The organism is Rhodococcus sp. NPDC060084 (assembly GCF_042730335.1).
Classification (GTDB): Bacteria; Actinomycetota; Actinomycetes; order Mycobacteriales; family Mycobacteriaceae; genus Rhodococcus.
Genome location: NZ_JBHWWX010000016.1, coordinates 1 through 88,120, shown reverse-complemented (window position 1 = coordinate 88,120; position 88,120 = coordinate 1). Strand labels below are relative to the sequence as shown.

Here is an 88,120-nt window from a genome sequence, read left to right as displayed (position 1 = left end):
TTGTTTTTCCTCCCTGGTCTCCCCCCCGGGGGGGGCCCCCCGCCCCCGCCGCGGGGGGGGCTGCTGTCTGCGGGGCGGGGGGGGGCCGTTATTGGCGCCCCCCCCCGCCGCTTCCGGGTGCGTTCATGGCGAGGTCACGTTCCTGGGGGTGGTCGCGTGCGTTACTGGCTACCGGCACTGCCCGCAGCGGCCGGCGGCTCCTTGCCGATATCGACGGCCGGCGTCGCGGGCGCACCGGGCAGGGCGTCGCCCTTCATGGAGGCGCGGATCTGCTCGAGCCGGCTGTGTCCGGCCATCTGGACGGTCGCCTGCTGGACCTCGAGCATCCGTCCCTGCACGGTGTTCTGCGCGAGCTCGGCAGAACCGAGTGCATTGGCGTAGCGACGCTCGATCTTCTCGCGCACGGCATCGAGACTCGGCGTGGTTCCGGGCGCGGACAAAGTGGAATCCATGGAGCGCAGGGATTCGCTGACCCGTTCCTGCATCTTGGCCTGCTCGAGCTGGCTGAGCAGCTTGGTGCGCTCGGCCACCTTCTGCTGCAATGCCATAGCGTTCTGCTCGACAGCCTTCTTCGCCTGCGCCGCAGCCTGCAGGGACTGGTCGTGCAGCACCTTCAGGTCCTCGACCGACTGCTCGGCGGTGACGAGTTGCGCGGCGAAGGCCTCGGCGGCGTTGGTGTACTGAATGGCCTTCTCGGTGTCGCCCGCAGCACTGGCCTGGTCCGCCATCATCACGGCCTGCCGGGCACTCGCGTTGAGCTTCTCGACCTCGTCCAGCTGGCGGTTGAGCTTCATCTCGAGCTGCCGCTGGTTTCCGATGACGGATGCCGCCTGCTGTGAGAGTGCCTGGTGCTGCCGCTGGGCGTCCTCGATGGCCTGCTGAATCTGGACCTTCGGGTCGGCCTTTTCATCGATCTTGGAGTTGAACAGCGCCATCAGGTACTTCCAACCCTTGACGAACGGATTAGCCATGGGTGTGATCCCGCCTCCATCTGGTACGCCGCGCAGAACGCGACCCGATGCGCGGCCCTCGCGCACCGATTCCGGACCGCCCTGCCGGTCGAATCCCGGCGGTCCAACCTGCCGAGCCCGGATCACCCTGGAGGCGAAGCCGGGATATGTCGCTTGTCCGCGCCGGATGCCCGGTGCGATCTTCAATCCATGTTAGGCGGCAGCAAGCGCCCGCGCCGCCGGTGCAGGGATCACAACTCTGGTCTCTTGCGCAATCCGCGCAGAATCCCGCGCCACCCCGTCGGATCCCGCGAGATCGGAGATACCGACCTCGGCAACCCGCTCGTTCATGCCACTGCGGCGGGGAACCGCATCGGCGAGCGACTCGCTCACGTCGGAAAGGACGTCGGAGAGCGGGACGGCGAGCGCGTCGCAGATCGCCGCGAGAAGCTCACTCGACGCTTCCTTGCGCCCACGTTCGATCTCGGAGAGATACCCGAGGCTGACCCTTGCGCTACTGGAGACTTCGCGCAGGGTGCGGCTTTGCGACACACGGGTACGCCGAAGGCTGTCCCCCAGTGCTTCGCGTAGCAACAGCGCCATCGCATCCTCCTTCGTCCTTCGTACCTATACCCCGACAACGTGCAACAGCACCTACGGGTTCCCACTTCTCGATCGAACCTCGAGAACGCGGTGAACAGACATTACAACGCCGAGGTCGTATGCAGGCGGGCGAGTAGTCCCGACACGGCGGCATCGACCGATCCGAGCCGGATGCCCCACCGGTCTCCCGCCACCTCGGGCCGGCCCACGCGGGTACCTCCCGGCCCGCTGATTCCGATGTACACCGTGCCGGGAGGATGTCCGTCCTGGCTGTCCGGTCCGGCCACGCCGGTCAGTCCCAGCCCCCAGGTGGCGTCGCATCGGGTACGCGCACCGTCCGCGAGTGCCGCAGCCGTGGACTCGGAGACGGGACCGTCGTGCGCGAGGATCTCGGTGTCGACGCCGGCCAGAACGGCTTTCAGGTCGGTGGCGTATACGATCAGCCCCCCGCGCAGGACCGCGCTGGCGCCGGGAACGCCGGCGATCGTCGCCGCGACCAGTCCTGCGGTGAGCGACTCCGCGGTCGCGACGGTATGTCCGCGCGCCGACAACTCGGCCACGAGTTCGGCTGCCCGCGTCGCGGAGGCAAGCGGGTCGGCAGCGGTCACGACGACGTCCGGTCCCCGCCGCCGTCGTGCGCAGGTTCGCCGGCCCGCACCGCCGTACGCAGTCTGGCCGCCTGCACGACGTAGTCGAGGCCCGTCACGACGGTCAGCACCACCGCGAGCACCATCATCGTCACCGCCACCGGCGCGATCGCGTCGGGCAGCGGGAGCAGGTAGATCCCGATGGCAAGGGTCTGGACGAACGTCTTGGCCTTGCCGCCCCGGCTGGCCGGGATCACGCCGTGCCGCAGCACCGCGAATCGCAGAGCTGTGATGCCCAGTTCACGAGCGGCGATGATCGCGGTGACCCACCAGGTGAGGTCGCCGAGGAGCGAGAGCCCGACCAGCGCGGCACCGATGAGCGCCTTGTCGGCGATGGGGTCGGCGAGCTTGCCGAAGTCGGTGACCAGGCCGTACCGGCGCGCCAACTGGCCGTCGATCCGGTCGGTGATCGCGGCGACCGCGAAGACGGCCGTGGCCGCCAGGCGCCACCCGGTGTCGTGCCCGTCGCCGACGAAAAGCAACACCAGGAACACCGGGACCAGCGCGATTCGCAGCACCGTCAGGATGTTCGCGATGTTCCACAAAGGCACCGGATCGTGCGGGGAACCGGCGTTCGGTCCCGGGGCGGCGCCGCTCCCGCCCGATGCGGCGACGTGCTGGCGGGGCGTGCTCATGGGCCCCACAATATCGCCTGGGGCACGCGCTACTGTTCACCGCATGACAACAGCGGCGCCGGAATCCAGCACAACCGACCGAATGGTCGTGCGTCGGGCCCGAACGTCCGACGTGCCGGAAATCAAGCGGCTCATCGACATCTACTCGGGAAGGATCCTTCTCGAGAAGAACCTGGTGACCCTGTACGAGGCCGTCCAGGAGTTCTGGGTGGTCGAGGTCGGTGCGCGTGTCGTCGGGTGCGGAGCGCTGCACGTGCTGTGGTCCGACCTCGGTGAGGTCCGCACCGTGGCCGTCGACCCGCAGGTCAAAGGGCGCGGCGCCGGTCATCTCCTGGTCGCGCGGCTGATCGAGGTGGCCCGGGAACTCGAGCTCGAGCGGCTGTTCGTGCTCACCTTCGAAGTGGACTTCTTCGCCCGCCACGGATTCACCGAAATCGAAGGCACCCCGGTGACAGCCGAGGTCTACGCCGAAATGTGCCGGTCGTACGATACCGGTGTCGCCGAATTCCTGGACCTGAGCTACGTGAAACCGAACACGCTCGGGAACACCCGGATGTTGCTCACACTCTGAGCCGCGACGCCCGTCTCCCACCGGATCGAAGGAAACTTCATGGCCATGTTCGCCGTCGAATACACGTACTCCGACGCCACCGCCGCGGCCCGCGACGAGCACCGCCCGAAGCACCGGGCATGGCTCAGCGGTCTCGTCGAGGACGGACGGGTCCGGGCAACCGGCCCGTGGACCGACGGGTCCGGGGCACTGATCCTGCTCGACGAGACCGACGAGGCCGCGGCGCGGGACCTGATGGCTCAGGATCCGTTCGCGCAGCGCGGCCTCGTCGATGCGGTACGCATCACCGCCTGGACTCCCGTGATGGGCGCTTTCAGCGGTTAGGCGATCGGCGCCGTCATCGCTTGGCGGATGCTTCCACGTGCCGCGTCCGCAGCAAGCTCGCAACCGTGGTGATGATGAGAACACCGACGATCACAGCCAGCGACAAGCCGGTGGAGATCTCGGGCACCGCCACGTGTTCGCCGCCGTTGATCCAGCCGAGCGTGTTCTCGTGCAGCGCGTGCAGCACGAGCTTGACGCCGATGAACGCCAGGATCACCGAGAGTCCGTACGACAGGTACACCAGGCGCTCGAGCAGGCCGCCGATGAGGAAGAACAGCTGTCGCAGACCCATGAGCGCGAACGCGTTCGCGGTGAACACGAGGTAGGGCTCTTCGGTGAGACCGTAGATCGCGGGAATCGAGTCGAGCGCGAACAGGATGTCGGTGAACCCGATCGCGATGAGGGCCAGCAGCATCGGCGTGACCATCTTCTTGCCGTCGATGCGGGTGACGAGCTTGTCGCCGTCGTATTCGTCGTGGACCGGCAGGAACTTACGCGCGAGAACCACCATCTTGTTCTCGGAGATACTTCCCTGGTCCTCACCGTGGTCGCGGATGAGCTTGACGGCGGTGTAGATCAGGAAGATCCCGAAAAGGTAGAACACCCAGCTGTACGCATTGATGGCGGCGGCGCCGACAGCGATGAACAGGCCGCGCATCACGAGGGCGAGAACGATGCCGATCGTGAGCACCTTCTGCTGATACTCCCGCGGCACCGCGAACGTCGCCATCAGGATCACGAACACGAAGAGGTTGTCGACGGACAGTGCCTTTTCGGTGACGTAGCCGGCGAAGTACTCCCCGCCGTACGTCGGCCCCCACACCATGAAGACGACCACACCGAAGATGATGGCGATCGTGATGAACACCGCGGACCAGAAACCCGATTCGCGCAACGTCGGCGCGTGGGGCTTGCGTACGTGGGCATAGAAGTCGAAGACGAAAAGTCCGACGATCACCGCGATGGTGATCAACCAGGTCGTCAGGGTTACGTGCATACCTCGGCCTTCCGGTAGGTGTATACCTGCCGGAGGTCTCTCCCGCCCTGCACGAATGCCGGACCGACGGCCCCGGAACGGCATCGGCGCCGTACGTGTTGACGAGACCGCCGCGAAGTAGGGGATACTCCCCTCCACAGCTGACACGATTGTGCCATATGTGTCTCAGGCGTCCCCGGACCCGGATCCTGCGTCGTCCGGATCGCCGCCGCCGCGGATCGAGTACAGGAGCCCGTCGAGTTCGTCCGGTTTGACGAGCACCTCGCGAGCCTTGCTGCCCTCGCTCGGACCCACCACCCCGCGCGTCTCCATGAGGTCCATGAGCCGACCTGCCTTCGCGAACCCCACCCGCAGCTTGCGCTGCAGCATCGACGTGGAGCCGAACTGGCTCGTCACGACGAGTTCGACGGCCTGGAGGAACACGTCGAGGTCGTCGCCGATGTCTGCGTCGACGTCCTTCTTCTCACCGGCCTTCGGTGCCGTGACGCCCTCGGTGTACTCGGGTTCGGCCTGGTTCTTCGCGGCGTCGACGACCGCCGAGATCTCCTCGTCGGTGATGAACGCGCCCTGCATGCGGACCGGCTTGCCGGCACCCATGGGCAGGAACAGCCCGTCGCCCATACCGATCAGCTTCTCGGCGCCGGGCTGATCGAGGATGACGCGCGAGTCGGTGAGAGAACTCGTCGCGAACGCGAGCCGCGAGGGCACATTGGTCTTGATCAAGCCGGTCACCACGTCCACCGACGGACGCTGGGTGGCCAGGACGAGGTGGATGCCGGCGGCACGGGCCTTCTGCGTGATCCGGACGATCGCTTCTTCGACGTCGCGCGGAGCCGTCATCATCAGGTCCGCCAGCTCGTCGACGATCGCGAGGATGTACGGGTAGGGCCGGTAGACGCGTTCGCTGCCCAGCGGGGCGGTGATCTCGCCCGACTTCACCTTCGAATTGAAATCGTCGATGTGGCGGACGCGATTGGCCTGCATGTCCTGGTAGCGCTGTTCCATCTCCTCGACCAGCCACGCCAGCGCGGCCGCGGCCTTCTTCGGCTGCGTGATGATGGGCGTGATGAGGTGCGGAATGCCTTCGTAGGGAGTCAACTCGACCATCTTGGGGTCGATCAGGATCATCCGGACCTCGTCGGGCGTAGCCCGGATGAGAAGCGAGACCAGCATCGAGTTGACGAAACTCGACTTACCGGACCCGGTGGAACCCGCCACCAGCAGGTGAGGCATCTTGGCGAGGTTCGCGGAGACGAAATCTCCCTCGATGTCCTTGCCGAGACCGATGACCAGCGGATGGTGGTCGCGGCGGGTCGACGGGGCGGCGAGGACATCCGACAGCCGGACCAGTTCGCGGTCGGAGTTCGGTACCTCGATACCGACCGCCGATTTACCGGGAATCGGCGCGAGCAGCCGGACGTTGTCCGTCGCGACCGCGTACGCGATGTTCCGGGCCAGCGCCGTGATCTTCTCGACCTTCACGCCCGGCCCGAGTTCGACTTCGTAGCGGGTGACGGTGGGCCCCCGGGTGAAACCGGTGACCGCCGCATCGATCTTGAACTGTTCGAGGACTTCGGTGATCGACTCGATCATCTCGTCGTTCGCCGGCGACCTCTTCTTCGGCGGATCGCCCTTGGTGAGCAGGCTCAGCGACGGCAGGACGTAATCGCCGTCGACTTCGCGGTCGGGAACGACGAGAGCATGGGCATCGGACTGCTCCGGCACCGGTTCGGGCTCCGGAACCGGTGCCGCCGGAACCGGACGTTTCGCGCGGGTGCGCGCCGGTGCGGGGACGGGTTCCGGCTCGGGTTCGGGCGGCGGCGCCGCGGCGGTGGCCTCGTCGTCCGGCCACAGGGGCAGTATCTCGGTCTCGGCCTCGAATTCGTCGGGTGGGTAGTTCTCGACGGGGGTGCGGCGACGACGCGACCTGGTCTTTTCCGTGCGATACCCGTCGTCGTAGAGACCGGGATCGTCGTCGTAGTAGTCCCCGTATTCGTCCCCGTATTCGTCGTCCGCGGGGTATTCCAGGCCGAAGTACTCACGGAACAGTTCGGGCAGTTCCCGGATGGTGGTGCCGGTGAGCAGAAGAATGCCGAATCCGGCGGCGAGGAGCATCAGCGGAACGGACAGCCACGCGGTCAGTCCCGCGGTGAGAGGTCCGCCGACCGCGGCGCCGACGAAACCGGCGCCCTCGGATCGACCGATCGCATCCCCCGGGAGGCCGGACGCAACGTGCCACAGCCCGAATGCCGGGAGAGCGACGAGAAGCCCACCGAGCACGAGCCTCGGGCGGATCTCGGGGAACGGTTCGGTACGCATCAGGGTCAGGGCGATGCCGATGGCGACCAGCGGGAGCACCGCTCCCGCGCCGCCCACAACGGCGCGCACACCGGTCTCGACCCAATCCCCGACCGGACCTCCGACACCGAACCACAGCGATCCTGCGACGACCACCCCGACGGCGACGAGCCCCAGCGCGATACCGTCCCGCCGATGGCCGTGCTCGATGTCGGTGGCCATGCCCATGGTGCGCGCGGTGGCACCGAGCGCGCGCGCCGCCATGAACCATCCGGCGGCGACGCCCTTGCCGAGCGCGCCGAGTACCCCGCCGGAGGTGCGGGACCGCCGCGCTGCGGCGCCGCGTGGAGTGTTGGCGCGGGGCCGGGGCGAGCGGCGGGTTCCGGCCGAGCCGGTCCCGCGGGACGTTCGCGCTCCGCCCGACGTCTTCGCCGTCGAGCCTCTGCCCGCTGCTGCCCTACCGGTACCGGCCTTCGCCTTTCCCGACTTGGCCGAGGCCGCACGGGACCGGTTGGCACCGCCGGACGAGCCGCGTGCCCCCGTCCGCGACCGTGAGGTCGTTGAGGACGAAGCGCGACTGCCCGACTTTCCTGCCATAACCGCCAGGGTAACCGCCCGGGCCTCTCGTGAACCATGTGCAACACGGGTAACGCCGGGCGGCACTGGTCACAGGTGGTGCGGCACTCTCGGCCACGACGCCGCGACGATGCGGGGCCGGCCGGTCACACTCCGCGCTTGGATCCGTCGATCTCGGCGACGGCGCTCGGCTCGCCCTCCTTGTCGACGTGCACCGCGTCGCGCCCGAACGCGTGAAGAAGTAGTTCCGCGGGCTCGCCGCGAAGGACGACGCTGCGAGGCCCACGCTTCCGGACGGTGACGCGCTCGCCGTCGGGGCGCTCGAAGACGACGGTGACATCGGACCCGCCGTAGCCGGTGCGCGCGAACATCCGCCCGGTCCTCCACAACTGGTCCTGGACCTCGGTGGAGAGGCGTCGCGGTTCCCATCCCTGCTGGGCGCGGCGCACATCCTCGTGGTGCACGAACATTTCCACTGCGTTGGCCACGGAGTCCAGGAGGAAGAGCGGCGACCACTTCGGCGGACCGGAGTCGACCTCGGACAGCAGGTGAGACCACTGCTTGTCGGTCGCCTCGCGACGGACCTTCTCCGTGTGGCCGGCGAAGGCCGGGATCATGATTCCGGGCATCGTGTCGACCCGGCGCTCTCGGACGAGGAGATGCGCGGCGAGATCGCGGGTCGTCCAGTCGCCGCAGAGGGTGGGCGCGTCGGGACCGACCTCGGACATCGTGCGGACCAGGGCATGTCGTTCCGTGCGGGCAAGACTCATCCGGCCACTCTATCGACGGCACGGGCGCGCGGCACGGGAAGAGTCCCGTGCCGCGCGAACATGCCTGGTCGGGCGGTCCGAACTATGTCAGGACACAGCGATGACGGTCGGCACGATCATGGGGCGACGGCGGTACGTGTCGGCCACCCACCTGCCCACTACGCGCCGGATACCCTGCGCGATGCGGTGCGTCTCCGTGACGCCTTCGGCCGCAAGCTCGCTGAGGGTCTTGTCGACGAGCTGGGCGGCTTCGGTGAGCGCCGTCGGGTCGTCGGAGAACCCTCGGCCGGAGACCTCGGGTGTGCTCACGGCGCGGCCGGTGGTCGCGTCCACCGCGACCGAGATGGAAATGAATCCACCTTCGCCGAGGACGAGACGGTCCGACAGTGTCGATTCGCCGACATCGCCGACCGACAATCCGTCGACGTACACGTAGCCCACCGGAACGCGGCCCACGATCTCGGCGAGGCCGTCGACCATATCGACGACGACGCCGTCCTCGGCGAGGACGATTCGTTCCTTGGGCACGCCTGTGGCTTCGGCCAGTGCGGCGTTGGCGCGCAGGTGCCGCCATTCGCCGTGAACCGGCATCGCGTTCGTCGGCCGCACCGCGTTGTACAGGTACAGCAGTTCGCCCGCGGACGCGTGGCCGGACACGTGCACCTTCGCGTTCTGCTGCGTCACGACCGTGGCGCCGCGCTTGGCGAGACCGTTGACCACGGCGAACACGGAGTTCTCGTTGCCGGGGATCAGCGACGACGCGAGCACGACGAGGTCGTCGGCGCGGATGTTGATCTGGCGGTGTTCGCCGCGCGCCATGCGCGACAAGGCCGACAGCGGCTCACCCTGCGAGCCGGTGGACACCAGAACAACCCGGTTGTCGGGCAACGACGCCGCGGCGTTCAGATCGACCTCGACGCCGTCGGGAACGTGGAGATACCCCAGGTCCTGCGCGATCTGCATGTTGCGCACCATGGAGCGCCCGACGAAGGCGACCCGACGGTTGTAGCGGTGTGCGACGTCGACGACCTGCTGGATCCGGTGCACGTGGCTCGCGAACGACGCCACGATGACCCGGTTGTTGGCCTTGCCGATGACGTTGTCGAGCACCCCGCCGATCTCGCGTTCGGGGGTGACGAATCCGGGGACCTCGGCGTTCGTGGAGTCGACCAGGAAGAGGTCGACACCTTCGTCGCCCAGGCGGGAGAACCCGGCCAGGTCGGTCAGCCGGTTGTCGAGCGGCAACTGGTCGAGCTTGATGTCACCGGTGTGCAGCACGAGACCGGCCGACGTCCGGATCGCGACCGCGAGCGCATCGGGAATCGAGTGGTTGACGGCGAAGTACTCGCACTCGAACGGGCCGTGATCGGTGCGTTCGCCCTCGGTGACCTCGACGAGGCGGGGCCGTTGCCGGTGCTCGCGGCACTTGGCGGCGACAAGCGCGAGAGTGAACTTCGAGCCGACGACCGGGATGTCGGGGCGCAGTCGCAGCAGGAACGGGACGGCACCGATGTGGTCTTCGTGACCGTGGGTGAGAACGATCGCCTCGACGTCGTCCATCCGGTTCTCGATGTGCCGGAAGTCCGGCAGGATCAGGTCGACGCCCGGCTGCTGGTCTTCCGGGAAGAGCACGCCACAGTCCACGATCAGCAGACGGCCCTGGTGCTCGAAGACGGTCATGTTGCGGCCGATTTCGCCGATGCCGCCGAGAGCGACGATCCGCAGACCGTTCTTGGGCGCCTTGGGAGGGGTCCCGAGGCGTGCGGTGGGATCGACGGGCGGACGCGGGTCGGGACGCTGCGCCGATGCCGAATTCTGGACGATGCGGCGCTGCGGCCGCGACGCCGGCGGGCCGGCGTTACGGGTGGCGCGGCCACGACTACTGGTGGGACGACTCATTTACAGAACCCCTGCTGCTTGAAGATCGGCCGCGAGGGCGTCGATCTGGGCCGATACCGGTGCGACCTGCGGAAGGCGCGGCTCGCCGACGTCGATACCCAGCAGTCTCAGCCCTGCTTTGGAAGCGCTGACACCGCCGAGTCTTGCGACCGCGCGGTAGATCGGCACCATGGACAGATTGATCGTGCGGGCCAGTTCGAGATCGCCTGCTTCGAAGGCGGTGTGCAGTTCGCGCAGCCGGCCGGGCACGAGATGACCGATGACACTCACGAATCCCACAGCACCCACCGACAACCACGGCAGGTTCAGCGGGTCGTCACCGGAGTAGAACTTCAGATCGGTCGTGCCGATCAGTTCGGCTCCCGCATTGAGGTCACCCTTCGCATCCTTCACGGCCACGATCCGCGGATGCTCGGCGAGCAACCGCAGCGTGTCCGTTTCGATGGGCACCACAGAGCGTGGCGGAATGTCGTAGAGCATGACGGGAAGGTCGGTGGCATCGGCCACCGCCACGAAGTGCGCGTAGAGACCGGCCTGCGGCGGCCGGGAGTAATACGGGGTCACGACCAGCAGGCCGTGCGCGCCGGCGCGCGCGGCATCGCGGGCGAGTTCGGCGCTGTGCGCGGTGTCGTTGCTTCCGGCACCGGCGATGATCTTCGCGCGATCGCCGACAGAAGCGAGAACAGCCCGCATCAGTTCGAGCTTCTCGTTCTCGGTGGTGGTAGGCGACTCGCCGGTGGTACCGGCGAGTACCAGGGCGTCGCAGCCACCCTCGACGAGGTAGTTCGCAAGACGCACACCCGCGTCCACGTCGAGCTTGCCGTCGGCAGTGAACGGGGTCACCATCGCAGTGGCGACGGTGCCGAACGGGAGCTCGACAGCAGTTGCGGATTCACCGTTGGTCATGGTCAGAAGGCTACCGCGTGGGGATACAGGTCCGACACACGCCCGCCTCCGCCGGGTGGGTCAGCGGTCTGCGGCAAAGGTGGGAGCGGCGATTTCGCTGCCGTCGGGCATCGCCGTGATCGTGAAGTCGGAGAACGCGTTCGGCGCCGCATCGGTGAGTTGCCGCAGGCATTCGACGGCGAGCCGCCGGATTTCCACATCGGCGTGCTCGGTCGCGCGCATCGCGATGAAGTGCCGCCACGACCGGTAGTTGCCGGTGACCACGATGCGGGTCTCGGTGGCGTTGGGGAGCACCGCTCGCGCCGCTTCCCGCACCTGCTTCGCCCGCAGGGGCCCGGGAGGCAGATGCGCCATCTTCTCGTCGAGTGCGTCGAGCAGTTCCACGTACGCGTCGCGGCTGCGCCGGGTGGCGGCGAAGAACAGTTCCTCGAGATGAGGATCGCCCGCGATCGCGGGAGGAACGACGACCGGAGCATCGCCGTCCGCGACGAAACGCTGGGACAGCTGGGAGAACGAGAAGTGCCGATGCCGGATCAGTTCGTGGGTGCACGAACGGGAGATTCCGGTGATGTAGAAGGTGACCGAGGCGTGCTCGAGTACCGACAGGTGGCCCACGGTCAGCAGGTGCCGCAGATATCCGGTGTTGGTCGCGGTCCGCGGGTTCGGCTTCGACCAGCTCTGATAACACGCACGTCCGGCGAACTCGGCGAGCGCTTCCCCTCCGTCGGCGTCGGTTTCCCAAGGGATGTCGTCCGGCGGCAGGAATTCGGTCTTTGCGACGAGCCTGACCTTCAGGTTTGCGGGTTCGGGAATCATGCGCGTCTCCTCCCGGTGCGTGATCGCACCCTAGCGACCCGGAGCCTCCGCGCGCTCACCGCCACCTCGATGACGCCACCACGACAGCACTCGTGGCGTCATAGGCCTGTTGACTGATGTCACGCATGGCGTCACACTGACGGCATGAACATCGACACCTATACCGCGGCGATCACCGACGCCGTCGTCAACGCCGCCGAACTCGGCGACGAACAGACCCGCCGTACCGCAGCGGCCCTCTCCGCCGCTCTCGCCGCGCCGGCCCGGCTGGCCGTTCTCAGTGCGCTGTCGGATATGGCCGGGGAAATCAGCAAGCAGTTGGACGACCACACCGTCACGGTTCGGCTCGACGGCACGGAAGCCGTCGTGGATGTGCGCAGCGATGCCACGCCGCACACCGACTCGCCGTCGCAGACCTTCGAGGAGATGACCGGAGACATCAGCCGGGTCACCCTGCGTCTCGTCGAACAGATCAAATCCCGCGCCGAGGAAGCGGCCGCGCAGAGCGGTGTCTCGCTCAACTCCTGGGTGGCGCAGGCCGTGCAGGGCGCACTGAAGGATCAGAAGCGGTATCAGAAGCGCGCCGAAGAGTGGCGCCGGCAAGGCACCACACCCACCGCTCCCCCGGCGCCGGCTCCCCGAGAGGACGAAGACGGCGATACGGCCTGAAAACCCCTCCCGTGCGGTAGATTCCCGACGCACCGAACGCGGGAACGAGAGGACACCGAACCGATGGCCGTGAGCAGCACCAGAAGCTTCGAGATCAAGGCGACACCGGAGCAGGTGATGGCGGCTATCGCAGCGGTGGACCGGTTGCCCGAGTGGTCGTCGACGCACAAGAAGGTCGTTGTCGAGTCCACCTACCCGGACGGCCGCCCGCACCGGGTGCGCATGACCGTCTCGGTCATCGGACTCACCGACGAGCAGGTCGTCGACTACACCTGGGACGGCGACCGGTCGATGTCCTGGACGCTCGTCGAGAGCACGCAGCAGAACCAGCAGGACGGTGCCTACACACTCACACCGGCAGGCGGAGCGACCGAGGTCGGTTTCAGCCTGACCATCGATCCGAAGATTCCGGTCCCCGGATTCCTCGTCCGACGCGCCGAGAAGACGGCGATCGAGACAGCCGGCAAAGGCCTGACGAAGTTCGTCGAGGAGAACTACCGCTGACGCGGGCAGCCCCTCACACCCTGTCGGCGAGAGTCACCGCAACCGTCCCACCGAGCTCGTAACAGCGTTCGCGGACCTGCGCGTCGATCGGGCCGGTGATCTCCAGGTCGGCAGCCACCTGCGTCAACCCCATCCCCGTCACCAGTTTGCGCACCGACGACACCGCTCCCGCGGTGTCGTCGTTGCCGTGGACCCACATGCCGTACGGGCGGCCCGCAACGGCGTCCAGACACGGGTAGTACACGGTGTCGAAGAAGTGTTTGAGCGCGCCCGACATGTATCCGAAGTTCGCGGGAGTACCGAACAGGTAGCCGTCGGCGGCAAGCACGTCCGGGACGGTCGCGCCGAGGGCGGGCACCGCACGCACAGTCACCCCGTCGATGTCGGGGTCGTTCGCCCCCGCCAGCACCGCTTCGAGCAGCTCGCGCGTCGCCGGAGACGGCGTGTGGTGGACGACGAGCAGCGTCCGGTCCGTGGCGTCGGTTCGTTCGGGTTGTTCGGTCACAGGCGAAGACTACGACGGGGCGTTGCCCGAGCCGCGATACCGCGCCCGCTACGTCGTGCTGTCGCGTTCTGCTTTTTCGAGGGCAACCGCCCGGCGCATCGTCTCGCGGGCACGCCCCCGGTCACCCGCATAGTCGTAGGCGCGCGCCAGCCGGTAGGAGTTCCGCCAATTGTCGGGATCGGCTTCCCATTCCCGTTTGACGGTCTCGAACAGGGCGTCCGCCGCGTCGCGGTCGATCTTTCCGGACGGCCGTCGCGGAAGGTCGGTGACATCGAGTTCGAGACCTTCCTCGTGGATGCGCTGCGCAAGCTGCTGGTGCTGCCAGCCCGCACGCAGACTGGCGTACACGATCCAGACTCCGACGAGCGGGAGCAGCAACACGCCGATACCCAGCCCGACCGCGGCGACGCCGCCGGACCGGACGAGTTCGACTCCGCGGCTGCCGAGCAACACGAAGTAGAAGGCGAGCGCGGCGACGATGAACGCGATCGGTACGAGGACCTTGACGAGATCTTTTTTCACAGGTCGAGGAGGGGGTCGATGCCCAGCGTCAGGCCGGGACGGGAAGCGATCTCGCGGACTGCGAGGAGTACGCCCGGTGCGAACGAGGAACGGTCGATGGAATCGTGGCGGATCGTCAGCGTCTCACCCTGGGTTCCCAGCAACACCTCCTGGTGCGCGACCAGCCCGGCGAGACGCACCGAGTGCACCCGCACCCCGTCGACGTCGGCGCCGCGCGCACCGTCGAGTTCGGTGGTCGTGGCATCGGGGCTGCGTCCCACGCCTGCGGCGGCACGTGCCTCGGCGATGAGTTCCGCGGTGCGGTAGGCGGTGCCGGACGGCGCATCGGCCTTGTTGGGATGATGCAGTTCGATGACCTCGACGGAGTCGAAGAATCGGGCGGCGGCCTGCGCGAAGCGCATCGACAGCACCGCGCCGATCGCGAAGTTGGGAGCGATGAGCACACCGACGGCGGGCTGATCGGCGAGGTGGCTGCGGACCTGCGCGAGGCGGTCGTCGTCGAAGCCGGTGGTGCCCACGACGGCGTGGATGCCGTGGTCGATCAGGAACTGCAGGTTGCCCATGACCACGTCGGGGTGCGTGAAATCCACGACGACCTGCGTGCCGGAGGTCACGAAGTCGTCGAGGCTGTCGCCTCGGTCCACCGCTGCGACGAGTTCGAGGTCGGGGGCCGCCTCGACTGCCGCGCAGATGGCCTGGCCGACTTTGCCCTTGGCCCCGAGCACACCCACCCGAACTGCTGCTGCGTTCACTTTGCCGTCCACGACCTTCCCGTCACGTCTTTCCGAGGAAAGCGTACGCAACCGGGGTTGTGGTCTGCACGGGTGGTCACCGCGACGGCGCAGGTGCCCGGCAGGCGGAACAGGGTCAGCCGACGATGTCGCGCACCGCGGCGGGGAGATCGCGCGGGCGTCGGTACGGCCCGACCACCGCGGCGGCGAACGGACGGTGCAGTAGTTCGGCTGCGACCTCACGCACCTGTTCCGACGACACGGTCGCGATGCGCTCGAGGGTCTCGGTGAGGCTCCAGTGCCGGCCGTAGTTCAGCTCGCTGCGTCCGATGCGGTGCATTCGCGCCCCGGTGTCTTCGAGACCGAGGACCAGACCACCGCGCAACGAGCCTTTGGCGCGAGCGCATTCCGCGTCGGTGATGCCGTCCTTCGCGACGGCGCCGAGCACCTCGCGGATCACGGCCGCGACCTCGGAGAGATTCTCGGGCTGGCACCCGGCGTACACGGAAAACGCGCCGGTGTCGGCGAAGGTGTCGATACCGGAGTAGACGGAGTACGCCAGACCCCGCTTCTCGCGCACCTCCTGGAACAACCGTGAGCTCAATCCGCCGCCGATCGCGGCGTTGAGCACCGACAGTGCCCAGCGGCGGTCGTCGTGCCGGCCGAAGGAACGAACGCCGAGCGAGAGGTGCGACTGCTCGCCGTCGTGCTCGGTGATGCTCAGGGTGGGTGTGGTGCGCAGTTCGAGCCGGCCTTCCCGGCGCGGCACCGGCCCGCCCGTGCCGTCCAGGTGCCCGGCGAAGGCGCGGCGGACGAGTTCGACGGTGTGCTCGTGATCGACGTTGCCGGCGACCGCGACGACCATCCGCTGCGGGGTGTACCTGCGCACGTGGAAGGAGTGCAGCTGAGCGCGGGTCATCGCCTCGATGGAGTCGACGGAACCGATGATGGGACGGCCGATGGGGTGGTCTCCGTACAGCGCGGTCAGGAAGGAGTCACCGAGGAGATCCTCGGGATCGTCGTCGCGCATCGAGATCTCCTCGAGGACGACCTGCCGTTCGACGTCCACGTCGGCGCTGCGGCACCGGCCCCGTAACACCACGTCGGCGACGACGTCGACTGCGAGCGGAAGATCGTCGTCGAGGACGTGCGCGTAGTAGCAGGTGTGTTCCTTGCTGGTGAACGCGTTGAGTTCGCCGCCCACCCCGTCGATGAGCTCCGCGATGTCGAGCGCCGTGCGCGTCGGGGTGGATTTGAACAGCAGGTGCTCGAGAAAGTGTGCCGCGCCGGCGACGGACGGTTGTTCGTCGCGGGAGCCGATTCCGACCCACACGCCGACCGCCGCCGATCGCACGCCCGGCACGTGCTCGGTGACCACTCGCACGCCTCCGGGCAGAACGGTGCGGCGAACGCCGGAATCCACTGCGGGGGCGGAAGCGGTATCGGAAGGAGAAACGTGCCGGGTGGGAGCCATGTGTGAGTTCTACGGTCCTGCGGTCGGGGTCCGGCACATACGTCCGGGAACGGAACATCACACGATACATGCGCGGGCGGATCCGGCGACGGTCACCAACCGCGGCGCCGGGGCTGGGAGCCGACCAGCTGACCCTCTCGCGCCTCTCCCCTGCTGCGGTACACGATGTACGGGCGGAACAGATATCCCACCGGTGCGCTGAATGCGTGGACGAGCCGGGTGAACGGCCAGATCGCGAACAGCACCAGACCGATCAGGGTGTGGATCTGGAACGACACCGGCGCCTCGACGAGGAGTTCGCCGCGTGGCTGCAGGATCCAGATGGACCGGAACCACGGCGATACGGTGTCGCGGTAATTGTGTTCGCCGACCACTCCCGCGCCCATGAGGGTGGTGGCGAGACCCGCGACGATCGCGGCGACCAGGACTACGTACATGACCTTGTCGTTGAGGGTGGTCGCGGAGTACACCGGGCCGTTGGTACGCCGGCGGTAGATGAGCAGGCACACCCCGATGAGGGTCGCGGCGCCGGCGATGGTCCCGAGCACGAGAGCTTGGACGTGGTACGCGTGCTGGCTGATCCCTATCGCGTACGTCCACTGTTTCGGGATCAGCAAGCCGATGACGTGGCCGATGATCACCACCAGAATGCCGAAATGGAACAGCGGACTGCCGATGCGCAGCAGCCTGCTCTCGTAGAGCTGTGACGAGCGGGTGGTCCAGCCGAACTTGTCGTATCGGTACCGCCACCACGTGCCGACGATCAGGATCGCGAGTGTCACGTACGGCACGATGTCCCAGAAGATTGCACCCGCGCTCATCGTTTACGGCCCTTCTCGTCGGTCGTGGGCGTCCCGGCGTGGCGGAACGGTCAGGGTGAACGGCTGCAGGCCGATCGCCTCGGCCGGAGGTCCGGCGTGCATCAGCCGGCGGGCCCGTTGTTCCTGGGCCTCGTCCACAGGAGGCAGCGTGGCGCACACCGCGGCGACGGTGTCCGCGTACGGCGAATCGTCGCCGACCAGCGCGCGATGCAGGACGTCGATCGGTACCCGGTGCGCGACGAGCAGCCGTTCTCCCGCCTCGGGTGCGACGGTGGCCGCGAACTCGAGGACCACCGGGAGGTGGTCGGGCGCCTCGCCGACCGGAGGTTCGGCGCCCGCCTCCCGATAGGTCTGCACGAACGCGTGGATTTCCGATCCCCGGTTGCGTGTGTCTCCCGCGGTCCAGTAGGTCAGGTACATCGTCGAGCGCCGACGCAGGTCGAACGTGTCGACATACGCCTCGGCCGCATCGAGCAGGCTGCTACGACGCAGGTACGCGGCGGTCCGGGTGAGCCGGCCGCGCGCGGGCTCGTCGATGTGGTCGACGAGTGCCTCGACGGTGTCGAGACGCTCCGCCATCTGCTCGTCCGGATACGCCAGCAGCAACGAGGCCGCCTGGTGGACGAGCCGGGTCTGCAACCGGCGAGCGGGATCCTCTCGGCGTGACGCCCGCCGGAACAATGTCACCGCCGCTCCTCGCCGTCGCCGGGCCAGGCACCCGGGAACAGACCCGTGGGCGCTCCTTTGCCGTCCCAGTTCAGCAGATTGACGCGGGAGGGCTCGCGCTCGTTGACCGCGAGGCCTTCCGTGGTCTGGCGCTCTGCGAGCGCGTGGAACGTTTCCACCGCGACCGGGACGGGTCCGCCGCTCGACTCACCGAAGGGCCCGGACTCGTACATTCCCGGTCCACCGTCGAACGACAGAGAGCAGTCCGTGGCGGATTCCTCGAGCTTGTGTCCTTCGGTCGCGTAGGCCGTCGGGATCACGTAGCGCTCTTCGTACTTGGCGAGGGCGAGCAACCGGTACATCTCGTAGATCTGCTCCTCCGTCATGCCCACGGACTCCGGGATACGCGGCTGGGTGTCGCGACCGAGGTTGATGTCGCGCATATACGACCGCATCGCGGCGAGCCGTTGCAGGACGGCTTCCACGGACGCGGTGTCCCCCGCTGTGAACAGCTCCGCGAGGTAGCGGATGGGAATGCGCAACGACTCGAGTGCTCCGAACAGGTTTCCGAGATCTTCCCCGTCGTGACCGTCGCGGCTGACCGCGTCGACGACCGGCGACAGCGGCGGCACGTACCAGACCATCGGCATGGTCCGGTACTCCGGATGCAACGGCAGCGCGACCTTGTAGACGTTGATCAGAGAGTAGATCGGTGACTTCTGTGCGCCGGCGATCCAGTCGTCGGAAATCCCTTCGGCCCGGGCCCCCGCGATGACCTCCGGATCGTGGGGGTCGAGCAGGACCTGACGCTGGGCTTCGTAGAGATCCTGTTCGTTCTCCACCGCCGCCGCGTCGAGCACCCGGTCGGCGTCGTAGAACACCAGCCCGATGTAGCGCAGACGCCCGACGCAGGTTTCGGCACACACCGTCGGTAGCCCGACCTCGATGCGGGGATAACAGAACGTGCACTTCTCGGCTTTGCCGGTCTTGTGATTGAAATAGACCTTCTTGTACGGGCATCCGGAGATGCACATCCGCCAGCCGCGGCACCGGTCCTGGTCGACGAGGACGATGCCGTCCTCCGAGCGCTTGTAGATCGCTCCGGACGGGCACGACGCGACACACGAGGGGTTGAGGCAGTGCTCGCAGATCCGGGGCAGGTAGAACATGAACGTCTCTTCGAGCGACGTCTTGACCTCTTCGTTGATCTTCGCCAGGATCGGGTCGTCCGGAACGATCTCGGGCGAGCCCGCCAGGTTGTCGTCCCAGTTGGCCGACCACTCCACTTTCATCGGTTCGCCGCTGAGGAGACTGCGCGGTCGCGCCACCGGGATGTTCTCCCCCGCAGGGGCGTTGGTGAGGGTCTCGTAGTCGTACGTCCACGGTTCGTAGTAGTCGTCGATCGACGGCATCTTGGGGTTGGAGAAGATCCGGCTGAGCTTGTGGAGGCGGCCGCCGTCGCGCAGCCGAATCCTGCCCTTCTTGTCCCTGATCCAGCCGCCGCGCCACTTGTCCTGATCCTCGTAGGTGCGGGGGTACCCCTGACCCGGACGGGTCTCCACGTTGTTGAACCAGACGTACTCGGTTCCGGAACGGTTGGTCCAGGTCTGTTTACAGGTCACCGAGCACGTGTGACACCCGATGCACTTGTCGAGGTTCATGACCATCGCCATCTGTGCCATGACCTTCATGAGTGCCCCCGTCCGTGGGGTCCGATGGTGTACATCAGTACGTCACCTCCTGAGACCGGCGGCGCACGACCGTGACTTCGTCGCGCTGGTTGCCGGTCGGTCCGAGATAGTTGAAGGCATACGAGGTCTGGGCGTAGCCGCCCGCCAGATGACTCGGTTTCATCAGGATCCGCGTGATCGAATTGTGGATCCCGCCACGCTTTCCGGTGGTTTCGGTGAGCGGGACATCGATGACGCGTTCCTGCGCGTGGTAGACGAACACCACGCCCTCGGGCATGCGCTGCGACACGATGGCCCGGCACACCACCACGCCGTTGCGGTTCACGGCCTCGATCCAGTCGTTGTCGCGCACCGAGATCTTCGCCGCGTCCGCCGGACTCATCCACATCGTCGGTCCGCCGCGCGAGAGCGAGAGCATGAACAGGTTGTCCTGATACTCCGAGTGGATCGACCATTTCGAATGCGGGGTCAGGTATCTCACCGTCAGCCCCACTCCGTCACCGGTACCGAGGGATGTCTCACCGAACAGACGGTTCATGTCCAGCGGGGGCCGGTAGGTCGGAAGTTGCTCGCCCATCTCCTCGATCCAGTCGTGGTCGAGGTAGAAGTGCATCCGGCCGGTGAGGGTGTGGAACGGTTTGAGTTCCTCGATGTTGGTGGTGAAGGGTGCGTAGCGGCGACCACCTGTTTCGCTGCCCGACCATTCCGGGCTCGTGACCACCGGTACCGGCCGGGCCTGCGTGTCGGCGTAGGTGATCCGGCGTTCCTCACTGCCTTCGGCGAGGTGGACGAGCCTGCGCCCGGTTCGCTTCTCGAGTTCGCGATACCCCTGCACGGCGAGCCGGCCGTTCGACGCCCCGGACAGCGCGAGAATCACGTCGCACATCCGTTCCGCAGTGGTGATCGCCGGGCGCCCGGCGGCGGCACCGGAATCCATGACGCCGAACTTGACGGCGAGTTCGGCGACCTCCTGGTCGGGGTGGGTGGTCACCCCCTTGGTGGTCAGCCCTGCCGACTCCGCGAGCGGCCCGAGCGTGGCCCACTTGTCGGCGACGGCGGTGTAATCCCGCTCGACGACCACGAGAGGCCCCATGGTCTTCCCCGGGATGGGCACTTCACCGGTTTTCCTCCAGTCGTTCTCCGTTCCACCGGGATACGCCATCGCACCGGGCGTGTCGTGCTGGAGCGTCCCCATCACCACATCGGTCCGCGTCCCCAGATGCGTGCGTGCCAGGGCGCTGAACGCCTTCGCGACCGCACCGAACGCCTCGTAGTCCGAGCGGGTCTCCCAGGGAGGATCGATCGCGGGACTGAACGCGTGCACGTAGGGGTGCATGTCGGTACTCGACAGGTCGCCCTTCTCGTACCAGGTCGCCGCGGGCAGCACGACATCCGAGAACAGCGTCGTCGACGTCATCCGGAAGTCGATGGACATGAGCATGTCGAGTTTGCCGTCGGGGACGTCCTCCGGCCAGGCGACGTCGTTCGGACGCAGATCCGGCGTGGCCTTCGCACCCTGAATGTTCGAGTCGGTACCCAGCAGATGCTGCAGGAAGTACTCGTTGCCCTTGCTGGAGGAGCCGAGAAGATTCGAGCGCCACACACTCAGCACGCGCGGCCAGTTACGCGGCGACCCGGGATCGGTGACGGCGAGTTTCACCGTCCCCTGGGCAAGTTGCTCGGCGACATACTCGGGGATGTCGCGACCGGCCGCACGAGCCTCGTCCGCCAGATCGTGTGTGTTGCGGTCGAACTGGGGATAGAACGGCGACCATCCCATCGCGACGGCCGACGCCATCACGTCCATGGTGTGCTTGTCCCGGAAGCGCCCCCGCGACAGCGGGCTCGAGAGGGCGTCCGCCCGGTACCCGTCGTACTTCCACTGGTCGGTGTGCACGTACCAGTACGAGGTGCCCGCCATCTGACGAGGTGGCCTGCTCCAGTCGGTGGCCATCGCCATCGTGGCCCACCCGGTTGCGGTTCGGCACTTCTCCTGCCCGACGTAGTGCGCCCAGCCGCCGCCGTTGCGTCCCATCGCTCCGGTCAGGAGCAGCAGGGACAGCACGGCCCGGTAGGTCGCGTCGCCGTGGAACCACTGGCAGATTCCGGCTCCCATGATGATCATGGAGCGCCCGCCCGATTCCTCGGAGTTTCGCGCGAGTTCCCGGGCCACCCGGATCGCCTGCGCCGCAGACACTCCGGTGATCGATTCCTGCCACGCCGGCGTGTAGGGCGTCGACGGATCGTCATACCCGGTCGGCCACTGCCCGGGCAGATTCAACTCTGCCCGCTGCACGCCGTATTGGGCGAGCATCAGGTCGAACACCGTGCAGACCAGGTGCTCACCCACCCGGCGGACCGGCACACCGCGCTCGAGGCTTCCGCCCCGACCGTCGATCGTGTCGAAACTCGGCAGATGCACGGCGAGGACCTCCGCTGCGCCGCCGGCCGGCGGTGCCACCGTGAGGGCGGGCGACAGGTCACCCAGTTCGAGGTTCCACTTGCCGATACCCTCCTCGCCGTAGCGGAATCCGAGGGAACCGTGAGGAACCGTCACGCTGTCGGTGGCGCTGTCGAGCAGCACGGGCTTGAACGCGGCGTTCTCCACGTCCTGCCCGAGGTCGGCCGCGGTGAGGTTCTTGCCCGCCACCCACTTTCCGCCGCGCTCTTCGAGTTTCACCAGGAAGGGCAGATCGGTGTACTGCGCGGAGAAGTCCGTGAAGAAAGGTACGGGCTTCTCGACGTAGCACTCGCGCAGCAGGACGTGGCCCATCGCCATCGCCAGGGCACCGTCGGTTCCGGCAGCACACGGCATCCACTCGTCCGCGAACTTCGTGTTGTCCGCGTAGTCCGGGCTGATCGCGACAACCTTGGTCCCGCGGTACCGCACCTCCGTCATCCAGTGTGCGTCGGGGGTACGGGTCACCGGGACGTTGGAACCCCACATCAACAGGTACGACGCGTCCCACCAGTCGCCCGACTCGGGGACGTCGGTCTGGTCCCCGAAGACCTGCGGGGAGGCGACCGGCAGGTCCGCGTACCAGTCGTAGAACGAGGTCATGGCGCCACCGACCAGTTCGACGAACCGGGAACCGGCTGCGTGCGACACCATCGACATGGCGGGAATCGGGGAGAAACCGGCGATGCGGTCGGGCCCGTACTCCTTGATGGTGTGCACGTGGGACGCGGCGACCATTTCGGTGGCTTCGGCCCAGGTGACCCGCACCAGCCCGCCCTTGCCTCGCGCACGCTGGTACCGGCGCCGGCGTTCCGGGTCGTTCTGAATGTCCGCCCACGCCAGTACCGGATCACCGAGACGCTGTTTGGCCTCGCGATACATCTCGACGAGGACTCCGCGCGCGTACGGGTACCGCACCCGTGTCGGAGAGTAGGTGTACCAGGAGAAGGCCGCTCCTCGGGGGCAACCGCGCGGTTCGTACTCGGGGCGGTCCGCTCCCACCGTGGGATAGTCCGTCTCCTGGGTTTCCCAGGTGATGATCCCGTCCTTGACGTAGATCTTCCACGAGCACGAACCGGTGCAGTTCACGCCGTGTGTCGATCGCACCACCTTGTCGTGGCTCCACCGGTCGCGGTAGAAGATGTCACCTTCTCTGCCGCCCTGGTGCAGGATGCTGCGGGTGTCGGCGGATTCTTCGCCACGCGTGAAGAACCGGCCGCTACGCACCAGCAGTTCCTCGAGCGTCCCACCCACAGCGACTTTTTCCGTAGTCACGTGCTCTCCTCCGGTTGCCTGTGTGGAGCGTCCCGCGATGCGGCAGGTTCACGTGCCTTCAGCCAGACCGCGGTGTAGACCAGTGCAATGAGAGCCGCCGCGACCAGGAGCAACAGGCCCACGGTGTAGTCGTTGCCCACCGGGTCGTAGGTCGCGCCCATGACCAAGGGCGGGAAGTATCCGCCGAGGCCACCTGCCGCCGCGACGATTCCGGTGATGCTGCCGACGGACTGCGCGGGCGAACGCCGCGCCACCCAGGCGAACACGCCTCCGGTGCCGATGCCGAGGAAGATCGCCATCGAGATGAAGACAACGGCCGACCAGAAGTCCGGCGGTGGCTTGAACGTGGCGATGAATGCGGTCACGGCGGTGCCGGCGAAGGATGCGATCACCACGTACTTCGGTGGGATCCGGTCGGAGAGGGTTCCGCCGATGGGGCGGGCGATCACCGCGGCGACGGCGAACCCCGCGGTACGGGTACCTGCATCCACCGCGGAGAACTCGTACACCGTCCTGATGTAGGTGGGCAGGTAGCTGCTGAACGCGACGAAACCGCCGAAGACGATGGCATACAGGAACGACATTTCCCAGGTGACCCGGAGTTTGCATGCCGCAAGGAATTTGGGCACCACCGGCTGGGTGTTGGGAACGAATGCGGGCGCGTTCCTCATGACGGTCAGACACAACACCGCGGTCAGTGCGAGCACCACTGCGATGATCACGTGGGTGGCGACCAGCCCGAACCATCCGACGAAACGCGGCGTGAAGAAGGCCGACAGTGCCGTGCCGACCATGCCCGCACCGAATACACCCGTGGCGAAGCCACGACGCGACGGGTCGTACCAGTTGTTGGCGAACGGGATCCCGACGGCGAAAATCGTGCCGGCGATTCCCAGGAAGAATCCGAAGACGAGCAGCAGCGGGTACGAGCCCGCACTGCCCGCGAAGCCGACCGCGAGGACCGGCAGTATCGACGCGAGGGTGATCGTGATGAACATGACCCTGCCGCCGTAGCGGTCCGTGAGGGCGCCCACCACGATCCTGCCGAGCGACCCCACGAGGATCGGGGTCGCCACGAGCATCGATGTCTCGGAGCTGCTCAGCGACATGTCGCCGGCGTAGGTGGTGGACAGCGGTCCGATCAGGTTCCAGGCCCAGAAGTTCATGGCCGACACCCAGGTCGCCAGTGCCAGGTTGACTCCTGGACGTGCCCCGATTCCTGAGGCTGTAACCGTGCTCACACCACCAGGGAACACCCTCGGCAGAATCGCCGTACGCCTTTTGCCTAAAGGTTTACACGGGGGTGGTCTTCGATTCTCCATGTTGCGAGCCATCGGCGACGCTCCGCCGCAGGTCGGGTCGGCGACCGGACAGGACCCTCGCGCAACGACACCGCGCGCTGTTCCCGCCCCGAAGGGAAGGAACAGCGCGCGGTGATTGCCTGTCCCGGAGCGGGAGGCTACCGGGAGGAGCCGATCAGGACTCGGTGGCTGCCTCGGCCGGAGCGGCCTCGGCGGCGGCGTCGTCCTCGACGGGCACGAGGCTGATCTTGCCCCGGTTGTCGATGTCGGCGATCTCGACCCGCAGCTTGGACCCGACGCTCACGACGTCTTCGACCTTCGCGATGCGCTTGCCGTTGCCGAGCTTGCTGATGTGCACCAGACCGTCACGGCCCGGGAGCAGGGAGACGAACGCACCGAACGCCGTGGTCTTGACCACGGTGCCGAGGAAACGCTCGCCGACCTTCGGCAGCTGCGGATTGGCGATGGCGTTGATCTTGTCGATCGCTGCCTGCGCGGACGGACCGTCCGCAGCTCCGACGTACACGGTGCCGTCGTCCTCGATGGAGATGTTGGCGCCGGTCTCCTCGGTGATCGAGTTGATCATCTTGCCCTTGGGCCCGATGACCTCGCCGATCTTGTCGATCGGAACCTTGATCGTGGTGATGCGCGGCGCGAACGGGCTCATCTCGTCCGGAGCGTCGATGGCCTCGGCCATGACCTCGAGGATCGTGGCGCGCGCGTCGTGTGCCTGCGACAGCGCACCCGCGAGCACCTGCGACGGGATTCCGTCGAGCTTGGTGTCGAGCTGCAGCGCGGTGACGAAATCCTTCGTTCCGGCGACCTTGAAGTCCATGTCGCCGAACGCGTCTTCGGCTCCGAGGATGTCGGTCAGTGCCACGTAGCGGATCTCACCGTCGACCTCGTCCGAGACCAGGCCCATCGCGATACCCGCGACCGGAGCCTTGAGCGGAACACCGGCGTTGAGCAGCGACAGGGTCGAGGCGCACACCGAACCCATCGACGTGGAACCGTTGGAGCTCAACGCTTCCGACACCTGACGGATCGCGTACGGGAACTCTTCCTGGCTCGGGAGCACCGGCACGAGTGCCCGCTCCGCGAGGGCGCCGTGGCCGATCTCGCGACGCTTCGGCGAACCGACGCGGCCGGTCTCACCGGTCGAGTACGGCGGGAAGTTGTAGTGGTGCATGTAGCGCTTGCTGGTCTCCGGGCCGAGCGAGTCGACCTGCTGAGCCATCTTGACCATGTCGAGGGTGGTGATACCCATGATCTGGGTCTCGCCACGCTCGAACAGAGCCGAACCGTGTGCACGGGGAACGACCGCGACCTCGGCCGAGAGTGCACGGATGTCCGTGATCCCGCGCCCGTCGATACGGAACTGGTCACGCAGGATGCGCTGGCGAACCAGCTTCTTGGTCAGCGCGCGGAAGGCCGCGCCGATCTCCTTCTCGCGACCCTCGAACTTCGGGCCGACCTGCTCGAGAACCTCGACCTTGATCTCGTCGGTGCGCTCGTCACGCTGCTGCTTGCCGGCGATGGTCAGCGCCTCGGCCAGCTTCGTCGACGCCGCAGCCTCGACCTCGGCGTACACGTCGTCCGCGTAGGCCGGGAACAGCGGGAAGTCGCCGGTCGGCTTCGCGGCAGCAACAGCGAGCTGCTGCTGAGCGACGCAGAGGCGGGCGATGAACGGCTTGGCGGCCTCGAGGCCCTGCGCGACGATCGCTTCGGTCGGCGCCTGTGCGCCACCCTCGACGAGTGCGATGACGTTCTCGGTGGCCTCCGCCTCGACCATCATGATCGCGACATCAGCGGTGTCCGGGTTGTCCGCACCGCCGACGATGCGGCCCGCGACCACCATGTCGAACACGGCGTTCTCGAGCTGCTCGACCGTCGGGAAGGCAACCCACTGGCCGGCCTTGTTGTCGTCGGACGTGATGAGTGCGACACGCACACCGCCGACGGGTCCGGAGAACGGCAGTCCGGCGAGCTGCGTCGACGCCGACGCCGCGTTGATCGCGACCACGTCGTACAGGTCGTTCGGGTTCAGGCTCAGAACCGTGACGACGACCTGGATCTCGTTGCGCAGGCCGTCCACGAAGGACGGGCGCAGCGGCCGGTCGATCAAGCGGCACGTGAGGATCGCGTCGGTGGAGGGACGGCCCTCGCGACGGAAGAACGAGCCCGGGATGCGCCCGGCAGCGTACATACGCTCTTCGACATCCACCGTGAGCGGGAAGAAGTCGAAGTGCTCCTTGGGGTGCTTCGACGCGCTGGTGGCCGACAGCAGCATGGTCTCGTCGTCGAGGTAGGCGACGACGGCGCCGGCGGCCTGCTGTGCGAGGCGGCCGGTCTCGAAACGGATGGTGCGGGTGCCGTAGGCACCGTTGTCGAGTGTCGCGACGGCTTCGTAGACGCCTTCGTCGGTCTCGACTGCGGAATTGCTTGTCATCTTTGTATCTTCTCTTCCCTCTTCGTCTTCGCCGTACCCGCGCGGGCTCCACGGCCCCCTTGGCCGTGGTAGCGCACCGATTCACGGAGGCGGTCGTCGATCGAAACCCTCCGGCGGGGGCGTCTCTTACGGACGCCGTGCCCGGACCGGAAAGTCACTACCGAGGACCGACACCATCGGTGCATACGGTTCACCGCCGTCGGCGGTGTGGCGTGCCGGCTATACCGGCACAAACACCGATAGCCAACGGGGCCCAGTGTAGTGGGTGCCCCGTTGGCTGTCGGAAAAGATCAGCGGATGCAGATCGTGTCGCTTCTCGGCTGCGTCAGCGACGCAGGCCCAGACGCTGGATGAGCGAGCGGTAACGCTCGACGTCGACCTTCTCGACGTACTTCAGCAGGCGGCGACGACGACCGACCAGCAGCAGCAAGCCGCGGCGGGAGTGGTGGTCGTGCTTGTGCTGCTTGAGGTGCTCGGTGAGGTCGACGATGCGCTTGGTGAGCATCGCAACCTGAGCCTCGGGCGACCCGGTATCGGTCTCGTGCAGGCCGTATTCGCCGAGGATCGACTTCTTCTGTTCGGTGGTCAATGCCACTGGTAGTTCTCCTGAACAACTGACGTCCGCGTGACAGATAGCGGACCGGGTCCGCCGGTGCGGCCGCCGCGAACCGCAGCACACACCAGCGGTCGATATTACCAGAGCCGCGCCCGCCCCCCGCGCGCCCGCCTCTCCCGTACGTTCGGCCGACGGGGATACCCGGCGGCCGGTACATGCGGTCAGCCGGCAGCGAGTACCTCGCGCACGCGGTCGGCATCGCGGTGCATCGCAGAAATCAGCGCCTCCACGGAATCGAACTTCTCCATGCCGCGCAGCCGTTCGACGAAGTCCACCGCCACGTGCTGACCGTAGAGATCGGCTTCCTCGTCGAGGACGTATGCCTCGACGGTGCGCTTGCGTCCGGAGAACGTGGGATTGGTTCCGACCGACACCGCGGCCATGTACCGCTCCCCGACCGAGACACCGTCGACGGGTGATCCCGAGCCGAGCACGGTGAACCATGCGGCGTAGACGCCGTCGGCCGGGATAGCGGCGTACATCGGCGGCGCGACGTTCGCGGTCGGGAAGCCGAGCCCGCGCCCTCTCCCGTCGCCGTGCACGACGACTCCTTCGACGCGATGAGGGCGGCCGAGCGCATCGGCCGCCGCAGCGACATCACCGGCGTCGACACAGGACCGGATGTAGGTCGAGGAGAACGTGACGGCGTGCTCGGCGACGAGGGTCAGGCCCTGCACCGCGAAACCGGATCGCGCGCCGATCGAGCGCAGGAGGTCGACGGTGCCGGCCGCCTTCTTGCCGAAGGTGAAGTTCTCCCCCACGACCACTTCCGCGACATGGAGTCGTTCGACGAGGATCTCGTGGGCGTACCGCTCCGGCGAGAGCTTCATGAATTCGGGGGTGAACGGCACGACGCAGAACACGTCGATTCCCAGTTCCTCCGCCAGCTCGGCGCGCCGCGCCAGTGTCGTCAGCTGCGCGGGGTGACTTCCCGGCCGCACGACCTCCATGGGGTGTGGATCGAACGTCATGAGCACGCTCGGGACACCTCGTTCCGTCGCGGCTTTCACAGCGCTCGAAATCAGCTGCTGGTGCCCCCGGTGTACGCCGTCGAACACCCCGATCGTCACCACACAACGACCCCAGTCCGCAGGTATCTCGTCCAGACCTCGCCATCTCTGCACATCGGCAGCCTACGGCGCACGCGCCGGTCGGTCATCCTCGACCGGCTCCGTAGCCCACGTGGACAACATCCGGCACCCGAATGCATAATTTCGGTGTGCCGAAGATTTCCATTAGATGGGTCAAAACCGCCGTTCTGGCGGCTGCTGCCGTCGCCCTCACCGCCTGCACCTCACCGACGGACGCCGACGAGCGGCCGTTCGCCCTCACCACGTTCACCGTGATCGCCGACATGACCCGCGCCGTCGCCGGAGACCATGTGCGCGTCGAATCCATCACGAAACCGGGCGCCGAGGTCCACGGCTACGAGCCCACTCCCAGCGACCTCCGCAACGCCGCCGACGCCGATCTCGTCCTGGACAACGGACTCGGGCTCGAGCGCTGGTTCGAACAGTTCCTCGAAGACGCCGACGCCTCGCACGTCGTCCTCAGCGACGGCATCGAACCGGTGTACATCACCGGAGACAGCTACGCCGGGCAAACCAATCCGCACGCGTGGATGTCACCGCTCACCGCGCAGATCTATGTCGACAACATCGCCGCCGCGTTGTCCGATCTCGCACCCGAACACGCGGACGACTTCGCGGCGAACGCATCCACGTACAAAGCCGAACTCGCGGCGCTCCACGACGAACTGATCGCCGGTGTCTCGGCACTACCGGAGGAGCAGCGAGCCCTCGTGACGTGTGAGGGCGCGTTCAGTTACCTGGCGCGCGACGCAGGGTTGCGGGAGGCCTACCTGTGGCCGGTCAACGCGGACCAGCAGGGCACGCCCCAGCAGGTCGCCCGGACCGTGGACTTCGTGCGCGAGAACCGGGTCCCCGCGGTGTTCTGCGAATCGACCGTGTCGGACAAGGCGCAGCAGCAGGTCGCGGCGGACACCGGGGCGCGGTTCGGCGGCACCCTCTACGTCGATTCGCTGTCCGGCCCGGACGGTCCCGTCCCCACCTACCTGGACCTGCTGCGGCACGACATCTCGACGATCACGGCAGGATTGACACGATGACGGCACCTGCACTGGACATCGATACGGTCACCGTCCGCTACGACACCGTCACCGCGCTCGACCGGGTGTCCCTGAGCTTGTCGCCGGGAACGGTGTGCGGTCTGGTCGGAACCAACGGCTCGGGCAAGTCGACCCTCTTCAAAACGATCATGGGCCTGGTCCGGCCCGTGTCGGGGCGCGTGTCCATCGCGGGCGAATCCACGGTGGTCGCGCGCCGGACCGGCGCAGTGGCATATGTGCCGCAATCGGAGGCCGTCGACTGGGATTTCCCGATCGGGGTGCGGGAAGTGGTGATGACCGGCCGCTACGGTCACCAGGGATTCATGCGCCGGCCCCGGCCGGCGGACCGCGCGGCAGTCGAGTCCGCACTCGACCGCGTCGGCATGACCGACTATGCGACACGGCAGATCGGCCAGCTCTCCGGAGGACAGCGCAAACGCGTGTTCGTGGCGCGCGCGATCGCGCAGGAAGCTCCGCTGCTCCTGCTCGACGAACCGTTCGCCGGCGTGGACGCGAAGACGCAACAGGCACTGACAGCGGTGATCCGGGACCTCGCGGCCTCGGGACGCGCAGTCCTGGTCGCCACGCACGACCTCACCGGACTGCCGGTTCTCTGCGACGAAGCCGTCCTGCTGCAACGACGCCTCCTCGTCCACGGTCCACCCGAGGAGGTGCTGCGTCCCGAGAACCTGGCGCTCGCATTCGGCGCTTCCCCCACCGAGTCGCCGGCAAGTGCGCCGGTCGCGCGAGAGGTGCAGTGATGGTGGATCTCCTTGTCGATCCTCTGCAGTACGGATTCATGCAGCGCGCGCTGATCGTGGCGGTCGCCGCCACAGTGGTGTGCGCGTTGCTCAGCTGCTGGCTCGTCCTGATCGGCTGGTCGCTCATGGGCGATGCCGTCTCGCACGCGGTCCTGCCCGGTGTCGTACTCGCCTATCTCGTCGGCGCACCCTTCGCGCTCGGCGCCCTGCTGTTCGCCGGGATCGCGGTTGCCTTGATCGGACTCGTGCGCAGCACGAGCCGGGTGAAAGAAGACGCGGCGATCGGCATCGTGTTCACCACGCTCTTCGCGCTCGGTGTCGTGCTGATCTCGAAGAATCCCAGCCAGGTCGATCTGAACCACGTACTTTTCGGCAACCTGCTCGGACTTGCCTCGAGCGACGTCTGGCAGGTCTCGGCGCTCGCGGCGGTCGTGCTGATCGTGCTGGTGGTCAAACGCCGCGACCTGACGTTGTTCGCGTTCGACCGGGTGCAGGCGCACGCCCTGGGTATCTCGCCCGGCAGGTTGTCGGCTCTGCTGCTCGCACTCCTGGCCGTGACCATCGTCAGCGCGATCCAGGCCGTCGGCGTCATTCTGGTCGTGGCGATGCTCATCATTCCGGGCGCAACCGCGTATCTGCTCACCGACCGTCTCGCGCGGATGCTCGTCATCGCCCCCATCCTTGCGGTCGCGGCCTCGGTGGTCGGGGTGTACACGAGCTACTACACCGACGCCGCGACCGGTGGTGTCGTGGTGCTGGCGCAGGCAGTGGTGTTCGCAGCCGTGTATCTGTTCTCGCCGCGCCACGGAGTGGTCACCAAAGCGATCCGGCATCGCACCGGTGCCGGCGACGCGGGTGAATCCGTGCTGCCGGTTACCTAAACTGAACGCGTGACGGACACGAGCGAGACCACCGCGACCGAGACACTGTCCTCGGTGGCCCAGGACTATCTGAAAATAATCTGGACGGTCCAGGAGTGGTCCGGAGAGAAGATCTCCACCAAACTGCTTGCCGAGAAGCTCGGAGTCTCGGCGTCGACCGTGTCCGAGGCGGTGCGGCGCCTGGCCGATCAGGGCCTGCTCGACCACGCACGCTACGGGTCGATCTCGCTCACCGATGCAGGCCGGACCGCTGCCGTCTCGATGGTGCGGCGGCACCGCCTCATCGAGACCTTCCTGGTACGGGAACTCGGCTACGGCTGGGACGAAGTCCACGACGAAGCCGAAGTGCTCGAGCACGCGGTATCCGAACGGATGGTCGCCGCCATCGACGCCAAGCTCGGTTACCCGGAACGCGACCCCCACGGCGACCCCATCCCGTCGCACGACGGCCGTATTCCGGCGCCGCCCGCCCGTCCACTGACCACGTTCAGCGACGGCGAGCACGGCCGGGTCGCGCGGATCTCCGACGCCGACCCGGCGATGCTGCGCTACTTCGACGAGGTCGGCATCGCCCTCGACACCGATATCCGCGTGGTGGAACGACGAGATTTCGCCGGAACGGTCTCGATCGGGATCGGCACCGACGGCCGCACCGTGGACCTGGGCACCCTTGCCGCAGGCGCGATCTGGCTCGTCTGAGCCGTCACATGTTCGCGGGCCGGACCACGAACACCGACGCCGCGCGACGCCCCTTCTCCTGGACCAGCGCCGCCGCGCGGCCGTGCTCGTCGACCGCCGCGTAGACCCCCTCGATCCCCACGGGTTCGAGCCAGCGTCCGTTCGCGAGCACTGCTGCCTCGTCGTCGCTCACGGTCCGGCACTCGAACGCGGTGCGGATCGCGTCGTCGATGCCGAGACTCGGCACGGGATCGTCCGCGAGTTCCTCGAGGGTGCGCGCGTGTTCGAGTCCGAACGGGCCCACCCGGGTGCGGCGCAGGGCCGTCAGGTGTCCCCCGACTCCCAGGGTGGCCCCGAGGTCACGGGCGAGTGCGCGAATGTAGGTTCCCGACGAGCAGTCCACCTCGACATCGAGGTCGACGAAGGCACCGTCGTTGCGGCGCGCGAGCACGTCGAACCGCGACACCGTCACCGGCCGCGCGGGGATCTCGACGGTCTCCCCCTCGCGCATGCGGGCATAGGCGCGCTTACCGTCGATCTTGATGGCACTCACGCTCGCCGGAATCTGCTCGATGTCTCCGGTCAGCGTCTCCACCACCTCGGCGATCCGCTCGTCGGTCACACCGGACGCATCCGACGTCTCCACGACGTCGCCTTCGGCGTCGTCTGTGACGGTGCTCCGGCCGAGCCGGATCGTCGCGGTGTAGGACTTGGTGGTCAGCGACAGCAGACCGAGAAGCTTGGTGGCCCGCTCGACGCCGAGCACGAGCACACCCGTGGCCATCGGATCGAGAGTGCCGGCGTGGCCGACCTTGCGGGTGCCGAGCAGCCGGCGGCAACGCGCCACCACGTCGTGGCTGGTCATACCGGCAGGCTTGTCGACGACGAGCAGGCCCGCGCGGGCGACGGCAGGATTGTCGGAGAATTCGTGGGTTCGGTCGGTCATCGTTCAGCGCACCGTGATCGCGGTGAGAACGAGACCGTCGGCGACGAGCCATCGTCCGTCGAATCCGGTGAGCGGTGGACCGTCCGGCGTGTCGCCGGGCACCAGAATCCGGGAGTGGAAGGTGCCGGTCACGGCATCGGCGGTGGTGTCGCGCTCGAACGTGATGTGCGCGTCCTCGAACCCGAGCCACCGGCCGGTGAGCGGAAACCATGCCTTGTAGGTGGCTTCCTTCGCGCAGAACAGCAGACGGTCCCAGTGCAGGTCGTCGCCCGCCGACGCGAGCCATTCCCGTTCCGGTTCGAGGCTGACCGCCGGCAGGACCCCGTCGGGGAGCACGTCGTGGGGCTCTGCGTCGATCCCCAGCGACCGCACCTGCAGCGAGTAGCCGAGCACTGCGGCCCGGTACCCGTCGCAGTGGGTGAGACTGCCCACCAGCCCACGCGGCCACACCGGAGCGCCGCGCTCGCCCCGCAGGACGGGGCCGGGTTCGACCCCGAGGTGCCGCATCGCCTGCCGGGCACAGTGCCGGGCACCGGCGAACTCCCGGCGGCGTTTGTCCACCGCGCGTGCGACGAGCGGTTCCTCCTGCGGATGCGGCCGCAGTCCCGGCGGGTCGGAGAACATTTCCGCAGCGGCGACCCCCTCCGGCACGATGCGCGACAGCAGCGCCGCGTGTGTCTCGGCCTGTTCTCCGGCGGACGGCTCGGTCACCGCATCTCCCTCTGTCGTTGTGCTCGCATTTTCTCGGCTTCGGCTTCCATCTCGGGTGTCACCGTGAAGTGACCGCCCCACTTGTTCAGGGTTCCCGGCGGGTAGTCCGGCACCGGAAGGATCTGCCGGAGAAGCCGATCGGGCAGTCCGCGCCGCTGCCATTCCCTCGGGTAGCCGACCGACACCTCTTCGAAGCGGACCCCGTCGTAGTACGTCGTCCGGGGAATGTGCAGGTGCCCGTAAACGCTGCACAGCGCGCGGTAGCGCAGATGCCAGTCGGCCGTCTCGGTGGTCCCGCACCACAGTGCGAACTCGGGGTAGAACAGCATTCGGGTGGGTTCACGCACCAGCGGGAAATGATTGATCAGCACCGTGGGCAGAGCCGGGTCGAGCGCGTCGAGCCGAGCCCGGGTCTGTTCCACCCGCACCGCGCACCACGTGTCCCGCGTGACATACGGGTCGGGCCGAAGCAGGAACTCGTCGGTCGCGACGACGTTGCGGTCGCGTGCGACGGTGAGGCCTTCGGCCTTGGTGGTGGTGCCGTCGGGCAGGAACGAGTAGTCGTACAGCAGGAACATCGGTACGAGCACTACCGGTCCCCCCTCGCCTTCCCAGACGGGATAGGGATCCTCGGGCGTGAGCACCCCGAGTTCGCGGCACATCGTGACGAGGTAGTCGTAGCGGGCCACCCCGTGCATCTGCACGGGATCCTTCGCGGTGGTCCACAGTTCGTGGTTGCCCGGAACCCAGATGACCTTCGCGAACCGGCTGCTCAGCAGCGACAGAGCCCAGCGGATGTCGTCGGTTTTCTCCGACACGTCGCCGGCCACGATCAGCCAGTCGTCGGGCGACTCCGGATACAGGTCTTCGGTGACCGGCCGGTTGCCTCGATGGCCTACGTGAATATCACTGATCGCCCACAGCTTCGCTGCCACCGGCATCAACCTCCCGACTCGTTGTGCACGCCGACCTGCCGGTCCGCGCCCGTCACCGCCCATCGACCCGAGACCGTGCGTCCCACGACGGCGAGCATCCGCAACACGATGAACACCGTAAGCCCCGTCCAGATCCCCGCCAGACCCCAGTCGAAGACGAGAGAGCACCAGATGAACGGCAGGAACCCGATCAAGGCCGACAGCAGCGTTGCCGTCCGCAGGAACGCGGCGTCGCCCGCACCGAGGAGTACCCCGTCGAGCGCGAAGACGACACCGGCGACCGGCATGATCGCGACGAAGAACCACCATGCCACGTCGATCTGACCGAGTACCGCGAGGTCCGACGTGAACAAGCCCGGAATCACCGTGCGCCCGAGCAGGAACACGACGGCGAGACCGGTGGCGAACAACGCGGACCACGCGGTGACCCGCCATGCGAGCCGGGTGGCACCCCGGCGATCCGCGCCACCGAGCGCAGCACCGACGAGCGCCTGCGCCGCGATCGCCAGCGAATCCAGCGCGAGCGTCACGAAATTCCACAGTTGCAGGACCACCTGGTGGCCGGCAACTGCCGCGGCGCCGAACCGCGCGGCCACGGCCGCGGCGGAGAGAAAGCACGCCTGAAATGCCAGGCTGCGGGCGATCAGGTCCCGTCCGAGCCGTAACTGGGCGCCGATCACCTCGGGCCGGGGCCGCAGCGGCACTCCCGACCGCAAGAGCGCCACCACGAACAACGTCGCGGCGACCGTCTGGCCGAGCACGTTCGCGACGGCGGAGCCGACGAGTTCCCATCGCGGTGCTCCCAGCAGTCCGTGCACCAGCACGGGACACAACACCGCGGACAGGGCGAGACCTGCGATCACGTAGCGCAGCGGCCGGAAATTGTCCTGCACTCCCCGCATCCAGCCGTTGCCGGCCATACCGATGAGGATCAGAGGCACTCCGAACAGTGCCACCCGCAACCACGACACGGCTTCGGCGGCGATCTCGTCGTCACCGGCGATCAGGCGCGAGACAGGTCCGGCGAGGAGCTGCCCGGCCAGCAGAATGAGCAACCCCACTCCGACGGCGAGCCAGGTCGCCTGGACGCCCTCACCGACGGCGTCGTCGTGGCGGCGGGCGCCGTGGAGTCGCGCCGATCGGGCGGTGGTGCCGTACGACAAGAAGGTCAACTGTGTGCTGACCGTGGCCAGGACGAGTCCGCCGATCGCGAGTCCCGCGAGGGGCAACGCACCGAGGCGCCCCACCACAGCGATGTCGAAGAGCAGGTACAGCGGTTCGGCGGCGAGGACTCCGAGCGCGGGTAGGGCCAGACCGAGAATGCGACGGCCGGAGATCTCCGGCGTCGTCGCGGTGTCTCCCGTGGGTTCCCTCGTCACCCGAGTACGCCACGCAGTGCCGCCACCACCGAGTCCGGTGCGCCGTGCGCGGTGTAGCCGGCTGCGAACGCGTGGCCGCCGCCGCCGAGGGCGGTGGCGGCTGCGGATACATCCACCGCGGTCTTCGACCGGAGCGACACCGTCCACACTTCGGTCCCGACCTCCTTGAACACCGCGGCGACCTCCGCTTCTGCGGTGGTCCGCACGATGTCGATCACGCTCTCCACCTCCTCCGAACCGAGGTGTGCCGAATCGGCGCGACGAACGAACGCGTAGACCAGTCCCCTGCCCCGCACCGCCTCGGGTACCAGAGTCGCGGACGCCAGCACCGACGAGAGCATCGGCAACCACCCGAAGGGATGGGTATCGAGGAGCCCGCGGGTGATCGCGGATCCGTCGATGCCGGTCGCGAGAAGACGCGCCGCGAGGAGATGCGACGCAGGCCGGCCCCAGCGGAACGAACCGGTGTCCGTCACGAGCCCCGCGTACAGGCAATGGGCGAGGTCCGCGTCGAGCACGACACCCCACTCGTCGAACAGGTCGGCGAGCACCACGGCGGTGGCCTCCGCGTCCGGCACGATGAGGTTGTCGGTCCCGAACCGGGTGTTGGACACGTGATGGTCGATGACGAGGGTGCGCGCAGCACCTGTCAGGCGGTCACGCAGATCGCCGAGGCGCCCCGCCGTTCCGCAATCGACGGTCACCACGAGGTCCGCATCCCGGCGCACCGCGGCGGCGGGCGTAACCAGATGCCCGCCGGGCAGTGAGCGCATCGACTCCGGCACCTCGGCGGGAGCGGCGAAGGCCACCTGCACAGCGACGCCCCGCCGCTCGAGCGCGAGACCGAGTGCGAGCCCGCTGCCGAGGGTGTCGGCGTCGGGCTGGATGTGACACAGCACGGTCACCGTCGTCGCGGCGTCGAGCAGGGCCACGGCGCCCGGCAGGTCGACCGAGGCCCCCACTGCGGGCGCGGTGGCGTCCGCGCGAGGAGCAGCAGACCTCGGTTCGCTGCTCGGATCGTTACTCGGCGTCGTCACCGGTGTCACGCTCACGGGGCTCCTTGTACGGATCGGGATCGCCGGCGGGTACTGCGCCCTCGCGGGCGCGGGCCACATCCTCGTCGGCTGCGCGTGCCCGCGCAAGCAGTTCCTCCATCTGCCGTGCCGTGTCCGGCACGGTGTCGGTGACGAAGGTCAAGCTCGGGGTGAAGCGCACACCGGTGCCTGCACCGACCATGGTCCGCAGAACGCCCTTGGCCTTCTCGAGACCGGCGGCGGCTGCCTCCACGTCGGGTTCGGTGTCGAGGTCGGCGCCGCGCACGGTGTAGTAGACGGTCGCGTCGTGCAGGTCGGCGGTGACCTTCGCGTCGGTGATCGTCACGAACTCGAGCCGCGGATCCTTGATCTCGGTGCCGATCGCCGTGGCCACGATGGTGGCGATGCGCTTGGCGAGTCGGCGGGCCCGTGCTGGATCGGCCATGTCGTTCGTTCCTCTCCTCGGCCACCGGTGCCGGTGGCCGTGATGTCCGTCGGCCGGGTCAATCCTCCGGACCGAACAGTCTTCGTCTGGTGGACAGCAGGTCGAGTTCGGGGCGCTGTGCGACCAGTCGCTCGCAGGTGTCCAGTATGTCGCGCACGTGCGCGAAGTCGGGTGCGACCACCGCCACAGCCAGGGTGGAGCGCCGATAGAGGTCGTGCTCGCCGGTTTCCGCGACGGAGACACCGAAGCGACGCAATTCGGCGAGGACCGGCCGGATGTACGACCGCTTCTCCTTGAGTGAATGCACGTCTCCGAGCAGGATGTCCAGCTCGAGCGCTCCCAGGTACATCCGCATCCTCGGTGTCGGTGGTGGCGTCCCGACACGCCCGTGGCGGCGAACGACGAATCGTTCGCCGCCACAGGCGCGGGGTGTATCAGTCGCGCGGCTTCTCGCGAAGCTCGTACGCCTCGATCACGTCGCCGACCTTGATGTCGGAGTAGGTGACCGTCAGACCACACTCGTAGCCCTCGCGGACCTCGGTGACATCGTCCTTCTCGCGTCGCAGCGACGAGATGGTGATCGTCTCGGCGACAACGTTGTTGTCGCGGAGCAGACGAGCCTTCGCGTTGCGCTTGACGATGCCGGACTGCACGAGGCAACCCGCGATGTTGCCGACCTTCGACGACTTGAAGATCGCACGGATCTCGGCGCGGCCGAGCTCGACCTCCTCGTAGACCGGCTTGAGCATGCCCTTGAGAGCCTTCTCCACCTCGTCGATCGCCTGGTAGATGATCGAGTAGTAGCGGATGTCGACGCCCTCGCGGTTCGCCAGCTCCGTCGCCTTGCCTTCGGCGCGGACGTTGAAGCCGATGATCACCGCGTTGGACGCAGCTGCCAGGTTGACGTTGGTCTCGGTGATGCCACCGACACCGCGGTCGATGACCCGCAGACGCACCTCGTCGTCGATCTCGATACCCATGAGGGCCTCTTCGAGGGCCTCGACGGTACCGGAGTTGTCGCCCTTGAGGATGAGGTTGAGCTCGTTGTGCTCCTTGAGAGCGGCATCGAGATCCTCGAGGCTGATCCGCTTACGGCTCTTCGCAGCGAGCGCGTTGCGCTTGCGTGCGTTGCGCCGGTCGGCGATCTGGCGAGCGATACGGTCCTCGTCGACGACAACCAGGTTGTCGCCGGCGCCGGGCACCGACGTGAAGCCGATGACCTGGACGGGCCGCGACGGAAGCGCCTCGAGGACGTCCTCGCCGTGCTCGTCGACCATCCGCCGGACGCGACCGTAGGCATCGCCCGCGACGATGGAGTCGCCGACCCGCAGCGTGCCGCGCTGGACCAGCACCGTGGCGACCGGACCGCGACCGCGGTCGAGGTGCGCCTCGATGGCGACGCCCTGCGCCTCCATGTCGGGGTTGGCCCGCAGATCGAGCGATGCGTCTGCCGTGAGCAGCACCGCTTCGAGCAGCTGGTCGATGTTCAGCCCCTGCTTCGCCGAGATGTCGACGAACATGGTGTCGCCGCCGTACTCCTCGGTGACAAGGCCGTACTCGGTGAGCTGCTGACGGATCTTGTCCGGGTTCGCGCCCTCCTTGTCGATCTTGTTCACCGCGACCACGATCGGCACGTCGGCCGCCTGGGCGTGGTTGATCGCTTCCACCGTCTGCGGCATGACACCGTCGTCGGCCGCGACCACGAGGATCGCGATGTCGGTGGACTTCGCGCCACGGGCACGCATGGCGGTGAACGCCTCGTGACCCGGGGTGTCGATGAAGGTGATCAGGCGATCGTCACCGTTGAGGTGTGTGAGCACCTGGTAGGCACCGATGTGCTGCGTGATGCCGCCGGCCTCGCCCTCGCGGACCTTGGCCTGACGGATCGTGTCGAGCAGTCGGGTCTTGCCGTGGTCGACGTGACCCATGACGGTGACCACGGGCGGACGCTGCTGGAGGTCTTCCTCGCCGCCCTCGTTCTCGCCGTACTGAATGTCGAACGACTCGAGCAGTTCACGGTCCTCGTCCTCGGGGGAGACGACCTGCACGACGTAGTTCATCTCCGAGCCGAGAAGCTCGAGGGTCTCGTCGTTCACGGACTGAGTGGCCGTGACCATCTCACCGAGGTTGAACAGTGCCTGCACGAGTGCAGCGGGGTTCGCGTCGATCTTCTCGGCGAAGTCGGACAGCGATGCGCCACGAGCGAGCCGGATGGTCTCGCCGTTGCCACGCGGCAACCGCACGCCACCGACCGACGGCGCCTGCATCGAATCGTATTCCTGCCGCTTCTGCCGCTTCGACTTGCGACCGCGACGCGGAGCACCACCGGGGCGACCGAACGCACCGGCTGCGCCGCCACGGCCACGACCGCCGGCGCCACCGCCGCCGGGACGACCGCGGAAGCCACCGGGAGCACCTGCTCCTGCGGGCGCGCCGCCACCGGCGCCACCACCGCGGTAGCCGCCGCCACCGCCGGCGCCGCCACCGGGACGACCGCCCGGAGCACCGCCGGGACGACCCGGACGGCCGGCCGGAGCCGGACGTGCAGCCCGCTGCGGCATGGCACCGGGGTTGGGACGAGGGGGCATCGAACCCGGAGTCGGGCGAGGTCCGCCCTGACCGGGAGCCGGACGCGGACCGCCCTGGCCGGGAGCCGGACGGGGTCCGCCCTGACCTGCGGCGGGACGACCCTGACCGGGAGCCGGGCGGGGTCCGCCCTGACCTGCGGCGGGACGACCCTGGCCGGGAGTCGGGCGGGGACCACCGGGACGCGGAGCCGGACGCTCTGCCGGAGCAGACGAGTACGGGTTGTTACCGACGCGCGGGGCCTTGGGGCCGGGACGCGGGCCTGCCGGCTTGGGACCGGGCTTGGCCGACGGAGCCTGCGGGGACGCCGCCGCAGCGGGTGCCGCTGCTTCGGGAGCCGACGCAGCCGGAGCCTCGGCAGCCGGAGCGGCCGGAGCCTGCGCGGCCGGAGCCGGAGCTGCGGGAGCCGGCTTGGGGGCGACCGGCTTGGGAGCGCCGGGCTTCGGCCGCGAACCGGCGGCCGGGCTCGGAGCCGGTGTGGTCTCGGCCGGCGCGGGTGCCGCCGGTGTTGTTTCGGGGGCCGGGGCTGCAGCCGCCGGCGCGGGTGCCGCCGGGCGCGGACCCGGACGGGGTCCTCCGCCGGGACGCGGTCCCGGGGTGGGTGCGGCCTTACCGGCCGTAGCGCCGTCTTCCTTCGCGCTGCCGAACGATTCGCGCAAACGACGCGCAACCGGGGGCTCGACGGTCGAAGACGCCGACTTCACGAACTCGCCCTGCTCCTTGAGCCGTGCGAGTAGTTCCTTACTGGTGACACCGAGTTCTTTAGCCAACTCGTGCACGCGGGCCTTGCCTGCCACTGCTCTCCTCACTGATGAGGTCGAGCCGGCCAATGCCCGCACGACCTCGGGTTATCTCCGATGGACGTTCATCGCTGGTGCTTCACGGTGTGCTCATGAGTGTTCGTACCTGTTCTTCTCAGAGTTCGATGTCACTGTTGGTGCCTCGTCGCCGATCTCACTGTCACGCAGTCCGGTGACAATCGCCGGACTCCGCCACGTTCTGTGATCTCGCCGCCGCGGACCCGACCAGCTGATCCAGCGCCGCTGTATCCGGATTTCCGGATACTTTGAGTGCTCTGCCGAATGCTCGGCGCCGAACGGCCTGACCCAGGCACTCCGGGGTGGGGTGCAACCATGCACCTCGCCCGGGAAGCCTGTGCCCGGGGTCGGGAACCACGACGAACGTTCGTGATCCGTGCTCGCGTGCCACGACCCTCAGCAGCTCGGCAGCCAGCGTTCGCTGCCGACAACCGATACAGGTACGCACCGAGCCGGTGCGCGACCCATGGGTCGAGGGCAGTTCATGCTGAACCATCGACCACTCTACCGTTGTTTTGCGAAGAATCCCGCATTCCACGCCTACCTGCCTGTCGGCGCGTTACCGGAAGCCTCGTTCGTGGCGGGTGCAGCGTCACTGCGGATGTCGATTCGCCAGCCGGTCAGGCGTGCTGCCAGGCGGGCATTCTGACCCTCTTTGCCGATGGCCAGGGACAACTGGAAGTCGGGCACCACCACGCGCGCGGCGCGTGCTTCGGGGTCGACGACCGTGACCGATACCACCTTCGAGGGCGACAGGGCATTTCCGACGAACTTCGCAGGATCCTCGTCGTAGTCGATGATGTCGATCTTTTCCTCGCCCAGTTCGCGCATCACGTTGCGCACGCGCTGACCCATCGGCCCGATGCACGCGCCCTTCGCGTTGAGACCCGGAACGAGCGAGTGCACGGCAATCTTCGACCGGTGACCGGACTCGCGAGCGACCGCGACGATCTCCACCGAGCCGTCGGCGATCTCGGGCACCTCGAGCGCGAACAACTTGCGGACCAGGTTCGGGTGCGTACGCGAGAGCGTGATCTGCGGTCCGCGCTGGCCGCGGGACACGCCCACGACGTAGCACTTGATGCGGTCGCCGTGCTCGTACGTCTCGCCGGGGACCTGCTCGGCAGGAGGGATGAGCCCCTCGGTGCTGGTCGTCTCGCCGCCGATCTTGACCACCACCATGCCGCGGGCATTCGCGCGGGAGTCGCGCTGGACGACACCGCTGACGATTTCGCCCTCGTGGGTGGCGAACTCGCCGAACCGCTTTTCGTGTTCGGCGTCGCGAATGCGCTGCATGATGACCTGGCGCGCCGTCGTTGCGGCGATGCGTCCGAAGTCCTCGGGGGTGTCGTCCCATTCGGCGACGACGTTGCCGTCCTCGTCGCGCTCCTCCGCGAGCACCTGGATCGCACCGGTCTTGGTGTCGACGGCGACCCTGGCGTGCGGCTGGTGGCCGTCCACGTGGCGGTACGCCGTCAGCAGCGCGGTTTCCAGCGTCTCGATCAGTTCTTCGAACGGGATGTTCTTCTCGGACTCCAGCATTCGCAGAGCCGCGATCTCGATATTCACTTGTCCAGCCTCGTTTCGTTCACGTCTTCTTCTTCGTCTTCTTCGTCGCCGAGGACCTCGGCGATCTCGCCTGCGGCCGCCCTGCCGTCCGGGAGTCCCCCGGCCAGTTCGAGCTCGCGCGGGTTGGGCTTGGCGAACTCCACCTCGACCACCGCATGCCGGATCTCGCTCAAGGGGATAGCGCGCACGAACGGGCCGGCACGATCCGGCAGCACGACGCGGATCTCGTCACCGACCAGTTCTCCGACGCGCGCGACGATGGTCTCGTCGGCGAGCTGGATCTTCGCCTTGCGTCCTTGAGCCCGCCGCCAGTGCCGGTCGTGGACGAGCGGGCGGCCTACACCCGGACTGGTCACTTCGAGCATGTAGGGCGCCTCCCCGAAGTCCGACACGGAGTCGAACGCCTCGGAGACCACCCGGCTCAGTCGCGCGGCCTCGTCCAGGCTGAGCCCGGCATCGCTGTCGACGAGCAGCCGGACCGTGCTGTGTTTTCCGGCCGCGGTCACCACCACGTCTTCGAGGTCGTATCCCTCTTCGGCGAGAAGATCGGAGACGAGCTCGACGATCCGTTCCGGGGGCGGCACAGGCATTGCGGGCGGGCTCCTCGTTCAGTTGTGGTCACAGCGGACAGCCGGCCGATACGGATCCGAACCGGCTGGGTCAAGCGTAACGCGCAAATCGGGGCGCCGTGACCAGGCCGCCGTGGTTCGCTACCGGGGTCTGCTGGCACGATGGTGCGGTGCCGATGTCAGTTACCCGTACCACCCTGTCCCGACGAGCCCTGTTGCGATGGTCCTCGGCGACGATCGGCGGGGTCGGTGTCCTGGGAGTCACCGGATGCGGGCTCTCCGACGACGACGCCGAATCGGAGCCGGATCCGCTGCTGGCGCAGGCCGCGAGCGCGCGGCGGGATGCCGCGACCGCCCGCGCACTCACCGCCCTGTACCCGGATCGGGCGGGCGCGCTGAGCGTGATCGCCGACGAACGCACCGCGCACGCCGACGCGTTGGACGCGGACGTCGCTCGCATGGCGGGAATCACTGCCGACACGACCACATCGGGTACCTCGTCCACCACGTCTGCGCCCGGCGCGGAGCAGCCGACCGTCGAACAGTTGCGGGAAATGCTGGTCCGGTCGCAGCGCAGCGCGGCGGACCTCGCCCGCACGCTCACCGGCTACCGAGCCGGTCTCCTGTCCTCGATCAGCGCAGCATGTGGAGTCCAGACGGAGGTTCTGCTGTGAGTTCCCCGGAGCTCGGACCCGAGCAACAAGCCCTTGTCGACGCGCTGGAGGCGGAGCATTCGGCCGTCTTCGGGTACGGACTCGTCGCCGCGTTCGCGGACCCCTCCCGTTCGGGTGACGTCGCCGCCGATGCCGCCGCGCACCGTGCCCGCCGCGATGCAACCGTCGACGCACTCCAGTCCGCCGGAGTGACACCGCCCACCGCCGCGCCCGGGTACACCGTTCCGTTCCCGGTGACCGACCCCGTCGAAGCAGCCCGGCTGGCCGTGCAGATCGAGAGTGACACGGCGGTCGCGTGGCGGTCGGTCGTCGAGCGCGCACGCAGTGAGGCCACGCGTGGAAACGCACTCGACGCGCTCACCGAAGCCGCCTTGCGCGCTGCCCGCTGGCGTGTCGTCGAAGGGGTTCCCCCGACCGTCGCCTTTCCCGGCCGGCCCTGACAGCGGCGCCGTGGCCGAGCCCGCAGGCTCGACCACGGCGCGTGGTGTTGCTGCTCGTCCGGCCGGGGCCGGACGCGCGGCGGTCAGACCGTGGCCAATCGGTCCGAGTCCCGGGACTCCGGCAGAACCGACGGCGACTCGACCGGGAGGTTCGCGTCGCGCACCTCGCGGTACGGGCGCAGGTGGGTGTACAGCTCGTCGCGCAACGGATTGCGGTGCCGCGTGACGATGGTGAACACCTGGTAGGCCGCGACGGCGATGTTGGCCGCGAGCGACAGCGCCGACACGACGAACAGCGCGGTGGGGTTGTGCGACGACTCGACGGCGAACTGCGACGAGGTCACGAACGTCGGGACTGCCATCGTGAACATCATCCACAGGGCCAGCGTGTGGGCGCGGTGCTGCAGCCAGGCGCCCTTCTTGATGAAGAAGGCGGGGATGGTGCAGGAGATGAGCAGGGCCGCACCGGCGTAGAAGGCGTGGTCACCGACACAGTTGTAGACGTAGGCGAAGTTCCACAGGTCGTACGCGATGATCCAGAACCACATCATGTCGGGCCAGATCATGTCCTTGGACTTGTCTCGCGAGACGATGATCCCGGCCCAGCCGCAGATGGTGACCAGGTTGAGGATCCCGGCGATGCCGTTCATGTAGTTCCACGGGCCGCCGACCATGAAGACGCCGTCGTGCATGCCCTGCATGCCCGCGACCTCGAAGTCACGAATGACTGCCTCGCCGATGTTGATCGCCAGGATCAGGGCGGGGAACATCAGCATCCAGCGGTTCTTCGCCAGACGCGGGACGTACCGGATGAGCATGAAGCCCAGGCACCCGATGAGCGCCGAGTACACCTTCACCCAGTGGAACCAGGTGCCCGTCGACGAGCCTGCGCCGGCCGTCGTCGGCCACACGAACAATGTCAGGACGAGAGGCAGCGCCACGAAGAAGCCGAGACCGGCCCACTTCCAGCGGCGCGTCACCTCGTTGAGGGCGATGAGGGCGGCCAGCACGACGCACCACATCACCCAGGAGTACCAGGGAATGGATTCGAACAAGAACATCGGAGCTCCTCTTCGCGGCCCGCGGCGTGCGTGCCGTCCGGATATCTTTCGCGGCCCGCGGCATGCGTGCCGTCCGGATATCTACGGTAGGAATCCCGGCACCGAGCGTCACTAGACATCTGACGCGATGTGTCCAGGGACCTCGGGCGGTACCGTGAGCCATGGCCGACGAGAGTGCCGATGCGCAGCGGCGTGCAGGTGCACGCGACGCGCTGGCAGCCGCGCTCAAGGCCCGGCTACGGACCGAGCCGCTCGACAAGGTGACCGTGACGGAGCTGACGCGCGACTGCGGACTGACGCGGCAGGCGTTCTACTACCACTTCCCCGACGTGCGGCACCTCGCTGTCTGGGTGTTCGAGAGAGAGGTCGCCGGCCGTGTCCGCACGTACGCGTCCGAGGAGGGATGGGCCGACGGTCTGGTCCGGTTGCTGCTGTACATGCGCGACAACCGCTCGTCGACGCTCGGGGTGCTCGACGGGCTGGGCAGATCCGGGCTCGAGCGCTTCCTGTTCGGCCAGATGCGGCCCGTCACCGAGGCCGTGATGGACCAGGACGGCGGCGGACCGGCACGCGCGCAGGACCGCGTACTGGTGGTCGACTTCTATACCTCGGCGGTGCTCGCCGTGGTGCTGCGGTGGGTCTCGGACGGCATGGTCGAGCACCCGTACCAGGTGGTCGGCGATCTCGAGATCATGCTGCACGGCGCGGTGCGGGAATCCGTCCGCCGGCTCGACGCTCGTGCCACGCCGCCGCGGCGAGCTCAGGGCCGGTGACGGGCAGGGCCGGGTTTCCGGGACAGTCCCGACCGTCACCGGTTCAGTGCGCGCCGCACCGCCATCCCCACCGGGGCGGTGCCGGTGGCGTCGAGCCGGAAGGGCGCGACCGTCTCGATCGGCGGCTGGGCGATGATGCGCGGTGGCCGAGTTCCGCTCTCCTGCCCGCTGTTCGGCGGTTGAGCGCTGCGCATCGGCTGGGCCGCATGCACCAGGAACGGGTGGCACACGTAGACATCGCCCGCGGCACCGGTCGCCTCGACCGTCGGCCGGGAAGCCGCGTCGAGCATGCCGTCCTCGTCCATGGCGCGGCACAACTCCAGCACCGAACGCCCGTCGCGGTGGTCGACGAGGTAGCCGGGCACGTCGAGGTGCGAACCCACCTTGATCCTGGTGGGAGCGTCGTCCGGTCCTACGTCGGTGAGCAGGAACAGCACCAGCAGACCCCGGCCGCGTGAGCGGAGATCGACGTACGGCCAGGTCTGTCCCTCGACGGCGAAACTACCGTCGACGTGCCATCCGGTATCTCCGGGATCGGCGGGATGCGGAAACCGGACGGGAAACGTGCCGAGGCCGCGGGGCCGAACCCAGCGGCCGGATCCCAGCAGACGGTCGTAGGCGTCGAGTAGGACCGGCATCGTGGCGGCCTCGACGAACGGCGGATCCCATCGACCTCCGACCCGCACGACAGGTTCGGTCCACGTGCCCGGGTCCGATCGGTCTGCGTCGAGATCTTCCCAGAGGAGATCGCAGCACCGCTCCGTGATCGAGCGCGGAACGGCGCCTGCGATCCGCAGATATCCCTCGTCGATGAAACGCTCGGTGTCGACCATGCGCTCGGTGTCGATCACGCGCTCGGTGTCGGCCGCTTCCCGGTTCTCGCTCACACGAACAATGTCCGCCGTCCCGGGTGCCGGGCGCCACCGATTTTCTGCCGGACCGGCGGTCCCGGCTACGGCTACTGCTCGACGACCAGTGCCAACGCGAAACCGTCCCAGCCCTTGACCCCGACGGTCTGCAACGCCGTGGCGTCGAGACGAGGTTCGGCCGCCAGCACGGCGAGCAGTTCCCGCGACGCGCGGACCTTCGAGTCGTCGTCCTCCGGATCGCTGATCGCGCCGGCGCGGACCACGTTGTCGACCACGATCACCGTGCCTGGACGTGACAACCGCAACGCCTCGCGCACGTAGTTGCTGTTGTTCTCCTTGTCGGCGTCGATGAACACCAGGTCGAACGGTCCTTCGAGGTGCGGGAGCGTGTCGAGCGCCGGGCCGACGCGAATGTCGACGCGCGCTCCGACGCCGGCCTGGTCGAGGTTGGCACGCGCCACCTCGGCGTGCCGGGGTTCGTACTCGAGGGTCGTCACGTGTCCCGACTCGCCGACCGCGCGTGCCAGCCAGATCGCCGAGTACCCGCCGAGCGTGCCGATCTCGAGCACCCGGCGGGCACCTCGGATTCGGGCCAGCAGGTACAGGAACTTGCCCTGAACCGGCGCGACGTCGATGGGCCTCAGTCCCGCCTCCGCGTTCGCCTCGAGGGCGGCGTCGAGGGCGGGATCGTCGCCGATGAGGAAATCGGCGAGATAGGTGTCGGTCGCGCTCCAGTTCTCGGACATGGGCCCATTCTGGCCCACCGGCTCCGGGTATGCGATCAGCGCCCGAGGATCTCCCGCACCGCCTCGCCCACCGGCACCTCGCTCGACTCTCCGGTGAGGCGGTTGCGCACTTCGACGTTGCCGTCGGCGAATCCGCGTCCCACCACGACGACCAGGGGCATCCCGAGCAGTTCCGAATCCTTGAACTTCACACCGGGCGACGCCTTGCGATCGTCGAACAGCACGTCCAGGCCGGCGTTCGAAAGTTCCTCGACGAGGTTTTCCGCCCCGGCGCGAGCCTGCTCGTCCTTGTTGGCGATGACGACGTGCACGTCGAACGGCGCGACCTCGGACGGCCAGCGCAGGCCCTTCTCGTCGTGCTGCTGCTCGGCGATCACCGCGACCAGGCGGGACACGCCGACGCCGTACGAGCCCATCGTGGGGCGCACCGGCTTGCCGTTCTCGTTGAGCACATCGACGGCGAACGCGTCGGTGTACTTGCGGCCGAGCTGGAAGACGTGGCCGATCTCGATGCCACGGGCGGACACCAAGGGGCCGGCACCGTCCGGCGACGGGTCACCGTCGCGGACCTCTGCGGCCTCGACGGTGCCGTCGGCGACGAAGTCACGACCGGCGACGAGCCCGAAGACGTGCTTGCCGTTCTCGTCCGCGCCGGTGATCCATGCCGTTCCGTCGACCACGCGCGGGTCGACGAGGTAACGGACGCCGTTGGCGAGCAGCGCCTTCGGGCCGATGTAGCCCTTGACGAGGAACGGGTTGGCGGCGAAATCGGACTCGTCGAGCAGCGCGACCTCCGCCGGCTCGAACGACGCCTCGAGACGCTTGTCGTCGACCTCGCGGTCTCCCGGGATGCCGATTCCGACCAGTTCCCACTCTCCGCCGGGCTGCCGCACCTTGACGAGGATGTTCTTCAGGGTTTCGGAGGCGTCGACGTCACGGCCGAGGATCTCGGTGGCCACCTCGACGAGCGAACCGATCGTCGGGGTGTCCGGCGTGTCGTGGACGACCGCGTCCGGCAGTCCGTCGAACGGAATCGGTGCGGGGGCGAGCGTCTTGACGGCCTCGACGTTGGCGGCGTAACCGGACTCGACGCACCGGACGTAGGTGTCCTCCCCGACCTCGCTCTCGGCCAGGAACTCCTCCGAAGCACTGCCGCCCATGGCGCCCGACGTCGCGGACACGATCACATACTTCACGCCCAGGCGGGCGAAGATCCGCTCGTAGGCGTCGCGGTGTGCCTGGTACGACTGCGCGAGGCCCTCGTCCGTGAGATCGAAGCTGTACGAGTCCTTCATCACGAACTCGCGGCCGCGCAGGATGCCGGCGCGGGGGCGCTCCTCGTCGCGGTACTTGGTCTGCACCTGGTAGAGGGTGACCGGGAAGTCCTTGTAGGAGTTGTACTCACCCTTGACGGTGAGCGCGAACAGTTCCTCGTGCGTGGGCCCGAGCAGGTAGTCGTTGCCCTTGCGGTCCTGGAGACGGAACAGTCCGGCGCCGTACTCGGTCCAGCGGTTCGACGTCTCGTAGGGCTCGCGCGGCAGCAACGCGGGCAGGGAGATCTCCTGCGCTCCGATGCTGTTCATCTCCTCGCGGACCACCCGCTCGACCTGACGCAGCACCTTGAGCCCCAGTGGCAGCCACGAGTAGATGCCCGGCGCGATGCGCCGCACGTACCCGGCCCGGACGAGCAGTTTGTGGCTGGCGACCTCGGCATCGGCCGGGTCGTCGCGGAGAGTGCGGAGGAACAGGTGCGACATGCGAGTGATCACGGTCGATGAGCCTACCGCTCGCCGGAATCGGGCCCTCGGTACGGTGGGCTGTTGTGCTGGTGCTTCTCCCCCCTTCCGAAACCAAATCCACCGGCGGCGACGGCGGGCCGCTGGATCTCGGCGACCTCTCGATGCCGCAGCTGACCGAGACCCGCGAGCTGCTCGTCCGGGCTCTGGTCGAGCTCGCCGCCGATTACGACGCGTCGAGCCGGGCGCTCGGCCTGGGCGCGAACGGAGCAGACGAGATCGAACGCAACGCCAAGTTGTGGGTCTCCCCCACCCGTCCCGCACTCGAGCGGTACACCGGGGTGCTGTTCGACGCCCTCGACGCCGCACGCTTCACGAAGGTGCAGCGCGAGAAGGCGTACCGGCGACTGGCTGTCGGCTCGGCGCTGTTCGGTGCCGTGCGTGCGAGCGACCCCATTCCGGCCTACCGCCTCTCGGGTGGCTCGAAGCTTCCCGGGTTCGGCACCCTCGCGGCGTTGTGGCGGCCCGAGTTGACCGACGCGCTCGTCGCCGAGGCGGCAGGTGACCTCGTCGTCGATCTCCGTTCGGGTGCCTATCAGCAACTCGGCCCGGTTCCCGGCGCGATCACCGCGACGGTGCTGACGGAAAAGCCCGACGGCACCCGCTCGGTCGTGAGCCATTTCAACAAGCACCACAAGGGGCTCCTCGCCCGCGCGCTGGTGCAGACCCGGGCCGAGCCGGCCGATGTGCGTGGTCTCGCGCGCGTGGCGTCGAAGGCCGGACTGCGGGTGGAGATCGCCTCCCCGACGGAACTGGTCGTCCTCACCTGACCCGGACTCCCGGCGCGACGCGCCGGGAGTCATGGGTGACACCTCACCCGGACTGAGCGGACTTCTCGGCTTCCTGCGCCTGGGCCACCTCTTCGGAGGTGAACCGGATGAACAACGCCGCGATGCCGGCGATCACCGCGCACGCGGCGCATCCGACGAGGGCGAACATGTATCCCTCACCCTGCGCGGTGAGTTGCGCGGCGGTCATGTCCGCGACCGCGCCGGACGTGCCTCCGAGCGACATCGTCTTCGAGGTGGCCAGCGCGCCGATGACGGCGAGGCCGAGCGGTCCGCCGAGCGTCTGCGCGACCTGCGCGATGGCGGACAGCGGCCCGATCTCGTGCGCGCCGACGCCCGCGATGGCGCACAGCGGAAGCGGAACCACGGCCAGACCCACTCCGAACCCGACGACCAGCACCAGCACGAACAGCGTCGGGAAGTACCGCACCGTCTCGTCCATCGTCGACCCGTAGAGCAGGCTCAGGGTCATGATGACGGCACCGGTGACCACGAGCCATCGGGGCTGCACCCGCGCCGCGAGCTTGGACGAGGCCGCGGCCGCTCCCCCGAGACCGAATGCGAACGGCACGAACGCGAGGCCCGCCTGCAGCGGTGTGTAACCGAGGACGTCCTGCACGAACAGCGCGACGAACGCCGCGAGGCTGAACATCACCGCGCCGGCGAAGAAGATCGCCACGAAGGTCGCCACGCGGTTCTTGTTGCGGAACAGCACGAAGGGCAGGAGGGGGTTCTCGGCACGGCGCTCGACCAGCAGGAAGATCCCGAGCAGGACGACGCCGGCGGCGAGCGCACCGATCACCGCGGCGCTGCCCCAGCCGAGTTCGGGACCTTCGGTGAGGCCGAACACGATGCCGGTGCATCCGAGCGTCGCAAGTATGGCACCCGGAACGTCCAGCGCCAGACGTTCGGACGACGTTTCGCGCAATGCACCGAGGGCCAGTACGACGATCACGACACCGATCGGGACGTTGATGAGGAAGATCCATCGCCACGACACCTGCGTCAGCGCCCCACCCAGGATGAGACCTGCGATCGATCCGACACCGGTCATCGCCGCGAAGACCGCAATGGCCCGGTTACGGGCGGGACCGGCGGCGAACGTGGTCGCCACGAGCGCGAGCGCCGTCGGTGACGCGATCGCGGCGCCGACTCCCTGGAGCGCACGCGCACCGATGAGCATCGCCTCGTTGGTGGCCAGACCGCACAGCAGCGACGCGAACGTGAACAGGCCCACGCCGGCGATGAACATCCGTTTGCGCCCGAAGCTGTCTCCGAGGCGGCCGCCGAGCAGCATCAGCCCACCGAACGCGAGCGCGTACGCGGTGAGGACCCAATTCCGGCCGGCGTCGGACAACCCGAGTTCCGCCTGCAGTGGAGCGAGAGCAAGGTTGGCAACGGTGCCGTCGAGCACCACCATGAGCTGCAATCCGCTGAGGACCAGGGTGGCCAGAGCGAGTGCGCGAGCGGTCATGGGGTGCGCGGCGCCGGAGGCGTGTGCGGTATCCGAGGTGTGTGCCACGGGGTCCAACGTTACCGACCTTCCGGACCGAACCCGGCGACCGGACCGATGACGATGATGGCGGGTGGACGGGTCCCCTCTTCGCGGACCCGGGCGGCGACGTTGCCGAGATCGGTCCGGAGCACCCGCTGGGTGGCCAGGGTTCCTTCCTGAACCACCACCACCGGGGTGTCGACGGGCCGGCCCCCGGCCGTCAGGGCGTCGGCGAACTTCTCGATGCGTTCGACGGCCATGAGCAGCACGAGCGTCCCCCGGAGTTTCGCGAGGGCACTCCAGTCGGTGAGCGAATCGGGATGGTCGGGCGCGACGTGCCCGCTCACCACGACGAACTCGTGTGTCACCCCGCGATGGGTCAGCGGAACACCCGCGGCGGCCGGCACCGAGATCGCGCTGGTGATGCCCGGGACGACCGTCACCGGTATTCCGGCGGCGGTGCACGCCTCGAGCTCTTCGTATCCCCGTCCGAAGACGTAGGGGTCGCCACCTTTGAGCCGGACCACGAACTTTCCGGCCTTCGCCCGATCGATCAGGGTGTCGTTGATGACCTGCTGCGCCATCGCGCGGCCGTACGGCAGCTTGGCCGCGTCGATCACCTCGACGTGCGGATCCAGTTCGGCGAGGAGTTCCTGGGGGGCGAGATGATCCGCCACCACCACATCGGCACGGGCCAGCAACCGGCGGCCCCGGACGGTGATGAGGTCCGGATCACCGGGTCCACCGCCGACCAGCGCCACGCCGGTCGGCTTCTGCGCCGCGTCGTCGGCGACCTCGGACAGCGCCGCGCCCGCGAGGGCGTCCCGGATGGAGGTGCGCACTGCCGCGGACCTGCGATGGTCGCCGCCGGCGAGGACTCCGACGGAAAGCCCGTCGTAGCGAGCGGTCGCGGGTGTGACGGCACTACCTTCGCGTGCGCTGTCGGCGCGCACGCAGAAGATCCGGCGGCGTTCCGCCTCGGCGACGATGGCGGCGTTGGTCTCGGGCTCGTCGGTGCAGGCCATCGCGTACCAGGCGTCTTCGAGGTCGCCGTCGCGGTAGTCGCGGACGTCGAGCGAGAGGCGGCCCTTCGTGGCCATGCTCTCCACCGCGGGTGTGGCGGCCCGTGCCACGACGTGGACATCGGCGCCCGAGGCCGCCAGCAGGCCCAGACGACGTTGCGCAACGCTGCCGCCGCCCACGACCACCACACGTCGTCCCCGAAGGTCGAGCCCCACCAGGTAATTGGTCTCGTCGTCGGCTACCGGCACCGGCATTCCCCATCTCTCGTGTCGAAGCGAACCGTCGAGAGATCAACCCCGGGAGCGCTCCTCGTCTCGCCCGCCCGTCGCGGACGAGTGCAGCCCGGCTCGGAGCCGGGCCGCCATATCCGTGCCGCGGATCAGACCGCGGCGGCTTCCATGGGTGCGACCTGACCGCGACCCGGAACGACGTCGAGCTGAAGCGTCTTGGTGGTGTGGTCCCACACCTGACGGAACAGATCCTGGTTCTCGGTGAGCTTGACCCCGAGGGAGGGGACCATCTCCCGGAGCTTGGGCTGCCATGCGGCCCACTGCTGCGGGAAGCAGCGTTCGAGGACGTCGAGCATCGCGGGGACCGCGGTGGACGCACCCGGCGACGCTCCGAGCAGACCCGCGATCGAACCGTCCGCAGCGCTGACCACGGCGGTACCGAACTCGAGCACGCCGCCCGCGCCCTTACGGCGGATCACCTGCACGCGCTGGCCGGCGACGATCAGCTCCCAGTCTTCGAGTCGTGCCTCGGGCGCGAACTCCGCGAGGGTGCCGATGCGATCGGCGGGCGACTGGGTGAGCTCACCGACGAGGTACTTGACCAGGCCGAGTTCGGTCACGCCCACTCCGAGCATCGACATCAGGTTGTTCGGCTTGACCGACTTGGGCAGGTCCATGATGCCGCCCTGCTTGAGGAACTTGGGCGACCATCCGGCGTACGGCCCGAACAGCAGACCCTGCTTCCCGCCGATCACGCGGGTGTCGAGGTGAGGCACCGACATCGGGGGCGCGCCCACCGCGGCCTTGCCGTACACCTTGGCGCTGTGACGAGCGATCACCTCGGGGTTGGTGCAGCGCAGGAAGGCACCCGACACGGGGAATCCGCCGAAGCCCTTGGCCTCGCTGATGCCGGACTTCTGCAGGAGGTGGAGGGCACCGCCACCCGCGCCGACGAAGACGAACTTGGCGTGGACCTTGCGGGACTCGCCCGTGCGGCGGTTGCGCACCTTGACGATCCAGCTGCCGTCGGACTGCTTGCTGATGTCGGTGACCTCGTGGCCGAAGAAGACCGTGCCACCCGAGGCCGCCACATTGTTGATGAGCTGCTTGGTGAGGGCACCGAAGTCGACGTCGGTTCCCGTCTCGGTCCAGTTCAGCGCGACGGGGTCGGAGAAGTCCCGGCCGGCGGCCATGAGCGGCAGCCGCTCGGCGAAGAACTCGGGGCTCTCGGAGTACTCCATGCCCGCGAACAGCGGATGGCCCGCGAGGGCGTCGTACCGGGCACGCAGGTACTTCACGTCGTCCGCGCCGTGCACGAAGCTCACGTGCGGGATCGGGTTGATGAAATCCTTGGGGTCGCTCAGGATGCCGTTGTCGACCGCGTACGACCAGAACTGGCGCGAAACCTGGAACTGCTCGTTGACGTTGACCGCTTTGGCGATCTCCACCGAGCCGTCGGGCTTGCCCGGCGTGTAATTCAACTCACACAGCGCCGAGTGGCCGGTACCCGCGTTGTTCCACGGGTCGCTGCTCTCCGCCGCCGCGGCGTCGAGCCGCTCGAAGGCGGTGATCGACCAGTCGGGCTGGAGCTGACGCATCAGCGCGCCGAGGGTCGCGCTCATGATGCCGGCGCCCACGAGCACTACATCGGTTTTCGCCTCTACCATGTTCTCTGACACGGGGAAATCGACTTCCTTGTCTGTTCGCACGCGCCGTCGCGCCTTCGCGCACCGCTTACGTGAGTGTCCCGAACGCGCCCGCACACAATCCCCGATTTCAGGATTCGTCCGCAGCCGCGCGACTGCGACGCACAGGTTACCCGGGCGTATACCGGCTCTTCATTTTCACCTCATTGTCTACCCGCAGCACCCCCCGCCGAACCCTCCTAGAGTGTGATAGTGACTACTTGGCAGCCCGACATCCTGGGCGACGGATACGAGCAACTCGTGTTGCCGCTGGGCGACGACCCGGACGGTGAGGGCGACATCACCGCGACCCTGGTGCGATATCAACCCGCCACCGGCGCGGTGGGCGAGCCGAGCGCGCTGCCCCATCGCGCGGTTCTCTACGTTCACGGCTTCACCGACTACTTCTTCCAACAGCACCTCGCCGAGCATTTCGCCGCGCAGGGGTATCGGTTCTTCGCACTCGACCTCCGAAAATGCGGACGCTCGCGCGCCCCGGGCCAAACGCCCCACTTCGTCACCGACCTCGAGTATTACGACCAGGAACTCGACGAAGCGCTGCGCATCGTCTCGGCCGAGGTCTCCGGGGGCGGCGTCGTACTGGCCGCGCACTCCACGGGTGGCCTCGTGCTTCCGCTGTGGCTCGACCGCCTGCAGCGTCGCCCCGGCGGATCGGCCTCGGCCGGGGTGAGCGGGCTCATCCTCAACAGTCCGTGGTTCGACCTGCAGGGCCCGTCGTATCTGCGCAACGTCGGTACCGCCGCGATCGACGTGCTCGGACGCGTTCGCCCACACTCCGCCGTGCCCGGGCGAAAGCTCGACACCTACGGTGTCAGCCTGCAGAACGGCGGCTGGTCCTACGACCTCGACATGAAACCGCTGACCGGATTTCCGATCCGGTTCGGCTGGTTGCGTGCCGTGCGCATCGGGCACGCTCGCCTGCATCGCGGTCTCGATGTCGGGGTGCCGTCGCTGATCCTTCGTTCCGGGGCGTCACGCTTCGCCCCGAAGTACGACGCCACCATCGACACCGTCGATGCGGTCCTCGACGTGCGTCAGATCGCGCGGTGGGCGGGCTGCCTGGGAGACCGCACCACGATCGTGCCGATCGCGGGCGCGCGACACGATGTGTTTCTCTCCACACCGGGGCCCCTGGCTGCGGCATTCCGGGAATTGGACCTGTGGCTGGGATGGTTGAACGGAGACGGAACCGCGGGCGAGCCCGCCGGGGCCGGGGATGTTTCCGCACCGCCACAACCCACGGGAGAACACGCGTGACCCATTACGACCTCGCGATCATCGGCTCCGGATCGGGCAACTCGATCCTCGACGAGCGCTACGACGGCAAACGCGTCGCGTTACTGGAGGCGGGCACCTTCGGTGGCACCTGCCTGAACGTGGGCTGCATCCCCACCAAGATGTACGTGTACGCAGCGGACGTTGCCCGCACCATCCGGTCGGCGCCCAAGTACGGGATCGACGCCACGATCGACGGGATCCGGTGGAACGACATCGTCGACCGGGTCTTCGGCCGCATCGATCCGATTGCCGCGGGCGGTGAGCAGTACCGGCGTGAGGGCTGCGCGAACGTCACGGTGTACGACGGTCATGCACGGTTCGTCGGCGAACGCACGCTCGACACCGGGACCGGCGAGACGATCACCGCCGACCAGATCGTCGTGGCAGCCGGCGCGCGCGCCGAGATCCCGCGGGAAGTGCTCGACGGCGGGGTGACCTACTACACGAGCAACAACATCATGCGGCTCCCGAAGCTCCCCGAATCGATGGTGATTCTCGGAACCGGCTTCATCGCGATGGAGTTCGCCCACGTCTTCTCCGCCCTCGGCACCAGGGTGTCGGTGATCGGGCGGAGCGGCAGACTGCTGCGCCACCTCGACACCGACGTCTCCGAACGCTTCACCGCACTCGCGCAGCAGAAGTGGGACGTCCACCTGGAGAACCCGGCCCGTGCCTTCCGGCCGGTGGGCGACGGAGTGGAAGTCGAACTGGCCGACGGCGCCGTGGTGGCCGGAGACGTGCTGCTCGTCGCGACGGGCCGGCACCCCAACGGCGATCTCCTCGACGTCGCGGCGGCGGGGATCGAACTCGACGCGTCCGGGTCCATCGTCGTCGACGACTTCCAGCGCACAACGGCGGAAGGTGTCTTCGCGCTGGGCGACGTGTCGTCGCCGTACCAGCTCAAGCACGTCGCGAATCACGAAGCGCGTGTCGTGCAGCACAATCTCCTGCACGACGCGTGGGGACCGGACACCTCCGCACTACAGCGCACCGATCACCGGTTCGTGCCTGCCGCGGTGTTCACCGATCCGCAGATCGCGACCGTCGGACTCACCGAGGCGGAGGCCCGCGCCGCGGGATACGACATCTCCGTCAAGATCCAGGACTACGGAAATGTCGCCTACGGCTGGGCGATGGAGGACACCGAGGGGTTCTGCAAGCTGATCGCAGACCGGTCCACCGGCCTGCTTCTCGGTGCCCACATCATCGGTGCGCAGGCATCGACAGTGATCCAGCCGCTCATCCAGGCCATGGTGTTCGGTATCACGGCACAGGACATGGCCACACGCCAGTACTGGATCCATCCGGCACTTCCCGAATTGGTGGAGAACGCACTGCTCGGCCTGTAGAGCCGAACTCCTCCGGCCCTCGCACCCTCCGCGGCTGCGGGGGCCGGATGCGTTGTGGCCTACCAGCTCCCGGTGCGCAACGCGATCGCCGACGCGAACTCTGCCGCTGCCCGTGCGGGCACGTTGTCGATGCTGCCGAGGTCGACCACGCGAAACTCTCCGGTCACGTACCGCATCGAGGCGTCCGCTTCCGGCTTGCGGGCCGGGTCTCCGATCACGATGGTGGTGGGTACTTCCGCCACCGGTGCCGACGCGTCGCGTACGGCGCCGTCGAACATCGGGACGACGGGATGGCCGCGGTCGACCACAACGAGACTCGCGAAGCGGCCGAAGCGGCCGGAAGCGACCGTCCAGGCCATTTCGGCGCCGGCGCCGATGCCGGCGAGGTGCACCCACGGCAGCGACAGTTGATCGAGCACGGCGAAGACGCCGTCCGGAGTCAACCCGTCGAGAGTCTCGGGCACGATCGTGCGCAGATCCGAGTTGTGCAGTCGCTCGCACACCGAGTCGAATACGTCGGCCCGTTCCCCCGCGTCGGGCAGCAGCAGCACGGAGTGCCGGCTGTCCGGTCCGTCGACGCGCACCTCGATCGAACCCGAATCGGTGGTCACCATCGTCGATTCCATGCCCCGAAACGCTACACGTCCCCACGACGACCGGCCCTGCGTCCCGTACCCGGGAAACCCGGACGGGCACGCCCGCCGCTTCTGCGATTTCCCGACGGATCGGTGTCTCCGGGTTTAACCGGATCCGGCCCGGGAAATCGGCCGCTATGACTCCGACGAGCAACGGCGACCGCTCGCCCCGAAACGACCCGTCCGACACCGTGTCCGGCCACGATTCGGTCTCCACCCTCGACCGAACCGCCGAACACCAGGAAGCACACGCACCGGCGACATCGTCGGCACCGGCGAACACCCGACACGAGAACCGCAAGCTCGGTGGCTACGTAGCAACCCTGCTGCTGTACGGGCTGTTCGTGGCGGTGGTGGCCGTCCTGACCGCAGTCACCCCTCGGCGACTGCCGGGACGGCTGACCGTGCGCGACCTCGTCGTCTCCGCCGCCGCGGCCCACAAGTTGTCGAGGACGGTGACCAAGACGTCGGTCACGCGCCCGCTGCGCGCCCCGTTCACGAAGCCCGGTGAAAAAGGCGGCCCCGGCGAGGTCATGGACCGGCCGGCCGGGCGTGCGGGCCTCAAGCACAGCATCGGAGAGTTGCTGACGTGCCCGTTCTGCTTCGACGTGTGGGCGATCACCGCCGTCACGGTGGGCAGGGTGTTCGCACCCGCCGCCACGGTTGTCGTGGTGGATGCACTCACAGCGCTGACGGGCGCAGATTTCCTGCACCTCGCCTACGCCCGCGCACAGCAGATGGCGGAGGGGTGATCCGGCGGGTCGGCGGACCCGGCGACGGGTAGGTGAGACGGCCGGTTTACGGAACCGTCAGAATCTCGGCTCCGGTGTCGGTGACGACGAGCGTGTGCTCGAACTGCGCACTCCACTTGCGGTCCTTGGTGACGACGGTCCAGCCGTCCTCCCAGATCTCGTAGTCCGGAGTGCCGAGATTGATCATCGGCTCGATCGTGAACACCATGCCCGGCTCGAGGACCGTGTCGATGTCGGGGCGGTCGTAGTGGAAGACCACCAGACCGTTGTGGAAGGTCTCACCGATGCCGTGACCGGTGAAATCGCGCACCACCCCGTACCCGAACCGGTTCGCATACGACTCGATGACGCGACCGACCACGTTGAGGGCTCGCCCGGGCGCGACCGCCTTGATCGCCCGGGCTGTGGCCTCGCGGGTACGTTCGACGAGAAGCCGTGCCTCCTCGGACACATCACCGGCGAAGAACGTCGCGTTGGTGTCGCCGTGGACGCCGTGGATGTACGCGGTCACATCGATATTCACGATGTCGCCGTCCTCGATCACCGTGGTGTCGGGGATGCCGTGACAGATCACCTCGTTGAGCGACACGCACACCGACTTCGGAAATCCCCGGTAGCCGAGATCGGACGGGTACGAACCGTGGTCGCACATGTACTCGTGTGCGATGCGGTCGATCTCGTCGGTGGTGACGCCCGGTGCGACGGCTTTACCCGCCTCGATCAGCGCTTGTGCAGCGATCTTCGACGCGATCCGCACCTTCTCGATCGTCTCGGGCGTCTGCACCCACGGCTCGTTGCCCTCGTTCGCGGTCGGCTTCCACACGTATTCGGGACGCTCGATCGACTTGGGTACTTCACGGATCGGTGTCGCGGTTCCGGGGACGAGCGGGGCGCGGGTAGGCATGGAATCAGATTAACCCGCGCGCCGCGCTCGCACCGACACCCCGGCCGAGCCGCGGCCCTCGTTACGGAGTGACGCCCTGACGGCCCTCGTTACGGAGTGACGCCCTGACGGCCCTCGTTACGGAGTGACGCCCTGACGGCGCAGAATGTATCGCTGGACCTTGCCGCTCGGCGTCTTGGGAAGGTGCGGAACGAAATGCACGGTCCGCGGGTAGGCGTGAGCCGCGAACTTCTTCTTCACCAGTTGCTGGAGATCGGCCTCGAGCGCATCGTCGCCCTCGACGCCTTCGCGCACCACGACGAACGCTTCGAGGACCTCCCCGCGAAGTTGGTCGGGCACGCCCACCACCGCAGCCTCCACCACGTCCGGGTGCATCACCAGAACCGATTCCACGTCGAACGGCCCGATGCGGTATCCGGCCATGATGATGACGTCGTCGTCACGTGAGGAGAAGAAGAAGAAACCGTTCTCGTCGACCCGCCCGGCGTCGCCGGTGAGGTACCACCGGCCGTCGTCGCTGAACCGGTCCGCCGTCTTCTCCGGCGCATCGACGTAGCCGGTGAACCACACGAGCGGGCTGGCGGGGACGTCGATCGCCACTCTGCCCACCTCTCCCGGGGCCGCGACCTCGTCGCTGTCGTCGCGCAGTACCGCGCAGGTCCATCCGGGCAGCGGCTTGCCCATCGATTGCGGCGGAACCTGTTCGCGCAGCCCGTCCGCCCAGGCGTCGACCACGAACATGCCGTGCTCGGTCTGGCCGTACTGGTCGCGCACCACGGCACCGAGGGTCTCTTCGGACCACGCCAGCACATCGGGGGTGAGCGGCTCCCCCGCCGACGACGCACGGCGCAGCGTCACCGCGGGATGTGCCGCGGTGTCGGCTCGCAGGCTGCGATAGACGGTGGGCGCGGCAGCGAAGTTCGTGACGCCGAAACGGTCGAGGATCTGCCACGTCAGCGCCGGTGAGAAACCTCCGTGGAGGAGGATGCTGCGGCGTCCCGCCGCGAGCGGGCCGAGTAGGGCGTAGTAGAGGCCGTACGCCCAGCCGGGATCGGCGGCGTTCCAGAACACATCGTCCTCGCGCACGTCGAGCCCGAACTCGAGGTACGCGTGGAAGGACGCGAGGGCCCTGACCGGCACGGGCACGCCCTTCGGGGTGCCGGTCGTGCCCGAGGTGAACAGTTGCACGAGACCACCGGTCCCGCCGACCGCCACCGCCTCGGCACGCGGGTCGTCGGCCGAGTGGGATTCGAGCAGGTCCGCGAAGCGCACACCGACTCCGCTGCTCTCTCCCGCGACCACGACCTGCCACGGAGCGTCGTGCGGCATGTCGTCACCCGGTGCGAGTTTGCCCACCTGATCGCCGTCCGCGACGACGACCCGCGCACCGCCGGCCTGCAACCGGAAAGCGATGGCGGGCGGTGCGAATGCCGTGAACAGCGGGAGGTGGACGGCACCGCGACGCCAGATCCCGAGCAGCGCGACCACCAGGTCGGCGGACTTGCCCATGAGCGTGGCGACGTGGTCACCGGGTTCGACGCCGAGGTGCGCGAGTGCCGCGGCGAAACGCTGCGATCGTTCGCGCAGTTCGCCGTAGGTCAGGTCGGTGGAGGTGAGGTCGGGTTCGATCACGGTGAATGCCACCGCATCCGCGGGATGGTCGTCGCACAGCAACTGCGCAGCGCACGCGTCAGGGGTGTCGTAACGATCCAGCAGTTCCCGAACGCGTGTCGCTGTGTCGACCATCAGGTCCGTCCTCTCCTCGTATCCCGGCGGGCCGCGCTCTACGCGGCACTCGTATGCCTCTATGATCCGAGTCACACATTGGTTCCGATACCCCCGGAAAGGGGTGACATCCGGTGTCGGTCGTCTCATCGCCGCTGCTTCGCCCCCGTGACGGGGATGCACTGCGTCTCGAACTCCGTCGCACCGCCGCGCAGGCACAGGTACCCGTGGTCTTCGCCGGCCAGGTCCAGAACAACGACCTGCATCTGAGCGAGTTCTTCGGGACCCGCACCAACAACCTCGCCGGCGTCGTCGTGCCACCCCGCGCGGGGCTGGGAGGCCGTGTGCTCTCGGAGGGCCGCCCCGTCACCGTGGCCGATTACGGACGCTCGTCGTCGATCACCCACCACTTCGATCGCCCGGTCCTCGGGGAAGGTCTCCGGTCGATCCTGGCGGTGCCGGTGATGGTCGGCGGGGTCGCGCGTGCGGTGTTGTACGGGGCCGCGCGGGAATGCGCACCGCTCGGCGAACGCGCGGTACATGCCTTCGCGCAGACGGCAAGCCGGCTCGCGAACGAAATCGCGGTGCGCGACGAAGTGGACCGGCGGATGGCGATGCTCACGCACCTCGGGCCGAACGGGCACGATCCGGTCGCGACCGCTCATATACGAGAAGTCCACGCCGAGTTGCGCACTCTCGCACGGGATGCCGGCGACGAGCACTTGCAGCGGCGCCTGCGCGAGCTGTCCGAGCGACTGGCGGTCGCGATGGGAGGCACCGAGAAGGGGCGGCCGGAGGTGACGCTCTCGTCCCGCGAGACCGATGTCCTGTCCTACGTCGCCCTCGGGTGCAGCAACGCCGAGATCGCGAGGCGGTTGTCGGTCGGTCCGGAAACGGTCAAGAGCTACCTCCGCAGCGCCATGAGCAAACTCGATGTCCATTCCCGCCACGAAGCGGTGGTCGCCGCGAGAAAATCAGGGCTGCTGCCCTGACCCCTTCGGGTTCCGGATCGGTCGGGCATCGGGAAGGAGCGTTCGATGCCGGAGACCACCGCAGCGCCCGAACTCAAACGTGTGATGGGGCCGGGTCTGCTGCTCCTGTTCATCGTCGGAGACATTCTCGGCACAGGGATCTATGCACTCACGGGCAACGTCGCGAACGAAGTCGGCGGAGTCGTCTGGCTGCCGTTCCTGACCGCGTTCGTCGTCGCCACGATCACCGTGTTCAGCTACCTCGAACTGGTCACGAAGTATCCGCGCGCCGCGGGTGCCGCGCTGTACACGCACAAGGCGTTCGGGATCCACTTCCTCACGTACATGGTCACGTTCACGGTGATGGCATCCGGTATCACCTCCGCATCGACAGCGGCACGGGCGTTCGCGGCGAATTTCGGGGAGGCGTTCGAGCTCGACCTCGCGGGCGGAATCGGGATCACCGTGGTGGCGCTGGGGTTCATTGTCGCGGTCGCCGTGATCAACGTGCGCGGGGTCAGCGAAAGCGTCAAGACGAACGTCGTGCTCACCGTCGTGGAACTCTCGGGCCTGCTCATCATCATCTTCATAGGGATGTGGGCGCTCGGGTTCGGCACCGGTGACTTCTCGCGAGTGGTCGAGATCGATACCGGTGATCGCTCCGTCTTCACCGGGGTGGTCGCGGGCACGGCTCTCGCGTTCTTCGCCATGGTGGGATTCGAGGATTCCGTGAACATGGCCGAGGAGTGCAAACACCCGACGCGCATCTTCCCGAAGGTCCTGCTCGGCGGTCTGTGCATTACCGCGCTCATCTACGTGCTGGTCTCCATCACGTCGGTGGCACTGGTGCCCCCCGACCTCCTCGGGGAGGGCGAGACCCCGCTGCTGCGGGTCGTCGAAGCAGGTGCGCCGGCCTTCCCCCTCGGCATCTTCGCGTTCATCACGATGTTCGCGGTCGCCAACACCGCCCTGATCAACATGCTGATGGCGAGCCGCCTCCTCTACGGGATCTCGCACGAGGGTGTGGTCCCCGCTGCGCTGGGCAAGGTGCACCGGACGCGGCGTACGCCCTACGTGGCGATCGCCTTCACCTCCTTGCTCGCAGTCGGGCTCATCACGTTCGTCGGGGAGATCCCCGAACTCGGCGGCACGACGGCATTGCTTCTGCTCATGGTGTTCACGATCGTGAACGTGGTCGTGCTGGTCCTGCGCCGTGATCACGTGGACCACAACCATTTCCGGGCACCCACGGTGCTGCCGGTCATCGGTGCCTCGAGTTGCCTGTTCCTCGTGTCCCCGTTCGTGGATCGGCCGGGCACCCAATACCGCATCGCAGGCGTCCTGCTGGGAATCGGCGCACTGCTGTGGGTCGCCACCCGCCTGCTGGCACGATACGGCGGGATGACGCACCGGACGTCTGCGCCGGCGGAGCCACCCGTCGACTGACGATCAGGCGCCGTCGTCCCGGTAGTCGGGCGGCAACGCGGCGAACATGTCGCGCGTGACCGCGACGGCATTGTCCGAACTGCCTCCTCGCACCACGAGGGTCGCGAACGCGAGGTCACCCCGGTAGCCGACGAACCAGGAGTGCGAACCGCCCTCCACCTCTGCCTCACCGGTTTTGCCGTACACGTCGCCCTGGTCCCGGATGCGGTCGGCGGTGCCGCTCGTGATCACCAGGCGCATCATGTCGCGCAGGCCCGCCACCACCTCCGGAGAAACCGGAGCGGGATCACCCTGCACGACCGTCTCCCGGCCTTCGATCAGATACGGGACGGGTGTGCGCCCGCTCGCGACGGTCGCGGCGGCGAGCGCCATCCCCAACGGGCTGACGACCACCTTGCCCTGCCCGAATCCGTCCTCGGTGCGTTCGACCAGATCGTCCGCGGGCGGAACCGACCCGGTGAATGTCGGCATGCCGACCACCTCGTAGTCGACGCCGATGCCGAATCGCCCGGCGGCGGTGTGCAACGCATCCGATTCCATCTCGGAGGCGAGTTTGGCGAACGAGGTGTTGCACGACCTCGCGAAGGCGGTGGCGAGTGTGACCGAGCCGAGCGCGAACTCGTTGTAGTTCGGGATGCTGCGGTCGCCGATGGTGATGCGTCCCGGGCACGGAACGATGGTGTCGGGCAGTGCGAGACCGCTCGACATGGCGGCGCCCGATGTAATGATCTTGAATGTGGAGCCGGGCGGGTATTGCCCTGCGAGCGCCACCGGTCCGTCGCGGTCGGCAGCGGAGTTCTGCGCCACCGCAAGCACCGCGCCGGTGGAGGCCTCGATGACCACAGTCATTGCTTGCTCCGTCCGGGCGCCGACCGCATTCTGCGCGGCCACCTGGATCGGACGGTCGAGGCTGATGGAGACCGACGGCACCGGCATGGGTTTCGTCTCGGTGAGCACATCGGTGTCGACGCCGTACTGGTTGACGATGACGACGCTCCACCCCGCGGTCCCGTCGAGTTCGCCGATCACCGCTTTCTTCACCTGCCCGACGAGGTCGGGCGCGAAGGTCCGATCCGTCGAAACCAGATCGGACTGTTCGGTCACCACCACACCGGGTATCGCGGCAAGACGGCCGGCAACGAGTTCGTAGTCGTCCTCCGCGAGCCGTATCACCGACCGAGGGCCGGACACCGCGGTCACCGACTCGGCGATGGCCTGGGCGCTCAGCGACGAGTCGAACTGCACGAGCGCGGCGGCCAGAGCCTTCGCCGCGGACGAGACGTCTCTGTTCTGCGTCGCATCGAAGGCGATGCCGTACACGGTCCCCGGGACGAGCACGTCGCTGCCCGCATGCTCGTTGACGCGGGCGCGCGGGGCCGGAGTGCTGCGCAGTTGCATGGTCTGGCGGTTGCCGAGTTGCGGGTGGAGAGCCGATTTCGCCCATCGGACCGACCACTGCTCGCCGCTTCGCCCCATGTGCAGTTCACCCGTGTACTGCCACACCCTCTCTCGCGGCAGGTGCCATTCGTAGCTGTACCCGACGGTCGCGGAATCTCCGTCGATGCGCGTGGAGGTGGTGGTCGCCACCAGGGATTCGGCTTGCAGCCCGTCCCATGCCTCGCCCAGTGCACCCTCGGCCTCGTCCGGCCGGTCCGAATGCGCGGCCGCTGCGGCGAAGTCCTGCGCCGCGAAGTCGTCGAGAAAAAGCTGCGCGGCGGCTTGGGGGCCCGTGACGCCGGGCGTGCACGCGACGAGAAGACCGCACAGCAGCGCCGTCGCCACCCAGACCGCGACGACGGCGACACGACCGGGCCGCGCGGGCGCCAGAGGTGAACGTCGAGGGCTCATCGCCCGTCATGGTAAGCGGACGAGCGCCCGAATCGGCCGAGGCGCGTCAGTCGAGCAACACGGTCGTGAATGTCGCGACCTGGCGGAAACCGATGCGTTCGTACGTGGCGCGCGCCCGGGTGTTGAAGCTGTTGACGTACAGGCTCGGCAGACGCCCCGTCGCGGTGACGGCTGCGCCGACCGCGGCCGTTCCGGCGGCACCGAGACCGGCGCCGCGTTTGTCCGGGTCGACCCACACGCCCTGGATCTGGCCCACCGTCGAGGACTGTGACCCTACCTCGGCCTTGAACACGACCCGGCCGTCCTCGAAGCGCGCCCAGGCGCGTCCGGCGGCGATGAGGCTCGCGACCCTTCGCCGGTATCCCGCTCCCCCGTCGCCGAGACGCGGGTCGACTCCGACCTCCTCGATGAACATCGAGATGGCGGCGGGGAGATAGGCGTCGAGTTCTTCCGGGCGCACCCGCCGGACGCGCGGATCGGGATCGATGCGGGGTTCCCGGTCGAGAACCAGCAGCGGTTGCTCGGCGCGAACCTCACGCGGAGGCCCCCACGCGGATTCGAGTGCTTCCCACATCGGCAGCGCCAACTCGGCGCGGCCCACGATCGAGGAGCACAGACGCGGCCCGCGGACGGCTCGCTCGGCGAACGCCTGGATGTCGTCGGGGTTCCCGAGCAGGGGTATGAGGTTTGCGCCGGCGAAGCAGAGTGAGGACTCCGGCCCGCCGCGACTCCACATGTCGCCGCCGACAGCACGACCGTCGAGACCGTACTCCTCGACGCGACCCGCCACCATGCACGACGCCACAGGGTCTCTCGCGAGCACCCGCAACACCGAGGCCGTATCACGGCCACCCAGCGACCGGACACCCAGAAGCTTGAGCACTCGCTCACCACCCGTCGACAAGCCGATACGAGATCAGGGTGCCACGCGTCACCCGCTCAGGGAAATCGGGGTATCAGCCGACGGACACGACCGGGTTTCCGGCTCCGGCGTCGCCTTCCATCTCCTCGGCGATCCGCATCGCCTCTTCGATCAGCGTCTCGACGATCTGCGCTTCCGGCACCGTCTTGATGACCTTGCCCTTGACGAAGATCTGGCCCTTGCCGTTACCCGACGCCACACCGAGATCCGCCTCGCGGGCTTCACCCGGACCGTTGACGACGCAGCCCATCACTGCGACGCGCAGCGGGATCTCCATCCCCTCGAGCCCAGCCGAGACCTCGTCGGCCAGCGTGTAGACGTCGACCTGTGCGCGCCCGCACGACGGGCACGACACGATTTCCAGCTTGCGGGGGCGCAGGTTCAGCGATTGCAGGATCTGCGTGCCCACCTTGATCTCCTCCGCGGGCGGAGCGGACAGCGATACGCGGATGGTGTCGCCGATCCCTTCGCTCAGCAGCGCGCCGAACGCGACCGCGGACTTGATCGTGCCCTGGAAGGCCGGTCCGGCCTCGGTGACACCGAGGTGCAGCGGGTAGTTGCACTGGGCGGCGAGCTGACGGTAGGCCTCGACCATCACGACCGGATCGTTGTGCTTGACCGAGATCTTGATGTCGCCGAAGCCGTGTTCCTCGAAGAGGCCCGCCTCCCACAACGCGGACTCGACGAGCGCTTCGGGCGTCGCCTTGCCGTATTTCTGCATCAGGCGCGGATCGAGGGAACCGGCGTTCACGCCGATGCGGATCGGAATGCCCGCGTCGCCGGCCGCCTTCGCGACCTCCTTGACGCGACCGTCGAACTCCTTGATGTTGCCGGGGTTGACCCGCACCGCGGCGCATCCCGCGTCGATGGCGGCGAAGATGTACCGGGGCTGGAAGTGGATGTCGGCGATCACGGGGATCTGGCTCTTCTTCGCGATGGTCGCGAGAGCGTCGGCATCCTCCTGCCGAGGGCAGGCAACACGCACGATGTCGCAGCCCGAGGCGGTGAGCTCGGCGATCTGCTGAAGCGTGGCGTTGATGTCGTGGGTCTTGGTGGTGCACATCGACTGCACCGAGATGGGGTGATCGCTTCCGACACCGACATTGCCGACCATGAGCTGGCGTGTCTTGCGTCGCGGCGCGAGGACCGCGGGCAGTTCGGGCATGCCCAATCCGACGGGGCTGGTCACAGTTCGCCTTCTTTCGTAGCTACCCGGCAATTCTAGCGGCGCAGGTCAGAACAGCTGGATGGGGTTGATGATGTCGGCGGTGAGGGTGAGGACCATGAACGCGCCACCGATCACGACGGCGACATAGGTCAGCGGAAGCAGTTTCATGTAGTCGACGGGCGCTCCTTCCGGCAGCCCGCGCAATCCGCGCACCCAGTTGCGGATGCGTTCGTAGATCGCCACGGCCATGTGCCCACCGTCGAGCGGAAGCAGCGGCAGGAGATTGAAGGCACCGAGGAAGAAGTTGAGCTGCGCGAGCAGCAGGACGAAGGACTGCCAGATCCCGCGCTCCGCGAACTGCCCGCCGATGACACTGGCACCGACCACGCTCACCGGGGTGTCGATGGCGCGCTCACCGCCTGTCACCGCAGTCCACAGATCCGACACCTTGCTGGGCAGATCCATGAGCGACTGGGCAGTGATCACGGCCAGGTCGCCGGTGAATTGGAACGTCGCCGGAATCGCCGTGAGTGCGTTGTACTCGGTCGGACGGTTCTCCTCTCCCGTCACGCCGATCGCGCCCACGGTCTCGGAGGTGATCTCCCCGGTCGCGGTGTTCTCCACGTACCGCTGCACCTGTTCGACGGTCACCGGCACGGTGAGGGTTTCCCCGCCTCGCTCGACCGTGAAGTCGACGGTGCCCGTGGCGGCGCGTGTCGCCTCGACCAACGCGTAGAACCCTTCGACCTCCTGGCCGTCCACAGCGACGATCACGTCACCGGGCTGGATTCCCGCCTCACCGGCGGGCCCGGTGCCGGTACACGGGGCGAGCGCGTAGTCGCCGTCCGCCCCCGCCTGGCTGGGTGCCACACAGGACACCTCCGCGACGGTGGCCTTGGGATGCAGTTGCGGCAGCGCCCACGCGACGGCGAGGACATAGATCAGGATGATGCCCAGCGCGAAGTTCATCCCGATGCCGCCCGCCATGACGACCAGGCGCTTCCACGTCTTCTGCTTGTACATCGCGCGGTCGTACTCATCGGGAGCGAGTTCGTCGAGGGCGGTCATGCCCGCGATGTCGCAGAAACCCCCGGCGGGGATCGCCTTGAGACCGTATTCGGTCTCGCCGCGGCGGAAGGCGAAGATGCGCGGCCCGAAACCGATGTAGTAGCGCCGAACCTTCATGCCCAGTTTCTGCGCGGTCCACATGTGGCCGGCCTCGTGCAGGGCGATGGAGGCGGCGATGCCAAAGGCGAAAACCACAACGCCCAATACGAACATCATGTGTGGCCGATCCTCCTAGTCGACGAGTGTGCGCGCCCGGCTGCGGGCCCAGCCGTCGGCTGCGAGCACATCGTCCACGGTACTGGGTTGCGCCGACCACTCGTCGGCGTCGTCCAGCACGGCCTCGACGGTCTGCACGATCCGGGGGAACGAGAGCCGTCCCGCGAGGAACGCCTCGGCGGCGATCTCGTTCGCCGCGTTGTACACGGCGGTCAGGCAGCCGCCGCGGCTTCCCGCGGCGCGTGCGAGTTCCACAGCAGGGAACACCGCGTTGTCGAGCGGCTCGAACTCCCATGTCGACGCCGTCGAGAAATCGAGCGCCGGAGCCGCCTCCGCGACACGGTGCGGCCAGCCGAGCGCGAGCGCGATCGGCAGAGTCATCGACGGCGGCGAGGCCTGGGCGAGCGTGGACCCGTCGGTGAAGGTCACCATGGAATGCACGATCGATTGCGGATGGACGGTGACGTCGATCCGGTCGTAGGCGATACCGAACAGCAGGTGCGCCTCGATGAGTTCGAGCCCCTTGTTCACGAGCGTCGCGGAATTGAGGGTGTTCATCGGGCCCATCGACCACGTCGGATGGGCGCCGGCCTGCTCGGGTGTGACCGACTCGAGACGATCTGCCGTCCAGCCCCGGAACGGCCCCCCCGACGCGGTGAGCACCAGACGGGCCACCTCGTCGGCAGTGCCGCCGCGCAGGCACTGCGCCATCGCCGAATGCTCGGAATCGACCGGCACGATCTGGCCCGGAGCGGCCGCTGCCGTCACGAGCGCCCCACCGGCGACGAGCGATTCCTTGTTCGCCAGCGCGAGGCGCGCCCCGGTCTCGAGAGCCGCGAGGGTCGGCGCGAGCCCGAGCGAGCCGACGAGCCCGTTGAGCACCACGTCGGCTTCCACCTCCCGCACGAGCGCGGTCACCGCGTCGGGGCCGCTGCGCACCGGACGGTCGAGGCGCGACGCAGCGGCGGGGTCGGCGACCGCGACCTCGGAGACACCGAACAGACGGATCTGCTCCGCCAGCAGGTCGATGTTGCCACCGCCCGCGGCGAGGCCGACCACCTCGAACTTGTCGGGGTTCGCGTCGATCACCTGGAGCGCTTGGGTCCCGATGGAGCCGGTGCTGCCCAGCAGCAGCACGCGTGTACGGGAGGAGTTCTCTGCTTCGGCCACGGATGCATTGTTCCCGACGGCGGTGTCCACGTCATGAACCGGTGGTCACGGGTCGTACCGGACTTGCCGTGAGAGCGCCCCCACTTCATACGACGGGCGGTCGTATGTCACGATTAGCGGCAACAGGACCAACTGGCAAGCAGGAGGAAACGGTGGCCGGTACCGAGCTGGAGTCCATTCATGACAGAACGGTGGCGGAGGTGCCCTCGGCGGAGTGGGGCTGGAGCGGTGAAGCACCGCGCGTGTTCCGTGCCGCAGGCTGGATTTTCGCCGCGTTCCTCCTCCTGATGATGATCGGCAACCATACCGGCCGCGTCGAGGACCTGTACCTCATCGGTTTCGCTGCGGTGATCGTGTTCATCCTTGTGCGCGACATCGTCAGTCGCCGTCGCATGCGGTAACACCACTGGTCGAACAGCAGGGCCCGCCCGGAGCAATCCGGGCGGGCCCTCGCCGTCGTGGTCCCCGCGTCTCCCGTTAGTGCACAGGCTCAGCGGCCCCGCCACTGCGCAGAATCAGCGGCCCCGCCACTGCGCAGAATCAGCGGCCCCGCCACTGCGCAGAATCAGCGGCCCCGCCACTGCGCAGAATCAGCGGCCCCGCCACTGGGGCGCACGTTTGGCCGCGAACGCCCTCGGTCCTTCCTGCGCATCCTCGCTGTTGTAGCAAAGCTCGGACGCGTGCCGGGCGGCCACCAGCGCAGCCGACCGTCCCATTTCCGTCGAGAGCATCACGGTCTCCCGCGCCGCGCGAACCGACAGGGGTGCACCGGCCAGGATCTCACCCGCCAGGCCGAGTGCCGTCGCGAGGAGGTCTCCGGGCTCGGCGAGCCTATTGACCAATCCGATCTCGTACGCCCGCTGCGCGGTGATCGGTTTTCCGGTCAGGAGGATTTCCATCATGATCCGCTGCGGGATCATGTGGATCAGTGGAGAAGCCCACGGTGAGCTCCTGCCCACCTTCACTTCCGTGACCGCGAACGTCGCACCGGTACTCGCCACACACAGGTCGCACGACTGCGCGATCAGCCAGCCCCCGGCGAACGCGGCCCCGTTGACCGCCGCGATCGTGGGTTTCGACAGTTCGACCGTGTCGTACGGGACCGGAATCAGCGTGCGGGGCGGAACCGTCATCCCCGTCTCGACCATCTCCTTGAGATCGCCACCCGCACAGAACGCCTTGTCCCCTGCCGCGGTGAGGACGGCGACCCGCAGGCCGGGATCGTTCTCGAAGCGGTCCCATGCGGCGTACAACCCCGCGCGCACCTCCGCGGTGAGACAGTTGCGCGTCTCCGGCCGGTTCAGCGTGATGACGGCGATGCCGTCGTCCCGGGCATCGAACAACACTGCGGCGTTCGACGGATCCCCGGTCATCGGACAACTCCGCTCATCAGAAACCTCTCTGTCGTATCAGGTGTGCCTCGCGGTCGAGCGCGTCGCGGAAATCGGGGTGGGCGATCGCAATGAGCCGTCTGCTTCGTTCGGCCAAGGTTTGTCCCCGCAGTTCTGCGGCCCCGAATTCGGTGACGACCACGTCCACCTCGCTTCTCGCGGTGGTGACGGGGCCCGAGAGCCCGGCGGTGATCCGGCTGACGGTGCCGTTCTTCGCGGTCGCCGGCAGCGCCATGATGGCGTGGCCACCCGGCGAACGCGCGCCCGCACGCACGAAATCCACCTGCCCACCCGTGCCGCCCAGGTACGCGGACCCGCTCTGTTCCGCGTTGACCTGCCCGGTCAGGTCGACCTCCATCGCGGAGTTGATCGTCACCAGGTTCTCCAACTGCGCCAGCACGCCGGCGTCGTGGGTGTACGAGGTCGTACACATCCGGATCTCCCGGTTGCGGTGCGCGAATCCGTAGAGCCGATCGGTGCCGATCAGGGCTCCGGTGATCGACACCCCCCTGTCGATCTTCTTGCGGGCGTTGGTCAGTGCGCCGGACTCGACGAGATCGACAAGTCCGTCGCCCAGCATGCCGGAGTGCACCCCGAGATCCCTGCGGTCGGAGAGCAGGCGCAGGACGGCGTCCGGGACGGTGCCGACCCCCATCTGCAGGACCGCACCGTCGCCGATGTATCCGGCGGCGTGCCGGGCGATCGCTTCGTCGGTCTGGCCGATCCGTCCCGGCGGCACCTGTACGGGTGGGCGCGAGACGTGCACCGGGTAATCGATTCTCGACTCCGGGAGCATCTCGCCGAAGGTGAACGGCACCTGATCGTTGACCTCTGCGACCACTACCCGCGCCCGCGCGACGGCGGCCTGCACATAGTCGCTGACAAGACCGAAACTGTGGTTGCCCTCGCCGTCGGCGGGACCGACCTGAACGAATGCCACATCGCAGCCGATGATCCCCGCCTCGATCATCGGGCCGACCTGACTGACGTGGCACGGAATCACGTCGAGGCGGTGCGCCTTGCTCATCGACCTCAGGGCGCCGATGGCACCCATGCTGGACAGCGCAAAGCTCTCGGCCGATTCGGGGGTGAAGATTCCCGAGAAACTGGTCGCGACGAACACCGTCAGATCGCCGACGTCGCGGCCTTGCGCGATCAGCGCTTCGAGCACGCTCGACGGTTCACCGCATGCCTGGCCGACGACGATGTGGTCGCCCGGGCGGAGGAATTCGCGAACATCGATCTCCGCGTCGGTACGAACCTGTGTCATGAGCCTACCGTTCCGCGCGAACCGTTCGAATCGGCATCCCCTGCACGCGAACAGGGTTCGGTAACGCGCCGGAGTTGCTCGAGGACGTCGGCGGTATCGGCGCCGAGTCGGGGCGCCGGTCCCGCGATGCGTCCGGGTGTACGCGAGAACCAGGTGGGCGGCCCGGGATAGCGGACCGGCCCGTACGGAGAGTCCACGTCGTCGAAGAAGCCGGTCTGTTCGAGATGCGGATTGTCGAACAGTTCGTCCAGTGTGCGCACCGGAGCGGCAGGGATATCACGAGACCGCAGGAGATCGAGCCATTCCTGCGTCGTGCGCTCCTCGAACGTCGTGCCGAGCAGTTCGTAGACCTCGTCGATTCGTCGCGCCCGCTGTTCGAGAGTCGCGAAGTGTTCGCCGGCCCATTCCGGTTTCACGGCGTCGACGAATGCCGCCCATTGCTTGTCGTTGTAGACGAGCGCCGAGATCCGGCCGTCCTTGGTGCGGTAGGGCTTTCGGTTCCGTGCGACGACGCGCGGGTAGACAGCCGGGCCCAGTGGCGGCGTGAACATCGCACCGTTGCCGTGTTCGACGAGCATGAAGGCCGCCATGGTTTCGAACATGGCAACTTCGACTTCCTGCCCCTCCCCTGTCCGTTCACGATGGAAAAGGGCCATCATCGTGGCGTAGAGCGCCGTCATCCCGGCGACCTTGTCGGCGATGATCGTGCCCACGTACCCCGCCTCACCGGTCAACTGCTCTTGCACCGACGGCAGGCCGCATTCCGCCTGGATCGTGTCGTCGTAGGCCGTGAGGTTCGAGTCGGGTCCGCCGCGCCCGTATCCGTAACAGTTGGTGTAGACGATCGACGGGTTGAGTGCCGCGACCTCGTCGTATCCGAATCCGAGACCCGCTACGGCGGTCGCACGCATCGAGTGGATGAACACATCGGCGTCGACGATCAACTCCCGTAGCGTCGACGCGCCCTCGTCGGTGCGCAGATCCAGTACGACGCTTCGTTTACCGCGGTTGACGTTGACGAAGACACCGCCCATCCCGGGCTCGGGGCCCACCGAGATGTAGCGGGTGTTGTCGCCCGCCGGCGGTTCGATCTTGACCACGTCCGCCCCCATGTCGGCCATGATCTGGGTGCAGTACGGACCCATCACCATCGCCGTCAGGTCGACGACTCGCACTCCTGACAGGGGACCTCGGTGTTTCATCGACAGAACCTCGCTGCTGCGTCGGGTCGGATTCCCCGGCGCGCGGGCCTTCCGGGAACGGCGCAAAACTATCAGATGAATCTTTACAAGGATAGTGGTATGACTGGGTGGTGGACAGAACCAGAGCCCTCTCGGGCACGATCGACACGGTGCTCGACGCCGCCCTTTCGTCCCACCCGGACGCACCGGCGATCGAGGCCGCCTCGGGAGTGTGGTCGTACGCCCAACTCGACGACCAGGCCCGACGCGCCGCGGGGGCATTGTGGACACTCGGTGTCCGGCCCGGCGACCGGGTGGCAGCGTGCCTGCCCAACGACCTCGACATCGTCGCGGCCTTCCACGGAGCACAACGCGTCGGTGCGGTCTGGGCCGGGATCGGCGAAGCACTCTCCGCCGCAGAACAACAGAACCTGCACGACATCTGCGCGCCGACAGTGGTGCTCGCCGGACCCCAGTACAAGGCCGGCGGGTCGCGGTGCGTCGGCCCCGATCGCTGGGCCGAACTCCTCGCGGCCGGCCACGAGTGCCCGCCCCTCACCCACGATCTCGATCAGCCTGCCGGAATCGCCTTCACCAGCGGGACTTCCGGGACGCCGAAAGCCGTCGTGCACAGCCAGCGCAACCTGCTCCTGCCCGGAGCGTCGCTGGTCGCCACCCGGGGCTGGGGCCGGGAACTCCGCAAGGGAGACAGCTTCCCGCTGACGATTCTCAATCTCATGGTGCTCTCCACCCTGCTCACCGCACAGGCGGGCGGGTGCGCCGTGATCATGAACCGGCGCGATCTCGAGGGTGTCGCACACTGGATCTCTTCGCGGCGCGTCACCGTATGGAACGGCGCTCCGGCCCAGCTCTACGATCTCGCCGCGCGACCCGACCTGGATCTCGGTTCGCTGCGCGAGGTGTGGAGCGGCGGCAGCGACACCCCCGACGGCCTGCGCCGATCCTTCGCCGACGCACACGGCCTGATACCGCGCGTCACCTACGGTCTGACGGAAGCACCCACCGTCGTGTCCATCGACCCACCCGGAACCGCATGGCGAGCCGGAACGAGCGGACAGGTACTGCCCCAGTACGACGTCGGCGCGTACGACGACGACGGTCGCCGCCTTCCTCCCGGTGAGCCGGGTGAACTGCGGCTGACCGGCGCAACAACCGGACACTGGGCACACGCATGGACGCCGATGCTCGGTTACCTCGAGGACGGGAACATCCGGCCGCCGGAACCCGGAAACGTCCCGACCGGCGACATCGGGACCGTGGACGCCGACGGCTGGCTCACCGTCGTCGACCGTAAGAAACTCGTCATCATCCGCGGCGGAGCGAACGTCTACCCGCTCGAGGTCGAGCGCGTCATCGCCACCCATCCCGACGTCACGAAGGTCGCGGTATACCCGGTGCCGGACGACCGGCTCGGCCAGCGTGTCGCCGCGGTCATCGAAAGTTCCTCAGAACAACCGGATTTCGACGCGCTCACCGAGTTGTGCCGAAGTGAACTCTCCCCGTACAAGGTCCCCGAGATCTGGAGCCGGATCGACTGCCTGCCCGTCAACGCCATGGGCAAGATCCAGCGCGCCGGGTTGTGCGAACTCGTCGACGCACACCGGCGGCCCGCGCCGGACCGGACGTGACACTCTGCTCGTACATCGATCCACCCCCGAACCCGAGGAGCGCCCGTGGCGTTGAACAGCGAGATCGTCACACGAATGTTCGGCCTGGAAGGCCGGGTCGCGATCGTGACCGGCGCGTCCTCCGGACTCGGCGCGACCGTCGCGGAAACCCTCGCGGGACTGGGCGCCGAGGTTGCCGTCGTGGCCCGCCGGAAAGACCGTCTCGAAGAACTCGCCGAACGGATCGGCGGCTTCGCGGTGGCCGCCGACCTGACCGATCTCGACGCGATCGGACAAGTCGTGCCGGCCGTCGCCGAGAGACTCGGACCCCCCGAAATCCTCGTGAATGCAGCCGGAAGCATGTTCACGGAGGAGCGGGCCGAGTCGGAACCGCTCGACGCGATGCGCCGTACCCTCGACCTCAACCTGCTGGCGCCGTTCCGCCTCGCACAGGACGTGTTCCCGCACATGCGCGCTGCCGGACGCGGCTCCATCGTGAACGTCTCGTCCATCAGTGGACGAGTCGGCGTCCCGGGTATCCCCCAGGCTTCTTACGCGGCAAGCAAACTCGGGCTGTCCGGTCTGACGGCCGAGCTCGCCGTCCAGTGGGCGCGACACTCGATCCGGGTGAACACGGTGGCGCCCGGCTTCTTTCGCAGCGAAATCACCGGGCCGCTCTACGACAGTGAACGCGCCTCCGAATACCTGCGGAGAAACACTCCGCTCCCGAAGGACGGAACCGCCGACGACATCGTCGGCGCGATCGTGTGGCTCGCCGGTGACGCCGGTAGTTACGTCACCGGTCAGACCGTCGTCGTGGACGGCGGGTGGACGGCGCGCTGATCTTCCCGCTGTCCGGCAGCGACGCCGACCCCCGCGGCACAGTCGGTCTCCGACGAGACGCCCTCCGGGTAATGGCATGCCACGAAATGGCCCGGACGTATCTCGCGAATCGACGGTTCCTCGGCGGCGCACGTGTCCCGGGCCGACGGGCACCTGGTGCGGAACCGGCATCCACTCGGCGGATCGACAGGTGACGGGATATCTCCGGCCGGTGCCGTGCGTTGCACCGGCGCCTCGGGATCGGGTTCGGGAACGGCGCTGATCAGAGCGCGCGTGTACGGATGCGCGGGTGCGCTGAACAGTTCGTCGGACGCTGCGACCTCACACACCTTGCCGAGATACATCACCACGACACGGTCGCTCACGTTCTTCACCACCGCGAGGTCGTGCGCGATGAAGACGAGAGTGAGCTTGTACCGGGTCTTCATGTCTTCGAGCAGGTTGATGATCTGGGCCTGCACGGACACGTCGAGCGCGGATACCGGCTCGTCGCAGATCACGAGTTCGGGATCGAGAACCATCGCCCGCGCGATCGAGATGCGCTGGCACTGTCCTCCGGAGAATTCGTGGGGCAACCGATCCGACGCCGTATCCGGGTCGAGACCCACACGTTCGATCATCGCCCGGGTGCGAGACTCGATTTCCTCTGCCGGCGCGCCGCCCTGGATCCGCAAGCCTTCGGCCACGATGTCCTTGACCTTGCGCATCGGGTTGAGAGAGGAAATCGGATCCTGGAAGATCATCTGCAGCTTCCGGCGGTGCGCACGAAGTGCGGAGCCTCTGAGACCGACGATCTCGGATCCGTCCACGACCACCGAACCCGATGTGGGAGGCGGAAGTTGCAGGATCGCCTTCGCCACGCTCGACTTACCGCATCCCGATTCCCCGACCAGGCCGACTGTCTCTCCTCGTCTGGCGTCGAAGCTCACGTCCGAGACCGCGAAGACCCGCTCGTTGCCCTTGCCTGCATATTCGACGGTGAGGTTCCGGACGCTGAGCACCACGTCCTGGTCGTCCCGCAGATGCGCAGTTCCACTGCCGGCCATCAGATCACGTCCCTGGAATCGATTCGGGTCCCGGCCGCCGTCACACCGGCGGAGGCGTTGGCTTCTCGTGCGGTGTCACCGGCAGGCGTGCCCAGTGGATAGAAACAGGCGGCGGAATGCTGCGGTGAGTCGTCTGCGGCCTCGAGCCGGGGCGTGTCCACCAGGCACCGGGCCTGCGCCGACGGGCATCTCGGCGCGAAGCTGCACCCCGCGGGCGGGTCGATGACGGTGGGCGGCCGCCCGGGGATGGACGGCAGTCGGGTGTGGCTCGGATCGCCGAGACGCGGGATCGCGTCCATCAACGCCCGGGTGTAGGGGTGGCGCATGTGGGAGAACAACTGTCGCGTCGGGCCGGTCTCGACGACCTTTCCCGCATACATGACGGCGATGGAATCCGTGCGTCCTGCCACGACTCCGAGATCGTGCGTGATGAGGATCATGCCCATATCGGTCGTCGCCTGTAGATCGCCGAGCAGATCGAGGATCTGTTGCTGCACGGTGACGTCGAGCGCGGTGGTGGGTTCGTCGGCGATGAGCAACTTCGGTGAGCACGCGATTGCCAGTGCGATCGTCACCCGCTGCCGCATTCCCCCCGACAGGTGGTGCGGATACCGGCCGAACCGCGTGGCCGGCTCCGGGATGCCGACTTGCGTCAGCAACCGGATCGCCTCGGTCTTCGCTGCCCGGCGGTCGAGGCCGAGGTGGAAACGCAGTGTCTCCGTGAGTTGCTGTCCGATGGTGAGGACCGGTGTCAGTGAGGTCATCGGGTCCTGGAAGACCATCGCCAGATCCACGCCCCACAGGTGCTTGTTCCGCTTCGGCGAGACCGTGGCGAGGTCGACGCCGTCGAGCAGGATTTCGCTGCCCGGCAGGACTCGCGCGCTGGGAGCCAGGATCTTCATGACCGCGCGTGAGAGCACCGATTTTCCGGAACCCGACTCGCCGACGATGCCGAGGGTCCGTCCCGCTTCGACGCGCAGGTCCACGCCGTCGACGGCCCTGACCTGACCTCGCGGCGTATCGAACCACACCCGCAGCCCGCGCACCTCGAGCAGCGCACCGCGGGATGACGCGGCGCCCGAATTCTCGACGGCGGCGTCCGCCGTCATCTCCCCTACCTCGGTCATATGGAGGACTCCCTACCTATCCGGCCCCGCATCCAGTCGCCGAGCTTGTTGAACGAGTACACGGTCAAGAAGAAGAACAACGACGGAATTAGCACGAGATGCGGGTATTCCCTGAGTGATTCACGTCCCGCGGCGAGCATCCCGCCCCAGCTCGGCGTCGGTGGCGGCACCCCCAGTCCCAGGAAGCTCAAGCTGCCTTCTGCGACCACAAGAGTGGCCATCACCACCAGAGCAAGCGACATGACCGGAAGCATCACGTTGGCGAGTAGCTCCCGCAGCAGCACACGCCACGGTCCGGCACCGAGGGCCTTCGCCGCGATGACGAATTCACGTTCCGCGAACGCCATGGTGTTGGCTCGCGCCACCCGTGCGAAGTTCGGGATGCCCAGCAACGCGAGGCCGAGGACCAATGTCGGCAGGCCCGGACCGAGAGCGGCCACCAGCGCGATGAGGAAGATCAGGGCCGGGAAGGACAGCAGGAAGTTGACGAGAAGCGACACGATGCGGTCCGTCACTCCACGGAAATAACCGGCGACCATGCCCGCCGCGACCCCGATGATCATCGCGATAGCGGTACCGCCGATCGCGACCGCCATCGACACCCTGGCACCGTGGATGCACCGCGACAAGATGTCTCGTCCCAGCGAATCGGTTCCCAGCAGGTGCGATCCCCACGAAGGTGGGGCGCTGAAGTCGTCGGTGATCTCGTTGGGGTCGGGCATCGGGAGCCAATCCGCGACCAGAGCGGCGACGACCACGGCAGCGATCCACACCGCACCGAGTACCGCGCCGTAATCGCGTCCCCGTCTGCGCGCGGCCTTCCGGGGAACGGGAGGGACTTCGGTCGGCGGGAGATGTTCCGTCGCGGTGCCGGTACTCTCCTGCCGGATGACATCGGTCACGAGGCACTCACCTTCCGTACTCTCGGGTCGAGCAGCGGGTAGGCCAGGTCGACGACGGTATTGATGGACAGGTAGAGCAACGCGCTGAGCAGCACGACCGCCTGCACCACGATGAAGTCGCGCGAGAGAATCGAATTGACGACGAGGCTGCCCATCCCCGGCAGGGAGAAGATCAGTTCCACGATCACCGTGCCCCCGATGAGCCGGCCGATCACCACACCGGACACGGTGACGAGCGAGAAGGACGACTGCCGCAGCGCGTGCCGGACGAGGATCCGCGACGTGGGCAATCCCCGGGCGCGCGCCGAGAGGACGTGATCCTGTTGCAGAGTCGCCATCATGTCGCCTTTGAGAAGCCTCGTGAACAGCACACATTCACCCGCAGCCAAGGTCAGAACCGGAAGGGCGATGTGCAGGAGGTGCTCGACGGGATCCTCGGAGAACGGCACCCAGCCGAGTGTCGGGAGCAGACCGAGTTGCACGCCGAAGACGAACACGAGGAGGATGCCGAGAACGAAGGACGGCACGGCCAGTGTCGCAGAGGTCAACGCCGTCGCGACCCGGTCCAGACGGCCCCCGGGGCGGTACGCCGACCAGACACCGACGGGGATCGACACCGCGAGCGCGACGAACATGGACAGGATCGCGAGTTCCAGCGATACCGGAGCACGTTCGGCGATCGAGGCCAGCACATCCGTCTGGGTGGTGAACGAGCGCCCGAAATCGCCCTGCAGCACACCACCGATCCACGAGAGGTACCGCTCCATGAGCGGATCGTCGAGACCGTAACTCGCGCGGGCGATGTCGCGCATCTCGTCGCTCGCACCCGGTGGAACCAGACTGTCGACCGGATCGCCGGGGATCAATTCCAGCAGCAGGAACACCGCCACACTGACCATCCAGATCAGCAGCAGGAAGTTCCCTATCGGTACCGCACTTCGTCTGACGATGACGCCCACGCTCGATCAACCCCGTTCGTTCGGTGTGCCGAGTCGCGGCGGGCGCGGCCGTAGATCACGGCCGTGCCCGCCGCACACCGCGGCAATGTGGAGAATTACTTGTCGACCCACGCCCGATCGAGATAGACCCCTGCGCCGCTGAGAGTGCCCGTGAGGACCAGGCCCTGCACGTATCCCGGAGTGAAGATGTACCCGGTCTGGTAGCGCCAGTTCCGCAGCGGTGCGTCGTTGGAGATCTCACCGTTGATCACCTTGTACGCCTCGGCGACCACGTCCGGATCCTTCGATGCCCGGCTCGCGTCGAGAGCCTCGTCGACCTTCGGATTCGAGTACCCGGTGATGTTGTTCGTGCCGTCCGAGTGGAACGTGTCGTAGATGGCGTCCATATGCTGCGACAACGTCGCGGCGATCCCCATCTGGTATCGGCCCGAACGTAGAACACCTTGCAGGGTTGCGTAATCCATCGAGTCGATCTCGACACGAACGCCGTCGAGTTGCTGTACCTGCGACTGGATGAGCTGGGCGACCTGCTCGAGTGCGGGCAGGCCGGCGAACGTGCTCAACCGCAACGTGAGGTCGCTCTTCCCCGTCTTCGCCAGGTACTCGTCGAGCAGGGCCTGCGCTTCGGGAAGATTCTTCTCGGGAAAGGTGCCCAAGTCGTCGTCGCGATACGCGCTGTCGGGGAACAGGAATGCGTCCACCGGGTCGTCGCCGGGGTACACGGCACTGTTGATCTGCGCGCTGTCGAACGTCTTGAGCACTGCGAGCCGGAGTTGCGGGTCCTTCAGGTCCGGGTCCTCGAAATTGAAGTTCAGTCCCGTTCCCCCGACCAGTGGAAGCGCATGGACCGTGAATCCCTCGGCTTCGACCGCTCTGGCGTCCTTGGAGAGCAGCGACCAGTTGATGTCGATCTCTCCGGATCGCAAGGCGTTGAGGCGCTGATCGTCCTGGCCGATCACCTTCAGGACGAAGCTGTCGAGGTACGGCGCGCCTTCGTCCCAGTACTCGGGGTTAGCCGTGAACCTGGCCTCGGAGTTGCGTGTCCATTTCTCGAGGAGGAACGGGCCCGCGCCGATCGGGGCGTTGCCGAAGTCGGCACCGAGTTGCGTGATGGCGGTGGGTGACCCGATCATGCCCATCCCCTGCGCGAGCGCCCACGGCAACTGGTAGTTCGGTTCGCCCGAAACCACCTCGACCGTGAGCGGATCGATCACCCTCCAGGTCAGCGGCGCCGCGATCCGGGCAGACGGCGAGAGATTCGCGGGGTCTTTGACGCGGTCCCAGTTGAAGACGACGGCGTCGGCGTCGAACGGTGTGCCGTCGCTGAACCGCACACCGTCGCGCAGTGTCAGAGTCCAGGTGATGCCGTCCTCCGACTCGAACGCCGAGGCCATCGCGGGCACGAACTGTTCGTCCTCGGTATCGAAGCGGAGGAGGGTTCCGAATACGGGCAGGCATCGGTCGAACGCGTGGGTTGCGCACCAGACCGGATCCATCGTCTGGCCCTCGACGTTGACGGCCATCACCAGTTCGCCGCCGCGGACCGGGGTGTCGGACCCGGCGCCGTCGTTCCCCGACGCCCCGCCGCTACCGCAACCGGCCGCCACCATGACCGATGCGACGGCCACCAGCAATGGACGTGGCATTCTTCGCCAGTTCACTGTCACTTCGTTTGCTCCTGTCATTGGTTCTGCGCCGGTGCGGTAGCGATGGGAACTAGTCGGTGACCCAGATCTCCTCGGGCAACGGCGATCCGAGTGCGTAGACGTCGACTCCCTGCACGTTCTCTCCCCACACGACTGCGGGCACCGCGCGGTAGTACCAGATGCCCGGATTCAGCTCGGCCAGGCGCTCCTGGACCGTTTCGTAGGCCGTCGTGCGCTCTTCGACGGTCACACCGATGCGGCCGGCGTCCAGTGCTGCATTGAGTTCCGCGTCGTCGACACCGACTGTGTTGCCGGACGAGTCCTTGTGGAAGGCCAGCCACAGCGGGTTGTCGGGATCCTGGATGACGGCCGACGAAATGAGCATGTCGAAGTCGCGTGCGGCGGTGCGTGCCGTTGCCTGGGCATAGTCGACAACGTCCACCTTCGCCTCGACGTTCTGGAACGCGCTCAGCTGTGCCTGCAGAGCTTCGCCGAGTGTCCGGCTCTCCGTCGTCGGGTAGGACAAGAATGTGAACGAGACGGGTTTGCCTTCGGCGGCCAACTCGTCGAACAGTTTCTGCGCGGCGGCCGGATCGGTCTCCTTGAGCGCGATGTCACTGAAGAACTGTGAGCTCTCCTCGAAGAGAGTCTCGGGGATCTGACCCTCGTCGTTGTAGACGGCCGTGTTGATCGCGTCTAGGTCCACGGCGAGGGACACCGCCCGGCGTGCACGTGCGTCGTCGAAGGGAGCGCGTGCGAAGTTCATGCCCACGAACTGCCCACCACCCGTCGGGACGACCTCGGTGTTCAGCCCTGCGGCTTCGACCTTGTTGAGACTCGCCCAGTTCGTTTCGGACGCCAGATCCGCGGCACCGGTCGTCATCGCGTTCACTCGCTGGTTCGTGTCACTCACGGTCCGGATGGTGAGAGTGTCCAGATACGGCTTCAGCGCATCCCAGTAGTCGGGGTTCTTGGTCAGTTCGATCGCGTCCTGACGCGTCCACGATGTCAGGGTGAAGGGACCCGCACCGACGGGGTTCGCATCGAATTCGCCCGGCCCCTTGGCCAATGCTGCCGGCGACGCGATCCAGTTCAGCGAACTTCCCACGATGGACTGTGCGTAGTGCGGGTTGGGGGATCTCATCGTGACCTGCAGCGTGGTCGGACCTTCGACACGCGTCTCGGCGATCTGGGCCGCCCATCTGCCGGACGTCGAGCCCAGGGCCGGATCGACGAGGCGATCCCAGTTGTACTTCACCGCAGCAGCATCGAGCGGAGTGCCGTCGGTGAACACGAGGTCGGGCCGGAGTTCGAGAGTGAACGTGGCTCCGCCGTCGGTGGTCGAGAAGTCGGTGGCCATCTTGTACTCGATGTCGAGCGACTCGACATCGTTGATCATCAGTGTTCCGTACAGCGCGTTGCCGAGGGCGGGCTGGAACGCCCAATAGTTGGTCAGGGACGCAGGATCGAGCGAACGTGGCTCGCCGGTCTGCAGGACGGTGAGTGAGCCGCCCGCGACCGGGTCGCCGGCCTCGGTGGTCGACGCGCCCGCGTCGGAACCCGCCTCGCCACACGAGGTCAGCAGCAGCGCCGCGGCGCATGCCGCGGCTACCGCGGGCAGGAAACGTCTGTGTCGGAACATGGGAACCTCTCGAGGGAGACGGAACAGCCGGGATGAGGCACACGGTGCGCGGGTCGGTGAGCAGGAAATCCGGTTGGTTTCGGTGCGTAACGGCTCTCGCCGGCCAGAAACGAATCCCACACTCGAACGCGATGCATCGTGACGACGATCACAGGGAGTATCGCCGGTCGAGGCCGAACATTCAAGTATTGCCATCCTTGTAATGATTGAAGTACGGTGCGGGCGGAGTGCAACGTCCGAACGCACTACGGGCGGACCAAGGAAGGAAGTCTCTACAGATGTTTTCGGCACTAGTGATCGACAAGGGCGACGCCGGCCAGACGGTGACCCTGAAGGACCTCGAGGACAGCGATCTCCCCGACGGCGACGTCACCATCGATGTGGAATATTCCACGCTGAATTTCAAGGACGCACTGGCGATTACCGGCAAATCCCCGGTGGTGCGCAAGTTCCCGATGGTCCCCGGAATCGACCTCGCGGGCGTCGTCACCGACAGCACCCATGCAGAGTGGTCGCCGGGAGACCGGGTCGTCCTCAACGGCTGGGGAGTCGGCGAAACCCATTGGGGCGGACTGGCTCAGCGGGCGCGCCTCCGCGGAGACTGGCTCGTCCCCCTGCCCGACGAATTCACAGCCCGGCAAGCGATGGCGATCGGCACCGCCGGCTACACGGCGAGCCTGTGCGTGGAGGCTCTCCTGAACTTCGGCATCACCCCGGACCAAGGAGAAATCCTCGTCACCGGCGCGACCGGCGGCGTCGGCAGCGTCGCGATCGCGCTGCTCACCAAGGCCGGATTCACCGTGGCGGCCGCGACCGGAAAGACGTCCGAAGCCGACTACCTCCAGCAGCTCGGTGCGTCCACCGTCGTCGACCGCGCGGACCTGTCCGGCCCCGGCAAGCCTATGCAGAAGGAGCGCTGGGCAGGCGTCGTCGATACAGCCGGCAGTCATACACTCGCGAACGCGTGTGCGCAGACACGCTACGGCGGTGCCGTCGCCGCCTGCGGACTGGCACAGGGCATGGATTTCCCGGCCTCGGTCGCGCCGTTCATCCTGCGCGGCGTGTCCCTGCTCGGAATCGACAGCGTGATGGCACCGCGTGAGCGGCGGGTAACCGCGTGGGCTCGCCTGTCCCGCGATCTCGACGCGACCGCACTCGACGCCATCGCCCGGGAAGTATCGCTCGAAGAAGCGATCACCGCGGCGGACCACCTCATGGACGGCACGGTGCGCGGGCGCATCGTCGTCGACGTCAATCGATAATCGGGGGAACACAGATGAGCAAGAAGTCGTCAGCGCCGGAAACCGTGGAACTGGACCTGTCCGACGTGGAACACCGCGTCGGCAAGCCGGTCGGCGGCGGGCAACTCTGGGATCCGTGCAGCACGTCCGACATTCGGCGGTGGGCCATGGCGATGGACAATCCCAACCCGCTGCACTGGAACGAGACGTTCGCGCGCGAATCCAAGTTCGGAGGCCTGGTCGCGCCCCAGTCCATCGCGGTGGCTCTCGACTTCGGGCACGGCGCCGCACCGGCGTGCGTCGGCTACATCCCGAACAGCCACCTCATCTTCGGCGGCGAGGAATGGTGGTTCTACGGCGTCCCGGTCCGCCCCGGCGACAAGCTCTTCCAGGATCGCCGCTTCCACGACTACAAGGTCACGGAAACCAAATTCGCGGGCCCCACGATGTTCTCGCGTGGCGACACCACGCACACCAATCAGCACGGCGCCCTGGTCGCCCGTGAACGTTCCACCGCGATCCGCTATCTCTCTGCCGAAGCCACCAAGCGTGGCATGTACGAGAATCAGCTCGGCGAGATCAGGAAGTGGACCAACGAGGAACTTCTGGAGATCGAGGCCCTGCGCCACGAATGGCTGTTGTCCAACTGGGCGGGCACGTCCCCGCACTTCGACGAGGTCAAGGTCGGCGACACCCTCCCCCGCCGCGTGATCGGACCGCACAGCATCGCCACGTTCACCACGGAATACCGGGCGTTCCTCTTCAACATCTGGGGCACGTTCGAATGGGTGGCACCGGAGGGCGTCGAGGATCCGTGGATCAACCAGGATCCGGGCTGGGTCGAAGGATTCGGCTTCGACGAAGAAGGGGCCATGATCGACCCGCGCAAGCGGGACGGTTTGTACGTGGGCCCGTCACGCGGGCACATCGACGCCGAGAAAGCCGGCGAGGTCGGCATGGCCCGGGCCTACGGCTACGGCGCGACGATGGGTGCGTGGTGCACCGACTTCCTCGCCAACTGGGCAGGGCACGAAGGCATGGTCCGCCACATCAAGTCGGACTTCCGCGGCCCGGCATTCGAGGGCGACGTCACGTACTTCGACGCCGAGGTCGTCGGCAAGGAGACCGACACCACGTGGGGTGTCCCTCTCGTCCAGATCAAGCTGCGCCTGACCAATCAGGACGGCAACGTCCTCGTCTCCTCCACCGCCGAGGTCGAGCTGCCGCTCTGACGGCACCGCAGACAAGGGAGTCATCATGAGCACTGGGACGAACACGGAAGTGGTGGAGTCCGTTTCGATCGTGTCGGGACCTCCGCTCAGCGAAGAACCCGGTCTGGGTGCCCTCACCCTGCCCGGTTTCCTGCGCGAAGTGACAGAGTTGTACAGCGACCGTGAAGCGCTCGTGATGCACGACGCGGACGGCACCACACGCTGGACCTATGACGACCTGTGGGAACGTGCCGTCGAGGTGGCACGGGCACTGCGCGCCGTCGGACTGAGCAAGGACGGCCGCGTCGGCGTGCTGATGACGAACCGTCCCGAATGGATCGCGGCGGTGTTCGGCACTTCCCTCGCGGGAGGCGTCGCCGTCACGCTGAGCACCTTCTCGACCCCGGCAGAACTCGACTACATGCTCGAGACATCGGGAGTGTCGGTGCTGCTGTTCGAGCGCACCGTGCTCAAGACGGATTTCGCCGCTGCCCTGGCCGGTCTGGAGCCGCAGATCGGCACCGCGACGTCCGGTGTGGTGCAGTCGGCGAAGTACCCGTTTCTGCGGTACGTCGCCATGGTCGGCTCCCCCGACGGAGTCGCGTCGCTCCCGTCGTGGGAGGAATTCCTGGCCCACGGTGAGGCGCAACCGCGCGCACTGGTCGAATCCTCCGCGGCGGCTGTGCGGCCCAGTGACGTCGCCGTGCTGTTCTTCTCCTCCGGTTCGACGAGCAAGCCGAAGGGGATTCTCAGTGCCCACCGCGGCGTGAGTATCCAGATGTGGCGCTTCCGGCGCATGTACCGATTCGCACCGGAGCACAACATCCGATGCTGGACGGCCAACGGCTACTTCTGGTCCGGCAACTTCGCGATGGCGTTGGGCAACACCCTCGCCAGCGGCGGTTGCCTCGTGCTGCAACCGACGTTCGATCCTGTGGAAGCACTCGATCTCATCGAGAAAGAGCGAGTGAACTTCCCGTTCGCCTGGCCACACCAGTGGGCCCAGCTCGTGGGCGCACCCAACTGGGACAGTGCCGATCTGAGCAGTCTGCTCTATGTCGACTTCAACACCCCCGTCGCGCGGCACCCCACGGTGACCGCCGAGTGGTACGAACCGGGGCACGCGTACGGCAACACCGAAACATTCACCATCAGCGCGTGTTACCCCGCCAACACCCCGGCCGACGTCGCGGCCGGCAGCAGCGGTGAACCACTGCCCGGCGTGACGATCGAGATTGTCGAACCACTGACCGGTGCAGTTCTGCCACGCGGCGAGCGGGGCGAAATCTGCGTCAAGAGCCCCACACTGATGCTCGGATACGTCGGCACACCTCTCAGTGAGACCGTCGACGAGCACGGGTTCTTCCACACCGGAGACGGCGGCTACCTCGACGAGGCGGGCCGGTTGTTCTGGGAAGGCCGGCTCACCGACATCATCAAGACCGGCGGCGCGAATGTGTCACCGCTCGAGGTGGACGAGGCACTCGTCGCGCATCCCGGGGTGAAGGTCGCCCGCACCGTCGGCGTTCCGCACGACACGCTCGGCGAGGTCGTCGTCTCGTGCATCGTGGCGCACTCCGGCGCGGACCTCGATGTCGACGGGATCCGGTCGTACCTGCGGGAGCGACTCGCAAGCTACAAGGTCCCACGCGAAGTGCTGTTCTTCGACGAGGACGAGATCAGCTTGACGGGCAGCGCGAAGATCAAGTCGAACGAGATCCGGGACCTGGCTGTCGCGCGGCTCGGGGTGAACTGACGTTGGTCGTCGTCGACTTCTCCGACGACTACCCCGAAGTAGTCCGCATCGGCGCCGGCGACCCGACGCCTTTCCAGTGAGCTTTGGGCGCTAGGCGAGCAGTTCGCGGG

At 67.5% G+C, this 88,120-nt stretch carries 80 protein-coding genes; 23 read left to right on the top strand and 57 right to left on the bottom strand.

Annotated elements, in window-relative coordinates:
* Nucleotides 1–161 precede the first annotated feature (161 nt).
* From ACFWBU_RS11390 to pgsA, 4 genes are all read right to left on the bottom strand, one after another.
* The gene (locus ACFWBU_RS11390; RefSeq protein ID WP_169620624.1) at nucleotides 162–971 is read right to left on the bottom strand and encodes a PspA/IM30 family protein; all 810 of its coding nucleotides are present in this window, start codon (nucleotides 969–971) and stop codon (nucleotides 162–164) included.
* A gap of 192 nt (nucleotides 972–1,163) precedes the next feature.
* On the bottom strand, nucleotides 1,164–1,553 hold the full coding sequence (locus ACFWBU_RS11385) for a helix-turn-helix domain-containing protein (protein WP_169620623.1): 390 nt from the start codon (nucleotides 1,551–1,553) through the stop codon (nucleotides 1,164–1,166).
* A 101-nt stretch (nucleotides 1,554–1,654) separates the two neighbouring features.
* Complete coding sequence (locus ACFWBU_RS11380; RefSeq protein WP_378528293.1) at nucleotides 1,655–2,161, bottom strand: CinA family protein; 507 nt, start codon at nucleotides 2,159–2,161, stop codon at nucleotides 1,655–1,657.
* Nucleotides 2,158–2,835: a CDP-diacylglycerol--glycerol-3-phosphate 3-phosphatidyltransferase gene (gene pgsA / locus ACFWBU_RS11375; protein ID WP_169620621.1), complete on the bottom strand. Its 678-nt coding sequence runs from the start codon at nucleotides 2,833–2,835 to the stop codon at nucleotides 2,158–2,160. The genes ACFWBU_RS11380 and pgsA overlap by 4 nt, the downstream gene beginning before the upstream one ends.
* A 43-nt stretch (nucleotides 2,836–2,878) precedes the next feature.
* Here pgsA and ACFWBU_RS11370 point away from each other — a divergent pair, with 43 nt between their 5' ends.
* Together ACFWBU_RS11370 and ACFWBU_RS11365 are read left to right on the top strand one after the other, a co-directional pair.
* Complete coding sequence (locus ACFWBU_RS11370) at nucleotides 2,879–3,406, top strand: amino-acid N-acetyltransferase (RefSeq protein WP_378528292.1); 528 nt, start codon at nucleotides 2,879–2,881, stop codon at nucleotides 3,404–3,406.
* A 39-nt stretch (nucleotides 3,407–3,445) separates the two neighbouring features.
* On the top strand, nucleotides 3,446–3,730 hold the full coding sequence (locus ACFWBU_RS11365; RefSeq protein ID WP_378528291.1) for a YciI family protein: 285 nt from the start codon (nucleotides 3,446–3,448) through the stop codon (nucleotides 3,728–3,730).
* A gap of 13 nt (nucleotides 3,731–3,743) precedes the next feature.
* On the opposite strand, the gene ACFWBU_RS11360 is transcribed toward ACFWBU_RS11365, so the two are convergent.
* The 6 genes from ACFWBU_RS11360 to thyX form a co-directional block, all read right to left on the bottom strand.
* Nucleotides 3,744–4,727 (bottom strand): TerC family protein, encoded by a 984-nt coding sequence (locus tag ACFWBU_RS11360; RefSeq protein WP_169620619.1) that lies wholly within the window; start codon nucleotides 4,725–4,727, stop codon nucleotides 3,744–3,746.
* 165 nt (nucleotides 4,728–4,892) lie between these two features.
* Nucleotides 4,893–7,622, bottom strand: a complete 2,730-nt coding sequence (locus tag ACFWBU_RS11355) for a DNA translocase FtsK (protein WP_378528290.1) — start codon at nucleotides 7,620–7,622, stop codon at nucleotides 4,893–4,895.
* Nucleotides 7,623–7,747: 125 nt separating this feature from the next.
* Nucleotides 7,748–8,371 carry a TIGR03085 family metal-binding protein gene (locus ACFWBU_RS11350; RefSeq protein ID WP_378528289.1) on the bottom strand — a complete coding sequence of 208 codons (624 nt, stop codon included), beginning with the start codon at nucleotides 8,369–8,371 and terminating at the stop codon, nucleotides 7,748–7,750.
* Between the two features lie 87 nt (nucleotides 8,372–8,458).
* On the bottom strand, nucleotides 8,459–10,270 hold the full coding sequence (locus ACFWBU_RS11345; protein WP_169620617.1) for a ribonuclease J: 1,812 nt from the start codon (nucleotides 10,268–10,270) through the stop codon (nucleotides 8,459–8,461).
* On the bottom strand, nucleotides 10,271–11,176 hold the full coding sequence (gene dapA / locus ACFWBU_RS11340; RefSeq protein ID WP_169620616.1) for a 4-hydroxy-tetrahydrodipicolinate synthase: 906 nt from the start codon (nucleotides 11,174–11,176) through the stop codon (nucleotides 10,271–10,273). It abuts the gene before it with no gap.
* Nucleotides 11,177–11,236: 60 nt separating this feature from the next.
* Complete coding sequence (gene thyX, locus ACFWBU_RS11335; RefSeq protein ID WP_169652402.1) at nucleotides 11,237–11,992, bottom strand: FAD-dependent thymidylate synthase; 756 nt, start codon at nucleotides 11,990–11,992, stop codon at nucleotides 11,237–11,239.
* Between the two features lie 144 nt (nucleotides 11,993–12,136).
* On the opposite strand from thyX, the gene ACFWBU_RS11330 reads away from it, so the two are divergent.
* Together ACFWBU_RS11330 and ACFWBU_RS11325 are read left to right on the top strand one after the other, a co-directional pair.
* Nucleotides 12,137–12,661: a toxin-antitoxin system HicB family antitoxin gene (locus ACFWBU_RS11330; protein ID WP_169620614.1), complete on the top strand. Its 525-nt coding sequence runs from the start codon at nucleotides 12,137–12,139 to the stop codon at nucleotides 12,659–12,661.
* 63 nt (nucleotides 12,662–12,724) lie between these two features.
* Nucleotides 12,725–13,165: an SRPBCC family protein gene (locus tag ACFWBU_RS11325; protein ID WP_169620613.1), complete on the top strand. Its 441-nt coding sequence runs from the start codon at nucleotides 12,725–12,727 to the stop codon at nucleotides 13,163–13,165.
* 13 nt (nucleotides 13,166–13,178) lie between these two features.
* Here the strand turns inward: ACFWBU_RS11325 and ACFWBU_RS11320 are convergent, their stop codons facing one another.
* From ACFWBU_RS11320 to ACFWBU_RS11265, 12 genes are all read right to left on the bottom strand, one after another.
* Nucleotides 13,179–13,670 carry an NAD(P)H-dependent oxidoreductase gene (locus ACFWBU_RS11320; protein WP_169620612.1) on the bottom strand — a complete coding sequence of 164 codons (492 nt, stop codon included), beginning with the start codon at nucleotides 13,668–13,670 and terminating at the stop codon, nucleotides 13,179–13,181.
* A 48-nt stretch (nucleotides 13,671–13,718) separates the two neighbouring features.
* Nucleotides 13,719–14,192 carry a hypothetical protein gene (locus ACFWBU_RS11315; protein WP_169620611.1) on the bottom strand — a complete coding sequence of 158 codons (474 nt, stop codon included), beginning with the start codon at nucleotides 14,190–14,192 and terminating at the stop codon, nucleotides 13,719–13,721.
* Nucleotides 14,189–14,944: a 4-hydroxy-tetrahydrodipicolinate reductase gene (gene dapB, locus ACFWBU_RS11310; protein ID WP_296550886.1), complete on the bottom strand. Its 756-nt coding sequence runs from the start codon at nucleotides 14,942–14,944 to the stop codon at nucleotides 14,189–14,191. Before dapB ends, ACFWBU_RS11315 begins: the two co-directional genes overlap by 4 nt.
* Nucleotides 14,945–15,059: 115 nt before the next feature.
* On the bottom strand, nucleotides 15,060–16,397 hold the full coding sequence (locus tag ACFWBU_RS11305) for a pitrilysin family protein (RefSeq protein ID WP_169620609.1): 1,338 nt from the start codon (nucleotides 16,395–16,397) through the stop codon (nucleotides 15,060–15,062).
* A gap of 92 nt (nucleotides 16,398–16,489) precedes the next feature.
* Complete coding sequence (gene narI / locus ACFWBU_RS11300; protein ID WP_169620608.1) at nucleotides 16,490–17,218, bottom strand: respiratory nitrate reductase subunit gamma; 729 nt, start codon at nucleotides 17,216–17,218, stop codon at nucleotides 16,490–16,492.
* Nucleotides 17,219–17,221: 3 nt separating this feature from the next.
* Nucleotides 17,222–17,905, bottom strand: coding sequence for a nitrate reductase molybdenum cofactor assembly chaperone (gene narJ / locus ACFWBU_RS11295; protein ID WP_378528288.1), 684 nt, complete (start codon nucleotides 17,903–17,905; stop codon nucleotides 17,222–17,224).
* The gene (gene narH / locus ACFWBU_RS11290; protein WP_378528287.1) at nucleotides 17,902–19,575 is read right to left on the bottom strand and encodes a nitrate reductase subunit beta; all 1,674 of its coding nucleotides are present in this window, start codon (nucleotides 19,573–19,575) and stop codon (nucleotides 17,902–17,904) included. The genes narJ and narH overlap by 4 nt, the downstream gene beginning before the upstream one ends.
* Nucleotides 19,576–19,609: 34 nt before the next feature.
* Nucleotides 19,610–23,308 (bottom strand): nitrate reductase subunit alpha, encoded by a 3,699-nt coding sequence (locus ACFWBU_RS11285; RefSeq protein ID WP_378528286.1) that lies wholly within the window; start codon nucleotides 23,306–23,308, stop codon nucleotides 19,610–19,612.
* Nucleotides 23,305–24,474 carry a NarK/NasA family nitrate transporter gene (locus ACFWBU_RS11280; RefSeq protein ID WP_240952173.1) on the bottom strand — a complete coding sequence of 390 codons (1,170 nt, stop codon included), beginning with the start codon at nucleotides 24,472–24,474 and terminating at the stop codon, nucleotides 23,305–23,307. Before ACFWBU_RS11280 ends, ACFWBU_RS11285 begins: the two co-directional genes overlap by 4 nt.
* Before the next feature lie 310 nt (nucleotides 24,475–24,784).
* A complete protein-coding gene (locus tag ACFWBU_RS11275) occupies nucleotides 24,785–27,058 on the bottom strand; it encodes a polyribonucleotide nucleotidyltransferase (RefSeq protein WP_169620605.1) in 2,274 nt (757 codons plus the stop codon).
* Nucleotides 27,059–27,383: 325 nt separating this feature from the next.
* A complete protein-coding gene (gene rpsO / locus ACFWBU_RS11270; protein ID WP_169620604.1) occupies nucleotides 27,384–27,653 on the bottom strand; it encodes a 30S ribosomal protein S15 in 270 nt (89 codons plus the stop codon).
* A 182-nt stretch (nucleotides 27,654–27,835) separates the two neighbouring features.
* Complete coding sequence (locus tag ACFWBU_RS11265) at nucleotides 27,836–28,798, bottom strand: bifunctional riboflavin kinase/FAD synthetase (protein ID WP_169620603.1); 963 nt, start codon at nucleotides 28,796–28,798, stop codon at nucleotides 27,836–27,838.
* Nucleotides 28,799–28,878: 80 nt separating this feature from the next.
* On the opposite strand from ACFWBU_RS11265, the gene ACFWBU_RS11260 reads away from it, so the two are divergent.
* Genes ACFWBU_RS11260 through ACFWBU_RS11245 form a run of 4 tightly spaced genes read left to right on the top strand, consistent with a single transcriptional unit; the run spans nucleotide 28,879 to nucleotide 32,143 of the window.
* Nucleotides 28,879–29,802: a metal ABC transporter substrate-binding protein gene (locus ACFWBU_RS11260; protein WP_378528285.1), complete on the top strand. Its 924-nt coding sequence runs from the start codon at nucleotides 28,879–28,881 to the stop codon at nucleotides 29,800–29,802.
* Entirely contained in the window at nucleotides 29,799–30,563 is a 765-nt protein-coding gene (locus ACFWBU_RS11255; RefSeq protein WP_169620601.1) for a metal ABC transporter ATP-binding protein, read from the top strand. The genes ACFWBU_RS11260 and ACFWBU_RS11255 overlap by 4 nt, the downstream gene beginning before the upstream one ends.
* Nucleotides 30,563–31,444 carry a metal ABC transporter permease gene (locus ACFWBU_RS11250; protein ID WP_378528284.1) on the top strand — a complete coding sequence of 294 codons (882 nt, stop codon included), beginning with the start codon at nucleotides 30,563–30,565 and terminating at the stop codon, nucleotides 31,442–31,444. The genes ACFWBU_RS11255 and ACFWBU_RS11250 overlap by 1 nt, the downstream gene beginning before the upstream one ends.
* Before the next feature lie 9 nt (nucleotides 31,445–31,453).
* Nucleotides 31,454–32,143, top strand: a complete 690-nt coding sequence (locus ACFWBU_RS11245; RefSeq protein ID WP_169620599.1) for a metal-dependent transcriptional regulator — start codon at nucleotides 31,454–31,456, stop codon at nucleotides 32,141–32,143.
* Nucleotides 32,144–32,147: 4 nt separating this feature from the next.
* Here ACFWBU_RS11245 and truB read toward each other — a convergent pair whose 3' ends face one another.
* The 11 genes from truB to rimP form a co-directional block, all read right to left on the bottom strand.
* Nucleotides 32,148–33,068: a tRNA pseudouridine(55) synthase TruB gene (gene truB, locus ACFWBU_RS11240; protein WP_378528283.1), complete on the bottom strand. Its 921-nt coding sequence runs from the start codon at nucleotides 33,066–33,068 to the stop codon at nucleotides 32,148–32,150.
* A 3-nt stretch (nucleotides 33,069–33,071) separates the two neighbouring features.
* Nucleotides 33,072–33,734, bottom strand: coding sequence for a 4'-phosphopantetheinyl transferase Npt (npt, locus tag ACFWBU_RS11235; RefSeq protein ID WP_169620722.1), 663 nt, complete (start codon nucleotides 33,732–33,734; stop codon nucleotides 33,072–33,074).
* 41 nt (nucleotides 33,735–33,775) lie between these two features.
* Nucleotides 33,776–34,714, bottom strand: coding sequence for a metallophosphoesterase (locus tag ACFWBU_RS11230; RefSeq protein ID WP_169620597.1), 939 nt, complete (start codon nucleotides 34,712–34,714; stop codon nucleotides 33,776–33,778).
* Between the two features lie 5 nt (nucleotides 34,715–34,719).
* On the bottom strand, nucleotides 34,720–36,093 hold the full coding sequence (locus tag ACFWBU_RS11225; RefSeq protein WP_378528282.1) for an MATE family efflux transporter: 1,374 nt from the start codon (nucleotides 36,091–36,093) through the stop codon (nucleotides 34,720–34,722).
* A complete protein-coding gene (locus ACFWBU_RS11220; protein ID WP_378528297.1) occupies nucleotides 36,090–37,055 on the bottom strand; it encodes a bifunctional oligoribonuclease/PAP phosphatase NrnA in 966 nt (321 codons plus the stop codon). The genes ACFWBU_RS11225 and ACFWBU_RS11220 overlap by 4 nt, the downstream gene beginning before the upstream one ends.
* A 58-nt stretch (nucleotides 37,056–37,113) precedes the next feature.
* Nucleotides 37,114–37,572 carry a 30S ribosome-binding factor RbfA gene (gene rbfA / locus ACFWBU_RS11215; protein ID WP_169620594.1) on the bottom strand — a complete coding sequence of 153 codons (459 nt, stop codon included), beginning with the start codon at nucleotides 37,570–37,572 and terminating at the stop codon, nucleotides 37,114–37,116.
* Between the two features lie 58 nt (nucleotides 37,573–37,630).
* Nucleotides 37,631–37,921, bottom strand: coding sequence for a DUF503 domain-containing protein (locus ACFWBU_RS11210; protein WP_169620593.1), 291 nt, complete (start codon nucleotides 37,919–37,921; stop codon nucleotides 37,631–37,633).
* Nucleotides 37,922–38,006: 85 nt separating this feature from the next.
* Nucleotides 38,007–40,955 (bottom strand): translation initiation factor IF-2, encoded by a 2,949-nt coding sequence (gene infB, locus ACFWBU_RS11205; protein ID WP_169652406.1) that lies wholly within the window; start codon nucleotides 40,953–40,955, stop codon nucleotides 38,007–38,009.
* A gap of 163 nt (nucleotides 40,956–41,118) precedes the next feature.
* Complete coding sequence (locus ACFWBU_RS11200) at nucleotides 41,119–41,472, bottom strand: YlxR family protein (protein ID WP_378528281.1); 354 nt, start codon at nucleotides 41,470–41,472, stop codon at nucleotides 41,119–41,121.
* A gap of 44 nt (nucleotides 41,473–41,516) precedes the next feature.
* Entirely contained in the window at nucleotides 41,517–42,545 is a 1,029-nt protein-coding gene (gene nusA, locus ACFWBU_RS11195; protein ID WP_169652407.1) for a transcription termination factor NusA, read from the bottom strand.
* A complete protein-coding gene (gene rimP, locus ACFWBU_RS11190) occupies nucleotides 42,542–43,135 on the bottom strand; it encodes a ribosome maturation factor RimP (RefSeq protein ID WP_169620589.1) in 594 nt (197 codons plus the stop codon). Before rimP ends, nusA begins: the two co-directional genes overlap by 4 nt.
* A 155-nt stretch (nucleotides 43,136–43,290) precedes the next feature.
* On the opposite strand from rimP, the gene ACFWBU_RS11185 reads away from it, so the two are divergent.
* Entirely contained in the window at nucleotides 43,291–43,788 is a 498-nt protein-coding gene (locus ACFWBU_RS11185) for a hypothetical protein (RefSeq protein WP_169620588.1), read from the top strand.
* A complete protein-coding gene (locus tag ACFWBU_RS11180; protein ID WP_169620587.1) occupies nucleotides 43,785–44,228 on the top strand; it encodes a ferritin-like domain-containing protein in 444 nt (147 codons plus the stop codon). The genes ACFWBU_RS11185 and ACFWBU_RS11180 overlap by 4 nt, the downstream gene beginning before the upstream one ends.
* Nucleotides 44,229–44,311: 83 nt before the next feature.
* On the opposite strand, the gene ACFWBU_RS11175 is transcribed toward ACFWBU_RS11180, so the two are convergent.
* On the bottom strand, nucleotides 44,312–45,289 hold the full coding sequence (locus tag ACFWBU_RS11175; protein ID WP_169620586.1) for a DUF5692 family protein: 978 nt from the start codon (nucleotides 45,287–45,289) through the stop codon (nucleotides 44,312–44,314).
* A gap of 161 nt (nucleotides 45,290–45,450) precedes the next feature.
* Between ACFWBU_RS11175 and ACFWBU_RS11170 the strand changes: the two genes are divergently transcribed.
* Complete coding sequence (locus ACFWBU_RS11170; protein ID WP_169620585.1) at nucleotides 45,451–46,062, top strand: TetR/AcrR family transcriptional regulator; 612 nt, start codon at nucleotides 45,451–45,453, stop codon at nucleotides 46,060–46,062.
* Nucleotides 46,063–46,097: 35 nt separating this feature from the next.
* Here the strand turns inward: ACFWBU_RS11170 and ACFWBU_RS11165 are convergent, their stop codons facing one another.
* The 3 genes from ACFWBU_RS11165 to ACFWBU_RS11155 form a co-directional block, all read right to left on the bottom strand.
* The gene (locus tag ACFWBU_RS11165) at nucleotides 46,098–46,949 is read right to left on the bottom strand and encodes a phytanoyl-CoA dioxygenase family protein (protein ID WP_378528280.1); all 852 of its coding nucleotides are present in this window, start codon (nucleotides 46,947–46,949) and stop codon (nucleotides 46,098–46,100) included.
* 71 nt (nucleotides 46,950–47,020) lie between these two features.
* Entirely contained in the window at nucleotides 47,021–47,677 is a 657-nt protein-coding gene (locus ACFWBU_RS11160) for an O-methyltransferase (RefSeq protein WP_169652410.1), read from the bottom strand.
* Between the two features lie 35 nt (nucleotides 47,678–47,712).
* The gene (locus ACFWBU_RS11155; protein ID WP_169620583.1) at nucleotides 47,713–49,446 is read right to left on the bottom strand and encodes a proline--tRNA ligase; all 1,734 of its coding nucleotides are present in this window, start codon (nucleotides 49,444–49,446) and stop codon (nucleotides 47,713–47,715) included.
* Between the two features lie 53 nt (nucleotides 49,447–49,499).
* Between ACFWBU_RS11155 and yaaA the strand changes: the two genes are divergently transcribed.
* The gene (yaaA, locus tag ACFWBU_RS11150; RefSeq protein ID WP_296550880.1) at nucleotides 49,500–50,243 is read left to right on the top strand and encodes a peroxide stress protein YaaA; all 744 of its coding nucleotides are present in this window, start codon (nucleotides 49,500–49,502) and stop codon (nucleotides 50,241–50,243) included.
* A gap of 43 nt (nucleotides 50,244–50,286) precedes the next feature.
* Here yaaA and ACFWBU_RS11145 read toward each other — a convergent pair whose 3' ends face one another.
* From ACFWBU_RS11145 to mqo, 3 genes are all read right to left on the bottom strand, one after another.
* On the bottom strand, nucleotides 50,287–51,735 hold the full coding sequence (locus ACFWBU_RS11145; RefSeq protein ID WP_378528296.1) for an MFS transporter: 1,449 nt from the start codon (nucleotides 51,733–51,735) through the stop codon (nucleotides 50,287–50,289).
* A 59-nt stretch (nucleotides 51,736–51,794) separates the two neighbouring features.
* On the bottom strand, nucleotides 51,795–53,033 hold the full coding sequence (gene cobA, locus ACFWBU_RS11140) for a uroporphyrinogen-III C-methyltransferase (RefSeq protein WP_378528279.1): 1,239 nt from the start codon (nucleotides 53,031–53,033) through the stop codon (nucleotides 51,795–51,797).
* Nucleotides 53,034–53,158: 125 nt separating this feature from the next.
* A complete protein-coding gene (gene mqo / locus ACFWBU_RS11135) occupies nucleotides 53,159–54,676 on the bottom strand; it encodes a malate dehydrogenase (quinone) (RefSeq protein WP_378528295.1) in 1,518 nt (505 codons plus the stop codon).
* Between the two features lie 231 nt (nucleotides 54,677–54,907).
* On the opposite strand from mqo, the gene ACFWBU_RS11130 reads away from it, so the two are divergent.
* Nucleotides 54,908–55,972 (top strand): alpha/beta hydrolase, encoded by a 1,065-nt coding sequence (locus ACFWBU_RS11130; protein ID WP_378528278.1) that lies wholly within the window; start codon nucleotides 54,908–54,910, stop codon nucleotides 55,970–55,972.
* On the top strand, nucleotides 55,969–57,342 hold the full coding sequence (gene mtr, locus ACFWBU_RS11125; RefSeq protein ID WP_169620578.1) for a mycothione reductase: 1,374 nt from the start codon (nucleotides 55,969–55,971) through the stop codon (nucleotides 57,340–57,342). The genes ACFWBU_RS11130 and mtr overlap by 4 nt, the downstream gene beginning before the upstream one ends.
* A gap of 59 nt (nucleotides 57,343–57,401) precedes the next feature.
* On the opposite strand, the gene ACFWBU_RS11120 is transcribed toward mtr, so the two are convergent.
* Nucleotides 57,402–57,968, bottom strand: a complete 567-nt coding sequence (locus ACFWBU_RS11120; protein WP_206036770.1) for an alpha/beta fold hydrolase — start codon at nucleotides 57,966–57,968, stop codon at nucleotides 57,402–57,404.
* A 146-nt stretch (nucleotides 57,969–58,114) separates the two neighbouring features.
* Here ACFWBU_RS11120 and ACFWBU_RS11115 point away from each other — a divergent pair, with 146 nt between their 5' ends.
* Nucleotides 58,115–58,729: a DUF1360 domain-containing protein gene (locus ACFWBU_RS11115; protein WP_169620577.1), complete on the top strand. Its 615-nt coding sequence runs from the start codon at nucleotides 58,115–58,117 to the stop codon at nucleotides 58,727–58,729.
* Nucleotides 58,730–58,775: 46 nt separating this feature from the next.
* On the opposite strand, the gene map is transcribed toward ACFWBU_RS11115, so the two are convergent.
* On the bottom strand, nucleotides 58,776–59,633 hold the full coding sequence (map, locus tag ACFWBU_RS11110) for a type I methionyl aminopeptidase (RefSeq protein ID WP_169620576.1): 858 nt from the start codon (nucleotides 59,631–59,633) through the stop codon (nucleotides 58,776–58,778).
* Nucleotides 59,634–59,750: 117 nt separating this feature from the next.
* Complete coding sequence (locus tag ACFWBU_RS11105) at nucleotides 59,751–61,379, bottom strand: AMP-binding protein (protein ID WP_169620575.1); 1,629 nt, start codon at nucleotides 61,377–61,379, stop codon at nucleotides 59,751–59,753.
* Nucleotides 61,380–61,492: 113 nt separating this feature from the next.
* On the opposite strand from ACFWBU_RS11105, the gene ACFWBU_RS11100 reads away from it, so the two are divergent.
* Entirely contained in the window at nucleotides 61,493–62,350 is an 858-nt protein-coding gene (locus ACFWBU_RS11100) for a LuxR C-terminal-related transcriptional regulator (RefSeq protein WP_169620574.1), read from the top strand.
* 45 nt (nucleotides 62,351–62,395) lie between these two features.
* Nucleotides 62,396–63,775 (top strand): APC family permease, encoded by a 1,380-nt coding sequence (locus ACFWBU_RS11095; protein WP_378528277.1) that lies wholly within the window; start codon nucleotides 62,396–62,398, stop codon nucleotides 63,773–63,775.
* 3 nt (nucleotides 63,776–63,778) lie between these two features.
* On the opposite strand, the gene ACFWBU_RS11090 is transcribed toward ACFWBU_RS11095, so the two are convergent.
* The 5 genes from ACFWBU_RS11090 to dxr all read right to left on the bottom strand — a co-directional run bounded on the left by ACFWBU_RS11090 (nucleotide 63,779) and on the right by dxr (nucleotide 70,134).
* On the bottom strand, nucleotides 63,779–65,623 hold the full coding sequence (locus ACFWBU_RS11090) for a penicillin-binding transpeptidase domain-containing protein (protein WP_378528276.1): 1,845 nt from the start codon (nucleotides 65,621–65,623) through the stop codon (nucleotides 63,779–63,781).
* Between the two features lie 46 nt (nucleotides 65,624–65,669).
* Entirely contained in the window at nucleotides 65,670–66,506 is an 837-nt protein-coding gene (locus tag ACFWBU_RS11085; RefSeq protein ID WP_169620571.1) for a GNAT family N-acetyltransferase, read from the bottom strand.
* Nucleotides 66,507–66,579: 73 nt separating this feature from the next.
* On the bottom strand, nucleotides 66,580–67,734 hold the full coding sequence (ispG, locus tag ACFWBU_RS11080; RefSeq protein ID WP_169620570.1) for a flavodoxin-dependent (E)-4-hydroxy-3-methylbut-2-enyl-diphosphate synthase: 1,155 nt from the start codon (nucleotides 67,732–67,734) through the stop codon (nucleotides 66,580–66,582).
* A gap of 45 nt (nucleotides 67,735–67,779) precedes the next feature.
* Nucleotides 67,780–68,997: a M50 family metallopeptidase gene (locus ACFWBU_RS11075; protein ID WP_378528275.1), complete on the bottom strand. Its 1,218-nt coding sequence runs from the start codon at nucleotides 68,995–68,997 to the stop codon at nucleotides 67,780–67,782.
* A 15-nt stretch (nucleotides 68,998–69,012) separates the two neighbouring features.
* Nucleotides 69,013–70,134: a 1-deoxy-D-xylulose-5-phosphate reductoisomerase gene (dxr, locus tag ACFWBU_RS11070; protein ID WP_378528294.1), complete on the bottom strand. Its 1,122-nt coding sequence runs from the start codon at nucleotides 70,132–70,134 to the stop codon at nucleotides 69,013–69,015.
* Between the two features lie 185 nt (nucleotides 70,135–70,319).
* Here dxr and ACFWBU_RS11065 point away from each other — a divergent pair, with 185 nt between their 5' ends.
* Nucleotides 70,320–70,568 (top strand): DUF2631 domain-containing protein, encoded by a 249-nt coding sequence (locus ACFWBU_RS11065; RefSeq protein WP_378528274.1) that lies wholly within the window; start codon nucleotides 70,320–70,322, stop codon nucleotides 70,566–70,568.
* Between the two features lie 189 nt (nucleotides 70,569–70,757).
* On the opposite strand, the gene ACFWBU_RS11060 is transcribed toward ACFWBU_RS11065, so the two are convergent.
* The 3 genes from ACFWBU_RS11060 to ACFWBU_RS11050 are packed head-to-tail and all read right to left on the bottom strand — an operon-like array spanning nucleotide 70,758 to nucleotide 74,030.
* Nucleotides 70,758–71,540 (bottom strand): enoyl-CoA hydratase/isomerase family protein, encoded by a 783-nt coding sequence (locus ACFWBU_RS11060; protein ID WP_378528273.1) that lies wholly within the window; start codon nucleotides 71,538–71,540, stop codon nucleotides 70,758–70,760.
* A 16-nt stretch (nucleotides 71,541–71,556) separates the two neighbouring features.
* A complete protein-coding gene (locus ACFWBU_RS11055; protein WP_378528272.1) occupies nucleotides 71,557–72,828 on the bottom strand; it encodes an acetyl-CoA hydrolase/transferase family protein in 1,272 nt (423 codons plus the stop codon).
* A complete protein-coding gene (locus ACFWBU_RS11050) occupies nucleotides 72,825–74,030 on the bottom strand; it encodes a CaiB/BaiF CoA transferase family protein (RefSeq protein ID WP_378528271.1) in 1,206 nt (401 codons plus the stop codon). Before ACFWBU_RS11050 ends, ACFWBU_RS11055 begins: the two co-directional genes overlap by 4 nt.
* Nucleotides 74,031–74,140: 110 nt before the next feature.
* Here ACFWBU_RS11050 and ACFWBU_RS11045 point away from each other — a divergent pair, with 110 nt between their 5' ends.
* Nucleotides 74,141–75,658, top strand: coding sequence for a class I adenylate-forming enzyme family protein (locus tag ACFWBU_RS11045; protein WP_378528270.1), 1,518 nt, complete (start codon nucleotides 74,141–74,143; stop codon nucleotides 75,656–75,658).
* A gap of 45 nt (nucleotides 75,659–75,703) precedes the next feature.
* Nucleotides 75,704–76,480, top strand: a complete 777-nt coding sequence (locus ACFWBU_RS11040) for an SDR family NAD(P)-dependent oxidoreductase (RefSeq protein ID WP_378528269.1) — start codon at nucleotides 75,704–75,706, stop codon at nucleotides 76,478–76,480.
* Here the strand turns inward: ACFWBU_RS11040 and ACFWBU_RS11035 are convergent.
* From ACFWBU_RS11035 to ACFWBU_RS11010, 6 genes are all read right to left on the bottom strand, one after another.
* Nucleotides 76,441–77,526 (bottom strand): ABC transporter ATP-binding protein, encoded by a 1,086-nt coding sequence (locus tag ACFWBU_RS11035; RefSeq protein WP_296550866.1) that lies wholly within the window; start codon nucleotides 77,524–77,526, stop codon nucleotides 76,441–76,443. The genes ACFWBU_RS11040 and ACFWBU_RS11035 overlap by 40 nt on opposite strands.
* Complete coding sequence (locus tag ACFWBU_RS11030) at nucleotides 77,526–78,653, bottom strand: ABC transporter ATP-binding protein (RefSeq protein WP_378528268.1); 1,128 nt, start codon at nucleotides 78,651–78,653, stop codon at nucleotides 77,526–77,528. The genes ACFWBU_RS11035 and ACFWBU_RS11030 overlap by 1 nt, the downstream gene beginning before the upstream one ends.
* On the bottom strand, nucleotides 78,650–79,555 hold the full coding sequence (locus tag ACFWBU_RS11025; RefSeq protein ID WP_296550864.1) for an ABC transporter permease: 906 nt from the start codon (nucleotides 79,553–79,555) through the stop codon (nucleotides 78,650–78,652). The genes ACFWBU_RS11030 and ACFWBU_RS11025 overlap by 4 nt, the downstream gene beginning before the upstream one ends.
* Entirely contained in the window at nucleotides 79,552–80,514 is a 963-nt protein-coding gene (locus ACFWBU_RS11020; protein WP_296550863.1) for an ABC transporter permease, read from the bottom strand. Before ACFWBU_RS11020 ends, ACFWBU_RS11025 begins: the two co-directional genes overlap by 4 nt.
* A 95-nt stretch (nucleotides 80,515–80,609) precedes the next feature.
* Entirely contained in the window at nucleotides 80,610–82,160 is a 1,551-nt protein-coding gene (locus tag ACFWBU_RS11015) for an ABC transporter substrate-binding protein (RefSeq protein WP_296550862.1), read from the bottom strand.
* Nucleotides 82,161–82,230: 70 nt separating this feature from the next.
* Complete coding sequence (locus ACFWBU_RS11010; protein WP_378528267.1) at nucleotides 82,231–83,802, bottom strand: ABC transporter substrate-binding protein; 1,572 nt, start codon at nucleotides 83,800–83,802, stop codon at nucleotides 82,231–82,233.
* A gap of 278 nt (nucleotides 83,803–84,080) precedes the next feature.
* Here ACFWBU_RS11010 and ACFWBU_RS11005 point away from each other — a divergent pair, with 278 nt between their 5' ends.
* Genes ACFWBU_RS11005 through ACFWBU_RS10995 form a run of 3 tightly spaced genes read left to right on the top strand, consistent with a single transcriptional unit; the run spans nucleotide 84,081 to nucleotide 88,010 of the window.
* Nucleotides 84,081–85,064: an MDR family oxidoreductase gene (locus ACFWBU_RS11005; protein ID WP_296550860.1), complete on the top strand. Its 984-nt coding sequence runs from the start codon at nucleotides 84,081–84,083 to the stop codon at nucleotides 85,062–85,064.
* A 14-nt stretch (nucleotides 85,065–85,078) separates the two neighbouring features.
* The gene (locus ACFWBU_RS11000; RefSeq protein ID WP_378528266.1) at nucleotides 85,079–86,275 is read left to right on the top strand and encodes a MaoC family dehydratase N-terminal domain-containing protein; all 1,197 of its coding nucleotides are present in this window, start codon (nucleotides 85,079–85,081) and stop codon (nucleotides 86,273–86,275) included.
* A gap of 25 nt (nucleotides 86,276–86,300) precedes the next feature.
* The gene (locus ACFWBU_RS10995; RefSeq protein ID WP_378528265.1) at nucleotides 86,301–88,010 is read left to right on the top strand and encodes a class I adenylate-forming enzyme family protein; all 1,710 of its coding nucleotides are present in this window, start codon (nucleotides 86,301–86,303) and stop codon (nucleotides 88,008–88,010) included.
* Nucleotides 88,011–88,120 lie beyond the last annotated feature (110 nt).

Coding starts and splice junctions, on each gene's coding strand:
- ACFWBU_RS11385 (WP_169620623.1), bottom strand. CDS start 1,553: ATGGCGCTGTTGCTACGCGAAGCACTGGGGGACAGCCTTCGGCGTACC.
- ACFWBU_RS11390 (WP_169620624.1), bottom strand. CDS start 971: ATGGCTAATCCGTTCGTCAAGGGTTGGAAGTACCTGATGGCGCTGTTC.
- ACFWBU_RS11275 (WP_169620605.1), bottom strand. CDS start 27,058: ATGACAAGCAATTCCGCAGTCGAGACCGACGAAGGCGTCTACGAAGCC.
- ACFWBU_RS11055 (WP_378528272.1), bottom strand. CDS start 72,828: ATGACACAGGTTCGTACCGACGCGGAGATCGATGTTCGCGAATTCCTC.
- ACFWBU_RS11095 (WP_378528277.1), top strand. CDS start 62,396: ATGCCGGAGACCACCGCAGCGCCCGAACTCAAACGTGTGATGGGGCCG.
- ACFWBU_RS11350 (WP_378528289.1), bottom strand. CDS start 8,371: ATGAGTCTTGCCCGCACGGAACGACATGCCCTGGTCCGCACGATGTCC.
- ACFWBU_RS11210 (WP_169620593.1), bottom strand. CDS start 37,921: ATGTACCTGGGAGCGCTCGAGCTGGACATCCTGCTCGGAGACGTGCAT.
- mqo (WP_378528295.1), bottom strand. CDS start 54,676: ATGGTAGAGGCGAAAACCGATGTAGTGCTCGTGGGCGCCGGCATCATG.
- ACFWBU_RS11330 (WP_169620614.1), top strand. CDS start 12,137: ATGAACATCGACACCTATACCGCGGCGATCACCGACGCCGTCGTCAAC.
- ACFWBU_RS11255 (WP_169620601.1), top strand. CDS start 29,799: ATGACGGCACCTGCACTGGACATCGATACGGTCACCGTCCGCTACGAC.
- ACFWBU_RS11355 (WP_378528290.1), bottom strand. CDS start 7,622: ATGGCAGGAAAGTCGGGCAGTCGCGCTTCGTCCTCAACGACCTCACGG.
- ACFWBU_RS11305 (WP_169620609.1), bottom strand. CDS start 16,397: ATGGCTCCCACCCGGCACGTTTCTCCTTCCGATACCGCTTCCGCCCCC.
- rimP (WP_169620589.1), bottom strand. CDS start 43,135: ATGCCTGTGCCGCCCCCGGAACGGATCGTCGAGCTCGTCTCCGATCTT.
- narH (WP_378528287.1), bottom strand. CDS start 19,575: ATGAAGGTCATGGCACAGATGGCGATGGTCATGAACCTCGACAAGTGC.
- ACFWBU_RS11060 (WP_378528273.1), bottom strand. CDS start 71,540: ATGACCGGGGATCCGTCGAACGCCGCAGTGTTGTTCGATGCCCGGGAC.
- thyX (WP_169652402.1), bottom strand. CDS start 11,992: ATGATTCCCGAACCCGCAAACCTGAAGGTCAGGCTCGTCGCAAAGACC.
- ACFWBU_RS11345 (WP_169620617.1), bottom strand. CDS start 10,270: ATGAGTCGTCCCACCAGTAGTCGTGGCCGCGCCACCCGTAACGCCGGC.
- ACFWBU_RS11370 (WP_378528292.1), top strand. CDS start 2,879: ATGACAACAGCGGCGCCGGAATCCAGCACAACCGACCGAATGGTCGTG.
- ACFWBU_RS11035 (WP_296550866.1), bottom strand. CDS start 77,526: ATGGCCGGCAGTGGAACTGCGCATCTGCGGGACGACCAGGACGTGGTG.
- ACFWBU_RS11280 (WP_240952173.1), bottom strand. CDS start 24,474: ATGAACTTCTGGGCCTGGAACCTGATCGGACCGCTGTCCACCACCTAC.
- ACFWBU_RS11030 (WP_378528268.1), bottom strand. CDS start 78,653: ATGACCGAGGTAGGGGAGATGACGGCGGACGCCGCCGTCGAGAATTCG.
- ACFWBU_RS11010 (WP_378528267.1), bottom strand. CDS start 83,802: ATGTTCCGACACAGACGTTTCCTGCCCGCGGTAGCCGCGGCATGCGCC.
- ACFWBU_RS11365 (WP_378528291.1), top strand. CDS start 3,446: ATGGCCATGTTCGCCGTCGAATACACGTACTCCGACGCCACCGCCGCG.
- dapA (WP_169620616.1), bottom strand. CDS start 11,176: ATGACCAACGGTGAATCCGCAACTGCTGTCGAGCTCCCGTTCGGCACC.
- pgsA (WP_169620621.1), bottom strand. CDS start 2,835: ATGAGCACGCCCCGCCAGCACGTCGCCGCATCGGGCGGGAGCGGCGCC.
- ACFWBU_RS11360 (WP_169620619.1), bottom strand. CDS start 4,727: ATGCACGTAACCCTGACGACCTGGTTGATCACCATCGCGGTGATCGTC.
- ACFWBU_RS11000 (WP_378528266.1), top strand. CDS start 85,079: ATGAGCAAGAAGTCGTCAGCGCCGGAAACCGTGGAACTGGACCTGTCC.
- ACFWBU_RS11185 (WP_169620588.1), top strand. CDS start 43,291: ATGTCAGTTACCCGTACCACCCTGTCCCGACGAGCCCTGTTGCGATGG.
- map (WP_169620576.1), bottom strand. CDS start 59,633: ATGCCTACCCGCGCCCCGCTCGTCCCCGGAACCGCGACACCGATCCGT.
- ACFWBU_RS11200 (WP_378528281.1), bottom strand. CDS start 41,472: ATGGTTCAGCATGAACTGCCCTCGACCCATGGGTCGCGCACCGGCTCG.
- ACFWBU_RS11115 (WP_169620577.1), top strand. CDS start 58,115: ATGACTCCGACGAGCAACGGCGACCGCTCGCCCCGAAACGACCCGTCC.
- ACFWBU_RS11145 (WP_378528296.1), bottom strand. CDS start 51,735: ATGACCGCTCGCGCACTCGCTCTGGCCACCCTGGTCCTCAGCGGATTG.
- ACFWBU_RS11090 (WP_378528276.1), bottom strand. CDS start 65,623: ATGAGCCCTCGACGTTCACCTCTGGCGCCCGCGCGGCCCGGTCGTGTC.
- truB (WP_378528283.1), bottom strand. CDS start 33,068: ATGACCGACCGAACCCACGAATTCTCCGACAATCCTGCCGTCGCCCGC.
- narI (WP_169620608.1), bottom strand. CDS start 17,218: ATGAGCGCGGGTGCAATCTTCTGGGACATCGTGCCGTACGTGACACTC.
- ACFWBU_RS11325 (WP_169620613.1), top strand. CDS start 12,725: ATGGCCGTGAGCAGCACCAGAAGCTTCGAGATCAAGGCGACACCGGAG.
- ACFWBU_RS11105 (WP_169620575.1), bottom strand. CDS start 61,379: ATGGTCGACACAGCGACACGCGTTCGGGAACTGCTGGATCGTTACGAC.
- ACFWBU_RS11170 (WP_169620585.1), top strand. CDS start 45,451: ATGGCCGACGAGAGTGCCGATGCGCAGCGGCGTGCAGGTGCACGCGAC.
- ACFWBU_RS11005 (WP_296550860.1), top strand. CDS start 84,081: ATGTTTTCGGCACTAGTGATCGACAAGGGCGACGCCGGCCAGACGGTG.
- ACFWBU_RS11050 (WP_378528271.1), bottom strand. CDS start 74,030: ATGAAACACCGAGGTCCCCTGTCAGGAGTGCGAGTCGTCGACCTGACG.
- ACFWBU_RS11250 (WP_378528284.1), top strand. CDS start 30,563: ATGGTGGATCTCCTTGTCGATCCTCTGCAGTACGGATTCATGCAGCGC.
- ACFWBU_RS11120 (WP_206036770.1), bottom strand. CDS start 57,968: ATGGAATCGACGATGGTGACCACCGATTCGGGTTCGATCGAGGTGCGC.
- cobA (WP_378528279.1), bottom strand. CDS start 53,033: ATGCCGGTGCCGGTAGCCGACGACGAGACCAATTACCTGGTGGGGCTC.
- ACFWBU_RS11160 (WP_169652410.1), bottom strand. CDS start 47,677: ATGTCCGAGAACTGGAGCGCGACCGACACCTATCTCGCCGATTTCCTC.
- ACFWBU_RS11260 (WP_378528285.1), top strand. CDS start 28,879: ATGCATAATTTCGGTGTGCCGAAGATTTCCATTAGATGGGTCAAAACC.
- ACFWBU_RS11175 (WP_169620586.1), bottom strand. CDS start 45,289: ATGTTCTTGTTCGAATCCATTCCCTGGTACTCCTGGGTGATGTGGTGC.
- ACFWBU_RS11075 (WP_378528275.1), bottom strand. CDS start 68,997: ATGATGTTCGTATTGGGCGTTGTGGTTTTCGCCTTTGGCATCGCCGCC.
- rbfA (WP_169620594.1), bottom strand. CDS start 37,572: ATGGCCGATCCAGCACGGGCCCGCCGACTCGCCAAGCGCATCGCCACC.
- ACFWBU_RS11015 (WP_296550862.1), bottom strand. CDS start 82,160: ATGCCACGTCCATTGCTGGTGGCCGTCGCATCGGTCATGGTGGCGGCC.
- ACFWBU_RS10995 (WP_378528265.1), top strand. CDS start 86,301: ATGAGCACTGGGACGAACACGGAAGTGGTGGAGTCCGTTTCGATCGTG.